Annotated in this window: 71 protein-coding genes, 1 rRNA gene and 1 pseudogene; 63 read left to right on the forward strand and 10 right to left on the reverse strand. The window is 48.3% G+C overall.

The genetic code is table 11. The features are described from left to right. Nucleotides 1-29 precede the first annotated feature (29 nt). The 15 genes from GRF59_RS23830 to GRF59_RS23900 all read left to right on the forward strand — a co-directional run bounded on the left by GRF59_RS23830 (nucleotide 30) and on the right by GRF59_RS23900 (nucleotide 18,856). Complete coding sequence (locus GRF59_RS23830) at nucleotides 30-227, forward strand: cold shock domain-containing protein (RefSeq protein ID WP_094094426.1); 198 nt, start codon at nucleotides 30-32, stop codon at nucleotides 225-227. Between the two features lie 424 nt (nucleotides 228-651). Then, nucleotides 652-1,227, forward strand: coding sequence for a ribosome hibernation-promoting factor, HPF/YfiA family (gene hpf / locus GRF59_RS23835; protein WP_160500197.1), 576 nt, complete (start codon nucleotides 652-654; stop codon nucleotides 1,225-1,227). A gap of 454 nt (nucleotides 1,228-1,681) precedes the next feature. Beyond that, nucleotides 1,682-4,186: a preprotein translocase subunit SecA gene (secA, locus tag GRF59_RS23840; RefSeq protein WP_160500198.1), complete on the forward strand. Its 2,505-nt coding sequence runs from the start codon at nucleotides 1,682-1,684 to the stop codon at nucleotides 4,184-4,186. Between the two features lie 241 nt (nucleotides 4,187-4,427). Then, a protein-coding gene (gene prfB, locus GRF59_RS23845; protein WP_160500199.1) for a peptide chain release factor 2 occupies nucleotides 4,428-5,541 on the forward strand; the annotation gives its coding sequence in 2 pieces (ribosomal slippage) (nucleotides 4,428-4,499 and nucleotides 4,501-5,541; 1,113 coding nt in all). Between the two features lie 154 nt (nucleotides 5,542-5,695). Further along, complete coding sequence (locus tag GRF59_RS23850; RefSeq protein ID WP_160500200.1) at nucleotides 5,696-6,589, forward strand: YitT family protein; 894 nt, start codon at nucleotides 5,696-5,698, stop codon at nucleotides 6,587-6,589. A gap of 251 nt (nucleotides 6,590-6,840) precedes the next feature. After that, entirely contained in the window at nucleotides 6,841-7,908 is a 1,068-nt protein-coding gene (gene argC, locus GRF59_RS23855) for an N-acetyl-gamma-glutamyl-phosphate reductase (protein ID WP_160500201.1), read from the forward strand. Between the two features lie 19 nt (nucleotides 7,909-7,927). Continuing rightward, nucleotides 7,928-9,154, forward strand: a complete 1,227-nt coding sequence (gene argJ, locus GRF59_RS23860) for a bifunctional glutamate N-acetyltransferase/amino-acid acetyltransferase ArgJ (RefSeq protein ID WP_160500202.1) — start codon at nucleotides 7,928-7,930, stop codon at nucleotides 9,152-9,154. A 96-nt stretch (nucleotides 9,155-9,250) separates the two neighbouring features. Then, complete coding sequence (gene argB / locus GRF59_RS23865) at nucleotides 9,251-10,018, forward strand: acetylglutamate kinase (RefSeq protein WP_237392026.1); 768 nt, start codon at nucleotides 9,251-9,253, stop codon at nucleotides 10,016-10,018. A gap of 219 nt (nucleotides 10,019-10,237) precedes the next feature. Then, nucleotides 10,238-11,437 carry an acetylornithine transaminase gene (locus GRF59_RS23870; RefSeq protein ID WP_237392002.1) on the forward strand — a complete coding sequence of 400 codons (1,200 nt, stop codon included), beginning with the start codon at nucleotides 10,238-10,240 and terminating at the stop codon, nucleotides 11,435-11,437. A gap of 259 nt (nucleotides 11,438-11,696) precedes the next feature. Further along, nucleotides 11,697-12,653 (forward strand): ornithine carbamoyltransferase, encoded by a 957-nt coding sequence (argF, locus tag GRF59_RS23875; RefSeq protein ID WP_160500205.1) that lies wholly within the window; start codon nucleotides 11,697-11,699, stop codon nucleotides 12,651-12,653. Between the two features lie 337 nt (nucleotides 12,654-12,990). Continuing rightward, on the forward strand, nucleotides 12,991-14,223 hold the full coding sequence (locus GRF59_RS23880; protein WP_160500206.1) for an argininosuccinate synthase: 1,233 nt from the start codon (nucleotides 12,991-12,993) through the stop codon (nucleotides 14,221-14,223). 113 nt (nucleotides 14,224-14,336) lie between these two features. Then, the gene (gene argH, locus GRF59_RS23885) at nucleotides 14,337-15,740 is read left to right on the forward strand and encodes an argininosuccinate lyase (protein WP_160500207.1); all 1,404 of its coding nucleotides are present in this window, start codon (nucleotides 14,337-14,339) and stop codon (nucleotides 15,738-15,740) included. Nucleotides 15,741-15,942: 202 nt separating this feature from the next. Next, on the forward strand, nucleotides 15,943-16,497 hold the full coding sequence (locus tag GRF59_RS23890; protein WP_160500208.1) for a prepilin-type N-terminal cleavage/methylation domain-containing protein: 555 nt from the start codon (nucleotides 15,943-15,945) through the stop codon (nucleotides 16,495-16,497). Then, the gene (locus GRF59_RS23895) at nucleotides 16,481-17,044 is read left to right on the forward strand and encodes a PulJ/GspJ family protein (protein ID WP_160500209.1); all 564 of its coding nucleotides are present in this window, start codon (nucleotides 16,481-16,483) and stop codon (nucleotides 17,042-17,044) included. The genes GRF59_RS23890 and GRF59_RS23895 overlap by 17 nt, the downstream gene beginning before the upstream one ends. Nucleotides 17,045-17,089: 45 nt before the next feature. Further along, the gene (locus tag GRF59_RS23900) at nucleotides 17,090-18,856 is read left to right on the forward strand and encodes a hypothetical protein (RefSeq protein ID WP_160500210.1); all 1,767 of its coding nucleotides are present in this window, start codon (nucleotides 17,090-17,092) and stop codon (nucleotides 18,854-18,856) included. 88 nt (nucleotides 18,857-18,944) lie between these two features. On the opposite strand, the gene GRF59_RS23905 is transcribed toward GRF59_RS23900, so the two are convergent. Next, nucleotides 18,945-22,622, reverse strand: a complete 3,678-nt coding sequence (locus GRF59_RS23905; RefSeq protein ID WP_160500211.1) for a DUF5057 domain-containing protein — start codon at nucleotides 22,620-22,622, stop codon at nucleotides 18,945-18,947. Between the two features lie 256 nt (nucleotides 22,623-22,878). Between GRF59_RS23905 and GRF59_RS23910 the strand changes: the two genes are divergently transcribed. The 7 genes and pseudogenes from GRF59_RS23910 (at nucleotide 22,879) to GRF59_RS23940 (ending at nucleotide 30,680) form a co-directional block, all read left to right on the forward strand. Next, nucleotides 22,879-24,543: a GspE/PulE family protein gene (locus GRF59_RS23910; RefSeq protein ID WP_160500212.1), complete on the forward strand. Its 1,665-nt coding sequence runs from the start codon at nucleotides 22,879-22,881 to the stop codon at nucleotides 24,541-24,543. Between the two features lie 14 nt (nucleotides 24,544-24,557). Continuing rightward, nucleotides 24,558-25,607, forward strand: coding sequence for a type IV pilus twitching motility protein PilT (locus GRF59_RS23915; protein WP_160500213.1), 1,050 nt, complete (start codon nucleotides 24,558-24,560; stop codon nucleotides 25,605-25,607). Next, nucleotides 25,607-26,812 carry a type II secretion system F family protein gene (locus GRF59_RS23920; protein ID WP_160500214.1) on the forward strand — a complete coding sequence of 402 codons (1,206 nt, stop codon included), beginning with the start codon at nucleotides 25,607-25,609 and terminating at the stop codon, nucleotides 26,810-26,812. Before GRF59_RS23915 ends, GRF59_RS23920 begins: the two co-directional genes overlap by 1 nt. A 69-nt stretch (nucleotides 26,813-26,881) precedes the next feature. After that, nucleotides 26,882-27,343: a prepilin-type N-terminal cleavage/methylation domain-containing protein gene (locus tag GRF59_RS23925; protein ID WP_237392004.1), complete on the forward strand. Its 462-nt coding sequence runs from the start codon at nucleotides 26,882-26,884 to the stop codon at nucleotides 27,341-27,343. 347 nt (nucleotides 27,344-27,690) lie between these two features. Next, nucleotides 27,691-28,440 carry a prepilin peptidase gene (locus GRF59_RS23930; RefSeq protein ID WP_160500215.1) on the forward strand — a complete coding sequence of 250 codons (750 nt, stop codon included), beginning with the start codon at nucleotides 27,691-27,693 and terminating at the stop codon, nucleotides 28,438-28,440. 13 nt (nucleotides 28,441-28,453) lie between these two features. Further along, nucleotides 28,454-29,065, forward strand: a pseudogene (gene pilM / locus GRF59_RS30325) (type IV pilus biogenesis protein PilM); the annotation flags it as partial. A 1,018-nt stretch (nucleotides 29,066-30,083) separates the two neighbouring features. Continuing rightward, on the forward strand, nucleotides 30,084-30,680 hold the full coding sequence (locus GRF59_RS23940; protein ID WP_160500217.1) for a hypothetical protein: 597 nt from the start codon (nucleotides 30,084-30,086) through the stop codon (nucleotides 30,678-30,680). Nucleotides 30,681-30,819: 139 nt separating this feature from the next. Here GRF59_RS23940 and GRF59_RS23945 read toward each other — a convergent pair whose 3' ends face one another. Further along, on the reverse strand, nucleotides 30,820-31,818 hold the full coding sequence (locus GRF59_RS23945; RefSeq protein ID WP_160500218.1) for a ketoacyl-ACP synthase III: 999 nt from the start codon (nucleotides 31,816-31,818) through the stop codon (nucleotides 30,820-30,822). Between the two features lie 231 nt (nucleotides 31,819-32,049). Next, nucleotides 32,050-32,973 carry a helix-turn-helix transcriptional regulator gene (locus GRF59_RS23950; protein WP_160500219.1) on the reverse strand — a complete coding sequence of 308 codons (924 nt, stop codon included), beginning with the start codon at nucleotides 32,971-32,973 and terminating at the stop codon, nucleotides 32,050-32,052. A gap of 266 nt (nucleotides 32,974-33,239) precedes the next feature. On the opposite strand from GRF59_RS23950, the gene GRF59_RS23955 reads away from it, so the two are divergent. From GRF59_RS23955 to GRF59_RS29505, 8 genes are all read left to right on the forward strand, one after another. Then, nucleotides 33,240-35,045 (forward strand): class I mannose-6-phosphate isomerase, encoded by a 1,806-nt coding sequence (locus GRF59_RS23955; protein ID WP_160500220.1) that lies wholly within the window; start codon nucleotides 33,240-33,242, stop codon nucleotides 35,043-35,045. Next, nucleotides 35,038-35,958, forward strand: a complete 921-nt coding sequence (locus GRF59_RS23960) for an ROK family protein (RefSeq protein ID WP_237392028.1) — start codon at nucleotides 35,038-35,040, stop codon at nucleotides 35,956-35,958. Before GRF59_RS23955 ends, GRF59_RS23960 begins: the two co-directional genes overlap by 8 nt. 101 nt (nucleotides 35,959-36,059) lie before the next feature. Continuing rightward, nucleotides 36,060-38,531, forward strand: coding sequence for a glycoside hydrolase family 38 N-terminal domain-containing protein (locus GRF59_RS23965; RefSeq protein ID WP_237392005.1), 2,472 nt, complete (start codon nucleotides 36,060-36,062; stop codon nucleotides 38,529-38,531). Between the two features lie 219 nt (nucleotides 38,532-38,750). Further along, the gene (locus GRF59_RS23970) at nucleotides 38,751-39,389 is read left to right on the forward strand and encodes a YhbD family protein (RefSeq protein ID WP_160500223.1); all 639 of its coding nucleotides are present in this window, start codon (nucleotides 38,751-38,753) and stop codon (nucleotides 39,387-39,389) included. A 3-nt stretch (nucleotides 39,390-39,392) separates the two neighbouring features. Further along, nucleotides 39,393-40,112 (forward strand): polymer-forming cytoskeletal protein, encoded by a 720-nt coding sequence (locus GRF59_RS23975; RefSeq protein WP_160500224.1) that lies wholly within the window; start codon nucleotides 39,393-39,395, stop codon nucleotides 40,110-40,112. Nucleotides 40,113-40,145: 33 nt separating this feature from the next. After that, nucleotides 40,146-40,889 (forward strand): cytoplasmic protein, encoded by a 744-nt coding sequence (locus GRF59_RS23980; RefSeq protein ID WP_160500225.1) that lies wholly within the window; start codon nucleotides 40,146-40,148, stop codon nucleotides 40,887-40,889. Between the two features lie 24 nt (nucleotides 40,890-40,913). Next, nucleotides 40,914-42,443 carry a DHA2 family efflux MFS transporter permease subunit gene (locus GRF59_RS23985; protein WP_160500226.1) on the forward strand — a complete coding sequence of 510 codons (1,530 nt, stop codon included), beginning with the start codon at nucleotides 40,914-40,916 and terminating at the stop codon, nucleotides 42,441-42,443. A gap of 100 nt (nucleotides 42,444-42,543) precedes the next feature. Beyond that, nucleotides 42,544-42,699 (forward strand): hypothetical protein, encoded by a 156-nt coding sequence (locus tag GRF59_RS29505; protein WP_202128829.1) that lies wholly within the window; start codon nucleotides 42,544-42,546, stop codon nucleotides 42,697-42,699. 185 nt (nucleotides 42,700-42,884) lie between these two features. Here the strand turns inward: GRF59_RS29505 and GRF59_RS23990 are convergent, their stop codons facing one another. After that, on the reverse strand, nucleotides 42,885-44,321 hold the full coding sequence (locus GRF59_RS23990) for a VanW family protein (RefSeq protein ID WP_160500227.1): 1,437 nt from the start codon (nucleotides 44,319-44,321) through the stop codon (nucleotides 42,885-42,887). A 209-nt stretch (nucleotides 44,322-44,530) separates the two neighbouring features. On the opposite strand from GRF59_RS23990, the gene ftsE reads away from it, so the two are divergent. The 5 genes from ftsE (at nucleotide 44,531) to GRF59_RS24015 (ending at nucleotide 50,457) form a co-directional block, all read left to right on the forward strand. Next, on the forward strand, nucleotides 44,531-45,217 hold the full coding sequence (gene ftsE / locus GRF59_RS23995) for a cell division ATP-binding protein FtsE (protein ID WP_160500228.1): 687 nt from the start codon (nucleotides 44,531-44,533) through the stop codon (nucleotides 45,215-45,217). Then, nucleotides 45,207-46,121 (forward strand): permease-like cell division protein FtsX, encoded by a 915-nt coding sequence (gene ftsX, locus GRF59_RS24000; RefSeq protein ID WP_160500229.1) that lies wholly within the window; start codon nucleotides 45,207-45,209, stop codon nucleotides 46,119-46,121. Before ftsE ends, ftsX begins: the two co-directional genes overlap by 11 nt. Before the next feature lie 76 nt (nucleotides 46,122-46,197). After that, the gene (locus GRF59_RS24005) at nucleotides 46,198-47,475 is read left to right on the forward strand and encodes a murein hydrolase activator EnvC family protein (RefSeq protein ID WP_160500230.1); all 1,278 of its coding nucleotides are present in this window, start codon (nucleotides 46,198-46,200) and stop codon (nucleotides 47,473-47,475) included. A gap of 133 nt (nucleotides 47,476-47,608) precedes the next feature. Continuing rightward, the gene (locus tag GRF59_RS24010) at nucleotides 47,609-49,030 is read left to right on the forward strand and encodes a S41 family peptidase (RefSeq protein WP_160500306.1); all 1,422 of its coding nucleotides are present in this window, start codon (nucleotides 47,609-47,611) and stop codon (nucleotides 49,028-49,030) included. Between the two features lie 107 nt (nucleotides 49,031-49,137). After that, the gene (locus GRF59_RS24015) at nucleotides 49,138-50,457 is read left to right on the forward strand and encodes a PDZ domain-containing protein (protein WP_202128830.1); all 1,320 of its coding nucleotides are present in this window, start codon (nucleotides 49,138-49,140) and stop codon (nucleotides 50,455-50,457) included. A gap of 66 nt (nucleotides 50,458-50,523) precedes the next feature. On the opposite strand, the gene GRF59_RS24020 is transcribed toward GRF59_RS24015, so the two are convergent. Then, nucleotides 50,524-51,333, reverse strand: coding sequence for an OmpA/MotB family protein (locus tag GRF59_RS24020; protein WP_160500231.1), 810 nt, complete (start codon nucleotides 51,331-51,333; stop codon nucleotides 50,524-50,526). Further along, nucleotides 51,317-52,111, reverse strand: a complete 795-nt coding sequence (locus GRF59_RS24025; RefSeq protein ID WP_160500232.1) for a flagellar motor protein — start codon at nucleotides 52,109-52,111, stop codon at nucleotides 51,317-51,319. The genes GRF59_RS24020 and GRF59_RS24025 overlap by 17 nt, the downstream gene beginning before the upstream one ends. Nucleotides 52,112-52,285: 174 nt before the next feature. Between GRF59_RS24025 and uvrB the strand changes: the two genes are divergently transcribed. The 5 genes from uvrB (at nucleotide 52,286) to GRF59_RS24050 (ending at nucleotide 61,092) form a co-directional block, all read left to right on the forward strand. Continuing rightward, nucleotides 52,286-54,277, forward strand: a complete 1,992-nt coding sequence (gene uvrB / locus GRF59_RS24030; RefSeq protein ID WP_160500233.1) for an excinuclease ABC subunit UvrB — start codon at nucleotides 52,286-52,288, stop codon at nucleotides 54,275-54,277. A 114-nt stretch (nucleotides 54,278-54,391) separates the two neighbouring features. After that, a complete protein-coding gene (gene uvrA, locus GRF59_RS24035) occupies nucleotides 54,392-57,256 on the forward strand; it encodes an excinuclease ABC subunit UvrA (RefSeq protein ID WP_160500234.1) in 2,865 nt (954 codons plus the stop codon). Nucleotides 57,257-57,505: 249 nt separating this feature from the next. Continuing rightward, the gene (locus tag GRF59_RS24040) at nucleotides 57,506-57,715 is read left to right on the forward strand and encodes a hypothetical protein (RefSeq protein WP_202128831.1); all 210 of its coding nucleotides are present in this window, start codon (nucleotides 57,506-57,508) and stop codon (nucleotides 57,713-57,715) included. A gap of 306 nt (nucleotides 57,716-58,021) precedes the next feature. Further along, on the forward strand, nucleotides 58,022-59,158 hold the full coding sequence (locus GRF59_RS24045; RefSeq protein WP_160500235.1) for a S1C family serine protease: 1,137 nt from the start codon (nucleotides 58,022-58,024) through the stop codon (nucleotides 59,156-59,158). Between the two features lie 23 nt (nucleotides 59,159-59,181). After that, nucleotides 59,182-61,092 (forward strand): stalk domain-containing protein, encoded by a 1,911-nt coding sequence (locus tag GRF59_RS24050; RefSeq protein ID WP_160500309.1) that lies wholly within the window; start codon nucleotides 59,182-59,184, stop codon nucleotides 61,090-61,092. 401 nt (nucleotides 61,093-61,493) lie between these two features. On the opposite strand, the gene GRF59_RS24055 is transcribed toward GRF59_RS24050, so the two are convergent. Continuing rightward, nucleotides 61,494-62,666, reverse strand: a complete 1,173-nt coding sequence (locus GRF59_RS24055) for an MFS transporter (RefSeq protein ID WP_160500236.1) — start codon at nucleotides 62,664-62,666, stop codon at nucleotides 61,494-61,496. A gap of 178 nt (nucleotides 62,667-62,844) precedes the next feature. Further along, entirely contained in the window at nucleotides 62,845-63,123 is a 279-nt protein-coding gene (locus GRF59_RS24060) for an ArsR/SmtB family transcription factor (protein WP_160500237.1), read from the reverse strand. Between the two features lie 371 nt (nucleotides 63,124-63,494). On the opposite strand from GRF59_RS24060, the gene GRF59_RS24065 reads away from it, so the two are divergent. After that, nucleotides 63,495-66,008, forward strand: coding sequence for a U32 family peptidase (locus tag GRF59_RS24065; protein WP_160500238.1), 2,514 nt, complete (start codon nucleotides 63,495-63,497; stop codon nucleotides 66,006-66,008). 437 nt (nucleotides 66,009-66,445) lie between these two features. Beyond that, nucleotides 66,446-67,330, forward strand: a complete 885-nt coding sequence (gene galU, locus GRF59_RS24070) for a UTP--glucose-1-phosphate uridylyltransferase GalU (RefSeq protein ID WP_160500239.1) — start codon at nucleotides 66,446-66,448, stop codon at nucleotides 67,328-67,330. Nucleotides 67,331-67,487: 157 nt separating this feature from the next. Here the strand turns inward: galU and GRF59_RS24075 are convergent, their stop codons facing one another. Next, on the reverse strand, nucleotides 67,488-69,947 hold the full coding sequence (locus tag GRF59_RS24075; protein WP_160500240.1) for an O-antigen ligase family protein: 2,460 nt from the start codon (nucleotides 69,945-69,947) through the stop codon (nucleotides 67,488-67,490). 203 nt (nucleotides 69,948-70,150) lie between these two features. Between GRF59_RS24075 and GRF59_RS24080 the strand changes: the two genes are divergently transcribed. The 20 genes from GRF59_RS24080 (at nucleotide 70,151) to GRF59_RS24175 (ending at nucleotide 95,882) form a co-directional block, all read left to right on the forward strand. Then, nucleotides 70,151-71,476 (forward strand): nucleotide sugar dehydrogenase, encoded by a 1,326-nt coding sequence (locus GRF59_RS24080; RefSeq protein ID WP_160500241.1) that lies wholly within the window; start codon nucleotides 70,151-70,153, stop codon nucleotides 71,474-71,476. Between the two features lie 57 nt (nucleotides 71,477-71,533). After that, on the forward strand, nucleotides 71,534-72,271 hold the full coding sequence (locus tag GRF59_RS30330; RefSeq protein WP_423802982.1) for an ABC transporter permease: 738 nt from the start codon (nucleotides 71,534-71,536) through the stop codon (nucleotides 72,269-72,271). A gap of 19 nt (nucleotides 72,272-72,290) precedes the next feature. Beyond that, nucleotides 72,291-73,016, forward strand: coding sequence for an ABC transporter ATP-binding protein (locus GRF59_RS24090; protein WP_202128832.1), 726 nt, complete (start codon nucleotides 72,291-72,293; stop codon nucleotides 73,014-73,016). Nucleotides 73,017-73,029: 13 nt separating this feature from the next. Beyond that, nucleotides 73,030-75,840 (forward strand): glycosyltransferase domain-containing protein, encoded by a 2,811-nt coding sequence (locus GRF59_RS24095; RefSeq protein WP_160500243.1) that lies wholly within the window; start codon nucleotides 73,030-73,032, stop codon nucleotides 75,838-75,840. Between the two features lie 64 nt (nucleotides 75,841-75,904). Beyond that, nucleotides 75,905-77,893, forward strand: a complete 1,989-nt coding sequence (locus GRF59_RS24100) for a glycosyltransferase family protein (protein ID WP_160500244.1) — start codon at nucleotides 75,905-75,907, stop codon at nucleotides 77,891-77,893. A gap of 19 nt (nucleotides 77,894-77,912) precedes the next feature. Further along, nucleotides 77,913-78,656: a sugar phosphate nucleotidyltransferase gene (locus GRF59_RS24105; protein ID WP_160500245.1), complete on the forward strand. Its 744-nt coding sequence runs from the start codon at nucleotides 77,913-77,915 to the stop codon at nucleotides 78,654-78,656. A 22-nt stretch (nucleotides 78,657-78,678) separates the two neighbouring features. Next, nucleotides 78,679-79,227 carry a dTDP-4-dehydrorhamnose 3,5-epimerase gene (gene rfbC, locus GRF59_RS24110; RefSeq protein ID WP_160500246.1) on the forward strand — a complete coding sequence of 183 codons (549 nt, stop codon included), beginning with the start codon at nucleotides 78,679-78,681 and terminating at the stop codon, nucleotides 79,225-79,227. A 15-nt stretch (nucleotides 79,228-79,242) separates the two neighbouring features. Then, nucleotides 79,243-80,265: a dTDP-glucose 4,6-dehydratase gene (gene rfbB, locus GRF59_RS24115; protein ID WP_160500247.1), complete on the forward strand. Its 1,023-nt coding sequence runs from the start codon at nucleotides 79,243-79,245 to the stop codon at nucleotides 80,263-80,265. After that, the gene (gene rfbD / locus GRF59_RS24120) at nucleotides 80,262-81,131 is read left to right on the forward strand and encodes a dTDP-4-dehydrorhamnose reductase (protein ID WP_160500248.1); all 870 of its coding nucleotides are present in this window, start codon (nucleotides 80,262-80,264) and stop codon (nucleotides 81,129-81,131) included. The genes rfbB and rfbD overlap by 4 nt, the downstream gene beginning before the upstream one ends. Before the next feature lie 93 nt (nucleotides 81,132-81,224). After that, on the forward strand, nucleotides 81,225-82,160 hold the full coding sequence (locus GRF59_RS24125) for a glycosyltransferase family 2 protein (protein WP_160500249.1): 936 nt from the start codon (nucleotides 81,225-81,227) through the stop codon (nucleotides 82,158-82,160). A 218-nt stretch (nucleotides 82,161-82,378) separates the two neighbouring features. Then, nucleotides 82,379-83,287, forward strand: a complete 909-nt coding sequence (locus GRF59_RS24130; protein WP_160500250.1) for a glycosyltransferase family 2 protein — start codon at nucleotides 82,379-82,381, stop codon at nucleotides 83,285-83,287. Then, nucleotides 83,284-84,690 carry an undecaprenyl-phosphate glucose phosphotransferase gene (locus GRF59_RS24135; protein ID WP_160500251.1) on the forward strand — a complete coding sequence of 469 codons (1,407 nt, stop codon included), beginning with the start codon at nucleotides 83,284-83,286 and terminating at the stop codon, nucleotides 84,688-84,690. Before GRF59_RS24130 ends, GRF59_RS24135 begins: the two co-directional genes overlap by 4 nt. Nucleotides 84,691-84,861: 171 nt before the next feature. Continuing rightward, nucleotides 84,862-85,734 carry a phosphatidylinositol-specific phospholipase C/glycerophosphodiester phosphodiesterase family protein gene (locus GRF59_RS24140; protein ID WP_160500252.1) on the forward strand — a complete coding sequence of 291 codons (873 nt, stop codon included), beginning with the start codon at nucleotides 84,862-84,864 and terminating at the stop codon, nucleotides 85,732-85,734. A 214-nt stretch (nucleotides 85,735-85,948) separates the two neighbouring features. Continuing rightward, entirely contained in the window at nucleotides 85,949-86,626 is a 678-nt protein-coding gene (gene pcrB / locus GRF59_RS24145; protein WP_423802979.1) for a heptaprenylglyceryl phosphate synthase, read from the forward strand. A 44-nt stretch (nucleotides 86,627-86,670) separates the two neighbouring features. After that, nucleotides 86,671-88,998 (forward strand): DNA helicase PcrA, encoded by a 2,328-nt coding sequence (gene pcrA / locus GRF59_RS24150; protein ID WP_160500254.1) that lies wholly within the window; start codon nucleotides 86,671-86,673, stop codon nucleotides 88,996-88,998. Nucleotides 88,999-89,222: 224 nt separating this feature from the next. Next, on the forward strand, nucleotides 89,223-91,241 hold the full coding sequence (ligA, locus tag GRF59_RS24155) for an NAD-dependent DNA ligase LigA (protein WP_160500255.1): 2,019 nt from the start codon (nucleotides 89,223-89,225) through the stop codon (nucleotides 91,239-91,241). A 115-nt stretch (nucleotides 91,242-91,356) separates the two neighbouring features. Continuing rightward, nucleotides 91,357-92,109, forward strand: a complete 753-nt coding sequence (locus GRF59_RS24160) for a response regulator transcription factor (RefSeq protein WP_202128833.1) — start codon at nucleotides 91,357-91,359, stop codon at nucleotides 92,107-92,109. A gap of 20 nt (nucleotides 92,110-92,129) precedes the next feature. After that, nucleotides 92,130-93,242 carry a sensor histidine kinase gene (locus tag GRF59_RS24165; protein ID WP_160500257.1) on the forward strand — a complete coding sequence of 371 codons (1,113 nt, stop codon included), beginning with the start codon at nucleotides 92,130-92,132 and terminating at the stop codon, nucleotides 93,240-93,242. A 148-nt stretch (nucleotides 93,243-93,390) separates the two neighbouring features. After that, complete coding sequence (locus GRF59_RS24170; protein ID WP_160500258.1) at nucleotides 93,391-94,020, forward strand: hypothetical protein; 630 nt, start codon at nucleotides 93,391-93,393, stop codon at nucleotides 94,018-94,020. Next, nucleotides 94,017-95,882 (forward strand): transglycosylase domain-containing protein, encoded by a 1,866-nt coding sequence (locus tag GRF59_RS24175; RefSeq protein WP_160500259.1) that lies wholly within the window; start codon nucleotides 94,017-94,019, stop codon nucleotides 95,880-95,882. Before GRF59_RS24170 ends, GRF59_RS24175 begins: the two co-directional genes overlap by 4 nt. Before the next feature lie 31 nt (nucleotides 95,883-95,913). Here the strand turns inward: GRF59_RS24175 and GRF59_RS24180 are convergent, their stop codons facing one another. Continuing rightward, nucleotides 95,914-97,161: a molybdopterin-dependent oxidoreductase gene (locus tag GRF59_RS24180; protein ID WP_160500260.1), complete on the reverse strand. Its 1,248-nt coding sequence runs from the start codon at nucleotides 97,159-97,161 to the stop codon at nucleotides 95,914-95,916. 441 nt (nucleotides 97,162-97,602) lie between these two features. Here GRF59_RS24180 and GRF59_RS24185 point away from each other — a divergent pair. Next, nucleotides 97,603-97,692, forward strand: a 16S ribosomal RNA gene (locus GRF59_RS24185); the annotation flags it as partial.

The following is a 97,692-nucleotide window of genomic DNA, read 5'->3' on the forward strand; positions in this document are numbered from 1 at the left end:
TTATTTGATGACGAAGGGAATGTTTGTGCATGCAAGGAAAAGTTAAATGGTTCAACGCAGAAAAAGGATACGGTTTCATCGAAACTTCTGAGGGTGGCGACGTATTCGTACACTTCTCCGCAATCCAATCCGAAGGCTTCAAAACTTTGGAAGAAGGTCAAGACGTAGAATTCGACATCGTCGAAGGCGCACGTGGACCACAAGCAGCTAACGTCATCAAATTATAATCATCCGGCAAGTCCGACCTACATATACGGTTAGATGGTTGAGTAATTGAAGAGCGATAGCTTAGAACCCTGGAGAAATCCAGGGTTTTTTATATTTGCCCGAAAACAAGCTCGATGTCCAAGCGTTTTTGTGAACTGAATCATCGCTAAGCAAGGATGCCTATATATTTTAGAAGAGCGTTACATAAGACTTCATTTAAAAAGACCCCCCGTTCCTTTACGCACAAAAATCTACGGTATCCAACTTTATCCAAAACCTAGCTCACCTGTTTCATTTCCCTCACATCGGTTAAAAGTTCTTACCTCCCCTTAAGCGGGAAGCAGAATAAGTAAAGGCTTTCATTGTAATCTCCGTACACAGAAATGCCTTTTTACTTAGCGTTAACAAATGTGATATAATGGAACTGCAAAGGAGGAGTGCCCTATGAATTTTAGTATTCGAGGTCAACAAATCGATGTGACTGATGCTTTGAAAGACTATGTTGACAAGAAACTCAGCAGACTTGAAAAGTATTTTGATGCACCCCCTACCTCAGAAGGATATGTAACACTCAGTGTCGTCCGAGGTTTGCACACCGTGGAGGTGACGATCCCGCTCCCAGGCGTTATGCTTCGGGCAGAGGACCGCAGCGACGATATGTACGCATCGATTGATGCCGTTGTGGACAAGTTGGAACGCCAGATCCGCAAACACAAAACGAAATTGAACCGCAAGTTCCGTCAGGAAGGCAGCCTGAAGACACTCTTTACGGATGAAGCTGCAGCAGGCCTGGTGGCCGAACAACAGACGGAAGAAGATCATGACGATCTGGAAGTGGTCCGTACGAAACGCTTCACGTTCAAACCGATGGATGTGGAAGAGGCCATTTTGCAGATGAACATGGTCGGACATAATTTCTTCGTGTTCTCCAATATTGATACTCAAGAAGTGAGCGTTGTTTACAAACGTAATGACGGCAAGTACGGTTTGATCGAGCAAACGGAATCAGATTCGTATTAAGCAAGTTTCACATTCTGAAGGTACAATTTTCATGATTATGTAAAAATTAATTGCTAATAAGATTAAAAAAAGAGCTCATATCCTGCAACGGATTGGGCTCTTCTTACGTATATAGATAATGGAGCCCAAAACGGCGCATGCATTGTCATTCGGACTGTTGCGGCTTGACTTACAAACTGTTACAATTTATGCAAACGCGCTTTCGAGAATTTAATATGTATATTGTTACAAATTAACTTCAACTATATTCTGCCTGGATGGAATTGAGTCGGTATTCGATCCAACTCTTTCAGCAGATCACCCACATTTCTGTATGAATCGGTTCTTCGTGAATCCTATTTATCCAGCACATGTCTGTGAGGTTGGATAGGTCGGGGGATCGATCGCATTTGAACATAACCCTTGATTTTTTGAAGTTAATTTAACCATTTGTTTTGCGTGAAAGGGGTTAACCATGCTAGGACTTGTTAAAAAAATCTTTGGCGATGTCAATGATCGTGATATCAAGCGTCTGATGAAGACGGTTGATCAAATTAACAAAATAGAACCGGATTTCGTGAAGCTCACCGATGAGCAGCTGAAAGCCAAGACGGATGAATTCCGCGCGCGTCTGGACAAAGACGAATCGCTTGACGAGCTGCTTCCTGAAGCGTTTGCGACCGTCCGTGAGGCATCCAAACGCGTTCTCGGCAAAAGACATTATGATGTACAGCTGATCGGCGGTATGGCGCTTCATGAGGGCCGTATTGCGGAAATGAAGACCGGCGAAGGTAAAACCCTCGTAGGTACGCTCCCGGTATACCTGAACGCTCTCCTGAGCAAAGGCGTGCATGTGGTAACGGTCAACGATTACCTTGCACAGCGCGATAGCCAGGAAATGGGACAGATTTACGAATTCCTGGGCATGACGGTCGGGGTTAACCTGAACGGCATGGACCATGCGGATAAACAAGTAGCTTATGCCTGTGATATTACGTACGGTACGAACAATGAGTTCGGTTTCGATTACCTGCGTGATAACATGGTGCTTTATAAAGAACAGATGGTTCAGCGTCCGCTGTACTTCTGTACGATTGACGAAGTGGACTCCATCCTGGTCGATGAAGCCCGTACGCCGCTGATCATTTCCGGACAAGCTCAGAAGTCGACTCAGCTTTACTACGTGGCTGATCGCTTTGTGAAGCAGCTCCAAGGGGAAGAGGATTACACGGTAGATATTAAAGTCAAATCCGTTGCGCTCACCGAAAAGGGTGTAGCCAAAGCGGAACGCGCTTTTGGTATCGAGAACCTGTATGACCACGCTCATGTAACGCTGAACCATCACATTGTTCAGGCTCTGAAGGCTAACGTTATTATGCGCCTGGACGTGGATTACGTCGTGACCGAAGACGAAGTTGTCATCGTCGACGAATTTACGGGCCGCCTGATGGCAGGCCGCCGTTACAGCGATGGCTTGCACCAAGCGATCGAGGCGAAGGAAGGCATCGAGGTTCAGAACGAGAGCATGACGCTCGCGACCATTACGTTCCAGAACTACTTCCGGATGTACCGCAAGCTTGCAGGCATGACCGGTACGGCTAAGACGGAGGAAGAAGAATTCAAGAAAATCTATGGACTGGAAGTACTCCAGGTTCCTACGAATAAACCGAACCAACGCGTGGATATGCCTGACGTGGTTTACAAGAGCGAGAATGGCAAGTTCAAAGCCGTTGTAGAAGAGATCGTAGAACGCCACAAAAAGAACCAGCCGGTTCTTGTAGGTACGGTCTCCATTGAAAACTCCGAGCTGATCTCGGATATGTTGAAACGCAAAGGCGTCAAGCACCAAGTGCTGAATGCCAAGTACCATGCCGAAGAGGCTGAAATCATCTCTCGCGCCGGTCAACCGGGCACCGTAACCATTGCCACCAACATGGCGGGTCGCGGTACGGACATTTTGCTGGGGGATGGCGTGTCTGACCTTGGTGGTCTGCACATCATCGGTACAGAGCGTCACGAATCGCGCCGGATCGATAACCAGCTTCGTGGACGTGCGGGACGCCAGGGCGACCCGGGTTCTACACAGTTCTATCTGTCTTTGGGCGATGAGCTGATGAAGCGTTTTGGTGCCGACAACGTACTGAACATGATGGACCGTCTCGGTTTTGAAGAAGACCAGCCGATCGAGAGCAAAATGATCACCCGTGCGATTGAATCCGCGCAAAAACGCGTCGAAGGCAACAACTTCGATCTGCGTAAAGTCGTTCTCCAATATGATGATGTGATGAATCAGCAGCGTGAGATTATTTATAAACAACGCCGCGAAATTCTTGAATCCGAGAACATCAAGGATATCGTCATGGAAATGATCAAGCCGGTCATCGACCGCGTCGTCGAAGTTCACTGTTCCGACGAAATTCCGGAAAACTGGGAAGTGCAAGAGGTTGCCGATTACGTGAACAGCAAGCTGTTGGATGAAGGCTCTGTGACACGTGACGACCTCTGGGGCAAAGAAGTACCGGATATGGAAGATTACATTTTCGAAAGAGTGAAAGCCAAATACGATGAACGCGAAGAAAGAATCGGCTCCGAGCTCGTGCGTGAGTTCGAGAAGGTTATCGTGCTTCGTTCGGTAGACAGCAAGTGGATGGACCACATTGACGCGATGGATCAGCTTCGTCAAGGTATCCACCTTCGTGCTTACGGCGGTACGGATCCTCTTCGTGAATACCAATTCGAGGGCTTTGAAATGTTCAACGCGATGACGGCCAGCATTCAGGAAGAAGTGGCAACTTACGTCATGAAGGCACATATCGAAGCGAACCAGGAACGTCAGGCCGTGATCGAAGAAAGCAAGGTCACCACGAACGGCGAACCTACCGAGAAAAAACCGGTACACGTAGGCGATCAAATCGGACGCAACGATCCTTGTCCTTGCGGAAGCGGCAAAAAGTATAAGCACTGCCATGGTCAAGAATAGTTGCTGTTGTATATATTGAACTAAAGAAAAGTTATAATAACTTTAGTTCATTGTATGTCTAAGGAAATGCATAATATAGCATGCAGCTGGTGACAGCCGTCGGCTATATGGATATAAACCACATCCCGCTGGGGTGTGGAACAGGACTCCCTTGAACGAAAGAACCCGGAAGCAGAATGCATTCTGCGCCAGTGTCCTTGTTTAAGGGAGTTTATGTCGATAAAGAGGTGAGGGAAAGTTCATGATCGATCCGTCCATCAAGCATGACCTGCGAGAAATCGCATCCAAATTAACTAATCTTAGGGGGTCTCTTTGACTTAGGCCTCAAACAGGAAATGATTGCAAACTTCGAAGAGAAAATGTCCGCACCGGACTTTTGGGATGACAATGAGAGAGCGCAGGGCGTTATTGCGGAAATGAACGCAGTGAAGTCTTCCGTTGACAAATATGAAGGACTGCAGCAAGAGTATGATGACGCATCTATGATGGCTGAACTGGCAGATGAGGAAGGCGACGAGTCGCTCTTTGATGAAATCGCCGAATCGGTGAAGAGCCTGAAGAAAAAGCTTGAGGATTTCGAGCTCGATCTGCTTCTGAATCAGCCTTATGATAAGCTGAACGCCATCCTGGAGCTTCACCCGGGTGCGGGCGGAACCGAATCGCAAGATTGGGGACAGATGCTGCTTCGGATGTACACCCGGTGGGCGGAAAAACGGGGCTTCAAGGTTGAAGTCATGGATTATCTGCCTGGTGATGAAGCGGGCATTAAGAGTGTGACGCTTCTGATCAAAGGGTTTAACGCTTACGGGTATTTGAAAACGGAGAAAGGCGTGCACCGTTTGGTGCGGATCTCGCCGTTTGACTCCTCAGGTCGAAGACATACTTCATTCGTTTCATGTGACGTGGTTCCGGAGATTACGGAAGACGCCGAGGTGGAGATCCGGACTGAAGATTTGAAAATCGACACGTACCGGGCCAGTGGCGCAGGCGGACAGCACATCAATACGACGGACTCAGCGGTACGGATTACGCACTTGCCAACCGGCATCGTGGTAACCTGCCAGAATGAACGTTCACAGATCAAGAACCGCGAGCAAGCCATGACGATGCTGCGTTCCAAGCTATATGAACGTAAAATTGAAGAGCAGCAAAAAGAACTGGATGAAATCCGAGGGGAACAGTCGGATATTGCATGGGGCAGCCAGATCCGCTCCTATGTGTTCCATCCCTATAGTATGGTAAAGGACCACCGCACTTCAGTGGAAACCGGCAATGTCGGCGCTGTGATGGACGGGGATCTGGATCCTTTCATCGACGGCTATTTACGCAGCCAAATTAAAGTGGATACCGAATAAAACCTATGAAATTCCTACACGCTATATAGATTGAACATTTCTTTTCGTTCATTCTGTATCCTTGTGTAGGAATTTTTAGCGTCCGGCACTATTCAGCAATTGGACGCCTTCAACCAGAATGAAGAGAATATAAATCAAGGAGAGAAAATGAAGTATGTCTCAAATCACAACCTCGAGCCGCAGAAAGGCTCCCATGATTCCTCCAACCGGTCCTTTGCGTCATGTGGTGGATACCGTTCTTATCATCATTGGTTCCCTAATTATTGCATTAGGCTTCAATTTGTTCTTCCTCCCTCATGGAATTGCTTCCGGTGGTGTATCCGGCGTCTCTGTCCTAGGAGAGGCATGGTTTGGCTTGGAACCCGCATTTACGCAGTGGGCTCTGAATATACCGCTCTTTTTCTTGGGCGTGTTTTTGCTAGGTAAAAACTACGGTATACGCTCACTGCTGGGTAGCGTCATTTTGCCGCTATTCGTATATTTGACCAAAGACTGGCCCATGCCTACAGATAATCCACTGCTTGCTTCTATATATGGAGGCATTGCGGTAGGACTCGGTATCGGCATTGTCTACCGTGGAAGAGGTTCGACCGGCGGATTGACCACACTCGCTCAAATCATTCAAAAATACAGCGGGCTCAGCTTCTCGTTATGTGTTGTCCTGCTGGACGGCAGCGTTATTATTTTGGCCGCTTGTACCTTGTCCTTGGAAAAAGCATTATATGCCTTGGTTGGTCTCTATGTCACGGGGAAGGTTATCGATGCTGTAGAACTTGGCTTTAACTACTCGAAGGTAGCATACATCATTTCCAATCATACGGATAAAATCAGCGAAGCCGTGCTGCATGACCTTGACCGGGGTCTGACGAAGCTGAACGCTGAAGGGGGATTTACAGGAGATCATCGCACCGTACTGATGGTCGTGATCGGACAAAGCGAGACAACGCGCTTAAAGACGCTGGTAAGGACCGTAGATCCGGATGCCTTTGTCATCATCAGCAATACGCATGAGGTACTCGGGGAAGGGTTTAAGCTAGAGGGAAGCTAATGAATGAAAGAAGCATTGCTTGCTATCGTGGATGGCGGGCATGCTTCTTTTTTTTATCAAAGAACTTATGAGTTGGCAAAGCTTAGGTCTTGAAGGGGCAACGGCGGTAGAGATTTTGGCTGAATAGCATAACCCCTTATAGGACAAGGCGGAATTCGCGTGAAACGGTTGTATTTATATAAATACAGTCGTATAATAATACATATTTATTAGAGGGATGCAAGTCAGGTGATAGAGAGGGGAACACGGAGATGCCAGGGGAACAAGGGGAAACCAGTAAAATCAGAATTGCGATTGTCGGATCGACAGGCTACGGCGGGGTGGAATTGATCCGCTTGCTGCAGGCCCACCCGCTTGCGGAAATTACGTCGGTTATATCATCATCCAGCGCGGGAACGCCGATTTCGGATGGATTTCCGCATTTAACAGACATTATCGTCCAAAACTTGGATGGGGTCAATGCGTCAGAGATCGCGGAAAAGGCAGATGTAGTATTCACGGCTACACCTTCAGGCGTAAGTTCGAAGCTGGTGCCAGGGCTGCTGGAAGCGGGTTTGAAGGTTATTGATCTGTCGGGGGATTACCGGATCAAAGACGGCGAAACTTACGAGAAGTGGTATAAGCACCCGGCGCCTGAACAGAGTTACTTGGAGAAAGCCGTGTACGGCCTATGCGAGATTTTCGGCGAGGAAGTTACGGATGTGGATTTTGTCTCGAATCCCGGCTGTTATCCGACAGCGACGCTTCTTGGTCTGATCCCGGCGATTAGTGCCGGCTGGATTGATCCCAAAAGCATCATTATCGATGCCAAATCGGGTGTTTCCGGTTCCGGACGGGGCACAAGCCTGACTTCGCATTATGCGGAAATCAACGAAAACTTTAAAGCTTACAAAGTGAATAAGCATCAACACATCCCGGAAATCGAGCAGGTTCTTGGTCAAGTGACAGGCGAGCCGGTGACCGTTACCTTTACAACCCAGCTCGTACCAATGACGCGCGGCATTATGAGCACGATGTATGCACAGATGAACGGCGTGTATAATGACGAGGATTTTGTGGAGCTGTACAGACAGTATTACAAAGAGCGCCCGTTCGTGCGTGTACGGGATAAAGGAATCTGGCCGGCAACCAAAGAAGTATATGGATCAAACTATTGCGACGTCGGGTTTGCGGCAGATGCACGAACAGGACGGGTGACCATTATTTCGGTCATCGATAATATTGTCAAAGGTGCGGCTGGCCAAGCGATACAGAATCTGAATTTGATGATGGGATGGGAGGAGAATCTCGGACTGGGTTATACACCGGTGTATCCGTAAGGAGCGGGATCAAGACATTATGGGACAAGAAAAATATACCGCTGTGCAAAGCGGTTCGATTATAACACCTAAGGGTTTTTCGGCAGGAGGATTGCACTGCGGACTCAAGAAAACCGATCGTCATGATTTGGGTGCGATCCTATGCGAAGTACCGGCTGTAGCTGCGGCTGTGTACACGACGAATGTTTTTCAGGCTGCACCGCTGAAAGTAACGCGCGAGAGCCTGCAGAACGGAAGATTACAGGCCGTTGTCGTGAATAGCGGCAATGCCAATGCGTGTACGGGACAACAGGGTGAAACCGATGCGTATACCATGCGTGCTGAGGCTGCGCAGCAATTGGGCGTTGCAGAACAGGATGTCGCCGTTGCTTCCACGGGCGTGATCGGTGAGCTTCTTAAGATGGATCGTGTGATATCGGGCATTGCCGGACTCCCGCAGCGTCTGAGCGGTGAAGCTTCAGGGGCTGAAGATTTCTCGCAGGCCATTCTCACCACCGACCTTGTGAAGAAGGAAGCCTGCGTTTCCGTTGACGTGAATGGCAAAACGGTTACCATTGCCGGGGCAGCCAAGGGCTCGGGCATGATACATCCGAACATGGCAACGATGCTTGCCTTTATGACGACAGATGCGGTGATCGAAGCTGATGATTTGCAGTTGCTTTTGCGGAAAGCAACGGACACGACTTTTAATATGATCACGGTTGACGGAGATACAAGTACCAACGATATGTTGGTTGCAATGGCAAGCGGTCTGGCTGAGAATGAAACGCTGAATCCATCTCATCCGGATTGGGCGGCTTTTGCTGCAGGCTTTACGTATGTCTGCCAAGTGTTGGCTCAAGCCATCGCGCGGGATGGGGAAGGAGCAACCAAGCTGGTTGAGGTTTGTGTGAACGGTGCAGTAAGCGACCTGTCGGCACGTGCGATCGCCAAAACCGTGATCGGCTCAAGCCTGGTGAAATCAGCTGTATTCGGAGCCGATGCGAACTGGGGACGGATCATTGCTGCAGTTGGACGCGCAGGCGAGCCGGTGAATCCGGAAACCGTCGATATTCACATCGGAGATATTTCAGTTCTGGAAGGCTCGCGGCCGGTCGTGTTCGATGAGGATGAAGCGTTGGAATACCTTAAGGGCGATACGGTCCGCATTGTGGTGGATCTTCATCAAGCGGAAGGCCAAGCGACAGCATGGGGCTGCGATCTGACATACGATTATGTCCGTATTAATGCAGCATACCGGACATAACAGAGCGGAATGGGGGATGAGAGAGCTGTGAAGACATTGGATCATCAAGAGAATAACGTCGCTCGGGATGCATTGGAAAGCAAACAAAGCTTCGTGATGAAATGCGGTGGCAGTACGCTGGCGGCATTGCCGGATTCTTTTTTTGAGGATTTGAAGCAGCTGCAGGCATCCGGCATTCAGCCTGTTATCGTTCATGGCGGCGGCCCGGCTATTTCGGAGAATCTGGAGAAGCTTGGGATCGAAACGGAGTTTGTGAATGGACTTCGCCGGACGACGGAAGCTGTACTGGATGTAGTAGAAATGGTGCTGGCGGGTAGCATCAACAAGCAAATTGTCAGACGCATTCAGCAGAGCGGAGGACGGGCGCTGGGAATCTCGGGCGTAGATGGAGCCCTGATTCAGGCTCAGCCTGTAGCGAACGCTGCTGAGGTCGGCTGGGTCGGCGATGTTACGTACGTGCAGTCAAGCATTATTGAGGGCATTACCGCGATGGGTTATATGCCGGTGATTGCCCCGGTTGGCGTGGACGCGAATGGACAGCGATATAATATCAATGCCGATACGGCCGCAGGCGCCGTAGCTTCGCATCTCGGAACGGACCGGATGATTGTCGTCACGGATGTGCCGGGCATCATGAAAGAGATTGAAGGCACCAAGCAGGTTCTGCCTGTGGTGACGGTGCAGCAGATCGAGGACATGATCGCGAGCGGTGACATATATGGCGGGATGATACCCAAAGTGAAAGCCGCAGTCGGCTGCATCCAAGGTGATGTGCAGGAAGTAGTCATCGTGAACGGTAGCGAGCCGAAAGTGCTGAGCCGCGTTCTGCAAGGAGAGACGATCGGGACGAGAATCGTAAGGTAATAAACGAAGAAAATAAGATGCTAGAACTTCATTATTTGAGGGTCAGAAGGAATGGATGCAAGGGGATTTTGGGACTGAAGGGGCGGCAGCCCGAAGTTCTAACTATCGTCGCAGTCGCAACCTGAAGCCGGTTTAGATGATCAAAATTCATTTATCTATTTTCAACAATGCCAAGCCAGATATGATTCCAAAAATAATCCGATGACAGGAGTGATTTCAATGAGCAATCCGGCAGGACAGTCCAGCTCGCTGTTTCCGAACTATGCAAGATATTCGATCAACCTAGTTAAAGGCCAGGGCAGCTGGCTGTGGGACGACCAAGGGAACAAATATCTCGATTTCATGAGCGGCATTGCCGTTACCAATCTGGGGCACGCCCCGGAGAAGGTTAAGGCGAAGCTGAAGAATCAACTCGATGAACTATGGCATGTATCGAATCTGTTCCAAATTCCGAATCAGGAAAAAGCGGCCTCGCTTCTGACGGCGAACAGCTGTGCAGACGCAGTATTCTTCTGCAACAGCGGCGCCGAGGCAAATGAAGCGGCTATTAAGCTGGCGCGTCGTTATCATCAAAAGATTCAAAACAACGGCCGGTTTGAGATTATTACCTTTATCCAATCCTTCCATGGACGGACGCTGGCTACATTGACGGCAACCGGTCAGGATAAAGTAAAGGACGGGTTCCTTCCATTGCCCGCCGGCTTCAAAAACGTTCCGCTCCATGACCTCGATGCTCTCAAAGCAGCCATTACCGATAAAACGGCGGCAATTATGCTGGAGCTCGTGCTGGCAGAGGGCGGCGTTCTTCCCGTGGAAGCGGAGTTTGTTCAAGCCGTGAAGGCGCTGTGCGAAGAGCATGGTCTGCTGCTCATTCTCGATGAAGTTCAAACGGGCATGGGCCGTACAGGCAAACTGTTTGCGCACGAGCATTACGGTATTGAGCCGGATATTTTCACCTTGGCCAAAGGAATTGCAAGCGGGTTCCCGGCGGGAGCCATGCTCGGCAAGGCCTTCTTGCGTGATGCATTCAGCGCAGGCAGCCATGGTTCGACTTTCGGCGGAACGCCGATTGCGACAGCCGCCATCATCGCGACCATTGAAACCATGCTGGAAGATCAACTTCCGCAGCGTGCGGATGAGATGGGCGCCTACCTGCAAGAACAGCTAGCGGAGAAACTCGCAGGTATTCCACATGTTAAAGCGATTCGCGGTCTTGGGCTTTTGATTGGCATCGAGTGTGCAGAACCGGTAAGCGACCTCGTAATCGAAGGTCAAAAGCGCGGATTGCTGTTCATCACTGCAGGGCCGAATGTCATTCGGTTACTGCCGAACCTGTACGTAAGCAAAGAAGAAATCGATCAGGCGGTAAGCATCATCGCTGACGTGATCCATGACCATACAGCTATAAAAAAGGCTTAAACTAAAAATATTCTCATCATTAGTGATCGATAAAGAGCAGAGGTAGCAGAGGGGCGGAATTACACTGAAGAGTCGTTAGCGGCCGGCTAAGGTTTTGTTTAGCCAAGCTGGCTTCGACAATGATTTGTCTCTGAATTTGAACCAGTATCCAGCAGAATACAATTGGGGAATTTGGAGATAACGGCGATTGGAAGTGTGATCCATCAACTTTGCGGTTATTATGCGAGAGTGATCTAATGAGGACAAGGAGGAACACCCCATGACTCAAGCAGAACAGTTGAAACATGTGAACTTGAAAGGCCGGGACCTGCTGGAACTGGACGACTACACCACGGAAGAGATTCAGTATTTGCTGGATCTTGCGGTTGAACTGAAACGCAAGCAAAAGAACGGCGAGGTGTATCAGCCGCTCAAAGGCAAAACGATCGGACTCATTTTTGAAAAATCCTCAACGCGGACGCGGGTTTCCTTTGAAGTAGGTGCGTTCCAGCTTGGTGCGCACGCGCTCTTTTTGAGCAAGAATGATATTCAGCTCGGACGGGGCGAGATCATCAGCGATACTGCGCAGGTGCTTTCCCGTTATCTCGACGGCATCATGATCCGTACATTTGGGCATCACAATGTCGTTGACTTGGCCGAGTATGCATCGGTTCCGGTGATCAACGGGCTCAGCGATCTGGCGCATCCGTGCCAAGTGCTGGCCGACTTCCAAACCATCTACGAGCAAAAAGGCGCGTTGAAAGGGCTCAAGCTGGCTTACATCGGCGACGGCAACAACATGGCGCATTCCCTCATGATCGGCGGAGCGAAGCTGGGTGTGCATGTATCCATCGCAAGTCCGGAAGGCTATGAACCGGATCCTGAAGTGGTGAAACAAAGCCGTGAAATCGCGAAGCAAACCGGAGCTGAAATCGTTGTGACTCGCAGTCCGCAGGAAGCCGTGAAGGACGCCGACGCCATCTATACGGATGTGTGGGCGAGCATGGGCTTTGAGGAAGAGCAAAAAATCCGCGAGGCTGCCTTCAAAAACTATCAAGTGGACGAAGAACTCGTGAAAGGTGCCAAGAGCGACTACCTGTTCATGCACTGCCTGCCGGCGCATCGCGGTGAGGAAGTCAGTGCAGGCGTCATCGACGGCAAAAACTCGGTTATTTTCGATCAAGCGGAAAACCGTCTGCATGCGCAAAAAGCTTTGATGGCCGCATTGATGGGATAGGCTGAACAGATCGTGCTTGAACTGACGGTTCATGGCGTAGTAAAAGCAAGCTGTATGGTAAGCTCTCGGGTTTTATACTCATAGATGTAGTTTACACTCTTGGATACAGATAGATGTAGGATCAACATCGCAGTAGCGGAGGGAACGGAATCGATCTGAAGAAGCGGCAGCGTTCGGAAGAACGATCCGTACCCGCAGCGGTGACATATGGACGAAGAAGAGGCCGTACCCGAAACGGACATACGAGCGAAGTAAAGATTTCCTTAACTTTAAACCTAAGCACCTTTAATACGATATAATCAATCACAAGAAGCATAAACGAAAGGAAGTTCAAATCATGGCAAAAGAAAAAATCGTGCTCGCCTACTCCGGCGGCCTGGACACATCCATTATTCTCAAATGGCTCAAAGAAACTTATGATGCGGAAATCATCGCTTTTACAGCAGATATCGGTCAAAAAGAAGAGCTCGACGGCCTCGAGGAAAAAGCGCTGGCAACAGGCGCTTCCAAAGTATACATCGACGATCTTCGCGACGAATTCGCGAAGGACTTCATTTACCCAATGTTCCAAGCAGGCGCTTTGTATGAAGGTCAGTACCTGCTCGGCACCAGTATTGCACGCCCGCTGATCGCTAAGCGCATGGTGGAAATTGCCCGTGCTGAAGGCGCAACGGCGATTGCCCACGGCGCAACAGGCAAAGGGAATGACCAGGTTCGTTTCGAACTGGGCGTAGCTGCACTCGCTCCGGATATTAATGTTATCGCTCCATGGCGCCTTGAGGAGTTCCGTAACGACTTCCCGGGCCGCGCCGAGATGATCGCCTTTGCCGAAAAACATGGCATTCCGGTTACCGCTTCCGCGGCCAAGCCTTACTCCATGGACCGTAACCTGCTGCATATCAGCTATGAAAGCGGCGTGCTGGAGGATCCTTGGTTCGATGCCAGCGCACCGGAAAATAAGGGGATGTTCCTGCTGAGCGCGTCCCCTGAGGATGCTCCGGATGAAGCGGAATATCTTGATCTTGAGTTCGCACAAGGCAACTGCGTTGCGCTGAACGGAGAGAAGCTGAACCCGCTGCAAGTGATGGAAAAACTCAATGAACTGGGCGGCAAGCACGGCATTGGACGCGTCGACATGGTAGAAAACCGTTTTGTCGGCATGAAGAGCCGCGGGGTGTACGAAACGCCGGGCGGAACGATTCTGTTCACCGCTCACCGCAAAATGGAATCCATCACAATGGACCGCGAAGTCATGAACCTGCGCGACAGCCTCATTACCCGTTACAGTACGCTTGTATACAACGGCTTCTGGTTCGCTCCGGAACGTCTGGCTGTACAGGCACTGGTAACGGAAAGCCAGAAGAACGTGACGGGTACCGTACGTGTGAAGCTGTATAAAGGCAATATCATCGCCGCAGGCGTGAAGAGTCCGGTTAGCTTGTACAATCCGGATATCGCGACCATGGAAGCTGATCCGACGCAAGCGTACGATCAGGGGGATGCAACGGGCTTTATTCGCTTGAACGCGCTCCGTCTTAAAGTAAGCACAGGCGTAGAACAGAACCAATAATCGCCGTATCCATAAACGAATGGGCCGCTTGAAGCGGCAAGGCATTGACGGCCGTTCCTTTTCCGGGCGAGAAGGGGCGGCCCTCTGCCGTATCAGAGAGGGGAGAACATAAAGTGAGCAAACTGTGGGGAGGGCGCTTTACGAAGCAGACCAACCATTTGGTGGACGAGTATACCGCATCGATCGGTTTTGACCAGGCACTGGCCGAAGAAGATATTCAAGGGAGCCTTGCGCATGTAACCATGCTGGGCAAATGCGGGATTTTGCCGCAGGAAGATGTGGAGACCATCAAAGCGGGCCTGATCAAAGTACTGGAGAAAATCAATAACAACGAGATCGAATTCTCGGTATCCGATGAAGACATCCATATGAACGTGGAAAAAAACCTGATTGCCGAGATCGGTCCCGTTGGCGGTAAACTGCATACCGGACGCAGCCGTAACGACCAAGTAGCAACCGATATGCATTTGTACCTGCGCAAACGCGTGGTGGAGCTATCGGGCATGCTGCATGAGCTGCAGCAATCGCTGGTGGTACAAGCCAGAGACAATCTGGACACCATCGTTCCGGGCTATACGCATTTGCAGCGGGCACAACCGATCCTGTTTGCACATCACCTGATGGCATATGTATCGATGTTCCAGCGTGACAATGAACGTTTGATGGACAGCTACAAGCGTATCAATGTCCTTCCATTGGGTGCAGGTGCGCTGGCTGGGACGACGTTCCCGATTGACCGTCATTTCGTGGCAGAGCAGCTGCAATTCGACCGCGTGTATGAAAACAGCCTCGACGCTGTCAGCGACCGCGACTTTATTCTGGAGTTTCTGTCTCACGCTTCCATCATCATGATGCATCTCTCCCGTCTGTCGGAGGAACTCGTGCTGTGGAGCAGCACAGAGTTTAACTTCATCGAGCTGGACGATGCGTTCTGCACAGGCAGCAGCATCATGCCGCAGAAGAAGAATCCGGACGTGCCGGAGCTGGTTCGCGGCAAAACAGGCCGTGTCTACGGCAATCTGATGGGTCTTCTCACCGTGCTGAAATCATTGCCACTGGCATATAACAAAGACATGCAAGAAGACAAAGAAGGCATGTTCGACACTGTAGCGACGCTCGAAGGCGCGCTGCAGCTGTTTGCACCGATGATCGCCACCATGAAGGTGAACAAATCGCGGATGCGCGAAGCCGTGAATAAAGACTTCTCCAATGCGACAGATATTGCCGACTTCCTCGTGGGCAAGGGCCTTCCGTTCCGCCAGGCGCATGAAGTCATCGGGAAAACGGTGCTTTATTGCATCCAGAACGGCAAGTACTTGCTTGATCTGACGATGGATGAGTTCAAACAGTTCTCGGAGCTGTTCGATGATGCAATTTACGAAGTGCTGCAGCCGGAGACCGTGGTCAACGCACGTAACGTGTACGGTGGCACGGCAACGGATCAGGTCGCAGATGCCATTAAGCGCAGCGAAGTGCTGATGCAGATGACGGAGCAGTGGCTGAAAGAACACCAATAAGCATTGAAACAAAATAGTTCATAGGACCCATATATGAAGATAGCAAAGCCGGTATCAGAATCTTTGATTCTACCGGTTTTTTTGCTGTTTTTTCATAGGTTGGGGATTGCTGACTCCAGAGGACAAAGCATATAATGAAATAGTACATATTATCCATTTTTAGATATTTATATAAGGGTCACGAGAAGGAGAGTCGGCAGAAGTGTTCAATACCGTCTCAAAGCAGGAAAAAGGGTTTACTTTAGTCGAGGTTTTAGCAGCAATTGTGATCTTTTCCATCGTTTCTATAGTACTTACCTCCTACTTCGCCAATGCGCTATCCTATTCCAAATCCAATCAAAACAAGACGGTCATGATCAACTTGGCGCGCAATGCGCTTGTATTTATGCAGAAGCAAGATTACGGCAAATTACATGAATTCTATCATGCAGAAAAGTTCGGAGAAGAACATCCGGTCATTCTCGGCAGCTCGGCGGAGGCTTCACCAGATTTATACAGCGAACTATTTCCGAATACCGATGCATCGGCGCTTGCAGCAGTGCTTCACCCGACCATAAATAATGTAGCTTATGAGATTAATGTGGAGTACGAAGCGGATTTGCACCAGCAAATGCTGGGTTCATCGGATCAGCAAAAACAAAAGATGAGCAAAAATCTCATTCCCGTTAAAGTGGTGATCCGAGGGGCAGCCGGGCCCGGAGGTCATGCAACCGATAGCGCAGTGGAGGGGTATATTACGAATGAAGAACTTCGTTAAACGCCTCCGGCGGGAGGAGGGCTTTACGTTGATCGAAATGATTGCCACGCTGGCCGTCATGACCTTGGTGCTGGGCTTGGTATACTCTCTGACCGTTTTCGGAATGCGCAGCTATCATAAAATATCGATTGAAAACTCGCTTCGGGATGAAGCGGATCTCCTCATGTCGGCTGTGATTACGGAGCTGTATACGTTCTCCCCCGACTCGGTCGAGGCGAAAATTGCCGGCGGCACGACGGCGGTCGTGTTACGCAAGAACGGGGTACAGGCCCATGTTATTGAGATTGCAGACGGCAAGCTATCCATCGCGCCATATCAAGACAAAGGCACAAATCCAGATGCAGACCCTGATGCCAGTGTGGATCCTATAGGTGCAGAGGTAACCCGGAATATAGAATCTACCCTCACCAAAGATTCCTCTTTGACCGTGGACTGCACCGGGTTTACGGTATGTCAAAGCGGTACGCTGTCCATATCCCTGGAGCTGGAGCAGACATACGAGAACCGGCCGTATCAGCTGAACATGCAGAGTCGGTTTGGATTCTAGTATATACACTCTTTTTCCTATTAGCCGAAAGTGGAGGTCGCAATGATGATGAGGAAAATTCGCTTTCGCGATGAGCGCGGATCGGCTTTGGTAATGGTATTGTTCATGGTCCTGCTGCTGACGATTCTGGGAACGGCCGTAGTGGCTGCAGCCATTGGCGGTGCCCAGCGTACGCAAACAAGGGAGAATGACGTGCAGAGCTTGCATTTGGCGGAGAAATCGCTGGATGAAGGCGTCAGTTATATTTCATCTGCGTTCCAGGGAAGGTCCATCGATCCTGAGAACATGGATGGTATTATCCAGGAATTCGTGATGCAGATGCGAGGGAAAGCCGAAGACGGCGGATTGACGCTGGGTTCGGAGCTGGGTACAGACGGGCAGGATCAGGTTTCCGGTAAAATCACTTTAATCAATTACGATTCCGCTCAGCGAAAAAAGACGGAATACCCGATCACCTTGCAATCCGAAGCCGTCGTTAACGGAGTCAAACGCAAGCTCAGCCGTCAGATCGTCATCGATACATACCCGGATTTTCTCAAATATGCTTTGGGTTCGGAAGGAAACCTGATTTTGAATGGGTCGTCTCAAATCCAGGGCAACATTTATGCGGGTAACCTCCTGCAGCTATCCAATACGGCAAACTATATTCATGGCAGTGATTATACGGCGTCCACGCTTTTTCCATCATTAGACGGGGAGGCGCATGTGCAGTCTCTGAAAAGCGTAGCTTGCGCGGACCAGCTAATGTCCAAACCCCCATTTCAAGCAGAAGGATGCAAATCGCCGCTGGGGGATGGTTTCATGCTTGATCAATTATTAATCAAACCTCATGCCAAGTTTGTCTCGATTGATGTTCAGGATTCATTCGTGGACAAGTTGTCCGAAGCGGCGGGAGTGAGTAGAGAGACGCTGCAACAACAGTTTGGCAACGGGGCTTCGAACATCATCAAAGGGCTTCAGGAAAGCGAAGGGAGCTTGGGTATGTTAAAGCTAACGATGCCTGAACCTCCTGGAGAGCCGCCAATAGAACCTGGAGCCGATGCGGATGAAGCGAGCAAACAGACATATGAGACCCTAAAAGATCAGTATGAACAAGCGAAAATAGATTACAGTGACGGCATTATCAAGCTGAATCAAGAGCTCGCGGCGATGAAACAGTCCGTTTTGTTTCATGGGAATTTAACTGTTGATGGAGAGAATATTCGGAGTCTAACTTATGAAAACAAAGGCAACGGGAACGGGTCCTACTGGCTTATCGTAGATGGGGACCTTACCATCGATGCGCATTCGTTAAGCAAAAATATCAATATATTAGCCAATATCTTGGTTACAGGAAACGTATTTATTCAGGGAGATATTCGATTCGATTCAACCTTGTTCACGCTGAAATCCACAACGGTACAAGATGCGAATATTCGCGGACTAAACGGCAAGGAACTAGTATTGATTTCGGCCGGGAAAATATTGGTGAACCGCGTGGATGCCTTCAATAATTCAGGAGCCTCGGAACAAAATGAACTGAAAGCATTTTTTTATACGGACAGTACAGCGGATTTATATGGTGTGGGTTCAACCTTTCAGATCAAGGGAGGCTTCTTTGCAAAAGGCGACCTCACCGTCAATGCAATGCTTGGCAATGTCAACAGGCCGTCTTCTTCGACTAACCCGCTTATTTTTGAGCCACAGTCCGGAGTGGGGCAATATCACCGGTTTAGGGTGATCTATAACAAGGAGATCTATAATAATCAAAATTTAGGACTTCCCAAGGTTAATCGGGTCAATGTACGCGTCGGACCCCTGAAATTGGAGTAAAAGGATAGTATGGCAGGAACATAATAAGAAAGCTCCGGGTCGGCTTCTATGAGCGACTCGGAGCTTTTTTTATAATCTGTATGCGTGTTTAATATTTATCTTCATTATCCAGCCGTTGGACAATGATTTTGGCTGTAGCTGTAATGGCGGGGTCTTCCTTGTAAACAACGGTAACATAAGCGGTTCCTTCGCGGATGGCATGAATGACGCCGGTGTCCGGATTAACCGTGAAAATCAGAGGGTTATCGCTCTTCCATATCAGTTTATTGTTGCGGATATCCAGTTCATCATTCACTTCGCCATGGGGCAGTAACTCAAGCTTGGTTTGAAGATCCAGATCGGACCCCGCCATGATGGAAATCGGATTCGATAACCGAAGACCGGTAAATTGGTTTTGAATTTCCACCTTATGCTCCGCTTGAAGATCTCCGGCCGTCAATTGTACCACGACCGTACCCTTTTGCTTGCCCGTGACTATCACGCCTTCAGGAGTTACTCGTAAAGATGCGTATTTACTGTCTTCCGCTCCTTTTAACGACCAGACCAAAGGCGGAACGTTTTCCGCGTCCTCCGGATTCAATACCGGTGTGAGCACGATGGATTTTCCTGCGACAACAGAAGTCGGTCCTTTTATAGAGATGGACTCCAGCGGATGGATGATCAGGACCTGCGCCGAGGCGATAGATTTCACTTTGGTGGAAGATCCCGCGAGTTCAGCCTCCAGTGTTACTTCGACATTGACGTTCCCAACGGCAAGGCCTTTAAGGTCGCGGCTCCATTCATCTCCGGTATCTTTCAATCCAGCTCTTGCATCATCGCCGGCCCCGCTAAGTCTCCATGTAAGCTTAACATTTTGCAAATACTTCTGTTCCATGACGGCTTGCAGTTTGCCCATCTGATTCACTTTGATCTTGTCTGGTGCTTTCAAGGTCAGTATGGGATCGAAAACCGTGACTTTGGCGCTGGCTGAAAGTTTGCTGCCATCGGTTGAACGGACCGTAACCGTCGTCACGCCGGCCTTCATCCCGGTTACCTTGCCTTGATCATCGACGGAGGCGATCCTCGGATCTGCGCTGCTCCAAGAGAATACCAGCGATCTGGGGTCCACGTCCTTGGGCTCGTAAGTGACCGGCAAGGTCAGAGAACTTCCTTTCAAAATCGTATATTCCTCACCGATGGATAGACTGGTTAATCTCTTTTTGGCGGTGAATGAAATGACAGGGAAAGAAGCCGTTTTCGTTTTCTCATCAAAATCCCTAAAACCAAGCGTGGATTGATCCAGCAAATAGTTGCCCTTTTCCTTAGGCGTCACCGGGACAGTGAAGCGAATGACGTCATTGTCGTCGGTGATATAGCTTTTGCCGTCAGTAGAGAGATGATATTTCACGTTATTTAATGCACCGGTGAGCTGATAACCCTCTTTCAACGTGCCGGTCTTTTGAATGCTGCCTTTTGCGCTGTCCAGTTGAATTCCCCCAACTTCCAGATTCGGCGGCAGCTTCTCGTTAAAACGCAGCTCGGTCACAATCATTTTAGCCGGATCCTTGGTTCCTTGTTCGATGGGAATGGCAACCGGCTTGATGGTGTAATCAATAAGCAAGCTTTCGTTCGTGAACACGTCTTGTTCCCGTTTATCTTCAGGCAGGGAGCGGTCTACTTGCAGGCTGTCTTTGGCCTTGATCACGGTAATGTTAATGGTCTTGGGTTCTGCTTGGGCACCGTGCAAATCCCGGGCTGTAATCACGATCTGCAATTTGCCTTGATCCTTCACATCTTTCAGTGGGTTATCCAGATCAAGCGAGAGCGTTGAGCCTGAAAGAACGGTCTTTTCCTCGTATACCTTCAATTCCTTTTGATCTTGAACAATTTTGACTTGAGTCTTGATATTGCGATCCTTCAGATCAAGGTCGTTCACCGTATAGCTGACAGGAATCTTCTGATAGGAAGGAATGACCGCATTTTCCTTGGGACTGATGACCGTAATCTCCGGAGCGTGGTTGGCTCCAATGAATGCCCGGTACATGGTATTGACGAATAGGCGCTGCTCCCAGTTAGGGAAGCCTGAGCTGGTATGACCTGTGCCTGAGTATGTAACATTGCCCTTGGTGTAGGTATAGTAATGGTTCCAGCTGTCATCGACGTCTCTGTCGGAAGAATTGATGTTGTACCAGGAGACGACGTTCTTATCTTCGAGATCCAGCGTGAAATATTGATTGTGCGTCGTTGCGATCTGGCCGATGCTTCCGGAGGCGGGGGTCTTGCTAAGATCAAACGGGAACTGCGTCAGTAGGCCGTTGTTAACCGCCTTGGTCGACGTGCCTCCCACCGGGTTGCCGAAGCCAAGATTGGTTTCCGGAATGATTTGTCCCGTATCTGTCTGGAAGTTATCAACCCATGGATTGCTGCTATTCGTGCTTTTGTAAATCGTATCATGCGTAAACATGACTCCTTGCCCGGATGTAATGAAATCATGAACGACGCTGGCTGTGTCGGCATTGAGCGTGCTCCCTTCGTTATAGCTGTCCTTAAAGCCGAACACGACCATGTCGTATTTACCGTTAAGCGTTTTTTCTTTGTTTGCGGCCACCATACTCTTCAAGTCTTTAAAACTGATGGGAGAGATTCTGAGCTCATAATCATCGCTTTTCAAATAGGCTTGTTTCATATTATTCTCCATCAGAAGACTGCTGCCGCTCCCTGAATCAGGCATGACTTGCAGTACTCTCACGACGGTTTTTTCGTCCTGATACCGGATGGTTCCGCTCACGCTGTCGATGAGGCCGGTAATCGAATTGGACACGTCAAGCTTCCAGTACAGGAGTCCGGAATACGCCTTGGGCAGGTTATAGGTGAGTTCATTTCCCGAAGACTGCGTGATGGTTTTCAGGGCTACCTGATTCTCGTCGGTATACTGGAGCACCTTGTCCACGGATAAGTACAGCTTGGCGGTAATCCGGTTGTCGCTCAGGTTCTGCACATTAAAAGTATTAAATCTGAAAATAAGTGTATCGCCTGCTTTATAAGTCCTGCTGCTGCTTGTCCCGTTGTATTCGTCAGGCTTTACCGTAAGCTGAATTCTCGGGCGTTGATGCAGCTGTTGGTAGAGAGAGGAACCTGCCGTTTGAATCTGGGTCACTAGCTGGTTCAGTTCTGTATCATTAACGAAGTACACATTGTTGTTCGGGCTGGATTCTGCATGGGTGAAGTATTTGTTGAAAGTGTCATACAGGATCCGCTTCCCGCTGGCATTGGGCTGCTGCTGCAGCACGTTTTTGTGGACAATGACCGGAAGGCCTTGGCTTATGAAACTACGCTTGATCTCGTCCGCCTTTAACTGCGTGATGTCATTCATGACGAAGGAGGTCTGATGGGCCGCTTTTTGGTTGTTGGTATCCCCGCTTTTATTAAAAGAGGCTACGGGACCCGTGCTGTAGTTGGTGCTGATGCCGGTTTTGACTTTTGTCTTGTTGTTAGAATCTTTTAATTCATAGGCGTTCGCGAGATAGATCGCATCATACTTGCCGCTAAGATCCTCGCGCATGGCCACGAACGTTTTCATTCGCATGACGTCTACGTTAACGTTGGGTGTACCGTTAAGTTTTCCTTTGAGGACGGAGTAGTCGTTCTGATCCACAATCTCCAGGATGTTTACTTGATAAGGCGGTTCTTCGACAGCATTCACCTTCGCCCAGCCATAAGGGATAATCAATGCCAAAAGTACTATAAAAATAATGGCAGGGATAGCAAACCTTATTTTCCTCTTCATTCCAATCCTCCTAAATTAGAAAATGGAAAAATCCCAGATATATTGCGAATAATGCGAGATTCATTCGTAGTCTTTAGGGTTTTTTATTGTAAAATTATCCAATCTATGCTATATATCATTTTAGGATATAAGTCACTTGTTATCAACTCAAATATATGAAAAAAGAACCACATTTAATAGAACTATTATACTGATTTATGATTTTCGTATTTACGAACTATTTTCCCGAAAAAGTTCTTTGATGGAGTGATTCGGCATGGCTATTGTCAAAAAAAGGCTGGGAGATCTGCTGGTCGAACATCATGTGATTTCACATGAACAGCTTCAGGAAGCACTAAGCGAACAAAGCAAGACAAAGCGTAAGCTGGGGGATCTTCTCATTTCCCAAGGCTTTATCACAGAACAGCAGCTGATTGAAGTGCTTGAATTCCAGCTGGGTATACCGCATGTCAGTCTGTTCAAATACCAGATTGATCCCGCGATTACGCAGATTATTCCGGAGAGTATGGCGAAGCGTTATCAGGTGCTTCCTTTTATGAAGGATGGCAGCAAGCTGATGGTAGCGATGGCGGATCCGCTCGATTATTTCGCGATTGAAGAGCTGCGGATGACGACCGGCTTCAAGATCGAACCGGCGATCTGTACGCGGGAGGAGCTTCAGCGTTCGATTGCCCGTCATTATGGTTTGAGAGATTCGATGAATCAGATGATGATAGATTTGCCTTCCGCTGAAGATATCGAAGAGACCGAGATTACGGATGAAGATTCGCCGATCGTGAGGCTCGTGAACCAGATGGTGCAGCAGGCCGTTCATCTCAAAGCTTCGGACATCCATGTCGATCCCGGCGAAAATAACCTGGCTATCCGTTACCGGATTGACGGCCAGCTCCGGACCGAACGCCATCTGCCCAAACAGATGCAGGGATTCATCACCGCACGCCTCAAAATCCTGGCCAAGCTGAATATTGCCGAGCGGCGCCTGCCGCAGGATGGAAGAATTAAAATGCAGTTCGATTACAAAATGGTGGACATCCGCGTCTCGACGCTGCCGACCATTCACGGTGAAAAAATAGTACTGCGTCTCCTTGATCTGAGTACGGGGGTGAAGCCGCTGGAGCAGCTGGGATTCAACGGCAGAAATCTGCAGGTTTTCCGGGAGATGATCGAGCGTCCTTACGGTATTCTTCTCATCACGGGCCCGACGGGCAGCGGAAAAACGACGACGCTTTATTCGGCATTAAATCATTTGAACGTGGAGAACGTGAACATCATCACGGTTGAAGATCCGGTCGAGTATCAGCTTGAGGGCGTGAATCAGGTGCATGTGAATCCGGCGATCGGATTTACGTTTGCGGCCGGGCTTCGCTCGATTCTCCGGCAGGACCCGAACATCGTGATGGTTGGCGAAATCCGGGATCACGAAACGGCCGAAATCGCCGTTAGGGCTTCGTTGACAGGGCATCTGGTGTTGTCCACTTTACATACGAATGATGCTGTCAGCACGATTACCCGTTTGAGGGACATGGAAATTCAGCCTTATCTGATTGCTTCTTCCCTGGTTGGTGTGGTGGCGCAGCGTTTGGTACGGCGAATTTGTCCGGAATGCAAGGCGTCTTATACGCCGAGTGAACAGGAATTGATTTTGCTGAACAGCCATGGTTTTCAGGCAGACCAGCTGTACAGGGGAAGAGGCTGCGGCAACTGCAATCGTACAGGCTATCGGGGGCGTGCCGCCATTCATGAGGTACTGAACATCGATGATGAAATGCGCCAGCGGATTACCGGTTCAGCCTCCGTCGATGAGCTGCGGAACGCGGCACGCCAACAAGGCATGACAGGGCTAATGGAGGACGGTTTTGAAAAGGTTGTCCAAGGTGTGACCACCTTGCAGGAAGTATTGCGGGAAACCGTTGCGAATTAAAGGAGGCAGAGCAAATGCTTCATACCAAACGGGACGTTCGTGAACTGCTGTTGAAGGCCTTTGAACTGGGTGCCTCCGATCTCCATGCTTCCCCGGGCTCGCCTCCACTGCTTCGTATGGACGGAGCGCTTACGGTCATGCAGGAACAGAAACTGTCACCAGATGATATAGAGGTTATGGCGCGGGAACTGATGGGGCCGGGTGAAAGGCAGCGTTTTGAGGAAGCGGGAGAGGTCGACTTTTCCACTCAGATCGAAGGGGCCTGCAGGTTTAGGTTGAACGTGTTCAGACAGCAAAATGGCGTTGCCATCGCGGCGCGGCTGATACCTGCAGTTGTGCCGGATTTGGAGGGGCTTGGACTTCCACAGGCCATACGCTCCCTGATGCAAAAGCCGCACGGATTAATACTGGTGACAGGTCCCACGGGAAGCGGGAAATCATCCACGCTGGCAGCTCTGATTGATCATGTGAATCGTACGCAGCAGAAGCATATCATTACGCTGGAGGACCCCATCGAGTATATACATCATAACCGCTCATCCTTAATCCAGCAGAGGGAGGTCGGGAACAACACCGCGAGTTTTGCTCAAGGCTTAAGAGCGGCTTTGCGGCAGGATCCGGACGTGATTTTGGTTGGTGAGCTTCGCGATCTGGAGACCATATCGGCTGCCGTGACGGCAGCGGAAACCGGACATCTTGTGCTTGGTACGCTGCATACAACGGACGCTCCGCAAACGATTGACCGCATCATTGATGCTTTTCCGGGACACCAGCAAGGCCAAATTCGCATCCAGCTGGCGGGAGTGCTGAATGCGATCGTTTCGCAAAGGCTTCTCCCCAGAAAGTTGGGAAAAGGCAGAGTGTGCGTAACCGAAGTCTTGATTAACACGCCTGCCGTGGCGAATCTGATCCGGTCTGAAAAAAACCACCAGATCCGCAACCTGATGCTTACCGGAAAAGGCTCCGGCATGCATACGATGGATATGTCCATACGGGAGCAGCTGCAGCTTGGAACCATCGATGCAAAAACGGCGCAGCCATATCAGGCGGAAGGAGGCAGCTGATGCCGCAGTTTGAATATGTGGTTCGCACCAGCGGCGGCAAAGATCTGAAAGGGAAACTGACCGCACTGGATAAGCCTTCGGCAATGGACGAGCTCCGCAAAAGAAACCTTACGGTGTTTTCCTTAACGGAGCAGCGCACATCCATTCTCTCGCAGGATCTGTATATTGGCAATCCGGTCAAAACCATTCACTTCATCATTTACTGCCGACAGTTCGCGACGCTGATCCGAGCCGGAGTCAGCATCGTGGACGCCAACCGGATTCTGGCGGAGCAGACCGACAGCAAGGCGCTGCGCAAAGCGCTGCAGGATGTCGGGTCGAGCTTGCTTCGCGGGATTGCCTTCTCAACCGCCGTTCAGGATCACCGCAAAATATTCCCGAACCTGTTCGTCAGCATGATCCGCGCAGGCGAGGAATCCGGGGACCTGGAAGGAACGCTGGAGAGGCTCGCCGTCTTTTTCGAGAAGCAGCATAGCACCAAGGAAAAAATCAAATCGGCTCTAACCTACCCCATTACCGTCGGAATCATGGCGATCGCTGCCGTCGTATATCTGCTCTACGCGATCGTGCCCCAATTCGTTAACATGTTCGAATCCATGAACGCCCAGCTTCCGGCCATTACCAAAATGGTGCTTGCGCTGAGCAATAGCTTCCAGCATCAATGGTTCATCTGGCTGGCAGGACTGCTAATTCTAATTATCGCCTATCAGTGGACGAAGCGTACCGAACGCGGGGCATACCTGCTGGATTACGCCAAACTCAAAGTTCCGGTATTCGGCAAGCTGAACCAGAAAGGTTCGATTGCCCAATTCTCTCGCACCTTTTCGTCGTTATACGCAAGTTCTGTACCGGTTTTGCAGGCGCTGACAATCGTCGAGGAGGTTGCCGGCAACAAGGTTATCGGGCAGTATATTCGGTCTGCAGGAGATTCTCTCCGCCAAGGCAACCCGCTGTCCGATCCGCTCAAAAAAGCATGGGTGTTCCCGCCGCTCGTGACCCAGATGATTGCCATCGGCGAGGAGACGGGCGCGCTTGACCTGATGCTGTCGAAAGTGGCCGATTTCTACGAGATGGACGTGGAGAATACCGTCGATCGGTTGAAATCTTTGCTGGAACCGCTGCTGATCGCATTCCTGGCCGGGGTGGTCGGCATTATCGTGGCAGCGATTATGCTGCCGATGTTCAGCCTTTATAACAGCATTTAGAGCCATTCGGTTCTGATTGTATAAATGAGTGAATTCATAATTCTAAATTTGAATAAGGGGGATCATCGAATGGAAGCAGTAATGAACAAGCGATTTGGAAGATTGGGTAGAGAGGAAAAGGGGTTTACGCTGATCGAGCTGTTGGCGGTAATCGTGATTATCGGGATTATTGCGGTGATAGCGATTCCTTTGGTGAGTAATATTCTTAATAAATCCCGTAGCGATGCTGATGTTGCGACAGCGCGCCAGGTGTATGATGCTGCTAGATTGTATATTACGAGTGAAAAGAATGGGGACTTTAAAGGCAACACGTCGGTTGATATTACTGATTTGACATCAAGTGGTTATCTAGATAAAAAAATATATCTGCCTAGTTCAAAAGAGGAGATAAAAACTGGGGCAGTGGCGTTCTCTTCTGATAAAGGTCAACTTGAGGGTGTTACCTTAAATGGAAAATTATATTCTGCAGATAAGGTCTTACAAGTTAAAGGCGATCCAGAAACCGCGTCAGGAGGAGGGAAAGGGAATTAGAAAGTTCCGAATAATTCCGAGTGCCTAGCGAAGCAGACGGAATCGTTCTGAAGAAGCGTTAGCGTTCGCCTTTGTCGTCGGATTTCTACCTTGGACTTATTCAATCCATGAAATCCGTAAGACAACAGCGATCGGAAGAATGATCCGTCAGCGGAGCGGCCTCAAAAGCGTCATAGTATTTTTTAAGCAAATTCAAGCTTTTAACAATTCACATAGCCTCACAGTCACACCGTATCAAATAGCGGACATAGCCTCACATAGCCTCACAATCATAACCGCTTCACCAACCCAGGAACCGGATTACCCTTCCGGTTCCCTTTTCAAATCCATAACAGGAGCCACTTCCAATGACACTGATCATCTCCATCTACGCCCTGATCTGCGGCATGCTGCTGGGCTCTTTTTATAACGTTGTCGGACTGCGTGTTCCAGCGGGCGAATCCATTATTCACCCGCCGTCTCACTGCACTGGCTGCAATACACGCCTTACAGCTAGAGACCTGATACCGGTGGTCAGTTATCTGTTGTCCCGTGGACATTGTCGCCACTGCGGCGTGAAGGTATCCACGTTATATCCGCTCGGCGAGGCGCTGACCGGGCTACTGTTCGTATGGGTGATCCTGTATGAAGGTATCAGCGGCAGAGCGCTGATTGGACTTCTACTGGTTAGTTTGACAGTCATCGTCACGGTAGCGGATCTCAAGTACATGCTGATCCCCAACAAAGTGCTATTGATATTTGTACCACTCCTGGTTGCGGCGATCCTCTTCTTCCCGGAAGGTTCGCTGTGGGTTCATCTGGCGGGGGCGGCTGTCGGCGGTGGAATTACGCTGCTGTTGGCCTCTTTCGGCGGCATGGGCATGGGGGACGTGAAACTGTTCGCGCTCTGCGGCTGGGTGCTGGGTTTGCCTGGGGCAATGATCGCGTTTCTCGCGGCATGCTTCATGGGAACGGCCGTTTATGGAATACTGCTCATAACAGGCGTGATCCGGCGCAAACAGCCGGTGCCTTTTGGACCCTGGCTTGCTGCCGGAACGCTGCTGGCTTACGAGTATGGTTCAACGATGATAAGCGGGTACCTCTCGCTATGGAGTTAGGGGGTTAATGAGAATGAATCTTCGGGGGAACAGGCCGCTGGGTCTAGCCATTGAGCAGACGGGCATCCGGTATGTCCGGCTGAATAACAAAAAAAATTGGGGGATCGCCCGCAAAGGCATGCTTTCTCTCCCGAAAGGCATGATTGTAGACAACCATATCGCCGACCGGCAGGGATTGGGCGATTTGCTGCATCGATGGGTCAAAAAAGAGGGGCTGCGCGGATCCCAGGTATCCTTGTCGATTCCTCCGACACAGGTCATTATCCGCAAAATGACGATCCCGAGTACGAACCGTAAACAACTGGACCAACTGGTACGCCTTGAGGTAGAGACCGGTCTGCATCTGCCGTTTGACCATGCGGTATATGATTACATCGTAACAGATACGGATGACGATTCAACCCAACTGCTGGTTTTCGCCGCGCCGGGAAACCTGATTGACAGTTATATCGAACTGCTGCATGAAGCCGGATTGAAGGTTCAGAATATCGAGATATCTGCCACAGCATTAGCCAGAGCGGTTGTGCTGAGAGAAAGCTTGACGTTCTCCGACACGATGCTGATTCATCTGGACCGGACAATGCTGGATGTGTATTTATTCCATGCAGGGCATCCGTTATTTCTGAGGACCATTAATTTATATGACTTGACTCCGCCGCCCGGGGAACCAAGCTTTTGGAATGATGGAAGGTTGGCTCAGGAAGCAGCGGCATCTGCCGAGATGATGGAACCGTCGGATGAATCCGTGGTAGATCAGCTGTCCGCAGAGCAATTGGTAGAGATTACTGCAGAAATTTCGCGGATGCTGAACTTTTATCAATATAGTCTGCATGATGGCTCAACCCGAATTACGGAAGTGATTGTGACCGGTCCCGTGTCCGGACGGAGACAGCTGTTGCGTGAGCTTAATCAGATGCTGCCCGATATGGATATCCAGTCTGCACTATTCGAGGAGAAGGCAAGCCGGGGACTTCATCCGGGACAAGCCGACTTGAACGATTACCGAATTGCGCTCGGTGCAGCCTTATCCGGTCGAGGCGTCAGTGACCTGCATTTGATGCCAAGGGAGGACAGGGAAGCGCAGCTGTTCCCATACATAGTATTAGCGCTGGTAGCCGTTTGGCTGATAGGGATGTCCGGGATGGGATGGTGGTATGCAACTTCCCGCGGAGACAACGAAATGCTTGCCGAGCAAATCCAAGGTGTTCGTGATCAGAAGGCAGCGCTCCAAATGGACCTTGCCTCGATCAACAGCGGTGGGGCGGCCTCTAACGATCCGCAGCAGGTCGTAGACGAGATATTGGCGAATCGGATGGATGCTGTGGCCGTGCTGGATGATTTGGATGTTCAACTGCCCCAAGGAGCTGTCATTCGGAATATCTCTTACACCCAATACGGAGATATCATGCTGTCCGTGAACATCTTGCGGATGGAGGATGCAGCCGCTTATCTCACCGAACTGGAAAATATGCCGTTTGCACGAAAGGCCACCATAGATAAGCTGACGGAAGAGCAGACCGTTCAAGCCGGGGGAGCGGCTGCGGATGCCGGAACACTGATCAATAAGCCAAAGTATGCCGTGATGTATAAGATAAGTACAAGCCGGTTGGACTCAGCGGCAGCATCTGCGAAGGAGGGAAACCATGCTGGAGAAGATCAACCATAACCGTTCTGTCATATTGCTGGGCTTGGTAGCACTGTTTGTGCTGGCGTTTGCCTTCTACATGTTTGCATTGAAGCCCTCCATGAATACGGGTTCACTCCGTCAGTCAGAGCTTGCGAGCCAGCAGCGGGAGCGGGATATTCTCAAAAAAAGAGTGGCCGGCCTTCGCAGTAAAAGCAGTGCCGACGATCCGGATTTCCAGAATGCCCGGGAAGCGCTGCCTCTGGATGAAGATACGCAGCAGCTCGTGCTGCAGCTCAAAAAAATACAGGACAAGTCATACGCCAAGCTAACCGATATCGAATTCCAACTGCAGGACGGCAACCAAATTGCCCTCATGACCGGCAAAAAACCGGAGGATTACAGCTCCGTCAAGGAAGTAAAGATGAAAGCCGTATTGGAAGGAGGCTATGATGAAATCCATGAATGGATGAAGCAGCTTCAGGCGGCTCCGCGTTTGATTACCATCGATGCCTTCAGCTTCCAGCAGCCGTACGAACAGCGGAATCCCGGAAGCAGATTGATCGCCAATGTTTCATTTACAGCCTATTTTACCGCCGTTAAGCCCAATCCATGATCAGAAGACCTTTACCCCGAAAAAGCCGGTCCCTATGTTTGCCATAGAGCCGGCTTTACTGCTAAGGGTCTATCAACTTACATTCATGTCTCTTCCGGTCCTCATCTTTTATTTCTACTCATCCTATCTATTTTCGCGGTCATAGATCGGGTACGCCCCAGCGTATGACGAGCCCCGCATGTGTTAGGCCGCCTCCGAATCCATATAGAAGCAAAGTTTCTCCATGCTTCAATTTTCCCTCCTGCACCCCGAGTCCTAGCGCCAGCGGAATGGAAGCTGCCGAAGTATTCCCCATATACTCTACGCTGTACAGGGTGTTCTCAAGCGAAAATCCTGATTTTTCGCACATCGATTCAATCATTCTCAAATTCGCGCTGTGAGGTACAAACCAGTCGATGTCTTCGATGTTCATATGGGCGCGCGACAGCAGCTCTTTTATGCCTGCGGCGACCGTCCGCGTAGCCCATTTATATACTTCACGCCCGTTTTGAACCATGTGCCCATCGCCTTGCAGCGAAAGTCCGTGCATCGATTTGGATATTCCGGAACGATAGACATGCATTCCGCCGCTGCCATCCGTACCTTGAATAGAAGCAAGGAAACCCGGATTTACTTCGTCCGCTTCCACCAGTACGGCCCCGGCGCCATCGCCGAACAAAATGCAGGTTGCCCGGTCTGTATAATCGGTAACTTTGGACAGCGTTTCTCCGCCGACAACGAGAACTTTGCGGTGCAGCCCCGAGCTGATCAATCCGTTTGCCACATGCAATCCATAGGCGAATCCCGCGCAGGTTGCATTCAAATCAAACGCTCCGGTGCTTTTGATATTGAAGTGCTCTTGGATGAGGCAGGCGACGCTGGGAAAAGGGTAGTCCGCCGTTGTGGTGGCCACCATGATCAGATCCACATCTTCCACGTTCTTGCCGTAAGTCTGCATTAAATTCTCAACCGCCCGGATGCACAGATCCGATGTGAATTCCTGTTCACCGCTAATTCTGCGTTCCCTCATGCCGGTCCGCTGCACAATCCATTCATCGTTTGTATCGACAAGCTTTTCCAGATCTTCGTTTGTCATTCTCCGCTCCGGTACATAGGTCCCGATGGCTGTAATTCTTGCTTTGGAAGATGCGGTATTCATTGTTCACTGACCTCCTCACCAATATTAAAACCCATAAAAAAACGAAACGTCGGCCAAAGTTAATATCAAGTATTAGTACTTGGTACTAATTATATGCAATGCCGCATCAGTTGCAAGCTTTTATTTTTTGGAAATCAGGTATAACCCCATGGGAACCGCAACCTGATATCGCAAGAAAAACGATATCTACAAGCGGTATGTCATCTGTGAAAGCACGTCGATAGACGTTTTTTATTCCGGCATGTGATTTTTTCCTGAGCGTCCTTCGCTAAACTGCGAGCGTCTGAATTTGGCAGGGGATACGCCAAGCTTCTGAGTGAAGATCCGGGTGAAATAGTGGACCGATTGGAAGCCGCACAGACTGGCGATATCTTTGATGGACTGCTCTCCTTCCAGCAGCAGCTGGGAGGCAAACTGCACCCGGCGCTCCTGGACATAGTGAACGAAGGTTTGGCTGGTATGCTTCTGGAACAGCCGGGTCAAATGTCGGGAAGAGATATGCAGGTGGTTCGCGACGTTCATCAGGGTGAGCTCGTTGCTCAGATTATCGCCAATAAACAGCTTGGCCTGCCGAAACAGGATATTTTCATCATGGGCGGCATCCGCAGGAGGTTGGAAGGCAAACGCCGGATGTGGCCCATGGAGGGCAAGGATGGATAACAATAATGACGTGGAGCTGCATTTCAGCAATGCAGGCATGGCCGGCTCCGGGCTTTGGAAAATGGACAGAAATGCTTCCCAGAAACGGCCGGCAGGAAGCGCATCGGCGCTGTGGATGACAGGATGAGCCTGCTCCAGGAGCTGGCGATAAGCTTCAATGAATAAACTACTGGTACGTTCTTCATCGATTTCAAAGGCGACATACACCAAGGTGAGTCCGGTAGCACTCCGTATTTGATGCCAAATCCCAGGCAAAGACAGAAAAGAGGTTCCTTTACCGAGCGGGTATTCCACGCCGTGTTCGATGTAGAAACCGCTGCCGTCGATCACGTAGCAGGCCTCAAAGAATGAATGACGGTGCAGGGTGTTATCAAAATGCTCGGGCATGAATCCCCAATACAGGATGGAGATGCTCAGGTCATTTTCTTCAAGTTTGGTGAGCTGTCGGTTGCATATTTGGTTGGCACGGCGGAAGGCTGCTTCGATCAACGACATGGGAAAACTCCTTTGAAAATGGAATTGGAAACTTTTTGAGAACTGGAAGCTAACGGACATTAGATGTCCGTATTTTACAAAACGAAGACCCGTTCATGCAAAGACAATGACAGACGGTTTTTATACAATGTTACACAAGTTCGGCGCTATTGGGAAACGGTAGTCCGACCCAAATGATGGATATGAAAAATGGGCAGGGGCTGACGAAGGGTTTGGCTGATGAGCGGCCGTGTCGGCAGCGATGCCCTGGAAGGGAATGAAACGGGATGTTTGAAACGAGACCACTGAATCCGATCCGAAAAGCCGTGCTTGAACAGGGCATCGGACAAGGATTCGAGGAATTGCTGCAGCGGGTCATTTCCAATGCTCAAGGCATTAAAAGCAGCATCGTCACCCTTGTGGTGGACGGTACGCATGGTGCCGATTTTCAGGCGCTGCTGATGCGTTTGATCCCGTATGCTGAAGAGCGTGGATTTCGCTTTGTTGCAGCGGATGTATATGGTTATCTCAAGTCGGGTGTGGAACTGCGTGAGCATTTCAGCGCGAATATAACGGACAATCGCGCTTTTGGATATGTATCGGAGGAGAAAATCGATGCTTATTTCAGGAGCGGGGCTCGGAGGGAATGGGCGGAATACGCGGACGGGTTAACGGAATCGGCCGAGGATCGGGTGCGGACGTTATTGGTTGTATTTGGCCCGGGTGCTAAGTGGCTGTGCGATGGACGCGGGGATATCTCGCTGTTTCTCGACGTATCAAGGGAATATCAGGAGATTGCCCATAAACAAGAATTGCTGAATTTCGGCATGAGCTGGAATGCGGATGCAGTCGAAAAATACAAAATAGCTTATTTCGTGGAATGGCCGATCCTGGAAACTTATCGCAAGGAGCGGTTGCCATCGTTTGACGTCTATGTCGACATGAATAATCCGGTCTGTCCGGTGCTGTTAACCGCGCGCGACCTGATGGCCGTGATAGAAGATATTGCGCGGTTCCCGCTGCGCGTTAAACCTTTTCTGATGCCGGGGGTATGGGGCGGCCAATATTTGAAAAAAGTGGCAGGTTTGCCGGAGGACATGATCAACTGCGCCTGGAGCTTTGAGCCGATAGCGCCGGAAAATTCGGTGCTCGTAGCAAAAGGAGAACGGGTTGTGGAAGTCCCTTTTCTGCTCGTCATGGCGTATTCCCATCTGGATCTGATCGGCGCCCGTAATGTCCGTTTGTTCGGCGATTACTTTCCTGTGAGGTTTGACTATTTGGATACGATGGATGGCGATAACCTCTCCTGTCAGGTACATCCCAAGCAAGCTTATATCCGGGAGCAATTCAACGAATTCATGGAACAGCAGGAGTCTTATTACATCATGGAAAAACAAGGCGACGCCAAAGTGTATCTCGGATTGACGGAGTCGTGTTCGCCGGAATCGTTCCGGGCGGCTGCCGATCGGTCTCAGACTACCGGGGAACCGATGGCCTTCACGGATTATGTTCAGGAATGGACCAGTGAAAAAGGCGATCTGTTCTTGATTCCGACGGGGACGGTCCACTGCTCCGGCAAGGATAATTTCGTACTCGAGATTTCGGCGACGACTTGGTGGTTTACCTTCAAAATATATGACTATGTGCGCAAGGATCTGGATGGAAAGCCGCGTCCGATGAACATACAGCACGCTTTCGATAATATTGACTTTTCACGTAAGGGGCATGGGGTGCGGGAGCAACTGATTCCAAGGCCGATACTTCTGAATCAGCAAGGAAGTAATAGGGAGTATGTGCTTGGGGAAAGAGACGATCTGCTTTTTTATGTTAACCGCATCCATTTGACGGACCGCTGGGAGGATGCAACTGATGACGAGTTCGTCTTGCTTAATTTGGTCGAAGGCGAATGCGTGCGCATCGTTTCGCTTGCCGATGAATCGGTCTTCGTCGAATTTAGTTATGCGGAGTCCTACATCATCCCGGCTTCGTTCGGCGCCTACGCGATCGTGAATGGTGGAGGCCAGCCCTGCAAGCTGATTAAAGCAGGCGTTTCGAAACGATGGGAGATCAGCCTGGTTGATACGGATGGATGATATCGTACTGGCCTTTGATGTCGGCGGCACATATGTGAAAGCGGGCATCGTGGGGAGCGACGGGAGTCTTCTTGAGCCTTTAAGCATCTATCCCGCCCGCGCAGGGGAAGCGAAAGAGGAGCTGCTGCGGCATTTTGCCGATCTCATCGCGGATCAAGCAAAGCGTGTTTCTGCCGGAAACAGGATTCGGGGTGTCGGAATTGCATTTCCGGGTCCCTGTGATTATGAACGGGGAATTTGCCGGACACGGGGCTTGAATAAATTCGATGCGCTCTATGGCGTCAATCTCAAAGAAGAGCTGACAAACCGAATCGCCATCATTCCCGGTCTGCGGGATCGGTGGAGCGATGCTCCTGCGGTGGCCATTGAAAATGATGCGGCGTTGTTCGCGCTTGGCGAATGCGCCTTTGGCGCGGGTCACCCTTACGAGAAGACGATTTGTTTGACGATTGGCACGGGTTTCGGCTCTGCCTTCATTCGCAAGGGGCGGTTGATCAAATCGGGGCATGAGGTTCCCCCGTCGGGATGGCTGTATCGTTTGCCATATCGGTCGGGAATGATGGACGACTACATCTCGCGCAGAGGCATTGTCCGCCTTGCCGGGGAAATGGGGATCAAGGGAGTGCCTAGCGGCGAAGAAGACGTGAAGCATCTGGCGCAGCGGGCACGCTTCGGCGAAGGAATAGCGGTTCAGCTGTTTCGTGAGTTCGGCCATAGGCTGGAGGAAGTATTGCTGCCCTTTATCCAATCTTTCCGGCCTGAAGCCATCATCCTCGGTGGCCAAATTGCCCAAAGCGCGGATCTTTTCGTTTCGGAGGCGATAGGCAGCGTACCGGTTCGAGTCTCGCCGGATCTGTCGGTAAGTGCACTCCGGGGAGCATATCGGCTTTTTGCAGAAGATGGGAAGGACTGAATACCGGGACTGGAATTGTGGGCCGCAGCGGTCACTTTGCACGATATCAACAACTTATTTCAGTTTTGAGCCATAAAAAATGATGTGAGGGGATGTATTTAATGAATCGATTGGGCCGTAAATGGCGTATTTTTGTCATCCATCATTCGCATACGGATATCGGCTATACGGAAAGGCAAGAGCGCATTGAGCAATACCACGTTGATTTTATCCGGCAAGCGGTGATGATTTCCAAGGCCATGAGGTCAGGAAAACATGACGATTGGAAAGGGTTCAAATGGACCTGCGAGACGTTTTGGGCGGTTGAACGGTTTCTTGGCGAAGCTTCTGACGAGGAAAAAAGCGATTTTGCGGAAGCGGTGCGGCAAGGCGACATTGAGTTGTCGGGCACCTATCTGAACATGACCGAGCTCGCGGATGAAGACCTTCTCCGCTCGATCCATGCCAAGGCGGCTGCATACGGCCGTTCGATCGGCTGCCCCGTGGATTCTGCCATGACAGCCGACATTAACGGCTACAGCTGGGGGTACGCCAAGAGTTTGCTGGATGCGGGGATACAGCATTTGTTCTCCTGTATTCATACTCATCACGGTATGTTTGCCTTGGGGCGCAAGCAGATTCCATTCTGGTGGGAAACGCCGGGGGGAGAAAAGCTGCTCGTATGGAACGGGGAACATTATATGTTCGGCAACGAACTGGGATTTTGCCCGGACGGCGTGGGCAGCTACATGATCCGGGATGAATTCCATACGCCTGCGATCGTGAACAATCGCGAGGAAATTATGGAAACGCGTATCGGGCGTTATTTGCTCAAGCTCGAAGAAGAGGGATATCCGTATGACTTTGTGCCGGTCATGGTTTCGGGCCTCGCGACGGACAACGGCTCGCCGAACGGCGAAATCGCCAGCGCCATTCAAGCCTGGAACCGTGAGCATGGGGGCGAGGTTCAGGTACAAATGTCCACATTAAGCCGTTTTTTTAGCCATTTGAAAGAGCAAGAAACGGAAATTCCGGTGTATCGCGGGGATTGGCCCGATTGGTGGTCGGATGGCGTGAATTCCACGCCGATGCATACCCAGTTATTCCGGGATGCCCAGCGAACACTGCGCAGAGTCAAACAGCTCGACCCGCAGCAGCAGCTCATCGGTATTCAAGAGTTGGCGGATATCGAACAGCAGCTAGTTATGTATGCCGAACATACATGGGGATTTCATGCCTCCGTTCATTCGCCTTGGGAGTGGAACGTGCAGATGCTTGAAGTGCGCAAGCTGGCTTATGCGGCCAACGCAAGCCGGATGGCGCACGGAGCTTTGGATAAGGTTCAAAATGGGCAGGGCGGGTCTCTGCTGCGTCCCGGACGTGCCTTCCGCTACCGCGTAGTCAATACGGAGCCGGTTGCTTGCAAGCAATATGCCGTATTGGAATGGGACGGTTTCGAGAATGAACGGTTCAAAGAGGGACTGGAGGTCATCGATGAGGAGAGCGGACGGAAGGTTCCCCATCAGGCCGGCAATCAGCAGGTGTCGATTGAAGTGGAATTAAAGCCCGGGGAGCAGAGGCGGTATAGTCTCCGACCGATGAAGGCCGAGAAATCGGGGACCACGAGCAATCTCAAGCTGGTCGGGGCGGATACGGTTTATGATATGGAGGATATCTATTCTTCTGGCACTGCGAAAGATGCGGTCCTGGTTTCGGAGCAAGGTGCAGAGTCTCCATATGTGAAGATTCGCTGGGGCGAAGAAGGGATCATCTCCTGGGTCAACAAAGCGACGGGTGAAGAACTCATTCGCAACGACCGGAAGCATGGGGCGTTTACGCCTGTATACGAGTATACCCCGGCAGTGGGTCCGGTGACTTCGTCAACCATGTATGCAGCGCGCAGCGGGATGGGCCGCAACAGGAAGGGACTGAACGTGCAGCGCTCTACAGGACGGATGGTGAAAGCGAAAGCCGTATCGAACGGTCCGTTGTTCGGCGTTGTGGAACTGCAGTTCGAAACACGCGGCATGAGCTGTTATTCCGTGTTCCTTAAGCTTTATGCCACATCCGGTAGAGTGGATGCCTCCGTCCGCTTCCATAAGGACAGCGTCTGGGAACCGGAGAACGTGTATATTTCCCTGCCGTTTACGTCGGGTTCTACGGATGCCGAAACGTTATGGCTGGATAAGGCTGGCGGACCTCTTCGCCCTTGGATAGACCAGCTGCCGGGAACGCTGCTTGACTATTCTTGCATCCAAGAGGGATGGGCCTATGTAGGACAAAACGGTTCTGTCATGGTGGCTGCGCCGGATACGCCGCTTGTTCAACTCGGACCTCTGGAATACGGACAACGAATGCTCCATTCCCAGCAAAAACCTGGAGCGGAGACAACACGTCCGCTGTACATCTGGGCCATGAGCAACTACTGGGAAACCAATTTTAAAGCGACGCTCGGCGGATTCTATGAATTCCGCTATGTCATCGAATGGAATAAGGACATTCATACACCGGAGCAAGCGATTGGGCAGTGCCGGGCGATGAGCTCGGGGTTCGCCGTCTGGCGGATTGAGCCGGATGGTACTTGTAACTCATAATACTTATAGCCGAAGTCAACAAAAACGGATGGGAAGCATTCGGCACTTGTTGATCATTCCATAGATCTACCACCCTTCGTGATGAGGGGTGGTTTCTTCTTTTTCTATGATATCGAGCTGTTCTCCGCGTACCTAAATAAAAAAAAGTGATCCCAGTAAAAGTAATTTATTTACAACGTAACAATGTTATGTTACATTATTCAGCGAGGAGGCGATGTCATGAACGAAGAAGATCTCATTTCGAAGAAAGAACTACTGGAGCTAACAGGCATCTCCTACGGACAACTGTACCGCTGGAAACGTAAGAATCTGATTCCCGAAGCATGGTTTGTCCGCAGGTCATCCTTTACGGGGCAAGAAACTTTCTTTCCGAAGGATAAAATATTGCAGCGAATTGAACGTATCAAAAACATGAAGGATGGATTATCCCTCGATGAGCTGGCGGATGTCTTTTCACCAAGCTCCCATGTGGAATCTCTCTCCACGCAAACTCTCATAAAACGTAACATTGTTACATCATTCGCCATAGAATTGTTTGAAGAGGAGTTTGGAAGACAGGAGACGTTATCCTTTAACGACATCCTAACGGTATATCTTCTGCAGAAATTGCTGCAAAGCGGAGAAATCACCCGTGAAGAAGGAAAAATGCTGGTTACGGTCATGCGGGAAAACTACGGCGCTTTGGCAGCGAAACCATGCGAGCTGGTATTGATCCGCAAAATGGGAGTTCCTCTGTTATTCCTGGCAGAGTCGGCGGAACAGATTTATTTTGACAAGGATGTCAAATGGATCTTCCGTTTGTCCCTGGCAGCATCCATTGAGGAGTTGAAACTGAAATTAAACAATACGGAGGCATAGAGCATGGATACGAGATCTGAATTGCAAATTTCCGGCATCGGCCGGTCACAAGGCGGGAGCTATTCGCATGTCAGAACGGACGGCATGGCCAAGATCAATGGGAACACCGAATGCATTTCCCTCGACAGCAACGGAACATTGACTATTGAGGGGGCGCTGACAAGCGAGACCGTTTCGGTGAACGGAACGGCGACAGTAGAAGGCGGGCTGAAAACAAACCGGATGGTTCTTGATGGCATGGTATCGCTTAAAGAGCACGTGGTTTGTCAGGAACTGCTGACCGTGAATGGACGTTTGTCCGTTGGGCGGGGGCTTGACGGGGAACGGGTAGAAATATTCGGCAGCTTGAAAACAAGAGATGACGTGCAGTGCGAACTGTTGTCCGTTCATGGGGGCTTCAGTATCGACGGACTGCTGAACGCGGGCCTCATCGACGTCAAAATGAATATGCCCTGCAAGGCGCAGGAAATCGGCGGGGAGAGCATTACGGTCAGACGCCTCAAGAAATTCAGTGTTCTCGAACAGTTTGTTCCGGCCCTCTCCGCGAAGTTGCAGGCGCATACCATTGAAGGCGATGACATCTACCTGGAGCATACCGAAGCCGAAATCGTGAGAGGCAATGACGTCATCATTGGCAAGGGCTGCAGGATTGGTCGCGTGGAATACAAAAACCAACTGACGCAGGACGAAGATTCCCACATTGGAGCAGCTTATCAAATCTAATGGGTCGATGTCTAAAAAGGAGGAAAAGAACATATGGTAGCAAACGGGAATTTGGGCGGCAGTCGCGGCAACATGAAAATTACCGGCAATGGCAGTTCGAACGGAGGCGCTTTTCAACATATTAAAATTATGGGTGACGCTGTCATCAACGGAGATGCGGATTGCGAACTTTTCAAATGCATGGGCAATGCCAAGGTGAACGGTTCGCTCCATGCTGGAAGTGCGTCCTGCAACGGAACCATGAAAGTCACGGACAGAATGCGTGGCGGAAGCATCAAAGTGCAGGGTGAGATGAAGGTAGGCAATGAGCTCTCTGCCGAAAACGTATCGATTACTGGCGAGCTGTCGGTAGGCGGCCGAATGTCGGCAGGAAAGGTGAAGATCAGCGGCGAGCTTCATGTCAACGAAGACTGCCAGATGGAAGAATTGCATATCAAGGGCATGGTTGAGGTCAATGGCATGCTGAATGCCGAGCAGGTGGACATCAAGCTATATGGCTCCAGCCGCTTGCGAGAGCTGGTTGGAAGCCACATCCTGGTGAAAAAAGGAATCGGACTGCCGTTCCTCGGCAAGTTCATTCAAGGTACGGAAGGTTCGCTAACAGCGGAAACCATCGAAGGGGATACCATTGTGCTGGAAAATACCAAAGCATCGGTCGTACGTGGAAGAAGCGTAACGATTGGTAGCGGATGTCGCATCGGCCTAGTTGAGTATCAAGATGAATTCAAGCAGGACAGCGAGGCTTCGGTTATGCAGTCGGCTCAAATTAACCTGTAAGAACAAGGAGGGTAAGAGCGAAAGATGGCCGTGAAAAAAAACAGACTGGGCTTTATTGTTGCTGGGCTTTTGCTCGGCATCCTAATCGCTGCCATTGATAATACGATCGTGGCGACGGCGATGGGGACGATTATCGGGGATTTGGGAGGGCTCGATCAGTTCGTATGGGTCACTTCCGCTTATATGGTAGCCGAGATGGCGGGAATGCCGATCTTCGGAAAACTGTCCGATATGTACGGAAGGAAGAAGTTTTTTATTTTCGGCGTGGTGGTGTTCCTGATCGGATCCATGCTTTGCGGAACGGCCCACAGCATTACGGAGCTCAGCATTTACCGGGCCATTCAAGGGATCGGGGGCGGCGCGTTGATTCCGATTACCTTTACGATCATTTTTGACATTTTTCCGCCGGAGCTTCGGGGCAAGATGTCAGGAATGTTCGGAGCCGTATTCGGCGTGGCGAATCTGTTTGGCCCCTTGATGGGCGCGTACATTACGGACTTTTGGCATTGGCGCTGGATTTTCTACATTAATGTACCTCTCGGACTCATTGCGTTTCTGCTCGTTGTCTTCTTTTACAAAGAATCGCATGAGCACTCAAGGCAGAAAATCGACATATGGGGTGCGGCAACCCTGGTGGGAGCAGTTGTCAGCCTGATGTTCGCACTTGAGCTGGGCGGCAATAAATATGCCTGGGATTCCGTGATTATCCTTGGGTTGTTTGCAGCGTTTGCTTTGCTGTTCATCATCTTCCTGTTGGTGGAGAGAAAGGTAGCGGAGCCGATCATTTCGTACGAAATGTTCCGCAAAAGATTGTTTGCTGCGAGCAGCGCAGCCGCTTTGTTTTATGGGGCGGCATTCATTACGGCAGCGGTATACATTCCGATTTTCGTGCAAGGGGTTATGGGAGGGAGTGCGACTAACTCCGGGTTAATACTCCTCCCGCTCACGCTCAGTTCCGTTGTGGCTTCACAGGTGGGCGGTATGCTGTCCTCCAAAATGACGTTCCGAAGAATCATGATCTTCTCCGCAGTTGTCTTCCTGCTCGGCATGTTTCTGTTGGCGTCAATTACGCCGGAGACCTCGCGTCTGGTGCTTTCCTTCTATATGATGATCACCGGGTTTGGCATTGGCTTCTCCTTTTCCGTTCTGAGCATGTCAGCGATCCAAGGCATGGAGCTGCGGCAGCGCGGATCGGCTAACTCGACGATTTCCTTCCTGAGGTCGCTGGGAATGACAATCGGGATTACCATTTTCGGCATCATTCAGCGGAATGATTTCAAAGGTCAATTGACAGAGAAGCTGGGGGGAACGGGTCAAGGTATGCCAGCGAATGCCGATCCGCAGCAAATGTTGTCCCCAGAGGCGAGAGCGCTGATCCCACCTCAAGTGATGGAGAAGATCAGCTCGGCGCTGTCGATTTCCGTGGACCATGCTTTCCTGTGGGCACTGATTCCGGTCTTCTTCGCTCTCGTGTCCGTGTCCATGATGGGAGCCGGGCGCATGCAATTCGCCAAAGGTCCTTCAGCGGCGCAGACGAAAAGCCGGGAGGCATAGAGTGAAAGTAGACGAATTCCTTTTATTACGTAAAATGCGGATCAGCGGGTATGTTTTGGGGTAATGCTGAATAAATAGCTCATCAGGGAGGCTGATATTCATGAAAGTAATCATTACCCAAGAGGAAGCCGTCGAAAAGGGAATCTGGTCTGACGTAATGAAAATGTTCGGAGTAGATGATGAAGATGAAGTATGGCCTAGCGAAGAATATATTTTGACCGAGGAACAAGCCCGCCGGCTCCAATTGATACCTTGATCCGAGCCCGGTGATGAGTTGATCGATTCGTCCAAAAGCGCCCCTAAAAGGGCGCTTTTCTTCTATATAAAGTCGATAAGTGAAAAGATGATTTTTTATTCCCAAAAACAAGAGGCGGGTTCCTTGCCGGTGTTGTACACCGAAAGGGACGCCGCCTTCACGTGTAAAACGGATACATGCAGTTCTTAAAAATTCGGTCCGCTTACGCCATCCTCAACGACCTGATTCTTCGAATCCGAAGAATCATTGCTGATGCCGGACTCGCCGGAATGCACGGCGATCAGCCGGTTTTGCGGACGATAAGTGTCACGGGAGACCTGATTGCGCTCGACAACCTTCCCATTCACCTTTTTAACCTGATACGTCTCCACAATATATCCCGGTTTGCCCTCCTGCAGCACTTCCTGCGCTCCGACCGGAATGTCCTTGTTCTGCACGAACTTCTCCGTTACAGGCAGCGTTTCTATGGTGCGCGACTCCAGCGAATACTCGGTATTTTGGGGGAAGGTGCCGAAGAACTTCACCGTCAATGTGTTGCCGTCCACGAAGGCACGGATAATAAGTGATTTGCCGGTGGTATTTTTGAAACGGAAATTAATGGACCCCTCGGCAAATGTAGCGTCCAGGCCTTTTGGCAGGTAGCTGACCGGGAGGGAATGATTGCGGCGTTCCACAATTTGCAGCCCCGTGCGAAGTGCTGCGTTATATACCGTGCTGGACACCTGGCAGATGCCTCCGCCGATCCCCGGTACCAGCTTTCCATTGAGAATGACGGGTGCCTCCCGGAATCCGTATTTCTCTTCAGCCTTCGCGATGACCTTGCCGTAATCGAAAAAGTCTCCCGGTTTCAGTTCCATTCCATCGATAGCCTTTGCGGCTGAACTTACATTATAGATGCGACCTGATGCGCTTGAACCGAGCCCTGTGCTGAATTCGATGATTTTACGGTCAATGCCCTCTTCCTTCAGACTCTTTACCGTAACTTCCGGTTTCATTGTATATAAAGGAAGCTTAACTTTTAGCGGCGCTGAATCCGCATCGGTGCCGGCGAAGCTTTTCGGAATGATGGCCGTCACCGTTTGGGTGAGGGTTTTCCAATCTATGCGAAGGGCGGAGATCTCAGGCGTATATACGATTTCATCCGATGGGGTAATCCGGCGAGAGGCATTCACGGACTTTCCGAAATATTTTTCTTCCCAATCAGGGCTGAACGTTTGCTTCATCAGGGATATATTCCAATGCGGCGTAACACTCCACTCCTGCTGGAATTGTTGCCTTGCGTTCATCCGCTCGGCCCAGCTCCCCTCGTACAGGCGCGTAACCGCGCTGCGGAAGTCATCTGCTTCAAACGTGACTCCGGCGTTCTTTAGCGTGAGCGTGACATCCGGCACGTCATGGACATTCGTGTAAAGAGTGAGCGTTTTTTGCTGAAGTGCGTTTAGTTTGGCATTCAGCTCCTTCAGCACCTCGTCCTTTTTCTTTCCGCCCACATCCCATCCACCCACTACGACATGATTTGGAATCGTATTCTGACTGATATAGAGATGGATCCCTCCTGCGGCGAGGGAACCGATTAGCCCGATACTGGCGATGATGATCAGAATGAGATGAATTTTTTTCATGGCGCCCACCTTTTTCGCTTCTTATTAAACGTAATTGATTGTACCTTTCATATATATGTAAGAAAATTGGGAAAATTTCGGGTACTCAAAAGGTAACAAATTTGTTACAATGAAAAACATCGTGATGATTTCTAAAGTTTTTTAAAGGAATTAGCTGGAACATGTCGAAATTATAATGGCTAATTATGTAACTAGGAAGTGATAATGAAGTGATTGAAATGCAGGATGTGTGGAAGACATACCCCAACGGAACCCATGCGCTACAAGGAGTATCCGTCAAGATTGACCGTAATGAGTTCGTATATGTCGTCGGACCGTCCGGCGCAGGCAAATCGACTTTTATGAAGCTCATTTATAGAGAAGAAGTGCCAACGAAAGGGCAGATTTCTGTAAACGGGTTTAATATAGGCAAACTGAAGCAGCGCAAGATTCCTTACGTCAGACGCAATATCGGCGTTATTTTTCAGGATTTCCGGCTTTTGCCCCGGCTTACAGCTTATGAGAACGTAGCTTTCGCCATGGAAGTTATTGAAGCCCCGAAGCGACAAATGAAAAAACGCGTGATGGAAGTACTGGATCTGGTGGGCCTTAAGTCGAAGGCGAACCGTCAGCCAGCCCAGCTCTCCGGCGGAGAGCAGCAGCGGATTGCCATCGCTCGCGCCATCGTCAACAACCCTTCCGTTATCATTGCGGACGAGCCAACCGGCAACCTTGACCCCGAAACCTCCTGGGGCATTATGCAGCTGCTGGATGAAATCAATTTCCGCGGAACAACCATTGTTATGGCCACTCACAACAAGGATATCGTGAATACGATGCGCAAACGCGTCATCGCGATTGAACAGGGCAACATTGTGCGCGACCAGCTGAGAGGAGAATACGGATATGACTTTTAACACCTTCTTGCGGCATTTGCGGGAAGGGGCGAAGAACGTATTCCGCAACGGCTGGATGTCCGTCGCATCCATTGTATCCATTATCGTATCTCTATTCATTTTGGGCGTATTTATTCTGCTTGTACTGAATGTCAATGCTGTCGCCGACAAAGCGGACAAGCAGGTACAGATCCGGGCATACCTGAATTTGAACGTGGACCAGAAGCTGCGTGAGGCGGTACAGAAGGAAATCGCCGCGATGCCTGAGGTCAGCAAGATCGATTTTATTTCCAAGGAACAAGGATTGGATGATTTCCGTAAGAGCATGGGTGAAGAGGGCAAGGATCTTCTCGAAGGCTTTGACAAAGACAATAACCCGCTTCCGGATGCGTTCAAGATCGAAGTATATGAACCGACCACGGTTCCGTTTGTAGCCAAAAAAATTGAAGCGCTCAATACAACGCATACCGAACAGCAGCCGATTATGAAGGTGAAGTACGGTAAAGGAACGATTGAGACGCTGTTTAAGGTGACGCGCGCGGTGCGCAACATCGGTTTTATTTTCGTAGCAGGCCTGGCCCTGATGTCGATGTTCCTGATTTCGAATACCATACGGGTAACCATTCTGGCACGGCGCAGGGAAATTGGCATTATGAAGCTGGTTGGTGCGACCAACACGTTCATCCGCTGGCCGTTTTTCGTGGAAGGAACACTGATTGGACTCATCGGCTCATTGATTACGTTATTGCTCCTGTTTGTGGGCTACGACCGTTTGGCCGCATCTGTCGGCTCGGATATTTCGTTACAAATGTCGTTGCTGCCTGTGAGTGATTTGTGGCAGTGGGGCGGACTTTTATTGATACTCGGTGTGCTCATCGGCATGTGGGGAACAACACTCTCCATTCGCAAATTCTTGAAGGTATAGATCAGTCATGCAAGTTGCTGCTAAGCCCGGGATGATTCCATATGGAAGATGATTTGGAAAGGATGGGGAACGCAAGTTGAAAAAGATAGTTTCTGTACTTGCCGTCGTTTTGCTGGCGGCCGCAATTTTCCAGCCCTCTGAGGGTTATGCCAAGAAAAGAACCGTCGATCAGATCGAGCATGAACTGAAAGTTCTGCAGCAGCAGGCGCAGGCCGCCAAATCGCAGAAGGAAAAGGCCGATTCGCAAAAGCAGGAAGCTCAGCATTACAAAAACAAAACTTCGCAAAACCTGCAATATGTAATGGACCAAATTACTCAGGTGAGCAATAAAATGACGGGCATTTCGGTTCAAATCGATGCGACGCAGGATCAGCTTCGGACGACAGCGACGGAGCTGGATGCCGCAGAAGACCGGATTCAGTCCCGTGAAAAAATGCTGGAGTCCCGCGTCAGATTAATGTATACGGACGGGAGCGTTTCTTACCTGGAGGTGCTGATGTCCTCCACAAGCTTCTCGGATTTCCTGGAGCGGGCTGATTCGCTTAAAAACTTCGTGGATCAGGACAAGGATCTGCTGGAGCAGCATAAGAAGGACAAGGCACTGGTATTGGACAAGAAGAAAGAACTAGAAGGCCAGTATGCCAAGGCAAAGGATCTGTACGCCGAGATGGAGAGCCAGAAATCCATTCTGGACGAGAATGAGAAGCAAAAGCAGATCCTGATAGCCAAGTACGATCAGCAGATTGAGGAAAACGATGACATCAGCGAAGAGCAGAATGAAATGCTCGTGAACCTGGTGAGCAAACGTTCCGCGCTGCAGCAGGAGAAAAACAAGCTGAAAGCGGAAGAAGCTGCAAAACGCGCGGCTGCAGCTAAGGCTGCTGCGGCGAAGAAGGCGGCGGCAGCGAAGAAAAAGGGCAGCACGACTGTTGCAAGCTCAGGAGGCTTTAGTGGAAACGGCGGCCCTCTGTATATGCCAGTAAGCGGTGCTCGCATCTCGTCGGGATTCGGACGAAGAGTCCATCCGGTGACCGGAGAAGTCGGGAAAATGCATAAAGGCGTTGACCTGGCGGTTCCGCAAGGAACCCCAATCCACGCAGCAGATGAAGGAACGGTAACCTTGGCTGAATGGTGGAGCGGCTACGGCAACTGTGTTATTATCGATCATGGAGGCGGTATGTGGACGCTTTATGGCCATATCCGTACCGGCGGAATCAAGGTTAAGGTTGGCGATCATGTCAGCCGCGGCCAAGTGATCGCGGAATCCGGAGCGACAGGACAAGTTACAGGTCCCCATCTGCATTTCGAAGTACGTGAGAACGGAACCGCTGTAAATCCGATGCCTTATTTGTAGGCGTATAAATATTCCGTACAAGCCGGACATATACTAGAGTGGTTGGAACTGGTCCTGTAAGGCTTGGCCGGAGAATAAAAGGCGGTGATCACACTTGAAAAAACGTACGGTCGTATTGTTGGTCCTTCTGGCGATGCTGGGCGGAAGCGTACTGACGCTGGCATTGACAGGTTCAAGTTTTGCCACGCAAGCAACGACGGGACAAGGAGTGCTAGCGAGCATATCCAGCGGCCTGAAGCAGGATGAAGCTAAAAAAATCGGTACAGCTCTGGATCTGATCCAGTCGAATTATTATCAGGATGTGGACCGCAGTAAACTGGTGGACGGTGCCATTAACGGGATGATGCAGTCACTGGATGATCCATATTCCTCCTATATGGGCAAAAAAACAGCCGAAGAGTTCGAGGAAACCATTGAAGGCTCCTTCAGCGGCATTGGCGCTGAGGTATCTTCCGAGGATGGCAACGTCGTCGTGGTATCTCCAATTAAGGGCTCGCCAGCCGAGAAAGCGGGGATCCGCGCGAAGGATGTTATCCTGACCGTTAACGGGGAATCGCTGCACGGTTTGGAACTGAATGATGCGGTATCGAAAATTCGCGGTCCAAAGGGCAGTGAAGCCAAGCTGACGGTTAAACGAAGCGGTTCTACCGCACCGATCGAATATACCATTGTCCGTGCGGACGTGGACGTTGAGACTGTGAAGGCTCATATGGAACCAGGCAAAATCGGCGTTATCGAAATTACCCAGTTCTCGCTGAACACGGGCGATCGCTTCAAACAGGAGCTATCTAAGCTTGAAGGCGAGGGAATGCAGGGTCTCGTGATTGATGTCCGAAACAATCCTGGCGGCGTTCTATCCGTAGTCATCGATATAGCCGAGCAGTTTGTGCCTAAAGGCAAGCTGATCGTTCAGGTAGAGGACAAGAACAAGAAACGCGATCAGAGCGTTTCCAAGGGAAGCGGCAAATCCTATCCGGTTACCTTGCTGATGAATAAGGGCAGTGCCAGCGCCTCGGAAATATTGGCGGGTGCGCTTCAGCAGTCCGCAGGGGCGAAGCTGATGGGCGAGAATTCCTTTGGTAAAGGTACGGTGCAAACGAGCTTTAGCAAGCAGCTCGGCGACGGCAGCCTGTTGAAGATTACCATTGCCAAATGGTTGACGCCAAACGGAAGCTGGATTCACAAGAAGGGCATTAAACCGGATATTGCGGTAGATCAGCCGGATTATTTCTCGGTGGCACCGATTAACAAGGAAAAAACCCTAAATTACAATATGAACAATACGGATATCAAGAGTGCGCAGGTTATGCTGGATGCACTCGGATACAAGCCGGGACGCAAAGACGGATTCTTCGATCAGAAGACGGAAACGGCCGTGAAGTCGTTCCAGAAAGCGCAGAAGCTGAGCGAGAGCGGCGATGTTGACGCGAAGACAGCGGAAGCCCTGGAAACGGCGCTGATCAAGCATATACGTGATCCGAAAAACGATAACCAGTTGAAGGCCGGGATCGCTGAGGTCCAGAAGGAAATCGCAGCATCCGCGTCGAAACATTAAAGAAGGCTTATAAGCCTTCTTTTTTCTTTGATATTATATAAAATGAAATTACCGAACTCATTCTAATGCATTTTAAAAGTAACGTTTCATATGGGAAGGAGAGTGACATGACGTTGGAAGTCGCTTTGGAACTGCTTTGGCATTGGACGGACGCAGTGGTGCAGTTGCTGCTGCAGCCGTTTTACTATATTTCGATATTGTTTATGATGCTGGTGTACCGGAGGCAGGTGCTGCTGGAGCGAAGGCTCTTCTCTGTGCGGCTGCACAGCTGGGGGCTGCAGACCTGGCGGACCCTCATCGGAGGTCTGCTTGCGGGCATTAGCGTATCCGTCGTCATTGCCTTTCTTGGCATTTCACTCTCTCAGCAGGCAGTGTGGTGCATATGGATTGTTGCGATCATTCTGCTGCTGTTCCGTGTACGCTATTTATGTTTCGCATATTCCATAGGTATCCTTGGCATCATCCAATTTGTGATCGGCTTCTTTCCGGACTGGAATCCGGACGGAATCGCAGGCACAGCGGCGGAGACCGTTCGCGGACTGGACATCCCGGCACTCCTGGCCCTCGTGGCCGTTCTGCATCTGGCTGAGGCACTGCTCGTGAAGCTTCAAGGCGCCGGGTTCGCTAATCCGGTCTTTATGGAGAGTAAGCGGGGCAAGCTGGTCGGCGGGTATCAAATGCAGGCATTCTGGCCGATTCCGCTCTTCTTGCTGATTCCGGCTCCATCTGCGGGAGCGCTGCTCCCTTGGACTCCATTGCTTGGAGGAGACGGCTGGAGCAGCGGCTTCAGCATGGCTGCACTCCCGGTGGTTATTGGCTTCAGTGAGATGACCCAAAGCATGCTGCCGCAAGTTAAGGCGGACAGAACTTTCAAGCGTCTGCTTGTCTACAGCTTTGCCCTGTTGGCAATTAGCCTGCTGGCTTCCTGGTGGAAGCCGCTGATGATTGCCGCAGCCCTTGTCAGCATACTGGTCCATGAAGGGCTGCTGTGGTACAGCCGTCTGGAAGAGCAGCAAAGCAGCCCGATGTTTGTGCATCCGCAGCAGGGTCTGAAGGTGTTGGCTGTCATTCCGGGCAGTCCGGCCGAAAGCTTGGGTATACAGGCCGGTGAAGCGATCGTGAAGATTAACGGTATTTCCATTCGTACCAAGGAGCAGATGCATGCGGCTCTGCGAAAAAATCCAGCCTTTTGCAAGCTGGAGGTCCGCAATCTTCAGGGGGAAAGCAAATTCCTGCAGCGAGCAATCTACGCCGGAGAGCATCATCAGCTTGGCGCTATTCTAGCCCCTGATCCGGATGTCGGTGTCGCGCTCGTCATGAAGCCGGTTAGCATTTTCCAATTGATCGCTATGAAGGTACAGTCGAAGAACAAAACAAATGAAGCTCAACTCGGTAAACCGCGTGATGGTGATGCCGCAGAAATGTAAATGCTTTGATCCGGCGGATCATAAACAAAGGGCAGGGAGATATGATCTCCCTGCCCTTTGTTTTTTCTATTCTTGAAGCTGGCGCAGCACAATAATCTCTACGCGCCGGTTTTTTTGCCGTCCGGCTTCCGTTGCGTTATCAGCAGCCGGTCTTGTATCTGCATAGCCCGCGTACTGGAACTCTTCGGCATTCAAGTGCCTTTGATCCAGGAAATAACGGAGCACCGATAATGCGCGGGCGCCTGACAGTTCCCAATTATCCTTATACTTGGAAGCATATACAATTGGGAGGTTATCCGTGTGTCCCTCGATACTGATCGTGGTATGCAATTCCTTGAACAAGCTGGCAAGCTTGTCCAAGACCGGAACGGAACCTGTTTTCAGGTCGGCTTTGCCGACGTCGAACAGAAATTTATCGCTAAGCGTTATGGAAATGCCCTGCGGCTGATCGGCGACGAATATTTGATCCTCCAGTTTATTGTCTTTGACGTAGTTAGAGATAACCTTCATCAGGTTCTGCAGCTCCTGCTCCTGTTTGCGGAAAGCAAGTTCGCGATCGGAGAGCTGTTCCGCACCCTTATTTTGCTGCTGCGGCGTTTTTATGGCAGTATCCGGGTTTTTGTGATTGTACTTGTCTGCTGTACCGGTAATGCCGGAACCCTGATCGAGAATGGAGTCGCCGCTTTTGAACGTCAGCTGGAGCGATTGGGTAATCTCCTTGTACTTTTGGGTGTCCAGACGGCTCATGGCAAACATCATCACGAAGAAAATCAGCAAGAGCGTAATCAAATCCGCGTAGGTGATCAGCCACCGGTCACGGCTATTTTCTCCGGTGTCTCCCTTTTTGTGTCGGGGCCGGTTAGTCCGCTGTCTCATTGAATCCCTCCTTCACCGCAGGGACGGAGTAGCGTTCCACGGGCGTGAAGGATATCAGCTTTTTACGGACCAGATTCGGGTGCTCGCCGTTTTGGACGGCAAGAATGCCCTCCAGCAAAAGCTCCATATTTTGAATTTCATCGGCGCTGCGCGACTTAATCTTGGACGCAATGGGTAAAAAGATAATATTGGCGCTTGCAACGCCGTACAGAGTAGCCGTAAAAGCAACTGCGATGGAAGGACCGAGCTCCGTCGGTTCAGAGAGACTGCCTAGCACATGGATCAGTCCCATGACGGTACCGATGATTCCCATGGTCGGGGCATAGCCGCCGGCCGATTCGAATATTTTTGCGTAGCCCTCATGCTTCTGCTCCACGGCATCAATCTCCAGCTCCATGATCTGTTTCAGAAGCGAGTCATCCGTTCCGTCGACGACCATTTGGATGCCCTCGCGCAGGAAAGAGTTTGGATGGTCCTGCACCAGCCGTTCCAGTGATAATACGCCGTTGCGGCGGGCGGATGTCGCCATGTTCACCATGTCTTCAATCAGCTGCTCCGTATCGTCCTGCTGACGGGTGAAGGCAAAGCGCAGTGCCTTGGGGATGGTTTTGAGCCGTGCCAGCGGGAAGCTGACCACGACGGCGGCAATGGTGCCTCCGAAAACGATGAGCGCCGCCGCTCCTTGCATAAGTCCGTTAATTCGACCTCCTTCCCATAAAAAGCCTCCTACCAGCGCGGCAAGGCCGGCCAGTATGCCAATAATGGTTGTCATTTCCATGTTGTCGGTACCACTCCTATCCATGAGTTTGGGTTTGCATAGAGCAAACGATCAGAGTATAATAGACGGGAACAAGTATTCCTATTTCAACAAGGATTTCCTAATCATATTATCGGGAAATCTCGACATATAGTTTAGAATATCTATTTTAGATGATAAGGGTGATGTTGGGCAATGAGTGATATCGTCGTCAGTACCAATCCGTTCGAGCTTTTATCGGAATATACGCCTCAGGGCGACCAGCCCAAAGCGATTACGGAGCTGGTAGAAGGACTTGAGCAAGGGAAAGTTCACCAGACTTTGCTGGGGGCAACCGGCACAGGGAAGACTTTTACAATCGCGCAGACCATTGCCAAGGTAAACCGGCCGACACTCGTCATCGCCCATAACAAGACGTTGGCAGCCCAGCTGGCGAGCGAATTCAAGGAATTTTTCCCGAATAACTCGGTGGACTACTTTGTCAGCTACTATGATTATTATCAACCTGAAGCTTATATCCCTTCATCCGATACTTATATCGAGAAGGATTCGAGCATTAACGAGGAAATCGACAAGCTGCGTCACTCCGCGACAAGTTCACTGTTTGAGCGTCGTGATGTTATCATTGTGGCCAGCGTATCCTGTATATACGGTCTCGGTTCGCCGATGGAATATTCAAGCCTGCTGCTGTCTTTGCGGGTCGGCATGGAGAAGCCGCGCAATCAGATTTTATCGCGGCTCGTGGACATTCAATACCAGCGCAATGACATTAACTTCGTGCGGGGTACATTCCGCGTCCGCGGTGATGTCATTGAGATTTTTCCGGCATCTAAGGGCGAACAGGCTGTACGGGTAGAACTGTTCGGAGATGAAATTGAACGGATTACCGAAATCGATGTCCTTACCGGTGAGTTGATCGGTGAGCGCGATCATATCGCGATTTTTCCGGCTTCTCACTTCGTAACGAAGGAAGAGACCATGAGGGTCGCTCTTGTGAATATCGAAAGGGAACTGGAGGAGCGGCTGGAGTATCTGCGCTCCGAAGGGAAGCTGCTGGAGGCCCAGCGTCTGGAGCAGCGTACCCGTTATGATATTGAGATGATGAAAGAGGTCGGCTTCTGTTCCGGCATCGAGAACTATTCCGGTCCACTGACATTCCGTGAACGCGGAGCAACGCCGTATACGTTGATGGATTATTTCCCTGATGATATGCTCATCGTAGTGGATGAATCCCATGTGACGCTGCCCCAGATCCGCGCGATGTATAACGGGGACCAAGCTCGGAAGAATGTGCTGGTGGATCATGGCTTCCGCCTGCCGTCGGCTCTGGATAACCGACCGCTGAAATTCGAGGAATTCGAAGACAAGGTTAACCAGATCATTTACGTATCGGCAACGCCAGGCCCGTATGAAATGGAACACTGTGATACGATGGTCGAGCAGATCATACGCCCGACAGGGCTGCTTGATCCAGTGATCGAGGTCCGTCCGACCGAAGGACAGATCGATGATCTGATCGGTGAGATCCGTGAGCGGATTGACCGCGATGAACGGATTTTGGTCACGACGCTTACGAAGAAGATGGCAGAGGACTTGACGGATTACCTGAAGGAAATCGGCATCAAAGTCCGCTATCTGCACTCGGATATCAAGACACTGGAACGGATGGCTATTCTGCGGGATCTCCGGCTGGGCGTCTTCCATGTTCTGATCGGAATCAACCTGCTGCGGGAGGGCTTGGATTTACCGGAGGTATCCTTGGTTGCTATACTCGATGCGGATAAGGAAGGCTTCCTGCGTTCAGAGCGCTCACTCATTCAGACGATCGGACGGGCCGCGCGGAACTCCGAGGGCTATGTGCTCATGTATGGTGATAAGATTACCGATTCCATGGATAGCGCGATGAAGGAGACGGCCCGCCGCCGCGCTCTTCAGATCGCGTATAATGAGAAGCATGGCATTACGCCGCAAACGATCCGCAAGAAGGTGCGCGATGTTATCGAGGCCACGAAGGTTGCGGAATCGAAGGCGGAATATCTGACAGGCGCCGCCGGCAAACTGTCGAAGAAGGATCGCCAGTCCGTCATCCAGCGCTTGGAGGCGGAGATGAAGGACGCAGCGAAGAACCTGCAGTTCGAACGAGCCGCAGAGCTTCGTGACGCCTTGCTGGAATTGAAGGCGGAATAACGATAGATGAAATAGGAAAAAGGGAACGGCCCGGATATCTGGTCGTTCTCTTTGTGGATATATGAAAGAGATGTTCATAATAGTTACTTCAAACCTTAAGGAGATGAACGAGCATTGGCGAGTGAAAACATCGTTATCAAAGGTGCACGGGCTCATAATTTGAAAAATATCGATATTACCATTCCGCGGGACAAGTTTGTCGTGCTGACGGGTCTCAGCGGATCGGGAAAATCATCTCTGGCTTTTGATACCATATATGCCGAAGGCCAGCGTAGATACGTGGAGTCCTTATCTGCTTACGCGCGTCAGTTCCTGGGCCAAATGGAGAAACCGGATGTCGATTCGATCGATGGCTTGTCACCGGCGATTTCGATCGATCAGAAGACGACCAGCCGCAACCCGCGCTCGACGGTGGGAACCGTAACCGAAATTTATGATTATCTCCGGCTGCTGTTTGCACGGATCGGGCATCCTCATTGTCCGGAGCATGGTATTGAGATTACATCCCAGACGGTGGAACAGATGGTAGACCGAATTATGTCATACCCCGAGAAAACAAGATTACAACTGCTAGCTCCGCTGATTTCGGGGCGGAAGGGTGAACACAAGACATTATTTGCCGACGTTGCCAAACAGGGCTTCGTGCGGGTACGCGTGGACGGCGAGCTGCGTGAATTGTCCGAGAATATCGAGCTGGAGAAGAATAAGAAGCATACGATCGAAGTTGTTGTTGACCGGATCGTGATTAAGGAAGGCGTGGAGGCGCGTCTGGCCGATTCCATCGAAACGGCGCTTAAGCTTTCCGGCGGACAGTTGCTGGTCGATATGATGGGCCATGAAGAGCTGCGGTTCAGCTCGAACTTTGCTTGCCCGATCTGCGGATTCAGCATGGAAGAGCTATCTCCGCGAATGTTCTCGTTCAACAGCCCGTTCGGTGCCTGCCCGGAATGCGACGGACTTGGCGTGAAGATGATCGTCGATCCGGATCTGCTGATTCCCGATATGGAAAAGTCCATCGAAGAAGGAGCCTTCCTGGCATGGACGGGGAGTACTTCCAACTATTATCCGCAATTCTTGAGCTCGGTATGCGAGCATTACCATATTCCGCAGGATGTACCGGTCAGCCAGCTGAAGAAAGAGGATATGGACAAGCTGCTGTATGGGACAGGCAATCAGAAAGTCCGTTTCCGCTACGAAAATGATTTCGGCCAGCGGAAAGAGGCATTCGTTGTATTCGAAGGTGTGATTCCGAATCTGGAGCGCCGTTACCGGGAAACCGCTTCGGACGGCATTCGAGAGTTTATCGAGAACTTTATGAGCGCCAAGCCGTGTGAGGTATGTAAAGGGCATCGTCTAAAAAAGGAAGTGCTGGCGGTTACCGTCAACGACACTAACATTGCCGATGTGACCAGCTTGTCGATTGGCGAAGCCATGAAAAAGTTCGATTCTCTCGAACTCAGCGAGAAAGAACGTTCCATTGCGAATCTGATTCTGAAGGAGATCAACAGCAGATTAGGCTTCCTGGTCAATGTCGGCTTGGAATACCTGACACTGAGCCGCGCGGCGGGTACACTGTCTGGAGGCGAAGCCCAGCGGATTCGGCTCGCCACGCAGATTGGTTCCAGTCTGATGGGCGTCCTGTACATTCTGGATGAACCAAGTATCGGCTTGCATCAGCGCGATAATGACCGCCTAATCGCTACACTGGAGCATATGCGCAATTTGGGCAATACGCTGATTGTCGTGGAGCATGACGAAGACACCATGATGGCAGCGGATTATATTATTGATATCGGACCGGGTGCAGGCATTCATGGCGGCAGGGTAATTGCACAGGGCACGCCTAAGCAAATTATGGAGGATCCAAACTCCTTGACCGGTCAGTATTTAAGCGGACGCAAGTTTATTCCTGTCAACACCAAGCGGAGAAAGCCGGATGACCGCTGGCTCGAAATTCGTGGGGCCAAGGAGAACAACTTGAAGAACCTGAATGTCAAAATTCCCGTAGGCGTTTTTACGGCAGTTACTGGCGTTTCGGGCTCGGGTAAGTCGACGCTCGTCAATGAAATACTGTATAAAACATTGGCGAAGGAGCTGAACAAGGCCGTTAAAGTGAGACCGGGCGCGCATAAGGAGATCAGAGGTCTGGAGAACCTGGAAAAGGTAATCGATATCGACCAGTCTCCTATCGGTCGTACGCCGCGTTCGAATCCTGCAACGTACACGGGCGTGTTCGACGATATCCGCGACATTTACGCACAAACGAACGAAGCCAAAATTCGCGGCTACAAAAAGGGACGGTTCAGCTTCAACGTAAAAGGCGGGCGCTGTGAAGCCTGCCGAGGGGACGGCATCATCAAGATCGAGATGCATTTCCTTCCGGATGTTTACGTGCCTTGCGAAGTCTGCAAAGGCAAGCGTTATAACCGTGAAACGCTGGAAGTAAAATATAAAGGCAAGAATATTTCGGACGTGTTGGAAATGACGGTGGAGGATGCAACCGAATTCTTTGTAAACATACCGAAGATCCACCGCAAACTGCAGACGCTGCTTGACGTAGGTTTGGGATATGTTACGATGGGCCAGCCCGCCACGACGCTCTCCGGCGGGGAAGCGCAGCGTGTGAAGCTCGCTTCCGAGCTGTATCGCCGGAGCACCGGCAAGACGCTGTATATTCTGGATGAGCCGACGACGGGCCTCCACGTGGATGATATCGACCGCTTGCTAACCGTCCTGCATCGATTGGTAGATTCAGGTGAATCGGTGCTTGTCATTGAGCATAATCTGGATGTCATCAAGACAGCGGATTATTTGATCGATTTGGGACCTGAAGGTGGTAGCGGCGGCGGAACGATTATTGCGACGGGCACGCCGGAGCAGATTGTGAAAGTGGAGGAGTCGTATACAGGCAAGTACCTCAAGCCGGTACTGGAGCGGGATACGGCTCGTACCGAAGAAGCACTTAAGGTAGGCAGCTGATCAATGCAGAATAGATGTATAGCCCCTCGATAGAGGGGCTTTTCAATACGGAAGAAATGGTCGCTTTCGAACATATTTATGGAGAAGCGGGTTAATACTATATGAAAAGATACAAAAACCCTATCCAAATATAGGCAATTTTATGACAATTTCAATTTTTTCCGGGGGAAGTCTTGCATCTATCTCTGCGGAAGGATAACATGTAAAGAGATATGTAAAATTGAGCGAAGACATAGAGGAGGTCCAAACATGTTGATCGCAGAAGCTGCTGCATCGGCTGTATCTAAATTCAACACCTTTGATATCTTTATGGTTCTGTTTACGGTGCTTATTCTCATCGGAACAGTCCGTCTGATCACTCAACCTGTTAAGAACAAGTTTGCAATCGGATTCAGCATTGTGTGCCTGTTGGTTTTCCTTGCTTCTGATTTTGCAATGGTTCAGAACTGGATGAGCTAGTCCGGGAACCAAATGATACAATGAATGAAAGACACCTTACGCTTCGGCGTCGCAAGGGGTCTTTTTTTATTGGGGTTTACATGCATTTCATGCGCGAAAATCGTCATCCACTTGCTAGCGTTCGAAGAGGAATAAAACATATTAGGTTTGTAATCGTAACGTTCGTCGAATGATGTTTACGCAGGCTCGAAAAGATAGGGCTTCGGAGCAATTGTACAGTTCTAGAATGTGTGTTACAGTGGGCTAAGATTCAGGGTATAGCCCCTAATTATGTGTATAAATAGAAAAATAAGGATAGGTGAATGCATGAAGCCTATGGGGAAAAAGAGGGTCATATTACTGCTGTGCAGTCTGATGCTGCTGAGCGGAGCAGCGGAAGCCGGTGCGCAAAGTGCGAGCAAATCGCAAACGTCTGTCAAGACCAAATCAACTGCATCGGTCGCGGCGAAAAGCCAAAAGAGTGTGGTCAGTACCAAGGTGCAGATCCCCGCGGATCCGGTACCGCAAATCGTAAAGAATGTCTCACCGTCGGTGGTTGGCATCATCGGGCGTTCCACGGATCCCGCGGACAAAACGGCCGCAAATCGTAACAACTTGGCACATGGCACGGGAGTTATCATTAAATCGAATGGCTGGATCGTAACCAATGCCCATGTTGTGGACGGACTTCAGAGCACTGTCGTTGTCACGGCGGACGGTAAAACCTATAAAATTACGGATACATATGTGGATGAAATCAGTGATCTTGCTTTGATCAAAATCAATGCCTCTAATCTTCAAACGGCCGTGTTTGCGAAATCGGTGCAAAATGCCCAGGTAGGCGAGAAGGTTGTGGCGATCGGTACGCCGGTATCTTTTTCCTTCCGCAATTCGGCAACGGTTGGCGTGGTCAGCGGCCTGAACCGGGCCATCAATGCTTCATACCGGTTAATTCAAAGCGATACAGCGATTAATCCAGGTAATAGTGGAGGTCCGCTGGTGAATATGAAGGGTGAAGTGCTGGGTATCAACAGCATGAAATTCGCCGCGGTGGGCGTGGAAAACATGGGCTTTTCCATTCCTGCGGAAACGGTGCAGTACGTCATTAATCAGCTTTTTAAATACGGTGAGGTGAAGCGTCCAAGCCTAGGATTCAGCATGGAGGAGAGCTGGTCTGCCATTGTAGGGCTTCCTACGCAGGATCCATTGACCATTACCAAAATCGTCTCCGACGAAGCGAAGAAGGCAGGCATCCGCGAAAATGATGTTTTGTACAGCATAGACGGCAAACGGGTCACTTCCGTTGTGGATATCAACGAGATGTTCAAGTCTTACATGCCGGGACAAACCGTTAAGCTGCTGATGCAAAGTGACGGAGACATCGTAACGCGTAAACTTGTGCTTACACAGGGCAGCGGCGTGGATGTAAGTACGCTGGCGGACGATGACGGAGATGAATTTTAATGGGGAAGAAGGGAGATGAGCGGATGAAGAGAAATGCGTTTCTCAAAATGGGCTCTGCGCTTTTGGCATGCAGCGTCGTATTTTCTGCGGCCGTACCAGCCTGGGCGGATAGCGCGGCGGCGGACAAGCTGATATTTAAAGTGAAAACAGGCAGCACGGCAGCCTACATGAACGGAAAACAAGAAAAGATCGTAAAGCCATATATAGATCATGGAACCGTGATGGTTCCTCTAGGCTTGTTCAAGCGGACTTTCGGCAGCGAGGTGCGACTGGAAAATTCCAATGTTGTTAAAGTGACATACGGCGCGCATGCGATATCAATGACGATTGGCAGCCAACTGGCTTGGGTAGACGGTCGCAAGGTGAAGCTTGATGCGGCGCCGGCTATGGTATCAGGGACATTGATGGTTCCTCTGAGATTGGTTGCCGAAGGGATCGGGGCCAGCATAGCACCAGAAAGCACGGGTTCTCTGGTAGTTAGTCTTAGCCCTTCCGACGATGCCGTGGATGATGAGGATGTAGGTATTGACGCGGATCTTGGCAAAACCAAAATCGGCAACAGCTTCTATCAATGGACAATGAATTACCCGAGCGGTTTGATTCTCGGGGGCGGCGAGCAGGATGAAAGCATTGTATCGTTCAGCGATTCCGAGGATACCTATTATTTCGAAGTGCATGCGACGGATCAGGATGTGAAACTGGATGCAGACGAGCTTCTGAGCATGCTGGTGGAAGATGCCAAAGATGCCGGTGAGATCGTTGTTGACCGGGAGAGCTTTTCACAGGCCAAGGTGCCTTATGCCCGTATGATCGCCAAAGACGGGGATGGGACCTTCTGGGAAAGCCGGATGTACTACAATAATGACCGATTGTACGAAGTGTATTTTGCCGATCTGAAGGCCACGAATTATAAGGATCTCAAGAAATACGCCGGACTTTTGAATTCATTCAATACCAGCTATAATGCATCTGATAAGACGGTCAAGGATCTATCTACAGTCAAAAAGGGCATGCGCCGCGAATATAATGATGATTACGGCATTTCGTTGGATGTGCCTGCGGGCTGGAGCATTGATAATACCAATATGTATTACGAGGGCAAAGAAGGCAGCTATCTGAGCCTGAATGTATCTTCCGCTCCGAAAGGATCCAGCATAGAGCAATGGAGCCAAGAACTGCAATCTTGGTTGAAGGATTCCTTCGTGACGGATTCGTATCAAATCGTCTCCACGTCTCCTATTGAGATATCCGGGGAGCAGGGACTCGTCAATGAGGTCAGATACAACTACGGAGATGGGTGGATGACGGAATATGAGGTGATGGTGCTGCATAACGGCTACCGTTATTATGCCGAGTACTCCGTGCCCGAGAAACAGAAGGATGACTTGAACAAGTTCAAGGATTTGATGAAATCCATTGATATTGATTTCGATGTGGTGTCCGATACCTTCGGAAATATGGAAGAAGACGCGTTCCTGATCAACCGATCCAAGACGACAACCAAGACATCCAAGGCTTATCAGTATCAAATCAGCGTTCCGCAGTACTGGACAGCCAATCAGGACAAATTCGAAAGGTCACCTGTAGAGTATCAGTTCGTAGGCGGACGCTTCCGGATTACGGCCGAAAAATCGACTTCTTTGGAAGCAACGGTCAGCCAATTGAAGTCATACTACACGGAGGCGGCAAAATATCAAAAGGATCTCAAGGTGGAGAAGACGGAAAACATTACGTTTGCCGGCGAGCCTGCGGTCTCGATTACGCTGCATCAGGTGAAAGACGGCATTCCATACAGCGCGCGCCAAATTTTGCTGCAGAAAAACGATATCGTCTATACGATCAGCACATCTTTGAATGATGCGAATGCGACGGCCTCACAAAAGGATGCACTGGAGCAAGCGCTCAAGTCATTTACCTTGACAGAAGCCAAGTAGGGTTCGCAGCCATAGCTGTCATCTGGCGAATCATCAACAATCATTTTCGCAATGATCCAATGTTATAGATTCTTTTGAAAAAAAGCAGCTCGGTTTATGAGCTGCTTTTTATTTGATATCAGTACGATAAAGTTTGTGGAGATTGTAAAGCACTGCCGTGAGAAAAGCTCCCGATAAATTGACTGGCTAAAGGAAGACTTGGCATCGAAGAGATATTGTTCATTCGTTAGATTGCTCTAGAGTGAAGTGGTTTTTGGAAATTAATTTTATTAAGTTAAAGTTTCATCAAATTAATAGACGCCCTTTGTCCGTTCGCGTTGGTCTGTGTTGACAGGTACGCCGTCCAGTTAAGTGAAAGTAGAACTGGAACTGGACTGGTGTATTAAAAAGGGATATGGAAATTAATCAGCTGCTTGAACCTCAGTACGCCGAGATGTCATGCCTGACAATACAAAGGTAGCGATGATCGCAATCATTACGCCGAGTGCGCCGAACCAGGTTATAGAGGCCAGTGACACATGACCAACGATTAATCCGCCGATCCCGGCTCCGACGGCCATGGACAGCTGCATGGTGGATTGATTCAGGCTTAGCATGACACCCGAGGATTCAGGGGCGAGCGAAACCAGGTTAAACTGTTGCGTCGGACCGGATGACCAAGCGGCGAAAGACCACAGAATCAGAATGGCAAATACGGCAGCAACCGAATGCCCGGCGAAGGAAAGCAGAATTAGTGAAATGATATGAATCAGCATTCCGGAAGCAAGCGTAAACGTTATTCCCCGTTTGTCTGCGCTGTAGCCCCCGGCCTTGGAACCAATCAGGCTGGCAATACCGAAAACAAGCAGTGCTGCACTAAGCAATGAATCATTTAAATGAGTTACCTCAAGCAAAAAAGGCGAGATGTACGTATAGGCGAGAGAGTAACCCCCGAGCCAGAAAAATGTAATCCCTAACGCAACCGCAACCTGGGGTCTCTTTAACAATGCGAATTGCTTGATCAGAGGTATCGGTTTATCGCCCTTCATGCGAGGAATGGAGACAGCAATGACGACCATAGCCACAATACCGACCAGCGCTATGGCCAGGAAAACCGTCTTCCAGCCAAAAGCCGTGGACACCATTCTGCCTAGAGGGACGCCAATAATAAGTGATGCCGTAAAGCCCATCGTCACGGTTGCAATCGAACCGGCTTGTTTGCCGGGGGGCGCAATTTTAGCGGCAATGCTTAACGCAGTAACGACCACCATGCCCGCTCCTAGAGCCATGATGATCCGGGCTGCGATAAAGAGAGCAAAGCCGGGCAAGGCGAATGACAGCAGATTGGCTGCAATGAAGAGCCCAAGGGAATAAAGCAGCAGCTTACGCCGGTCCATTTTGGCAGTTAACGCCATTAGGAACGGAGTTCCAATCGCATAGGCTAGGGAAAAGACCGTAATAAGCTGGCCTGCTGCCGCAACGCTCGTGCCCAGCGTTTCTGCAATCCGGTCCAAAATCCCGGAAATAACATATTCGGATGTTCCCACCAAGAAGCTGATCAGTGCAAGAACATATACTTTCCACGTGCTTTCCATGTTTTCACTCTCCTAGTATGATTTCAAATACTATATTTTTAAAAATATCGAAATATAAATCGAAAAATTTAATCCAACAGGTAAGGTGCGTATCTAACAGCGATTCACTTGCGATGCTCTCGTAATATATTTTGAACAACTATATTTCTAAGAATATCGAAATAACGGTCAAAAAAATTCACTCCAGCAGGTATGGGGCGTATTTAGCAGCGATTTCCTTGTCCAAACTGTAGTATATGAAGGTTCCCTCTTTGCGGGAGGTCAGTAGTCCGGATTCTGCCATTTGCTTCAGATGATGAGACAACGTGGAGATGGCTACGGTCTGCAATTTGTCTTCCAAGACGGAGCAGCATTGATCGCTTTCTTGTTTCAAGAGCAGAGCGATCTTCAGACGGGTGGGTTCTCCGAGCGCTTTGTAGATTTTGACGGCTTGCTGTTGATCTTTATGTTCTTTCATGCGATCCCAACCTCCTGAAGAATGATTATATTTCGATATTTGTAGAAATAATGTATCATATGGATTTGGTTTCGTAAACCCTCAATTCACAATCATGGAAAAAATATTAACTTTAATATTGCCCGCATGGACGAGTAGAAATGTATATAGGACAACGAATCCATGAACTGGAGTAAGGCATGTGATGCATCCGACAAGATTGTTCCTGTCGGATGTGAAGTTGTCAGGCCTTTCCTGTAGTTCAATTTATAATAGGTAGAAGGATCGTCTGATGTCTGGTAAACTAGATAAGTTAAATCAGAGGACGCTAGAGCCACCGTTTAATAATAGATTTAAGTACAGCCGGCCGTGGCCGGTTCGGGAGGATATAGATGAACACAATATCATTACGTAGGGAAGATGTGGAGCTGCTCGCGCCGGCTGGTGACTGGGATTGCATGAGGGCAGCGGTAGCCAATGGAGCGGATGCGATCTTTTTCGGTGTGGAAAAGTTTAACGCCCGTGCACGTGCCAATAACTTTTTGATGGCTGAGCTTCCGGAGATTATGGCCTTCTTGCACAGTTATGGCGTGAAGGGCTTTTTGACGTTTAATATTTTGGTGTTTGAGAACGAATTGGAAGACGCGAAGGAACTGATCGATGCATGCGTTGACGCAGGTGTTGATGCAGTTATCGTTCAGGATTTAGGTCTGGTGAAGCTGATCCGCGAAATTTCGCCGGATTTTCCGATTCACGGCTCCACGCAAATGACGATTACTTCGCCGGAAGCGGTGGAGTTTACGAAGCCTTGGGGGATGGAACGCGTCGTTCTTGGCCGCGAAAACAACCTCAAGCAGATTCAGAAAATCGGCGAGCAGGCCAAACTGCCCATGGAAGTCTTCGTACATGGCGCGCTGTGCGTGTCCTACTCAGGTCAGTGTCTGACCTCCGAAATGTGGGGCGGACGCTCGGCGAACCGCGGCGAATGTGCGCAAGCTTGCCGCCTGCCGTATGACCTAATGGTGGATGGCGTGCAAAAGCCGATGGGAGATGTCACATATTTGCTATCTCCAAAGGATTTGGCTGCGATTGATCTGATGCCGGAACTGATTGAAGCGGGCGTAACATCATTCAAAATTGAAGGCCGTCTGAAGAGCCCGGAATATGTTGCCAATGTGGTGAGTAAATACCGCAAAGCCATTGACCGTTACTTTGAGGGAGACCAAACTAAGCCTAGCGAGGAAGAAATGCGCGAGCTGCAGCAGAGCTTTTCGCGCGGCTTCACGCACGGCTTCCTGGAGGGTACGAATAATAAAAAGCTGGTGGACGGGACGTTCCCGAAAAGCCGCGGCGTCTATGTCGGCCGAGTGGAACAAATTCTGCGTGACGGCGTAGTCTGCCGAATCGAAGCTCCACTGAAACGGGGCGACGGCATCGTATTTGATGCCGGCGATCCGACGAAGAAGGAAGAAGGCGGACGTATCTACGATCTTCGCCGTAAAGGCGTGAAGCTCGAAGGCGAAGCCGGAGAAGGATGGATCGTCGATATCGTTCCTGGCCGTAATGACGTGGATCTGCAAAAGGTCCATGTCGGCGACCGCATCTGGAAGACCAATGACCCTGCGCTGGACAAGCGCTTGCGTCAGACCTTTGAGACGGAGAAGCCCTACCGGGTCTTCCCGGTGCATGTGAAGGCGTTCGGCCATGCTGGCGGCCTGCTGACCACAGTCTGGACCGATGTGCAGAAAGGCACGACGGTTCAGGTGGATTCGGAGCTGGAACTGGAAGTCGCCAAGAAACGGCCGATGGATTATGCTCTGCTGGAAGAGCAGTTCGGCCGTTTGGGCGGCACCGTGTTCCAGCTGGAGCAGCTTGACGTCGACCTGCAGGGCGACGTCATCGTGCCGATGCGCGAGCTGAACAGCATCCGCCGCCGTGCGGTGGAGCTGCTCGAAGGCGAGCGTCCGAAGCCGCCCGTATACGTGAAACGGGCGGCCACGGTGTACGGTGATGCGGCGCATAGCGCAGCGCCGGTTGCACGCGGTGAGGCGAAGCTCACCGCGCTGTGCCGCAGCCTCCCACAGGTGGAGGCTGCGCTCGAAGCTGGCGTAGAATTCATATACGCCGACTTCGAGTTCATCAAGCAGTTCAAGGAAGCGGTAGAAACCGTTCGTGCCGCCGGCAAGCGGATCGCGCTGGTAACCCCGCGCATCCATATGCCGATCGAGAACGGCATCCACAAGAACATCCTGCGCCTCCAGCCGGACGCCGTACTGGTGCGCAACACCGGCGCGCTGTACTTCTACCTGCGCGAACGGATGCTGAACCCGGATGCCAAGCATCCAGAGCTGATCGGCGATTTCTCGCTCAACATCGCCAACCATAAAGCGGTGGATCTGTTCCTCGAAGCCGGATGTGACACCGTCACGCCGTCTTATGACCTGAACATCCAACAGATGGTTGACCTGCTCGGCCGCTCGGATACCTCGCGGATGGAAGTCGTCATTCATCAGCATCTGCCGATGTTCCATACCGAGCATTGCGTATACTGTACCTTCCTGAGCGAAGGCACGGATTACACCAACTGCGGCCGTCCATGCGAAGAGCATCGAGTCTCGCTGCAGGACCGCATCGGCATGTCCCACCCGGTACGGGTGGATGAAGGCTGCCGGAACACGGTCTACAATGCTATTGAGCAGTCCGGCGCCGAATATCTGGCCAACTTCATGGAGCTGGGCGTAGCCAACTATCGCGTCGAGTTCCTCGAGGAAACACCGGATCAAGTCCATGAGGTCATTGACCTCTACAACCGCGCTTTGCGCGGCGAGATCAGCGGCACGCAGGTATGGAAGACGCTGAAAGCAACCAACCAGCTTGGGGTTACCCGGGGGCAGTTGGTGAAATAGGACGTTTGGGATCGATAAAGAGCTCCTGCCTTTTCGCGATGTATGCGAATAGCAGGGGCTCTATTTTATACATAAATGCAGAATGAAAGAGTTCATGTTCAGAAGAATGACTGAAATATCAATCTGCTGATTGAGAAGATGGACAGGAGAAAATTGATTTACTCTTTCAGAAAGATTTCTATAGAAATAATATTGGATGCCCTGCTCATCTGGGCTGCCCCATTATCCTCGTCACTACGCGCAGCGACAAGGGAGTGTATCTTTTCTTTAATCTGATACATGGTTATTTTTTTGTATGAAAAATCAGTTGATGATAGATTTTGATTAGAAGTTTTTTAATAAGACGACTTCCATTCATGCGAACCTAAGCTATGTCCGATATAATAGGGTAAATAGATTACAGAGGTACATAATTTTCTTTACCAAGGAGCATTGTCATGAAAATTCGCAAGGCCATTATTCCGGCAGCAGGACTCGGTACTCGTTTTCTTCCGGCCACGAAAGCCATGCCGAAGGAAATGCTGCCCATTGTCGATAAACCCACCATTCAATATATTATTGAGGAAGCTGTTGCTTCCGGCATTGAAGATATTATCATCGTCACAGGCAAGGGGAAGCGGGCAATTGAAGATCATTTTGACTATTCCTTTGAGCTCGAACATAACCTGACGGAAAAAGGGAAGTGGGAGCTGCTTAACGAAGTTCGCAAATCCTCCGAGATGGCAGATATTCATTATATTCGGCAAAAAGAACCGAAGGGTCTGGGGCACGCGATCTGGTGCGCACGCAAATTCATCGGGGAAGAGCCGTTTGCCGTTCTGCTAGGGGATGACATTGTAGAGGCAAAGGTGCCCTGTCTTAAGCAGATGATGGAGGTGTATGAGCAATATCATTCGTCCATTGTAGGCGTGCAGCCTGTTCCCATAGAAGAGACCTCGCGTTACGGCATTGTAGATGCGCAGCAGATCAGTGACCGAGTATACCAAGCAGCGCGGCTTGTTGAGAAACCAGCTCCTTCTGAAGCACCATCTAACCTAGCGATCATGGGACGCTATATTCTAACTCCGCATATCTTCACGCTTTTGGAAGAGCAATCCGTTGGTGTGAACGGGGAAATCCAGTTGACCGATGCCCTGTCCAGACTTAGTGAGATGGAATCGATTTTCGCGTATCATTTTGAGGGCATACGTCATGATGTTGGCGAGAAGATGGGGTTTATTAGAACCTCCATTCATTATGCGCTTCAGCATGAGGACCTGAAGGAAGAATTGTTGAAGTATATGAGAGAAGTGATTGAGATGGAGCGGAAGTACTCTTTATAGTGGACCAAGGAGGGGCAAGGAAGAGCATCATTCAGTATATTCTTAAAGGAAGTTATTCCGTATTCGGTGAGGTTATCTTTCGGGTGCGGTTTGTGCGCTAAGTAGAAAAAGCAGACCACGATTAATCGTGATCTGCTTTTTTATGATGTTCCTCTATTTAGAAGTTAATCTGAACCAGTTTCGCAATTTGTTCCTTTTCAGTAGGATCTGCCTTAATCAGTTGATCAAGGATGGCTTGGTCGTTAGAACCCTGCTTTTGCAGCGCGGCTACGTACCAGTGCGCAATCTCCCGATTCGTAGGATCACTTAGATCCTGCTGCAATCCCAATTTAAGCGTGGCGGTTGCCTTATCCAACTGGTTCGTCATGTAGTACATTTTACCAGCGTTCAGAATCATGGCAGGTGAGTTGGCAAACGGACGGCCAGCCAACTGCTCTTTAGGAAGAGTCGCCAAATGCTTGAGACCGGCTTGGACTTTCTCGAAAGCGTTGATTCCTTCTTTGAAATACTTATCCTTCGCTGCAGTATCCCCTTTACCGAGTGCAGTGTATCCAAGCTCGAAGCCTTGAGCTATCATCTTCTCGTACCAATCAATATCCCAGTTAAACTTAGAGGCGTTGGAGACTAAGAGATCATAAGCTTTGCCCTGTTCGTTCTTTAACTGGTAGTTAGTCATGAGACGATTAATCATACTTTTGTTATATGGTTCTTTTTTGAGTGCGTCCGTTAAGAGCGAATAGGAAGCATTATAAAAATCATCATTCTGAGTTTGTTTATATACCGACTGATACAGTGATGACAACAGCACCACGGAATCAGGATGATTGTGGCGAATCTTTAAGTCCTTATCAAGCGGCGCCTTGATTTCCTCATAGGAGGTGCTTATCTGAGATATCTTTCTAGCCTCTAGACCCGCATTACTAGCTTGGACGAAACGAACAGAGGTGATAAGCACAACAACGCCGCAGATACCAATCACCAAACTGTAAATCCAACCGGCTCCTTCTGTCTTCCAGGAAAACTTCCGTAGCGGTTGACTTTCCATAGCTGCAGCCATACCACCCAAACCGATGAAGACTAATATTCCTATAAATACATAACTCATATTGAAATCCAAAATACTATGCAGCAGAAGGGACAGCGCCAGAATGAGATACAGGAAATGCGAATTCTTTCCGTCTTCATCCGTCTTGATGTATCCTCGAATGTATTTATAGAAAATAAACAAGATAAACGCCATAAAGATGACAAATCCAACAATACCAACTTCAAGCAAATATTGAACAAAGAAATTATGTGCCTGACGGCTCGTATAAGGATTGTTTTGATATTTTTCATATAAAGCAGCCCAAGCACCGCCGCCTGCACCAAGAACGGGATAATCTCCGACAACCTTCATGCCGTCCTTATAAAAAGTTATCCGTTCCAGTACGCTATGTTGATTGAAATTGATGTTCTCAAGACGAGTACTCATATTCTGCGGCAAAACATTGCGTACGTTGGTACCGATAAGCAGGAAAGCGACAACACCAACGACGATAACCGATCCGATTGGAATCCAGAGATTGGCCAGCTTCTTTGCAGAAGCCTTTGTAAGTCCCTGCTCCAGTTTTGGAGCGATAAATGCTTGGATAATCCATCCGATCACTGCGACAACAACCGAAACGATGAGCAGGAATGCCCAGCCTTTCGCAGCTTTACCAGCTTCGAAGTTCTGATTCAGTTGCAACCCGAGATCCGTAACTTCTTTTGAAATGGCGAGTGAAGCCACGCCTGCAATTGCGCAATACACAACCCATAGAATTTGTTTGGCTGGTTTAAGGAAGAGAAGCAAAAGCACGAATACGACAGGAAGCATCACGAGTCCACCACGGGAAAGCGTGAGTAATAAGGACAGAATGATCGGTACAAGCATGAAGGCATGAATGGCCTTGCCGTACCATTTTTTAGAACGTGTTAAACAAAATACGGCTGCGAACAAGAATGCCATCAAGAATGCGGCGTATGTATTTGCATACTGGAAAACAGAGGTCAGACGAAGTCCGTTAGAGTCAGTCATGACAGCATCCGTATATTTTCCATTCAGTACAGCGTTCGAAAACCATGCAACAAGCGTTCCAGCGAGTTTTCCATGCCCAAACCAGTTCAGGTAACCAAAACCGACAATAAGATAGGCTACAGTCATAATGGTCGTCTGAATGATAGAGTTGGCTCTACGGTCCTGCAGCAAGTAAATGCTGATAATAAACATGATGGCGTACAGACATTCAATCAACACCATATTCATCGCCAAATAATGAGAAGCTGCTCCAAAATACGACAATAAATATGTAATCGGCAGCAAAAGTACAGCTACCGGGAGCCAGTCTCGTTGTTCGGCTAATTTGAAGCTTTTGTAATAGTTAGCAATCCACAAGAAAAGTAATATACTGGATAGGGCTATGGCCCAAAATAACGGCTTCTCAAACTCTAGCATCTGACCGTTAAACAATGCGACCTGGAAGGGAGTCCACACCAAAAAAGCGATAAAGGCAATAACTAACAACCAAATCAGTACAGGCTTCTTTTCGACGTTACTCGACCTTTTAGCCTGCTTACCGTATACTGGATTAGACAAAGTTTCCATTCTCCTTTTTGTGAGATACGACAATATTTTACCATAAAGTAAGTTAACAATTCATTTACTTTATATTTTTCCACCTAGACTGATAGAAAATATAAAAGAGATTTATCGAATGATTTATAAAAGAAAATTTAGAATGGTTGAAATATTCCCTGACAAGGAATGCGGATACTTTTATAAAAGGGAGCTGTTAGTATATGTCATTTTACAATTCACTGAAAACAAAAATAGAAAAAAAAGAAGCGAAGGTAGTCGTTATAGGTATGGGGTATGTGGGATTGCCTCTGGCGTTAGAGCTTGGAAAGGCTCAATACAAAGTCTATGGATATGATGTTAATGAAGAAAAAATAAAAATGTTACATAATGGACAATCATATATTCAGGATGTAGATACTAGAGAACTAACAAATTGTTTGAATGAAGGTTATTTTTTTCCTACTTCCGATGATAACGTGTTAAGTGAGGCCGATATTATTACCATTTGTGTGCCAACCCCATTAACGAGAAATCAAGAACCTGACATATCATACATCGAGTCAGCAGTGGGGAAAATCAGGTCGAATTTTAGTCCTGGTAAATTAATCGTTTTAGAAAGCACAACTTATCCCGGTACAACCGAGGAAGTAATTATGAAACAATTAAATAACTTGGGTTACATAGTTGGAGAAGATTATTTCTTGTGCTTTTCACCAGAAAGGGTAGATCCGGGAAATAAAAAGTATAATACTCAGAATACCCCGAAGGTAATCGGGGGGGTAACTGAACAATGTAACCAGTTAGGCATCGCTTTATATGGAAATGTGATTGACAAGATTGTGTCTGTATCAAGTCCGCGAGTTGCTGAGATGTCAAAACTTTTGGAAAATACATTTAGAAGTATCAACATATCTTTTGTTAATGAAATGGCCATACTTTGTGATAAACTTGACATCGATATATGGGAAGTTATTAGCGCTGCGGAATCAAAGCCATTTGGATATATGCCGTTTTATCCGGGGCCGGGAATAGGTGGTCATTGTATTCCATTAGATCCTATGTATCTTTCATGGAAGGCCAAAGAGCAGAACTTTTATAGTCGCTTTATTGAGTTAGCACAGGATATAAATAAAAATATGCCGAATTACGTTATACAGAGACTGATTCTAGCTTTGAATAAGATGGGAAAGGCCTTGAGCAATAGCAGTATACTATTACTTGGTATGTCATATAAGCCTGATATCGATGACTTAAGAGAATCACCAAGCTTAGAACTGTATGAGTTATTAATAAATTATGGCGCGAGAGTTTTTTACAACGATCCTTTTGCATCAAATTTTAAACAATATAATGGGGAAGTCGCTACGTCTATTGAATTAAATTATCAAGGCATGTCTGAATATGACTGTATTGTATTATTAACCAACCACTCTCAATATGATTATAATGAAATTTATAAATTTTCAAAATTGATCTTTGATACGAGAAATGGGTTCAAAAATATTAATGATGCTTCCAAAATTGTGAAGCTGGGTGGCGGCAATTAGAATTTAGAGGGTGAAGATTTGTTAATTAATTTAAAGGCTATCTATAAATATAAAAATATGGTTTTTTATTTTACACGCTCTGAGATCCGAAACCGATATAAGGGTTCAATTTTAGGGGTGCTGTGGGCATTACTTAATCCTTTGTTTTTGTTGATTCTATATTCGTTTGTCTTTTCCTTCGTAATGAAAGTACAAATAACACACTATCTCTTATTTTTATTTGCTGGTCTCGTTCCATGGTTATGTTTTAAAAGTTCAATTTTATCATCTTCGGGAAGTATTGTTGGAAATGGTGGTTTGATAAAAAAGATTTACTTTCCTAGAGAGATTCTCATTATCACGAGCATTCTTGGGAATTTTGTGAATATGTTTATTGGATTATTATTGATAGTTCCATTACTGTTTATTTACAAGATGGGCATAAACATTAACTACTTATTTTTACCGCTTATTATACTGATTCAATTTTTGTTTAGTCTTTCCATTGGACTTGTCATTTCAGCACTTACTGTTTTTGTAAGAGATTTAAGACAGATATTAGATATAATAATGATGGGGCTTTTTTATACTACCCCTATTGTGTATCGTTCTGAAATGATCCCAGAGAAAATTAAACTTCTTTTTAGAGTTAACCCAATAGCTATTATAATTAAGTCCTATCAAGACATAATTTATCACGGGGTGGTACCGGACATATTAAGTCTCACTTTGTTAGGGATAGTTTCGATTATATTATTGTTCATCGCTTTTAAAATATTCAATCGCTTGAATAGATGGTTTGCAGAACACATCTAAGCAGATGGAGTAGTCTATTATGAAATCTATTGTTATTAACAACTTATCCAAAAAGTTCACTTTAAGTAATAGGCCTAAATCACTCAAAGATTGGCTGTTACTGCATGATAATAAGATTAAAAGGGAGTATTGGGCACTAAATAATATTAATGTAAGTATAAATCCTGGAGAATCAATTGGAGTTATTGGAACAAATGGGTCTGGGAAAAGTACTCTTTTAAAGATAATTAGTAAGATATTGTATCCTACGTCTGGGGAGATTGAGATAAACGGTACTATTTCAAGTCTACTTGAACTGGGAGCAGGTTTTAAGCCGGATTATACTGGAAGAGAAAATGTCTACCTAAATGGTTCTATTTTAGGTCTATCAAAGAAAGAAATTGACGATAAATTTGAATCAATATTAGAGTTCTCTGAAATAGGGGACTTTATTGATCAACCTGTAAGAACATATTCATCTGGAATGTATATGAGATTAGCCTATTCCGTAGCAGTTAGTTCGATTCCAGACATATTACTTATTGATGAGATTTTATCGGTGGGTGACTCGAAATTTAAAAAGAAATGCATAAATAAAATTATGGAATTAAAGCAACAGGGCACTACAATACTACTAGTTTCTCATTCAGATTCAATGGTAAATAAAATATGTGATCGATTGATTTGGCTTGATAAGGGAAATTTGGTTATGGATGGAAGTTCAAATGAAGTGATGCCTTGTTATAAAGAAAAGTTGAATTCATAGTGGAGGTCATTCGATGCATCGTTTTTGGGAAAGCATAACAAGACCTGTATTTGAGGAATTGAAGCCGAAGAATATTGTTGAAATAGGTGTGAAAGAAGGCGGAAATACCCAGTTGGTTTTGGAGTATTGTTTAGAGAATGACGCGAATCTATATTCAATTGATCCATTTAAATCAAATGGAATAATTGAGTACGAGAAATTTGAGAATTTTCACTTTATACAAGATATTAGTCTGAACGCACTTTCTAATATAGCAGATTATGATATTGTCCTTCTTGATGGTGACCATAATTGGTACACTGTTTTTCATGAGTTAAAACTAATAGAAAAGAACTGCGAAAAATTCCCTCTAATAATCATGCATGATATTGGGTGGCCATACGGTAGGAGAGATTTGTATTATAACCCGGATTTAATACCTAGAGCGTATTTAAACCCATATAAGAATGCAGGTATAAAATTAGGTGAATCTTCTCTCGTTGAGGAGGGAGGACTTAACGCACATTTAAATAATTGCGTCTATGAAAATAACTTTAGAAATGGCGTTCTTACTGCTGCAGAAGACTTTCTATCGGAATCTAAAAATGATTTGAACTTACACACCACTCTTGCATTTCATGGAATTGGTATTATTTATTCAGAAGAACACACTAACATTGTTCCTATGTTTAATCAGTTTGACAAAAATATAATAAAGCAACTTGAAAATGAAAGAATAGATAATTTGATTAGTTTAAATCAAAAAAAGAGAAAGTATAGAACGATGGAAAACTCCCTTCTGAATTTACAGCATGAAAGAAAGGAGTTCGAGGAGAAATTAAAGCTCAAAGATGAATCTCTTCTTGATTTACAGAAGGAAATAGCAAGATTAAAAGAAGAATTGAAGCTCAAAGGGAGATCTTCAGTTAATGTGGAGATCGAAAATAACGATCTTTCTAAACGTATCGAAGCCCTTTTAATTAATAAAGACAAATTAAACCAAGAATATATGAGTGTGCAAAGTCATGCTAATTTCTTAGAAAAAAAGGGCGCCTCGTTAGCAAATGAAATTTCAAACAAAAATGAGGAAATCTATACTCTTACAAATTCGATAAAATATCAATTGGGGGATGAGATTGTAAACTGTTTTTATAAGCCTTCGAAGCTTATATCATTACCAAATAAGATTTGGAAACTATATAAAAGAGGAAAAAAAAAGAACAGCAACTTCTACCCAAGTTTTAATCGCGGAGAAAAAGTTGCCACTGTGAAAAGCATAAGCCAAATAGAAGATGGAAGTAAATTTAATGAAGTGGCTCTCGTTATATGTGTTCACAATGCATTAGAAGACTTCAAAAATTGCATCGTAAGTTTATATTCAAAGAAAACTTTATCGTTCCAATTGGTTGTTGTAGATGATGGAAGCGATAATATAACAAAAAGATATCTGAAAAAAGCTAGATCGAAATACGGATTTGAATTAATTACCAACATAAATTCAAGAGGATATACAATTGCGGCAAATCAGGGAATAAGTGCCACTAACGCAAAGTATATTGTTTTATTGAACAGTGATACTATAGTTACATTTAAGTGGCTAGAAAAGATGATAGAGTGCATGGAAGATGATGAGCTAAACGGTATCGTAGGCCCACTATCAAACGCCGCCAGTTGGCAATCGGTACCCCAACTTAAAGAAGGAGATAGCTGGTCACTTAATCCCTTAAATGAGATAACAATTGAACAAATGGCTAATATTGTATATACCTCATCGGAGAAAGTGTTTCCTCAAGTCCCTCTCGTTAATGGTTTTTGTTACATGATTTCCAAGAAGGTAATTGATGCCATAGGGAAATTAGATGAAGATACATTTCCGAGAGGTTATGGAGAAGAAGACGATTTCTCGCTAAGAGCAGGTGCTGCAGGTTTTAAGTTGAGGATAGCGGATCATTGTTACATTTATCATCAAAAGTCCAAAAGTTTTACCCCTGAAGGAAGGAAGAGGATCGTCGTTGATTCCAAACAGTCACTTTACTCAAAACATTCAAAAGAAAAGGTCCTAAAATCAGTAAATGTATTAAGTGAAAACACTTATTTAGAAAAATTGCGTAATGAAATTAGTGGAAATTTGACTTTATATAAAGCCAATATGAACAATGGGGTTATTGTAAACAATAGTAGAGTAGCCGTATATACTGCTATTTTTGGAGACTACGATGTACTGGATGATCCTCAATTAATGGTAAAGGGAATTGATTATATATGCTTTACTAATAATCCTAAGCTATCCTCAAATTGTTGGAATATTGTACACGTTGAAGGAGATCCATTATTAGATTTGGTTCGGAATGCGAGGAAAATTAAAATACTAGCGCATCAATACCTAAAAGATTATGATTATAGCATTTGGGTTGATGCTAATATTAAAATTCTAGATAATCCAGTTATTCTAATCAACTCTTATCTTAAGGATAATGTTTTGGCAGCATATACCCATTCAGGAGGAAGATCGTGTATATATTCTGAGGCTGAGGCTTGTATTAAGTTGAAAAAAGATGACCCAAATAAAATACAGAATCAGATGATAGCTTATAGGAGTGAAGGCTATCCTGAAATTAATGGGCTTATTGAAACAGGTGTACTAATTAGAAAACATAACGATCCTTTCCTAATGGAGGCAATGAATCTATGGTGGGAACAGATAATAAGGCACAGTAGAAGAGATCAGTTAAGCTTTAATTATGTAATGTGGAACTTGAATATGGAATATAAAGTGATAGATGACTACATCCGAGACAATTTCTGCTTTCTTTGGAAGCCACATAAGAAAAGGGTAGAACGGTGAAGTTATGGAGACTACAAGAAAATACAAGTTCTGCATTAAAACATGTATTCCCAAAGTGAAGGATATGAATACTTGGGGAGACTATTATTTAGCTGAAAGTCTTGGGGAAGCTTTGAAAAGAAAAGGTCACGAATATAGTATACAGGTCATGACCCAATGGTATACTGATCAAGATCGTGATGCTAACGTTGTTATTCATATAAGAGGCTTAACTGCATATATTCCTAAACCCAATCATTTTAATATCATGTGGAATATATCACACCCAGCTAATGTCATGATAGAGGAATATAATAGCTATGACTTGGTTTTAATCGCATCCCTATTACATCATGATAAAATAAGTGCATTAATTGAGAAGCCGTCTGATTCCTTTTTGCAATTTACAGATGCAAATAGGTTTTTCCCAGAATACGATAATCTTCATAAGTCACAAATTCTATTTGTGGGAAATTCAAGGAAGGTTTACAGAACTATTGTAAAAGAGGCGATAGATAATAGTATCCCATTGTCTGTTGTTGGAGAGAATTGGAGCGGGATAATAGATAAGAAATATATAAAGAGTAAATGGTTCTCTAATAATTCTTTAAGGCTTTTATATTCCTCATGTAATATACTTCTTAACGACCACTGGGATGATATGAAGGAATATGGATTTGTTAATAATAGGCTGTTTGATGCACTCGCTTGTAGAGCTATCGTTATTAACGATAACAATCCTGAAATTCTCAAGATATTCCCGAATGCCATAATAATGGATGAATATAACCCTCTCGTAGCTACTATTAATAAAATTAATAGTAGCTACGAGAGTTATTGTCAGAATGCAATTACATTGCAGAATGAAGTGCTTAAACACCATACAGCCGATATAAGGGCCGAACAACTACTTAATTTATTAGAATCTCAATTTCATATTAAAAAGAATCATAAAATGAAAGGTTCCACAAAAGTAGGCATCTCTAATAAAATTCGGGATATGATTATTAGAAAGAGAGGCTTTGGTAAACTATATAAAATACTGAATAAACCTTATAAAATGGTTAAAAAAAGAATGTTTCAATTTGCCTATTATAAGTCTAAAGTTATGCCTAATAAAGTAACTATACTTAAAGGGGAACATCGGTTAATTTGTTTTCTTGTAAGTGAGAATGGAAATCAGACAACATGCGGGGACTTCTTTTCTGCTAAGGCTCTGGGAGATGAGTTGCAAAAAAATTATAATTATATTCCTATGTACTTAAGCAGGAATCCCTACCAATGGAATGATATACCGAAGAATACTGATATTGTAGTTTCAATGCTACATGATACAGATATAGGACATGTAAATGTCCCTAAAAATTCTATAAAGATTGCTTGGATGAGAAGCTATGTGGATCAATGGATACAGAGTCCTCAAATATATAATTATGATGGTGTTATAACAACATCAAATTATTGGGATTCTATTATCAGAAGTAATCTACCAAGTGATTTGTGTTGGGGAATCGTACCATTGGGTTTGAGTAATGATTTCTTTTTGCATAAAGGTAGGACAACGAACGATGAATCAAGAGATATCGATGTTTGCTTTATAGGTAATATATCTAATTATAATAGACAAGTAGTTCGGGATCTAGTTCTTCTTGATGCCTTCAATTTTCACTTTTACGGAACTCTGAATACACAATTCCATCATCCATGGAGAAAATATCACCGAGGACCGATTCAACATTCCGATGTTTACAATATTTATAGTAGAAGTAAGCTAGTAATTGAAGACACAACCGGAATGACATATAATACGATAAATTTAAGAACTTACGAGGCTGCAGCATGCGGCGCTTTTATAATTGCTAATGATACTCCAGGTCTAAAAGAACTACTGGATGGAAATGTCGATATATACCATGATAGTGATGAGCTGATGGAAAAAATTTCATTTTATTTAGGGCATCTTGAAACTAGAAAATTACTAGCAGATAGGGCCCAGAACATCGTTAGAAGAAATCACACATTTAGACAAAGAGCGGAATTATTTCATAAGATAGTATCTTCAAAAATGAAATGAATGAAGGAGTGTTTAAGAAATGAAAGGCATAATCCTAGCAGGAGGTACTGGCTCTCGCCTATACCCATTAACGAAAGTCACCAATAAGCATCTCCTTCCAGTAGGTAAATATCCAATGATCTTTCACTCTGTCTATAAGCTCAAAGAGGCAAGTATTGATGACATTCTAATCGTTACTGGTAAAGAACATATGGGGGATGTCGTCAATCTTCTTGGTAGCGGACGGGAGATGGGAGTTACCTTCACATATAAGGTACAGGACGAAGCGGGAGGAATTGCTCAGGCGCTCGATCTTGCGGAAAGCTTTGTTGGCGAAGACCAAATGGTAGTTATTCTTGGAGACAACGTTTTTGAAGACGATTTATCGCCATTTGTTCAAAACTTCCGATTGCAAAATGAAGGGGCGAAAATTCTTATTCAAGAAGTGCAGGATCCTAAACGCTTTGGTGTTCCTGAAATTAATGGTCAGCAAATTGTTTCAATAGAGGAAAAGCCGTCTGCACCTAAATCAAATTATGCAGTAACAGGTATTTATATGTTTGATCATCATGTATTTGACATTGTTAAAACATTAATCCCATCGGCACGAGGTGAATTGGAAATCACCGATGTTAATAATGCATATATTAATCGTAATCAGTTAACTTTTGACGTTCTTAAAGGTTGGTGGACGGATGCAGGGACACATCCTTCATTAGCAAGAGCAAATGAGTTAGCTAAAGATCTGACTTTTGGGGAAGAGTTTGGAAAGTTAAAATTATAAAGAAATTGGAGGAACTCCAATCATGAAAGTCACTCCTTTACAGCTGCAAGGCGCATGCTTACTTGAACCGGTTGTCCATGGAGACAGCCGGGGTTTTTTTATGGAGAGCTATAATGAGGCTATTTTAGAACGACAAGGTATCAAATTTAATTTTATTCAGGATAATCAATCGTTATCTGCCGAGCCAGGCGTACTCCGAGGTTTGCATTATCAATTAAACCCGAAGGCTCAGACGAAGCTGATACGCGTCCTCACGGGTGCGATCTACGACGTCATCGTTGATGTTCGCAAAAGCTCCCCTACCTTCGGTAAATGGGTCGGCGTCATCTTGAGTGAACATAATCATCGGCAGCTGCTTGTACCGAAAGGCTTTGCACACGGGTTCTGCACGTTAACGCCAAACGCCCAAGTCTTGTACAAAGTGGACGAATACTATTCCCCTGAAAATGACCGCGGCATATTATGGAATGACCCGGCACTGGGAATCGATTGGCCGACGTCCAAGCCGATTTTATCGGATAAAGATCAACATCATCCGCTGCTGCAGGATGCAGAACTGAATTTTGATTAGGAGGACGCTTTTACTATGAAACTTCTCGTCACCGGCGGAGCCGGTTTTATAGGCAGTAACTTTATGTTATATATGCTCCAGCAGCATCCAGATTACCAAATCGTTAACGTAGATTCACTTACGTATGCTGGAAACCTGGAGAATTTGAAATCGATCGAGAATCATCCCAACTATACATTTTCAAAAACGGATATTACGGATGCCAAGGCAGTAGACACATTGTTCCAACAAGGAATTGATGTTGTTGTCAACTTCGCAGCTGAATCTCATGTAGACCGAAGTATACTGGAGCCAGAAGTATTTGTGAAGACGAATGTCCTGGGCACGCAGGTACTCTTGGATGCAGCCAAAAAGTATGGCGTAACGAAATATGTTCAAGTTTCTACGGATGAAGTATACGGAACGCTCGGGGTTACCGGCCTTTTCACAGAGGAAACGCCGCTGACGCCGAACAGTCCTTATTCCGCAAGTAAAGCGGGAGGAGATCTGCTCGTACGTGCCTACCACGAGACTTTCGGTTTGCCGGTGAACATTACCCGCTGCTCCAATAATTATGGCCCATATCAATTTCCGGAAAAGTTGATCCCGCTTATCATTTCCCGTGCTTTGAACGATCAGGCTTTGCCAATCTATGGTGATGGCTTGAATATTCGGGACTGGTTGTATGTGGAAGACCATTGCAGCGCCATCGATCTGGTGATTCATAATGGTCGCATTGGCGAGGTGTATAACATTGGCGGGAACAATGAGCGAACCAATCTCCACATTGTAAAAACGATCTTGCAGGAACTAAAAAAACCGGAGTCCCTGATTACTTATGTGCAGGATCGCCCTGGGCATGACCGTCGGTATGGCATTGATCCAACGAAGATCACGCAGGAGCTCGGATGGAAACCCAAGCATAATTTTGAGACGGGTATTAAAGAGACAATACAGTGGTATCTGAACAATAAAGACTGGTGGACTCGAATTCAATCCGGTGAATACCAGGCTTATTATGCTAAACAGTACGCTGAGCGTCTAGGAGAATCTCTATGAGAGTCTTGGTAACTGGTGCTGCGGGGCAATTAGGAATGGATTTGGTTTCTGTACTGCAGCAAAAGGGTCACAAGGTTCTGGGGTGCGACCGTTCGGCCTTGGACATTACAGATGATGAGCAGTGCCAGCAAGTCGTTGAATCTTTCAAACCTGATACTGTTATACATTGTGCTGCGTATACCGCAGTGGATGCTGCAGAGACTGACGTAGATGTTGCACACCTTGTGAATGCTGTCGGCACGAGAAATATGGCAGTGGCAGCCGAAAAAGTAGGGGCCAAGTTCGTGTACATCAGTACGGACTACGTATTTAACGGTCGTTCCGATGCCCCTTATCAGGAATATGATAATACAGATCCACAAAGCGTTTACGGCAAGTCCAAGAGGGCCGGCGAAGTTCTTGTGCAGAGCTTATCTTCCCGATATTTTATCGTGCGCACCTCTTGGGTATACGGGATACATGGTAATAATTTTGTGAAGACAATGCTTCGGTTGGGCCAAGAGAAACCACAGATACAGGTTGTGAATGACCAGAAGGGCTCACCCACTTACACTGTTGACTTGGCTTCATTTTTGGAGGAGCTTATTCGAACAGAGAAGTTTGGGATCTATCATGCCTCAAATAGCGGGGAGTGTACTTGGTTCGAGTTTACGAAGGCTATTTTTGAAGAAGCTGGCAAGCTCGGTTTTAAGATTACTGCACAGCTTGAGCCATGTACCACAGAACAGTTCCCTCGTCCTGCTCCAAGACCGGGTAATTCCGTTATGGATCATTTGTCGATTCGAGCGAATGGTTTGACGGATCTGAGACCATGGCAGGAAGGTCTTGCCGAATTTTTAAAGCAACTGACAGAAGCGAAGAAATGATATTAAACTCCAATAATCTCTCACCAATTAACAGATTGGTCGGGAGATTTTTTGCTATAATAGATGAAAAAATAGATTGGATACATAAATATTATGACGAAACGTGTCAGCGTACATATTGTTACATTTAATAGCGAACATGATATTCTAGATTGTCTCGAGGCCGTACAAGCCCAAACGTATCCCATTGAAAGAGTTGTGGTAGTGGACAACCATTCCACCGATCGTACTTTAGATAAGGTTTCATCCTTTAAAGTAGGACTAGGCAGTAAATTGCACGTTATATCAAATCAAGATAACAAAGGCTTTGCTCCAGGACATAATCAGGCCATAGCTGCTACTGACAGTGACTATGTGCTTGTTCTCAATCCCGACGTTGCTCTGGACCCGGAGTATGTAGAATTTCTAGTGAACTATCTCGAAGACCATTCTGATGTTGGCAGCGCAACCGGTAAACTTTTGCTCAAATCCAACCCGCAGATTGTGGACAGCACAGGCCTCATCATGAATAAAGCTTACAGAGCTTTTGACCGTGGCGCAGGCGAGCCCGCTTCTCAATGGATGGATTCCGGTAATGTATTTGGTGTCTCTGGTGCGGCAGCCTTTTACTCCAGAATAATGATTGATGACATCAGCATGAACGGAGAGTTCTTCGATAACGACTTTTTTGCGTATAAGGAAGATGTCGATGTGGCATGGAGAGCTCGATTGCTTGGATGGAAATCTTATTATTGTGCGAGTGCTGTCGGTTACCATGCCAGGGGGTGGAAGAAGGGTGGCCGTCATAAGCAGCTTTTATTTATTCGAAGAGTTTCATATATTAATCGATATAAAATGATGTATAAAAACGGAAGCCGGAAACACTGGTTTAAGTGCTTGCTGCATACGCTACCTTATGAAATTGCTAGTAACGGTTATTTTTTGTTGAGGGAACCCCAAGTTTTAGGTGCTTGGAAGTCGTTTGGGGAGCAACGAAAAAATCTCAAAAGAAAGCGTAAGGCGATTCTGGAGAAGAGGAGGACACAATAAAGTTCTAGCGATCCTTCTCATATTTTCTATATTATTCCTACAGCACCCTGTCTCATATGATATAATGATGTCGAAAGCTGGAAATCAGCGTAAGATAATTTGTCGTTGTTTTTAATCCCTTTCCCATAAAATCTGTTAAAAGATGATGAGATCCATAACTTTTTCACTATAGTTCTCGTCATTAATATAGAAAATACCTTGTCAGGAAGTGCTTCAAATTGGATTTAAGCATTCTCATCGTGAATTACAATACATGCCAGCTTACTATAGATTGCCTTCGTTCTGTGTTTGAGTCGAAGACGCAATATGCATTTGAAGTGATCGTCATCGACAATAACTCCCATGATGGCTCGGTCGAGACGATCCAGAAGGAATTTCCGGCAGTCACGCTCATAGCCAACAAGGACAACACCGGATTTGCCAAAGCCAACAATCAGGGGATGGCGGTGGCCAAAGGCCGCTATGTTTTGCTGCTCAATTCCGATACCGTTATCCCCAAGGATACGCTCCAAACGATGATTGCCTTTATGGACGAGCAACCCAAAGTTGGAGCCTCGGGATGCAAAATCATTTTGCCTGACGGCTCTCTCGACAAAGCCTGTAAGCGCGGATTTCCGACGCCCTCGGCTTCGTTTTATTATGCCTTTGGGTTTTCGAAGCTGTTTCCGGATAACCCGAGGTTTAACCAGTACCAACTTGGGCATCTGGATCCGGATGATGAGTATCCGGTGGACTGCCTGGTCGGTGCCTTCATGCTCGTACGGCGGGAAACACTGAAGCAGGTCGGCGGGCTGGACGAGACTTTTTTTATGTATGGTGAAGATATCGATTGGTGTTACCGGATCAAGCAAGCGGGCTGGGACATTCATTATTACCCCAAAACGACGATCGTGCATTATAAAGGCGGCAGTGCCCGTCGGCGTCCGGTGCGCATCATCTATGAGTTCCACCGGGCCATGATCGTATTTCATCGCAAGCATTATCGCAAAAAGTACAATGTTCTGACGAATTCTTTCATATACATGGGTGTAGGACTGAAATTCACCATGGCCTTGATGAAGAGCATATTGGTTAAACCGAAACAAGACTCGAAACCAAAAGAAACGAACATGGAGGTGGGCATGTGATCCGCAAGAATCAGGAATTTCTAACGCAAATGTATGTTTTAACGGATTTTGTGTTCATTCAAATTTCGTTCCTTCTGGCTTGGTGGCTTCGTTTTAAAAGCGGTTGGATTCCCAATAGCAGGCCGCTTCCGGTTGAAACCTATGCAATGTGGAGCTTTATTTATGCAGGTATTGCCGTCATCACGGGCATGTTGATTGCGTTATACTCCCCGAAGCGCAAAAAACGTTTTGCGGATGAGTTCATCAAGATTATTCAAGTCCATTCGATCAGCATATTTGTACTTCTCAGCTTGATGTTCTTCGTGAAGGAAGTTAACATCTCGCGTTCGTATCTGGCCATCTACATGGTTAGCTTGGTCATGTTCATCATGTTTTACCGTTATGTCCTTAAAGTTTCTCTGAAAATCCTAAGGGAAAAAGGCTATAACCGGCAATTTGTACTCATTATCGGTGCAGGCAAGCTCGGTAAACGATTTTATCATAACCTCCGGCAATATCCGGAAATGGGCTATGAAGTTCTTGGCTTTCTGGATGATTACCAGCAGTGGGACAGCATCGAGGAGAAGAGGTATAAGCCGATTCTCGGTACGGTAGACGATCTTTCCAAAGTGCTGGAAGAGAAGCTGATCGACGAGGTCATTCTGGCGCTTCCGCTGGATGCACATTCCAAGTACGCGAAGATCATAAGCTTGTGTGAAAAAGCGGGCGTACGTACGTTGATCATCCCAGACTTTTTCGATTACCTACCGGCTCGCCCTTACTTCGATAATTTCGCTGGCATGCCAACGATTAACGTACGCGATATACCGCTCGATATGGCGGCGAACCGGATGTTCAAGCGTTTGTTCGATATCGTTTTTTCCTCCTTTGCTATAATCCTGACATCACCGCTGATGCTGGCGATCTGGATAGGGGTTAAGCTTACCTCACCGGGACCAGTCATTTTTAAGCAGGAGCGGGTAGGTCTGAATCGACGCAATTTTATGATGTATAAATTCCGCTCGATGAAACAGCTTCCGCCAGGCATGGAGGACACGGGATGGACGACGGAGAACGATCCGCGCCGTACGAAATTCGGTTCGTTCCTGCGCAAGACCAGCTTGGATGAACTTCCGCAATTTTTCAATGTACTGTTCGGTCACATGAGTGTCGTAGGCCCAAGGCCGGAGAGGCCATATTTCGTGGATCAGTTCCGCGAGGAAATTCCGAAATACATGGTGAAGCACCATGTCCGTCCGGGGATTACCGGCTGGGCGCAAAGTAATGGCTTACGCGGAGATACCTCCATCGAGGAACGCATTAATCACGATATTTTCTACATTGAAAACTGGTCTCTTTTATTCGATATTAAAATTATTTTCAAAACGATCCGTAACGGGTTTGTTAATAAAAACGCATACTAGTTATCTCATAAACATTAGAAAAGGCGGCGTGATATCACGCTGCTTTTTTGATGTTCATGGCCCACCCTCCAAATTCTCCCTCGTTTGATCTCGCGAACCGCCGGGTAAATCTCTTGTAAAGGTACATCTGAATAGAACATAAACTAGGATGCTGCAAAGGATGTGAGCCTCATGCGAAGATGGATCGCCCTCTTGCTGCTGGTAGTTGTGGCAGGGCTGCTATTCTGGGTTCCCCGGAGCAGCTCGGAGGAATTGGCCGGCGGCTTTACGGATTACAAAGTGATTTCCCATGCCATGGGGGGCATTAATGACCATGCGTACACGAATTCTTACGAGGCTTTTATCGCCAATTACGAAAAGGGGAACCGCGTATTTGAAGTGGATCTGCTGCTGACCGATGACGGTAAGCTCGTCGCCAGACATGAATGGACTCAGCATATGACGGAATTACTGCAGCAGGAGGACAAGCTTCCCCAGGATCGCCAGGCTACGCGGATGAGCTACGAGGAGTTTAAGCAGAGCAAGATTCTCGGAGCCTACGATCCATTGGATTGGAAGGACATCATGGATTTGATGGAGCGTTATCCCGATATATACATCGTAACGGACACGAAAGAGCAGGAACCGGAGGATATGAAGCACGAGCTTGAGATGCTTGTCAGCTTGGCCAAGGCAAGGGCTCCGCAGCTCTTGGACCGCGTAGTGCCACAGATTTATAACCAGCCGATGCTGAAGACGGTGCAAGAGATTTATCCATTCCCATCTCTCATTTACACGCTCTATGCGACCAAGGATACGGATCAAGACGTGATTGATTTTGTCTCAGATAACGCGATTGATGCGGTAACGATTCCCGAACAGCGGGTGACCAGGTCATTCCTCAGCAAGCTGAAAAAAGCGGGTGTCGCAACCTATGTGAATACGATCAATGAAACTTCAGATGCCAGCAAGTTAAGAAGAATGGGCGTGAATGGCGTTTATTCGGATTTCTTGACGGAAAAAGATGTCGAGTCCACCAGTTGGTTGTATGCTTTTGGGAAGTAAAGAGGAGTAAGGAGCAGAGGAGCAAGAAGTCCAAAGTACTCATTCAGCTATAGAGATATGCTTCGATTATGAAGTATATCTTTTTTTATGAATGGGTAAGTTGGAAATTCCATAAAAATGTTCGTATCCCATACGAACAGAAATTGACACTCCACCCTCGCTGACATAGACTAGATTTATGAGAAAAGTCGTGGAGGAATGACGTTTGAAGCAGATGATTAAACCCTGGAGACATGTCTTTAAGCTGGACCCGGACCGGGAAATAGATGATAACGCGCTGGAAGCGGTGTGCATGTCCGGCACCGATGCCATTATGGTAGGCGGGTCGAGCGGCGTTACGTATGATAATACCGTGGATTTATTGTCGCGGGTGCGCCGATATGAGCTTCCGTGCGTGCTGGAGGTTTCCAATCTGGAGATGATTGTGCCCGGGTTCGACTTGTACATGATTCCGATGGTGATGAACACCGCCGATACCAAATGGATTACGGGTCAGCACCAGCAGGCAGTAGAGGAATACGGCTATATGATTCCATGGGATCTGCTCGTTCCTGAAGGCTACATCATTCTGAACTCTGATTCTACTGTTGCCCGGATGACAGGTGCCCAGACCGAACTGGATGCGGCCGGCGCCGCCGCTTATGCGCAGGTAGCGGACAAGCTGATGTCGCTTCCGGTGGTGTATGCCGAGTACAGCGGAACATTCGGAGACATGGACACGGTCAAGAAAATACATCAATCCGTGAATACAGCAAGGCTCTTTTACGGGGGCGGCATTCACGATGCGGAAACCGCGGCCAAGGCGGCTGCCGTCTGCGATACGATCGTGGTCGGAAATGCGGTATACGATAACTTAAAACAGGCGCTGCTTACCGTCAAGGCTGTGAAGTAGGCGCAGCAAATGCGAAAATCACACTCAGGAAGGAGCATGCGTGCATGCAACCGATTGACATACAACAAGCCATTAAAAAATTGAATCCTCCGCAGCAGCAGGCCGTCGAAGCGACGGAAGGACCTCTGCTGATTCTGGCCGGAGCGGGTAGCGGCAAGACACGCGTGTTAACGCACCGTATCGCTTATCTGATAGCCACACGTAAAGCTCCACCTTGGGGTATTCTGGCGATTACATTTACCAATAAAGCGGCACGCGAGATGCAAGAACGTGTGACCAAGCTGGTTGGAGGCGAAGGCCGGGACATTTGGGTATCCACGTTCCACTCCATGTGCGTGCGCATTTTGCGCAAGGATATCGACCGGATCGGGTTTAATTCCAACTTTACCATTTTGGACTCGACAGATCAGCTGTCTCTGGTCCGGAACTGCATGAAGGATTTGAACCTCGATACGAAAAAGTTCGAGCCGAAAGCCGTTCTTTCCTTAATCAGCACCGCAAAGAATGAATTGATTACGCCTGCCCAGTACGAGCTAAAAGCCGGCGATTACATCGAAAGCATTGCAGCCAAGGTATATACCATGTACCAGCGGCGCTTGAAAAGCAATAACTCCCTGGACTTTGACGACCTGATCATGGCGACGATCCAGCTGTTTAAGGAAGTACCTGAGGTTCTTGATTTCTATCAGAAAAAATTCCAATACGTTCACGTCGACGAATACCAGGATACGAACCGTGCGCAGTACATGCTCTGCCGGATGCTGGCTGACGGCCATCACCGGATTTGCGTGGTAGGTGACAGTGACCAGTCCATCTATCGCTGGCGCGGCGCCGACATCAGTAACATCCTTAATTTCGAGGAGGACTATCCTGAAGCGCGGACGATCATGCTGGAGCAGAACTACCGGTCAACCTCGACCATTCTGAATGCGGCGAACGAAGTGATTAAGCAGAACAGCGGACGCAAGCCGAAGAAACTGTGGACGGACAAAGGCGACGGTGCCAAGATCAAGGTTTACCGAGCCGATTCGGAGCATGATGAGGGCTACTTCGTCACCTCGGAGATCAGCAAGAACGTTAAGACGGGCAAGTCCTATCAAGATCATGCCATTCTATATCGCACGAATGCCCAGTCCCGGGTCATAGAGGAAATCCTGATCAAGTCCGATATTCCTTACCAGATCGTGGGAGGCATTAAGTTCTATGATCGTAAAGAGATCAAGGACATTCTGGCTTACCTTCGCCTGATTTCGAACCCGGATGATGATCTCAGTTTGGCCCGTGTCATTAATGTGCCGAAAAGAGGCATTGGCGACACCAGCGTAGCCAAACTCAGCGCAGCGGCTGCCGAGCGGGGGATTTCCATCTTCCAGGTGCTTGCCGTCGTGGATGACCTCGGTTTTGCAGGTAAGACGCGGAATAGCCTGGTAGAATTCTATGATATGATCGCAGCGCTTAATCAAATGGTAGAATATCTGTCCGTAACCGAACTGACCGAAAAAATACTCGAAATGAGTCAATATCGTATCGATATGCAGCGGGAAAACACGATTGAATCGCGTTCGCGCCTTGAGAATATCGACGAGTTTCTCTCCGTTACGATGGAATTCGAGAAAAATAATGACGATAAATCGCTGATTTCTTTCCTGACCGACTTGGCTTTGATTGCCGATATTGATTCTGTGAACGATGAGGAAGAGGACAAATCCGATGCCGTCATTCTCATGACCATGCACAGCGCGAAAGGCCTGGAGTTCCCGATCGTGTTCATCGTCGGGATGGAGGAAGGCGTATTCCCTCACAGCCGCGCATTTCAGGACAATGAGGAACTTGAAGAGGAGCGGCGACTGGCCTATGTCGGTATCACGCGGGCGGAGCAGCAGCTGTTCTTGTCCTGCGCGCAGATGCGTACCCTGTTTGGCCGTACAACGGCGAACCCGCCTTCACGTTTCTTGGATGAGATACCTGAGGAGCTCAAAGAAGACACGGGCGTAGCCCGTGACCGGTACCGCAGAGGCGGTAATATTGGAGGCTCTTACGGCGGTCGTGGATTCGACGGCAGCGGCAGCAATTTCGGACGAAGCGCTGGCAACTCATCCTTAAGCGGATCTACCGCGACGGCATCCGGTTCTCAAGCGAAAATGACCGTGACGACCTCCGTGCCGCATCAAGCAGCTGCCGTGGGCAGCAAGGCAGATCTGACAACACTTAAGGCCGGCGATAAAGTATCTCATGGCAAATGGGGTACAGGCACAGTGGTGTCCGTCAAAGGCAGCGGGAACGACACTGAGCTGCAAATTGCCTTTCCGGCACCTGTCGGCGTGAAAAGGCTGCTTGCAGGGTTTGCGCCGATCACCAAGGTGGAAGACTAGAATCCTGAACTGTTTACTAGCCTTTATCTTTTATCTACAAGAATGAATGGAAGAGGATGAGTGCTTGCTTCTGAAAAGATGGATTTTTCTGAAGGCGATGCGTTATCCTGACTTTTGAAAATCACCATCAGGAGCATAAGTTGCTCCCGGGGTTCAACGTTATCATTTCAAATGATAAAGAACTATCTTCGAAAAAATTATTGTGACGGAGGGATGATCCCCGCATGGATCCGATGTTTACCATGGAGCAGCTCGTCGCCGAGCTGAATAAGTACAGCTATCATTATTACACGCTGGATAAGCCGCTGGTCAGCGATAAAGAGTACGATGTTTTGTATGATCAGCTGGTAGCCTTGGAGAAGGAGAGCGGCATGACACTGCCGGATTCTCCTACCCAGCGCGTCGGCGGCGAACTGCTGAAGGGATTTGCACAGCACCGTCACCTGGCTCCGCTCTGGAGTCTGGACAAAGCGCAAAATATCGAGCAGCTCGGAAGCTGGAACGCACGGGCCACAAGGCTGGTGGCGGACTATAACAGCAAGAACCCGCATAACCCGCTTCCTGAGCTGAGTTATGCGGTGGAACTGAAATTTGATGGTCTGACGCTAAACCTGACCTATACGGATGGCAGGCTGGTGCAGGCTGCGACCCGCGGAAACGGCGTGATCGGCGAAGGCATTCTGGCTCAGGTCAAAACGATCAAGTCCGTGCCGCTTAGCATTCCGTATACGGATGGCACCATCGAAGTGCAGGGCGAAGGCATTATGAATCTTTCGGTGCTGGAGAGCTACAACCAGACGGCAGCCGAGCCGCTGAAGAATGCCCGTAATGCTGCAGCCGGCGCGCTGCGTAACCTGAATCCGAGGACCACGGCGGAACGCCGTCTCAGCGCCTTCTTTTACAATGTCGGTTATTCCGACGATATCCAATTTGACAGTCACAAAGAAATGATGGACTTTTTGCGAGACAATCATTTTAAAGTAAATCCGTTTATCACGTACTTCCAAAACTTCGACGATGTGATGGAGCAGCTCCAGGATATTCAGGAACGCCGTTCCAGCCTGGACTACCTCATTGATGGGGCCGTTATCAAAATCGTGGATATGCGCACCCGGGAAGCCTTGGGCTACACAGACAAGTTTCCGCGCTGGGCCGTCGCATACAAATTCGAAGCCGAGGAAACCACGACCGTCCTTGAATCCGTATCCTGGGAAGTGGGCCGGACGGGCAAAATCACCCCGGTCGCACGCGTTGCGGCGGTTGAGCTGGCCGGTGTGACGGTCCAAAACTGTACGCTGAACAATATCGGCGATATCGAACGGAAAAACCTGAAGCATGCTCTCGGTACCCGCGTCTTCATTCGCCGCTCCAACGACGTTATCCCGGAAATTCTGGGGAAGGTAACCGAGGAGAGCGATGGCGAGGAGATCATTTATCCGGAGCACTGCCCGGCCTGTGGATTCCCGCTTGAGCAGCGCGGCGCCCATTTATTTTGCAACAACAGGCTGGACTGCAAGCCGCAGATTATCGGAAAAATTACGCATTTTGCATCCAGGGATGCGATGGATATCGAGACGTTCAGCGTCATGACTGCCGAGCAGCTATACAATGAGCTGAATGTGCGGGAACCTGCGGACCTGTACACCCTGACATTCGAGGACCTGATCAAGCTGGACCGTTTCGGCGAGAAGAAGGCGAACAATCTGTTAGCCTCCCTGGAAAAGAGCAAAAGCCGGGATCTTGCCTCATTCCTCTTTGCCTTAGGCATTCCGAACACCGGTAAATCGACGACCAAAATGCTCGCTGACCATTACCGAGATTTGCATGCCGTGATGAATGCTACCGCAGAAGAGCTGATAGCCCTCCCGGATGTGGGAGGAATTGTCGCTGACAGTATCGTAGGCTTTTTCGCGGATCCTTTTATCAAGACCGGCATTGAAAAAATGCTCTCCCTAGGCGTGGAAGCCAAGGCCCCGGAAGCGCCAAGAGTGGTGAGCACGGATTCCTTCTTCAGCGGCAAGACGGTCGTCCTGACCGGTACGCTGCATCAGCTGACTCGGGATGAGGCTGCAGAGAAGCTGGAAGCGCTGGGGGCAAAAGTCACCGGCAGCGTGTCCAAGAAGACAGACCTGGTGATTGCAGGCGAGAAGGCTGGCAGCAAGCTGGCCAAAGCCCAGCAGCTGGGAATTCAGGTCATTGAGGACGAGGATGAGTTTGTCCGCCTTTTGAATGCTGAAGCATAATTTCATATCAGAAAATCAGGAAGCCCTGGTTCATGCGACAATGAGCCCAGGGCTTTTTGTTTATTCAGCTGCATGGTCGTTTTCATAGAGTCACATTATTGGAATATTTGTTAATATGAAGGAAATAGAATTCACTACCCATTCGAAAGGATACATCCTTGTGAGAAGAGAAACCATTTTGATCGTCGATGATGAAAAGGAAATCGTGAAGCTGCTCGATATTTATTTTGCCAATGAAGGATACCGGCTGCTTAAAGCCTATGACGGAATAGAAGCGCTCCGCTGGCTGCAGCAAGAAGAGGTCGATCTCATTATTTTGGATGTCATGATGCCGAAGATGGACGGGATTGCTGCCTGCATGAAAATACGCGAAGAGCGCCATGTGCCGATCATCATGCTGTCTGCCAAAAATACGGACATGGACAAGATACACGGACTCAGCATCGGGGCCGATGACTATGTCGGCAAACCCTTTAATCCGCTGGAGCTCGTAGCGAGAGCGAAATCTCAGCTGCGCCGCTATCACAGGTTTAATCAAGGTACACCCATTCAGGCAGAAGAAAACCAACTGGTTTTTGAGGACTTGGTCATCGATACAGCCAAGCATGAGGTTCAGATCGACGGATGCAAGGTGAAATTGACGCCCCGGGAGTTTGCGATTCTGGAGCTGCTGGCAAGACATCAAGGGCAAGTGCTCAGCATGGAGCAGATCTACAACAATATCTGGAACGAGCCTTTCCTGGATGGTGGGAACACCGTCATGGTTCATGTACGTAAAATCCGCGAAAAAATCGAAAGTGACCCGAAACGCCCGCGGTACGTGCAAACGGTTTGGGGAGTGGGTTATAAATTGGACGGACCGTCCTGAACGCCGGAGGTGGCAAAATCATGAACGCAAAATACATAAGTACGATCCGCTGGAAGTTTATATGGGCTTTTATATTAAGCATAGTATCAGGAGCAGGTCTGCTCACGGCAGCGTATCAATTGGTACACGCCAGTATTTATGTGAACCCGGAGACCAGCCCCTCTCCCTACACGAAGATGGTAAAGTGGATCATCAATCATATCGGTTCGGCGCCGCTGCTGTTTACTGCAGGCATTATCAGTTTTCTGATATTCTTTTTCCTGTTTACCCGCAAAATCATTTCTTATCTCGAAGAGATTACTTCAGGGATTCAGCAGATGACCAAACTGGGAGAATCACACAAGATCGAGGTCCGGTCTGCAGACGAGCTGGGCGTTTTGGCTGAGAATATTAATGTCATGTCCGAGCGGTTGCAGCATTCCCTATTGGAAGAGAGAACGGCGGTTCAAGCGAAAAACGAGTTGATCACAGGCGTCTCCCATGATTTGCGCACGCCGCTGACGTCAATTCTAGGTTTTCTGGAATATATCGAGCAGGACCGTTGCAGGGATGAAATGGAACTCAGATATTACGTGGATATCGCCTATCAAAAAACACTGGTGCTGCGCAAGCTGATTGACGATTTGTTCGAATATACACGCGTGAACAGCGGAGGACTCCCGCTTGTGCTGGAGCGCCTTGATCTGAAAGCGCTCATCCGGCAGCTGGTCGAGGAATCGGTTCCGGAGCTGAATATGGCTGGCATGACCCTTAAGATTATCGACCATGCAGATGAAGCGTTATGGATCGAGGCTGCGCCATATGAACTGGTAAGAGCTTATGAAAATCTAATTACGAATGCGATTCGGTACGGGAAAGCGGGGAAAAAGCTGGAGATATCCTTTGAACGCAAAGAAGATGAGGCCGAGGTACGAATCAGCAATTTTGGAGAAATGATTGCGGAAAGCGATCTTCCGCATATTTTTGAACGTTTTTATAGGGCGGACAGCTCCCGCTCGCAGCATACCGGCGGTTCAGGACTCGGACTCGCCATCGCGAAGGGAATTATCGACCGGCATCATGGCGTGATTACAGCCCAAAGCGACATGTACCGGACCGATTTCATCACCCGTTTTTCATTGGAACATGAATAGCTGGCTGGTAAGCAAGGGATGTATCTAAGCTGCTCCGGATGATATTAAGAGAATGTTAAGAATTTTCGGGAGGTTTCTTAAGATTTGACGGGTATCCTTTTTTGCATAGGGTGAGGTGTCTAAACTCATGCAAGGAGGAATTACAGTTATGAAAAGACTGCTAACGGTACGCATTGGATATGTATACATTTTTATGGGGAGCACTCTGCTCAGCGGTATTTCTCTATTTGTGGTATATCGGGTATTCGTTCTGGCGTATTCCCATTTTTCGTCCGATTCGTTCTTCATCCGGTTATCACATGGGTTGATCAATCATATCGGCAAAACGCCAATAGCCGTTTTTATTTTTTTGTCCATATTTACCGGAGTGTTTATGCTTAGGTCACAGAAGCCGGCCGATGATATCCAGTCACTCCTGAGAGCGGCGGAAGAACTCGCTGAGAAAGGTTCTTTCGAGAAGCTGGAAGTTGCCTCCGGAGGAGAGCTTGGGGCATTGGCTGCTCATCTGCGTCGCATAAATCACCCGGAACGTTCATTATCAACAGGCTCGTTAACAGCACCGCGAGTAGAAAATAAATCGACGACTGCTGCTGCTCAGCTGGGAAATGACGAAATTATGGCTCTGATCTTAAGGATAAAATCCTTGCTTCGTACACTGGATGACATTGAAGATGATGGGAACCATCCGGACAGGACGGCTCCGTCCAAAGCGGAAGCAGTCAAGCGGGAGGCGCTTGGAATGGAAAGGTTCCTGGAGAGCCTGATCACTGCGTCATGAACGGGCTGCAGACTGCAATGAAACGCAAAGTGATGAGAAGCTTTTACGTTGCTTTTGATTTGGCGGTGATTGGTGTTGTACTTGTACTGGCCGGATTATTTTATGTTCATCAATATGGGGGATTCATCGTGGGACGCCATCCGGAAAAGCTGGTCCTACAGGAATCCAGTGTCGTTGTTGCTTCGGATGGAACCGTGTTAAGAAAGATTCCGCTGCCCGAATCGGGCTACAGGGCAATGGCGGAGCTAGAGGAAATGCCCGAATTGCTTAAGGCTACCTTTCTGGCCGTAGAAGACCGCCGCTTTTATAGTCATCAGGGCTTGGATTACACGGGCATCACGCGCGCATTATGGAACAACACCATGCGCATGAAAGTGTCTGAAGGCGGCAGCACCATTACCCAGCAGCTCGCACGGAACCTTTTCCTGAACCGGGACCAAAATATGCTGCGCAAGGTGAATGAGGCCTCCATCGCGTTGGCTTTGGAGAAACGGTTGTCCAAACATGATATTTTGCGATTATATCTGAATCAGATCTATATGGGGGATGGTCAATATGGCGTAAAGGCGGCGGCCGAGCACTATTTTGGGGTTACAGACTTGAAGAAGCTCGAGATTATGCAGATCGCAGCTCTGGCGGCTATCCCGAAAGGGCCCTCGATTTATAATCCGCTGAGCGATAGCGAACTTCCCAGGGAGCGGCGGGAGCTTGTGCTGAGCATCATGCGACAGCGGGGATTAATTACCCGTGAAGAAATGTTGGCTGCAGTCCATGAGGAGTATATGCCGCCTGCAGCAACCAAAAGTAAAACGATTGGTGCTTCTTATCTGGATGCCGTAATGAAGGAAGCCTCAGATCTTACCGGAAAATCGAGGGAGGATTTGCAGACGGGCGGGTATACCATCGTAACGGCGATGAATACGGCAGCCCAAAGCGCGCTGGAAGAGTCGTTTCGGAATCCCGATCTATTTCCGCCGGATGGAAAAGACCGGCAGGTGGAGTCGGCCATGGTCATCATGGATCACCGGACCGGCGAAGTGCTGGCGCTGACAGGAGGAAGAAATCCAAGTGCGGGGAACCTGAATAGGGCGGTTGTGGATGCGCGGCAGCCGGGCTCTTCCTTCAAACCGATTATTGATTACGGCCCTGCATTGGAAAGTGGTCTATACACGCCAGAGAGCGTACTTCCCGACCTAAAAACCGCCTATGGAAGCTATAAGCCTGAAAATTTGAACGGAGTTTACCGGGGGCAGACAACCATGAAAGTGGCACTTCAGGAGTCCATTAATGCACCGGCTGTGTGGCTGCTGAAGCAGGTGGGGCTCTCCAAGGCAATTGGGTTTGCCGCGAAGCTGGGCATAGATCTGCCTGAAGAAGACCACAATCTGTCCATTGCGCTTGGTGGGCTGCATCAGGGAATATCTCCTTTGAAAATGGCACAGGCATACAGCGTATTCGCCAGCGGCGGGTTTTTTCGTGAGGCTCATACGGTACGCCAAATCAAAGACTCGAAAGGGAAGGTTCTGTATACGCATGATTCTAAGCAGCGGCAAGCCATCAAGCCTGTAACAGCAGAAAGAATGACGGCCATGCTGCGGAATGTGGTCAATGAGGGCACGGGCAAAAAGGCGCGGCTGAACCGGCCTGTCGCAGGTAAAACTGGTACCACGCAATTGGACCTGGCCGGAATCAGCCGCAAGGCCAACCGTGATCTTTGGTTTGTCGGTTATACGCCCGAATGGACAGCTGCAGTGTGGATGGGCTTTGATCGCACGGATAAGGATAACTACATGACCGCAGGCAGCGGGCAGGCCGCCGCCTTATTTGCGGCAGTCATGAGTAAGGCGTTGAAGGGGAGATAAAGGGAGATTCCATGGAAACATGAATATTTCGTTAACTGCGTTTTGTGCTTGGCAGCCAGGCATCTTTATCGTAACCCCGCGCTTCCCAATAACCGATATGATCCTCTGCGATAAGTTCAATGCGATTGAGCCATTTGACGGATTTGTAAGTATACATTTGAGGTACGACCAGTCTTACCGGCCCGCCGAGATCGCTCGGGATCGGCTTGCCGTCGAGCATGACGGCGATCATAATGTCTTTCATTTGAGCTTGCTCCATAGTAAGGGAGTCTGTGTATTCCCCATCTCCTGAATAGAACTTGACCGTCTGGGCTGAGGACTGAACACCGGCTTGATCGAGGAGCTGCTTGAGCGGGATGCCTTCCCAAGTATTATTGTAGACAGACCATCCGGTGACGCAGTGAAAGTTACTCACCTGGACAGACCGCGGGAGCTTGACGAACTCTTCCCAGTTCCATTTCAGCGTCTTATTAACCAAGCCGTCTACAGTAAAAGACCAGTTTGAATTATTAAACGATGGGATGGGCGTCACCGTATAAATCCGAAAGCTTCCTTGGGAACCGCCTCCAACGGGCGGAAGGGATTCTGCCGCAGGCTGGGGAGCGGGAAGAAGATGATTGCCGTCTTTCTGAACAAGCTCTTCAACATTGCCGCTGGAGCTAAGGCTGGAGGACAGCCATTTTATAAAAGACGGACCGAGCGTGACGGCAAATCCTAAGCCGATGGCGGAACGGATAAATGCTCTGCGCGTATATAGCGGTTCCGTTGATACTGGGGAGGCCTCCGTTTGGATGTTAATATCGTTTCGGACTGTCCGCCGGTGGGGCTCCTTTAGCCAGCGTGTCCGGGTAAGGGAGTGATAGATGATGTAGGGAAGGCCGATCCAGGTAAATGTATCGTGAATGGTCAGAGCAGGATTGGACCAGGATGGACCGAAGGCCCGGAACTGCCAGAGAACGACTCCCGAGAGAATCCAGCCTGCCATTATAAAGAGAACGATGAACACATTCCATTTTTGAGCGGGACGCCCCTTGAGCAAACTCCAATGCTTGCCGGCAAGTAAAAGATAATATAGAACAGGAAGCAGCAGCGCGAGACCCACACCAACGTGAAGCCACTTAAGCCATACTCTTCCTGCACCTAGAATCTCCCTCCAGGCCCCCCAGGGAAGAATCAATCCGCTGACTGCGAGAAAAACGATCATCCATGCGTTCCAGCGATGAATGGAAGCAAGCTTTTTGCCTATTCCCTTCCTTACTCTCTTCAGCCAAGTGTCCATATGGATACACCTCCGTATAACCCTTCTATTAGCGGTATTCATTTTGTCAGGATATGAAGTGAATGAGACCTATTCATCCTAAGTCTTTAAAGTCGTAATTGTTGGGTAATTCTATCATGAAAATATTAAAACAAAATTAATTTAAAAAACAGTTGCATTATGTAGGACATCCATGGTATATTATTTCTTGCCGCTAAACACGGTAGACATTCAAACAAACGATGCTAACTAAATAAGTGTTGACTTGATTGAATGAATCTGATACAATTAAATCCTGCTTCGGTGAGAAACTTGTCGAATGAAGCAGAAAACAAGTTCCTTGAAAACTGAACAAATAGATGATGTTTTAAAATGAGATTAGAAGTAATGATATTTTGATTTCGCTTTTGCTTAATCTTAATTATCATTATATCTCGTCAGTTTCAAAATGAGCTACAAACTTTCTTGGAGAGTTTGATCCTGGCTCAGGACGAACGCTGGCGGCGTGCCTAATACATGCAAGTCGAGCGGACTTGATGAGAAGCTTGCTTC

Source organism: Paenibacillus dendrobii, from assembly GCF_009807035.1.
Lineage (GTDB): Bacteria > Bacillota > Bacilli > Paenibacillales > Paenibacillaceae > Paenibacillus_AQ > Paenibacillus_AQ dendrobii.

Coding starts and splice junctions, on each gene's coding strand:
- GRF59_RS23830 (WP_094094426.1), top strand. CDS start 30: ATGCAAGGAAAAGTTAAATGGTTCAACGCAGAAAAAGGATACGGTTTC.
- hpf (WP_160500197.1), top strand. CDS start 652: ATGAATTTTAGTATTCGAGGTCAACAAATCGATGTGACTGATGCTTTG.
- secA (WP_160500198.1), top strand. CDS start 1,682: ATGCTAGGACTTGTTAAAAAAATCTTTGGCGATGTCAATGATCGTGAT.
- GRF59_RS23850 (WP_160500200.1), top strand. CDS start 5,696: ATGTCTCAAATCACAACCTCGAGCCGCAGAAAGGCTCCCATGATTCCT.
- argC (WP_160500201.1), top strand. CDS start 6,841: ATGCCAGGGGAACAAGGGGAAACCAGTAAAATCAGAATTGCGATTGTC.
- argJ (WP_160500202.1), top strand. CDS start 7,928: ATGGGACAAGAAAAATATACCGCTGTGCAAAGCGGTTCGATTATAACA.
- argB (WP_237392026.1), top strand. CDS start 9,251: ATGAAATGCGGTGGCAGTACGCTGGCGGCATTGCCGGATTCTTTTTTT.
- GRF59_RS23870 (WP_237392002.1), top strand. CDS start 10,238: ATGAGCAATCCGGCAGGACAGTCCAGCTCGCTGTTTCCGAACTATGCA.
- argF (WP_160500205.1), top strand. CDS start 11,697: ATGACTCAAGCAGAACAGTTGAAACATGTGAACTTGAAAGGCCGGGAC.
- GRF59_RS23880 (WP_160500206.1), top strand. CDS start 12,991: ATGGCAAAAGAAAAAATCGTGCTCGCCTACTCCGGCGGCCTGGACACA.
- GRF59_RS23895 (WP_160500209.1), top strand. CDS start 16,481: ATGAAGAACTTCGTTAAACGCCTCCGGCGGGAGGAGGGCTTTACGTTG.
- GRF59_RS23900 (WP_160500210.1), top strand. CDS start 17,090: ATGATGAGGAAAATTCGCTTTCGCGATGAGCGCGGATCGGCTTTGGTA.
- GRF59_RS23905 (WP_160500211.1), bottom strand. CDS start 22,622: ATGAAGAGGAAAATAAGGTTTGCTATCCCTGCCATTATTTTTATAGTA.
- GRF59_RS23910 (WP_160500212.1), top strand. CDS start 22,879: ATGGCTATTGTCAAAAAAAGGCTGGGAGATCTGCTGGTCGAACATCAT.
- GRF59_RS23915 (WP_160500213.1), top strand. CDS start 24,558: ATGCTTCATACCAAACGGGACGTTCGTGAACTGCTGTTGAAGGCCTTT.
- GRF59_RS23920 (WP_160500214.1), top strand. CDS start 25,607: ATGCCGCAGTTTGAATATGTGGTTCGCACCAGCGGCGGCAAAGATCTG.
- GRF59_RS23925 (WP_237392004.1), top strand. CDS start 26,882: ATGGAAGCAGTAATGAACAAGCGATTTGGAAGATTGGGTAGAGAGGAA.
- GRF59_RS23930 (WP_160500215.1), top strand. CDS start 27,691: ATGACACTGATCATCTCCATCTACGCCCTGATCTGCGGCATGCTGCTG.
- GRF59_RS23940 (WP_160500217.1), top strand. CDS start 30,084: ATGCTGGAGAAGATCAACCATAACCGTTCTGTCATATTGCTGGGCTTG.
- GRF59_RS23945 (WP_160500218.1), bottom strand. CDS start 31,818: ATGAATACCGCATCTTCCAAAGCAAGAATTACAGCCATCGGGACCTAT.
- GRF59_RS23950 (WP_160500219.1), bottom strand. CDS start 32,973: ATGTCGTTGATCGAAGCAGCCTTCCGCCGTGCCAACCAAATATGCAAC.
- GRF59_RS23955 (WP_160500220.1), top strand. CDS start 33,240: ATGTTTGAAACGAGACCACTGAATCCGATCCGAAAAGCCGTGCTTGAA.
- GRF59_RS23960 (WP_237392028.1), top strand. CDS start 35,038: ATGGATGATATCGTACTGGCCTTTGATGTCGGCGGCACATATGTGAAA.
- GRF59_RS23965 (WP_237392005.1), top strand. CDS start 36,060: ATGAATCGATTGGGCCGTAAATGGCGTATTTTTGTCATCCATCATTCG.
- GRF59_RS23970 (WP_160500223.1), top strand. CDS start 38,751: ATGAACGAAGAAGATCTCATTTCGAAGAAAGAACTACTGGAGCTAACA.
- GRF59_RS23975 (WP_160500224.1), top strand. CDS start 39,393: ATGGATACGAGATCTGAATTGCAAATTTCCGGCATCGGCCGGTCACAA.
- GRF59_RS23980 (WP_160500225.1), top strand. CDS start 40,146: ATGGTAGCAAACGGGAATTTGGGCGGCAGTCGCGGCAACATGAAAATT.
- GRF59_RS23985 (WP_160500226.1), top strand. CDS start 40,914: ATGGCCGTGAAAAAAAACAGACTGGGCTTTATTGTTGCTGGGCTTTTG.
- GRF59_RS29505 (WP_202128829.1), top strand. CDS start 42,544: ATGAAAGTAATCATTACCCAAGAGGAAGCCGTCGAAAAGGGAATCTGG.
- GRF59_RS23990 (WP_160500227.1), bottom strand. CDS start 44,321: ATGAAAAAAATTCATCTCATTCTGATCATCATCGCCAGTATCGGGCTA.
- ftsX (WP_160500229.1), top strand. CDS start 45,207: ATGACTTTTAACACCTTCTTGCGGCATTTGCGGGAAGGGGCGAAGAAC.
- GRF59_RS24010 (WP_160500306.1), top strand. CDS start 47,609: ATGCTGGGCGGAAGCGTACTGACGCTGGCATTGACAGGTTCAAGTTTT.
- GRF59_RS24015 (WP_202128830.1), top strand. CDS start 49,138: ATGACGTTGGAAGTCGCTTTGGAACTGCTTTGGCATTGGACGGACGCA.
- GRF59_RS24020 (WP_160500231.1), bottom strand. CDS start 51,333: ATGAGACAGCGGACTAACCGGCCCCGACACAAAAAGGGAGACACCGGA.
- GRF59_RS24025 (WP_160500232.1), bottom strand. CDS start 52,111: ATGGAAATGACAACCATTATTGGCATACTGGCCGGCCTTGCCGCGCTG.
- uvrB (WP_160500233.1), top strand. CDS start 52,286: ATGAGTGATATCGTCGTCAGTACCAATCCGTTCGAGCTTTTATCGGAA.
- GRF59_RS24040 (WP_202128831.1), top strand. CDS start 57,506: ATGTTGATCGCAGAAGCTGCTGCATCGGCTGTATCTAAATTCAACACC.
- GRF59_RS24045 (WP_160500235.1), top strand. CDS start 58,022: ATGAAGCCTATGGGGAAAAAGAGGGTCATATTACTGCTGTGCAGTCTG.
- GRF59_RS24050 (WP_160500309.1), top strand. CDS start 59,182: ATGAAGAGAAATGCGTTTCTCAAAATGGGCTCTGCGCTTTTGGCATGC.
- GRF59_RS24055 (WP_160500236.1), bottom strand. CDS start 62,666: ATGGAAAGCACGTGGAAAGTATATGTTCTTGCACTGATCAGCTTCTTG.
- GRF59_RS24060 (WP_160500237.1), bottom strand. CDS start 63,123: ATGAAAGAACATAAAGATCAACAGCAAGCCGTCAAAATCTACAAAGCG.
- GRF59_RS24065 (WP_160500238.1), top strand. CDS start 63,495: ATGAACACAATATCATTACGTAGGGAAGATGTGGAGCTGCTCGCGCCG.
- galU (WP_160500239.1), top strand. CDS start 66,446: ATGAAAATTCGCAAGGCCATTATTCCGGCAGCAGGACTCGGTACTCGT.
- GRF59_RS24080 (WP_160500241.1), top strand. CDS start 70,151: ATGTCATTTTACAATTCACTGAAAACAAAAATAGAAAAAAAAGAAGCG.
- GRF59_RS30330 (WP_423802982.1), top strand. CDS start 71,534: ATGGTTTTTTATTTTACACGCTCTGAGATCCGAAACCGATATAAGGGT.
- GRF59_RS24090 (WP_202128832.1), top strand. CDS start 72,291: ATGAAATCTATTGTTATTAACAACTTATCCAAAAAGTTCACTTTAAGT.
- GRF59_RS24095 (WP_160500243.1), top strand. CDS start 73,030: ATGCATCGTTTTTGGGAAAGCATAACAAGACCTGTATTTGAGGAATTG.
- GRF59_RS24100 (WP_160500244.1), top strand. CDS start 75,905: ATGAATACTTGGGGAGACTATTATTTAGCTGAAAGTCTTGGGGAAGCT.
- GRF59_RS24105 (WP_160500245.1), top strand. CDS start 77,913: ATGAAAGGCATAATCCTAGCAGGAGGTACTGGCTCTCGCCTATACCCA.
- rfbC (WP_160500246.1), top strand. CDS start 78,679: ATGAAAGTCACTCCTTTACAGCTGCAAGGCGCATGCTTACTTGAACCG.
- rfbB (WP_160500247.1), top strand. CDS start 79,243: ATGAAACTTCTCGTCACCGGCGGAGCCGGTTTTATAGGCAGTAACTTT.
- rfbD (WP_160500248.1), top strand. CDS start 80,262: ATGAGAGTCTTGGTAACTGGTGCTGCGGGGCAATTAGGAATGGATTTG.
- GRF59_RS24125 (WP_160500249.1), top strand. CDS start 81,225: ATGACGAAACGTGTCAGCGTACATATTGTTACATTTAATAGCGAACAT.
- GRF59_RS24140 (WP_160500252.1), top strand. CDS start 84,862: ATGCGAAGATGGATCGCCCTCTTGCTGCTGGTAGTTGTGGCAGGGCTG.
- pcrB (WP_423802979.1), top strand. CDS start 85,949: ATGATTAAACCCTGGAGACATGTCTTTAAGCTGGACCCGGACCGGGAA.
- pcrA (WP_160500254.1), top strand. CDS start 86,671: ATGCAACCGATTGACATACAACAAGCCATTAAAAAATTGAATCCTCCG.
- ligA (WP_160500255.1), top strand. CDS start 89,223: ATGGATCCGATGTTTACCATGGAGCAGCTCGTCGCCGAGCTGAATAAG.
- GRF59_RS24160 (WP_202128833.1), top strand. CDS start 91,357: ATGAAGGAAATAGAATTCACTACCCATTCGAAAGGATACATCCTTGTG.
- GRF59_RS24165 (WP_160500257.1), top strand. CDS start 92,130: ATGAACGCAAAATACATAAGTACGATCCGCTGGAAGTTTATATGGGCT.
- GRF59_RS24170 (WP_160500258.1), top strand. CDS start 93,391: ATGAAAAGACTGCTAACGGTACGCATTGGATATGTATACATTTTTATG.
- GRF59_RS24175 (WP_160500259.1), top strand. CDS start 94,017: ATGAACGGGCTGCAGACTGCAATGAAACGCAAAGTGATGAGAAGCTTT.
- GRF59_RS24180 (WP_160500260.1), bottom strand. CDS start 97,161: ATGGACACTTGGCTGAAGAGAGTAAGGAAGGGAATAGGCAAAAAGCTT.